Origin of the sequence: Polaromonas sp. JS666 (assembly GCF_000013865.1) — a bacterium.
Classification (GTDB): domain Bacteria; phylum Pseudomonadota; class Gammaproteobacteria; order Burkholderiales; family Burkholderiaceae_C; genus Polaromonas.
In genome coordinates, this window is record NC_007948.1 from 953952 (window position 1) to 1066695 (window position 112744).

108 protein-coding genes, 1 tRNA gene and 1 pseudogene (2 of these 110 only partly in view) are annotated in these 112744 nt (G+C 62.0%); 53 read left to right on the plus strand and 57 right to left on the minus strand.

The features are described 5' to 3' along the window. The 13 genes from BPRO_RS04600 to BPRO_RS04660 form a co-directional block, all read left to right on the plus strand. A protein-coding gene (locus BPRO_RS04600) for a 4Fe-4S binding protein (RefSeq protein WP_198140983.1) crosses the window boundary here: on the plus strand, positions 1 to 1079 show its 3' portion. It extends 1063 nt beyond the left edge of the window; the window shows 1079 of its 2142 coding nt (coding positions 1064-2142); its start codon lies beyond the left edge, outside the window; the stop codon is at positions 1077 to 1079. 11 nt (positions 1080 to 1090) lie between these two features. Then, a complete protein-coding gene (locus tag BPRO_RS04605) occupies positions 1091 to 1708 on the plus strand; it encodes a TorD/DmsD family molecular chaperone (RefSeq protein WP_011481893.1) in 618 nt (205 codons plus the stop codon). 225 nt (positions 1709 to 1933) lie between these two features. Continuing rightward, positions 1934 to 2140: a hypothetical protein gene (locus BPRO_RS04610; protein WP_011481894.1), complete on the plus strand. Its 207-nt coding sequence runs from the start codon at positions 1934 to 1936 to the stop codon at positions 2138 to 2140. 34 nt (positions 2141 to 2174) lie between these two features. Then, a complete protein-coding gene (locus tag BPRO_RS04615) occupies positions 2175 to 5150 on the plus strand; it encodes a formate dehydrogenase subunit alpha (RefSeq protein WP_011481895.1) in 2976 nt (991 codons plus the stop codon). A 268-nt stretch (positions 5151 to 5418) separates the two neighbouring features. Next, the gene (gene fdh3B, locus BPRO_RS04620) at positions 5419 to 6036 is read left to right on the plus strand and encodes a formate dehydrogenase FDH3 subunit beta (protein WP_011481896.1); all 618 of its coding nucleotides are present in this window, start codon (positions 5419 to 5421) and stop codon (positions 6034 to 6036) included. Then, positions 6033 to 6254, plus strand: coding sequence for a hypothetical protein (locus tag BPRO_RS04625; protein WP_011481897.1), 222 nt, complete (start codon positions 6033 to 6035; stop codon positions 6252 to 6254). The genes fdh3B and BPRO_RS04625 overlap by 4 nt, the downstream gene beginning before the upstream one ends. Before the next feature lie 11 nt (positions 6255 to 6265). Further along, complete coding sequence (locus BPRO_RS04630; RefSeq protein WP_011481898.1) at positions 6266 to 7471, plus strand: formate dehydrogenase subunit gamma; 1206 nt, start codon at positions 6266 to 6268, stop codon at positions 7469 to 7471. A 24-nt stretch (positions 7472 to 7495) separates the two neighbouring features. Beyond that, positions 7496 to 7894, plus strand: coding sequence for a hypothetical protein (locus tag BPRO_RS04635; RefSeq protein ID WP_011481899.1), 399 nt, complete (start codon positions 7496 to 7498; stop codon positions 7892 to 7894). A gap of 62 nt (positions 7895 to 7956) precedes the next feature. After that, entirely contained in the window at positions 7957 to 8916 is a 960-nt protein-coding gene (locus tag BPRO_RS04640; RefSeq protein ID WP_011481900.1) for a formate dehydrogenase accessory sulfurtransferase FdhD, read from the plus strand. A 32-nt stretch (positions 8917 to 8948) separates the two neighbouring features. After that, positions 8949 to 10496 (plus strand): C13 family peptidase, encoded by a 1548-nt coding sequence (locus BPRO_RS04645; RefSeq protein ID WP_157045725.1) that lies wholly within the window; start codon positions 8949 to 8951, stop codon positions 10494 to 10496. 34 nt (positions 10497 to 10530) lie between these two features. Further along, entirely contained in the window at positions 10531 to 13092 is a 2562-nt protein-coding gene (locus BPRO_RS04650) for an ABC transporter permease (RefSeq protein WP_011481902.1), read from the plus strand. 169 nt (positions 13093 to 13261) lie between these two features. Beyond that, entirely contained in the window at positions 13262 to 13702 is a 441-nt protein-coding gene (locus BPRO_RS04655) for a group II truncated hemoglobin (protein ID WP_041388361.1), read from the plus strand. Positions 13703 to 13949: 247 nt separating this feature from the next. Then, on the plus strand, positions 13950 to 15044 hold the full coding sequence (locus BPRO_RS04660) for a patatin-like phospholipase family protein (RefSeq protein WP_011481904.1): 1095 nt from the start codon (positions 13950 to 13952) through the stop codon (positions 15042 to 15044). A 9-nt stretch (positions 15045 to 15053) separates the two neighbouring features. Here BPRO_RS04660 and BPRO_RS04665 read toward each other — a convergent pair whose 3' ends face one another. The 3 genes from BPRO_RS04665 to ltrA form a co-directional block, all read right to left on the minus strand. Next, positions 15054 to 15719, minus strand: coding sequence for a Smr/MutS family protein (locus BPRO_RS04665; RefSeq protein ID WP_011481905.1), 666 nt, complete (start codon positions 15717 to 15719; stop codon positions 15054 to 15056). Positions 15720 to 15729: 10 nt separating this feature from the next. Beyond that, positions 15730 to 16404 (minus strand): RadC family protein, encoded by a 675-nt coding sequence (gene radC / locus BPRO_RS04670; protein ID WP_041388363.1) that lies wholly within the window; start codon positions 16402 to 16404, stop codon positions 15730 to 15732. Positions 16405 to 16613: 209 nt separating this feature from the next. Further along, positions 16614 to 18323 carry a group II intron reverse transcriptase/maturase gene (gene ltrA, locus BPRO_RS04675; RefSeq protein WP_011481907.1) on the minus strand — a complete coding sequence of 570 codons (1710 nt, stop codon included), beginning with the start codon at positions 18321 to 18323 and terminating at the stop codon, positions 16614 to 16616. Between the two features lie 1009 nt (positions 18324 to 19332). Here ltrA and BPRO_RS04680 point away from each other — a divergent pair. From BPRO_RS04680 to BPRO_RS04700, 5 genes are all read left to right on the plus strand, one after another. After that, positions 19333 to 19806, plus strand: coding sequence for an FKBP-type peptidyl-prolyl cis-trans isomerase (locus BPRO_RS04680; RefSeq protein ID WP_011481908.1), 474 nt, complete (start codon positions 19333 to 19335; stop codon positions 19804 to 19806). After that, positions 19803 to 20804 carry a 4-hydroxy-3-methylbut-2-enyl diphosphate reductase gene (ispH, locus tag BPRO_RS04685; protein ID WP_011481909.1) on the plus strand — a complete coding sequence of 334 codons (1002 nt, stop codon included), beginning with the start codon at positions 19803 to 19805 and terminating at the stop codon, positions 20802 to 20804. Before BPRO_RS04680 ends, ispH begins: the two co-directional genes overlap by 4 nt. A gap of 8 nt (positions 20805 to 20812) precedes the next feature. After that, a complete protein-coding gene (locus tag BPRO_RS04690) occupies positions 20813 to 21754 on the plus strand; it encodes a threonine/serine dehydratase (RefSeq protein WP_011481910.1) in 942 nt (313 codons plus the stop codon). Between the two features lie 174 nt (positions 21755 to 21928). Next, entirely contained in the window at positions 21929 to 23287 is a 1359-nt protein-coding gene (gene serS, locus BPRO_RS04695; protein ID WP_041388366.1) for a serine--tRNA ligase, read from the plus strand. Between the two features lie 258 nt (positions 23288 to 23545). Next, positions 23546 to 23633, plus strand: a tRNA-Ser gene (locus BPRO_RS04700). Positions 23634 to 23741: 108 nt separating this feature from the next. Here BPRO_RS04700 and BPRO_RS04705 read toward each other — a convergent pair. The 17 genes from BPRO_RS04705 to BPRO_RS04785 all read right to left on the minus strand — a co-directional run bounded on the left by BPRO_RS04705 (position 23742) and on the right by BPRO_RS04785 (position 33489). After that, positions 23742 to 24179 carry a hypothetical protein gene (locus BPRO_RS04705; protein WP_011481912.1) on the minus strand — a complete coding sequence of 146 codons (438 nt, stop codon included), beginning with the start codon at positions 24177 to 24179 and terminating at the stop codon, positions 23742 to 23744. A 227-nt stretch (positions 24180 to 24406) separates the two neighbouring features. Next, complete coding sequence (locus BPRO_RS04710) at positions 24407 to 25027, minus strand: hypothetical protein (RefSeq protein ID WP_011481913.1); 621 nt, start codon at positions 25025 to 25027, stop codon at positions 24407 to 24409. A 15-nt stretch (positions 25028 to 25042) separates the two neighbouring features. Next, positions 25043 to 26026 carry an ImmA/IrrE family metallo-endopeptidase gene (locus BPRO_RS04715; protein ID WP_011481914.1) on the minus strand — a complete coding sequence of 328 codons (984 nt, stop codon included), beginning with the start codon at positions 26024 to 26026 and terminating at the stop codon, positions 25043 to 25045. Between the two features lie 189 nt (positions 26027 to 26215). Beyond that, positions 26216 to 26410, minus strand: a complete 195-nt coding sequence (locus tag BPRO_RS04720) for a hypothetical protein (protein WP_041388370.1) — start codon at positions 26408 to 26410, stop codon at positions 26216 to 26218. Then, positions 26410 to 26619, minus strand: coding sequence for a hypothetical protein (locus BPRO_RS04725; protein WP_157045726.1), 210 nt, complete (start codon positions 26617 to 26619; stop codon positions 26410 to 26412). The genes BPRO_RS04720 and BPRO_RS04725 overlap by 1 nt, the downstream gene beginning before the upstream one ends. Continuing rightward, the gene (locus BPRO_RS27905) at positions 26616 to 26933 is read right to left on the minus strand and encodes a carbohydrate-binding family V/XII protein (RefSeq protein ID WP_011481915.1); all 318 of its coding nucleotides are present in this window, start codon (positions 26931 to 26933) and stop codon (positions 26616 to 26618) included. Before BPRO_RS27905 ends, BPRO_RS04725 begins: the two co-directional genes overlap by 4 nt. Further along, entirely contained in the window at positions 26933 to 28006 is a 1074-nt protein-coding gene (locus BPRO_RS04735; RefSeq protein WP_011481916.1) for a phage major capsid protein, read from the minus strand. Before BPRO_RS04735 ends, BPRO_RS27905 begins: the two co-directional genes overlap by 1 nt. Positions 28007 to 28078: 72 nt before the next feature. Beyond that, complete coding sequence (locus BPRO_RS04740) at positions 28079 to 28315, minus strand: hypothetical protein (RefSeq protein WP_232291493.1); 237 nt, start codon at positions 28313 to 28315, stop codon at positions 28079 to 28081. Positions 28316 to 28375: 60 nt separating this feature from the next. Then, positions 28376 to 28792: a hypothetical protein gene (locus tag BPRO_RS04745; protein WP_011481918.1), complete on the minus strand. Its 417-nt coding sequence runs from the start codon at positions 28790 to 28792 to the stop codon at positions 28376 to 28378. Positions 28793 to 29143: 351 nt separating this feature from the next. After that, on the minus strand, positions 29144 to 30253 hold the full coding sequence (locus BPRO_RS04750; protein ID WP_232291540.1) for an AAA family ATPase: 1110 nt from the start codon (positions 30251 to 30253) through the stop codon (positions 29144 to 29146). Between the two features lie 14 nt (positions 30254 to 30267). After that, entirely contained in the window at positions 30268 to 30462 is a 195-nt protein-coding gene (locus tag BPRO_RS04755; RefSeq protein WP_041388374.1) for a hypothetical protein, read from the minus strand. After that, complete coding sequence (locus BPRO_RS04760) at positions 30459 to 30659, minus strand: hypothetical protein (protein ID WP_011481920.1); 201 nt, start codon at positions 30657 to 30659, stop codon at positions 30459 to 30461. The genes BPRO_RS04755 and BPRO_RS04760 overlap by 4 nt, the downstream gene beginning before the upstream one ends. Beyond that, on the minus strand, positions 30656 to 30865 hold the full coding sequence (locus BPRO_RS04765; RefSeq protein ID WP_041388376.1) for a hypothetical protein: 210 nt from the start codon (positions 30863 to 30865) through the stop codon (positions 30656 to 30658). Before BPRO_RS04765 ends, BPRO_RS04760 begins: the two co-directional genes overlap by 4 nt. 63 nt (positions 30866 to 30928) lie before the next feature. Continuing rightward, positions 30929 to 31444 carry a hypothetical protein gene (locus BPRO_RS04770; RefSeq protein WP_011481921.1) on the minus strand — a complete coding sequence of 172 codons (516 nt, stop codon included), beginning with the start codon at positions 31442 to 31444 and terminating at the stop codon, positions 30929 to 30931. A gap of 138 nt (positions 31445 to 31582) precedes the next feature. Next, the gene (locus BPRO_RS04775; RefSeq protein ID WP_157045728.1) at positions 31583 to 31822 is read right to left on the minus strand and encodes a hypothetical protein; all 240 of its coding nucleotides are present in this window, start codon (positions 31820 to 31822) and stop codon (positions 31583 to 31585) included. A 5-nt stretch (positions 31823 to 31827) separates the two neighbouring features. Beyond that, complete coding sequence (locus BPRO_RS04780) at positions 31828 to 32154, minus strand: hypothetical protein (protein ID WP_011481923.1); 327 nt, start codon at positions 32152 to 32154, stop codon at positions 31828 to 31830. 102 nt (positions 32155 to 32256) lie between these two features. Then, entirely contained in the window at positions 32257 to 33489 is a 1233-nt protein-coding gene (locus tag BPRO_RS04785) for a tyrosine-type recombinase/integrase (protein WP_011481924.1), read from the minus strand. Positions 33490 to 34024: 535 nt separating this feature from the next. Here BPRO_RS04785 and BPRO_RS29435 point away from each other — a divergent pair. Further along, the gene (locus tag BPRO_RS29435) at positions 34025 to 34243 is read left to right on the plus strand and encodes a hypothetical protein (protein WP_157045729.1); all 219 of its coding nucleotides are present in this window, start codon (positions 34025 to 34027) and stop codon (positions 34241 to 34243) included. A 426-nt stretch (positions 34244 to 34669) separates the two neighbouring features. On the opposite strand, the gene pheA is transcribed toward BPRO_RS29435, so the two are convergent. The 5 genes from pheA to BPRO_RS04815 all read right to left on the minus strand — a co-directional run bounded on the left by pheA (position 34670) and on the right by BPRO_RS04815 (position 39038). After that, positions 34670 to 35599 (minus strand): prephenate dehydratase, encoded by a 930-nt coding sequence (pheA, locus tag BPRO_RS28395; RefSeq protein WP_081430478.1) that lies wholly within the window; start codon positions 35597 to 35599, stop codon positions 34670 to 34672. Between the two features lie 16 nt (positions 35600 to 35615). Next, positions 35616 to 36392, minus strand: coding sequence for an aldolase/citrate lyase family protein (locus BPRO_RS04800; RefSeq protein WP_011481928.1), 777 nt, complete (start codon positions 36390 to 36392; stop codon positions 35616 to 35618). Between the two features lie 13 nt (positions 36393 to 36405). Next, entirely contained in the window at positions 36406 to 37188 is a 783-nt protein-coding gene (hpaH, locus tag BPRO_RS04805; protein WP_011481929.1) for a 2-oxo-hept-4-ene-1,7-dioate hydratase, read from the minus strand. Between the two features lie 321 nt (positions 37189 to 37509). Next, positions 37510 to 38034 carry a GlcG/HbpS family heme-binding protein gene (locus BPRO_RS04810; RefSeq protein ID WP_011481930.1) on the minus strand — a complete coding sequence of 175 codons (525 nt, stop codon included), beginning with the start codon at positions 38032 to 38034 and terminating at the stop codon, positions 37510 to 37512. A gap of 29 nt (positions 38035 to 38063) precedes the next feature. Beyond that, positions 38064 to 39038, minus strand: coding sequence for a tripartite tricarboxylate transporter substrate binding protein (locus tag BPRO_RS04815; protein ID WP_011481931.1), 975 nt, complete (start codon positions 39036 to 39038; stop codon positions 38064 to 38066). Positions 39039 to 39160: 122 nt separating this feature from the next. On the opposite strand from BPRO_RS04815, the gene BPRO_RS04820 reads away from it, so the two are divergent. Next, positions 39161 to 40090, plus strand: a complete 930-nt coding sequence (locus BPRO_RS04820; RefSeq protein ID WP_011481932.1) for a LysR family transcriptional regulator — start codon at positions 39161 to 39163, stop codon at positions 40088 to 40090. Positions 40091 to 40520: 430 nt separating this feature from the next. On the opposite strand, the gene BPRO_RS04825 is transcribed toward BPRO_RS04820, so the two are convergent. Next, positions 40521 to 42032 carry an MFS transporter gene (locus tag BPRO_RS04825; RefSeq protein ID WP_011481933.1) on the minus strand — a complete coding sequence of 504 codons (1512 nt, stop codon included), beginning with the start codon at positions 42030 to 42032 and terminating at the stop codon, positions 40521 to 40523. A 150-nt stretch (positions 42033 to 42182) separates the two neighbouring features. On the opposite strand from BPRO_RS04825, the gene BPRO_RS04830 reads away from it, so the two are divergent. Continuing rightward, positions 42183 to 43079 (plus strand): LysR family transcriptional regulator, encoded by an 897-nt coding sequence (locus BPRO_RS04830; protein ID WP_011481934.1) that lies wholly within the window; start codon positions 42183 to 42185, stop codon positions 43077 to 43079. A 179-nt stretch (positions 43080 to 43258) separates the two neighbouring features. Here the strand turns inward: BPRO_RS04830 and BPRO_RS04835 are convergent, their stop codons facing one another. Then, positions 43259 to 44164, minus strand: a complete 906-nt coding sequence (locus BPRO_RS04835; RefSeq protein WP_011481935.1) for a LysR family transcriptional regulator — start codon at positions 44162 to 44164, stop codon at positions 43259 to 43261. A gap of 168 nt (positions 44165 to 44332) precedes the next feature. Between BPRO_RS04835 and BPRO_RS04840 the strand changes: the two genes are divergently transcribed. Genes BPRO_RS04840 through maiA form a run of 12 tightly spaced genes read left to right on the plus strand, consistent with a single transcriptional unit; the run spans position 44333 to position 54684 of the window. Continuing rightward, complete coding sequence (locus tag BPRO_RS04840; protein ID WP_011481936.1) at positions 44333 to 45316, plus strand: 2Fe-2S iron-sulfur cluster-binding protein; 984 nt, start codon at positions 44333 to 44335, stop codon at positions 45314 to 45316. Between the two features lie 19 nt (positions 45317 to 45335). Next, on the plus strand, positions 45336 to 46382 hold the full coding sequence (gene gtdA, locus BPRO_RS04845; protein ID WP_011481937.1) for a gentisate 1,2-dioxygenase: 1047 nt from the start codon (positions 45336 to 45338) through the stop codon (positions 46380 to 46382). A 42-nt stretch (positions 46383 to 46424) separates the two neighbouring features. Next, positions 46425 to 47120, plus strand: a complete 696-nt coding sequence (locus tag BPRO_RS04850) for a fumarylacetoacetate hydrolase family protein (protein WP_011481938.1) — start codon at positions 46425 to 46427, stop codon at positions 47118 to 47120. Between the two features lie 58 nt (positions 47121 to 47178). Continuing rightward, positions 47179 to 48456 (plus strand): aromatic ring-hydroxylating dioxygenase subunit alpha, encoded by a 1278-nt coding sequence (locus tag BPRO_RS04855; protein ID WP_011481939.1) that lies wholly within the window; start codon positions 47179 to 47181, stop codon positions 48454 to 48456. A 58-nt stretch (positions 48457 to 48514) separates the two neighbouring features. Continuing rightward, complete coding sequence (locus tag BPRO_RS04860) at positions 48515 to 49003, plus strand: aromatic-ring-hydroxylating dioxygenase subunit beta (RefSeq protein ID WP_011481940.1); 489 nt, start codon at positions 48515 to 48517, stop codon at positions 49001 to 49003. Between the two features lie 3 nt (positions 49004 to 49006). Beyond that, positions 49007 to 49327, plus strand: coding sequence for a non-heme iron oxygenase ferredoxin subunit (locus BPRO_RS04865; protein WP_011481941.1), 321 nt, complete (start codon positions 49007 to 49009; stop codon positions 49325 to 49327). Between the two features lie 56 nt (positions 49328 to 49383). After that, on the plus strand, positions 49384 to 50568 hold the full coding sequence (locus BPRO_RS04870) for an ABC transporter substrate-binding protein (RefSeq protein ID WP_041388378.1): 1185 nt from the start codon (positions 49384 to 49386) through the stop codon (positions 50566 to 50568). 4 nt (positions 50569 to 50572) lie between these two features. After that, positions 50573 to 51490 (plus strand): branched-chain amino acid ABC transporter permease, encoded by a 918-nt coding sequence (locus BPRO_RS04875; protein ID WP_011481943.1) that lies wholly within the window; start codon positions 50573 to 50575, stop codon positions 51488 to 51490. A gap of 11 nt (positions 51491 to 51501) precedes the next feature. Then, positions 51502 to 52545, plus strand: coding sequence for a branched-chain amino acid ABC transporter permease (locus tag BPRO_RS04880; RefSeq protein WP_041389243.1), 1044 nt, complete (start codon positions 51502 to 51504; stop codon positions 52543 to 52545). After that, entirely contained in the window at positions 52545 to 53300 is a 756-nt protein-coding gene (locus tag BPRO_RS04885) for an ABC transporter ATP-binding protein (RefSeq protein ID WP_011481945.1), read from the plus strand. The genes BPRO_RS04880 and BPRO_RS04885 overlap by 1 nt, the downstream gene beginning before the upstream one ends. Before the next feature lie 19 nt (positions 53301 to 53319). Further along, positions 53320 to 54033 (plus strand): ABC transporter ATP-binding protein, encoded by a 714-nt coding sequence (locus tag BPRO_RS04890; RefSeq protein WP_011481946.1) that lies wholly within the window; start codon positions 53320 to 53322, stop codon positions 54031 to 54033. Beyond that, on the plus strand, positions 54034 to 54684 hold the full coding sequence (maiA, locus tag BPRO_RS04895; protein ID WP_011481947.1) for a maleylacetoacetate isomerase: 651 nt from the start codon (positions 54034 to 54036) through the stop codon (positions 54682 to 54684). A gap of 18 nt (positions 54685 to 54702) precedes the next feature. On the opposite strand, the gene BPRO_RS04900 is transcribed toward maiA, so the two are convergent. Next, entirely contained in the window at positions 54703 to 55320 is a 618-nt protein-coding gene (locus BPRO_RS04900; RefSeq protein WP_232291494.1) for a TetR/AcrR family transcriptional regulator, read from the minus strand. Between the two features lie 271 nt (positions 55321 to 55591). Between BPRO_RS04900 and BPRO_RS04905 the strand changes: the two genes are divergently transcribed. The 3 genes from BPRO_RS04905 to BPRO_RS04915 are packed head-to-tail and all read left to right on the plus strand — an operon-like array spanning position 55592 to position 58790. After that, complete coding sequence (locus BPRO_RS04905; RefSeq protein ID WP_157045730.1) at positions 55592 to 56608, plus strand: aromatic ring-hydroxylating dioxygenase subunit alpha; 1017 nt, start codon at positions 55592 to 55594, stop codon at positions 56606 to 56608. A gap of 36 nt (positions 56609 to 56644) precedes the next feature. Further along, positions 56645 to 57820 (plus strand): ABC transporter substrate-binding protein, encoded by a 1176-nt coding sequence (locus tag BPRO_RS04910; RefSeq protein WP_011481950.1) that lies wholly within the window; start codon positions 56645 to 56647, stop codon positions 57818 to 57820. Between the two features lie 10 nt (positions 57821 to 57830). Further along, positions 57831 to 58790, plus strand: coding sequence for a PDR/VanB family oxidoreductase (locus BPRO_RS04915; protein ID WP_011481951.1), 960 nt, complete (start codon positions 57831 to 57833; stop codon positions 58788 to 58790). Here BPRO_RS04915 and BPRO_RS04920 read toward each other — a convergent pair. Together BPRO_RS04920 and BPRO_RS04925 are read right to left on the minus strand one after the other, a co-directional pair. Then, positions 58785 to 59063 (minus strand): hypothetical protein, encoded by a 279-nt coding sequence (locus BPRO_RS04920; protein ID WP_011481952.1) that lies wholly within the window; start codon positions 59061 to 59063, stop codon positions 58785 to 58787. The two genes, BPRO_RS04915 and BPRO_RS04920, sit on opposite strands and share 6 nt — an antisense overlap. Positions 59064 to 59134: 71 nt before the next feature. Then, a complete protein-coding gene (locus tag BPRO_RS04925; RefSeq protein WP_011481953.1) occupies positions 59135 to 59512 on the minus strand; it encodes a helix-turn-helix domain-containing protein in 378 nt (125 codons plus the stop codon). 137 nt (positions 59513 to 59649) lie between these two features. On the opposite strand from BPRO_RS04925, the gene BPRO_RS04930 reads away from it, so the two are divergent. After that, complete coding sequence (locus tag BPRO_RS04930; protein ID WP_011481954.1) at positions 59650 to 60504, plus strand: XRE family transcriptional regulator; 855 nt, start codon at positions 59650 to 59652, stop codon at positions 60502 to 60504. Positions 60505 to 60619: 115 nt separating this feature from the next. Next, positions 60620 to 62080: a sensor histidine kinase gene (locus tag BPRO_RS04935; protein WP_011481955.1), complete on the plus strand. Its 1461-nt coding sequence runs from the start codon at positions 60620 to 60622 to the stop codon at positions 62078 to 62080. Here BPRO_RS04935 and BPRO_RS04940 read toward each other — a convergent pair. The 14 genes from BPRO_RS04940 to BPRO_RS05005 form a co-directional block, all read right to left on the minus strand. Next, the gene (locus BPRO_RS04940; RefSeq protein ID WP_081430479.1) at positions 62028 to 62612 is read right to left on the minus strand and encodes a LuxR C-terminal-related transcriptional regulator; all 585 of its coding nucleotides are present in this window, start codon (positions 62610 to 62612) and stop codon (positions 62028 to 62030) included. The two genes, BPRO_RS04935 and BPRO_RS04940, sit on opposite strands and share 53 nt — an antisense overlap. A 238-nt stretch (positions 62613 to 62850) precedes the next feature. Then, complete coding sequence (locus BPRO_RS04945; RefSeq protein WP_011481957.1) at positions 62851 to 64200, minus strand: tryptophan--tRNA ligase; 1350 nt, start codon at positions 64198 to 64200, stop codon at positions 62851 to 62853. Next, positions 64200 to 64868, minus strand: a complete 669-nt coding sequence (locus BPRO_RS04950; RefSeq protein WP_011481958.1) for a site-2 protease family protein — start codon at positions 64866 to 64868, stop codon at positions 64200 to 64202. Before BPRO_RS04950 ends, BPRO_RS04945 begins: the two co-directional genes overlap by 1 nt. 42 nt (positions 64869 to 64910) lie before the next feature. After that, positions 64911 to 65558, minus strand: coding sequence for an L-threonylcarbamoyladenylate synthase (locus BPRO_RS04955; protein ID WP_011481959.1), 648 nt, complete (start codon positions 65556 to 65558; stop codon positions 64911 to 64913). 9 nt (positions 65559 to 65567) lie between these two features. Beyond that, positions 65568 to 66473 carry a DMT family transporter gene (locus tag BPRO_RS04960; RefSeq protein WP_011481960.1) on the minus strand — a complete coding sequence of 302 codons (906 nt, stop codon included), beginning with the start codon at positions 66471 to 66473 and terminating at the stop codon, positions 65568 to 65570. After that, complete coding sequence (locus BPRO_RS04965) at positions 66473 to 67333, minus strand: 3',5'-nucleoside bisphosphate phosphatase (RefSeq protein WP_011481961.1); 861 nt, start codon at positions 67331 to 67333, stop codon at positions 66473 to 66475. The genes BPRO_RS04960 and BPRO_RS04965 overlap by 1 nt, the downstream gene beginning before the upstream one ends. Positions 67334 to 67618: 285 nt before the next feature. Next, a complete protein-coding gene (locus tag BPRO_RS04970; protein WP_011481962.1) occupies positions 67619 to 68359 on the minus strand; it encodes an aspartate/glutamate racemase family protein in 741 nt (246 codons plus the stop codon). Between the two features lie 238 nt (positions 68360 to 68597). Beyond that, a complete protein-coding gene (locus BPRO_RS04975) occupies positions 68598 to 69302 on the minus strand; it encodes a GntR family transcriptional regulator (protein ID WP_011481963.1) in 705 nt (234 codons plus the stop codon). Beyond that, positions 69299 to 70183, minus strand: a complete 885-nt coding sequence (locus tag BPRO_RS04980) for an ABC transporter permease (protein ID WP_011481964.1) — start codon at positions 70181 to 70183, stop codon at positions 69299 to 69301. The genes BPRO_RS04975 and BPRO_RS04980 overlap by 4 nt, the downstream gene beginning before the upstream one ends. Continuing rightward, positions 70184 to 71101 (minus strand): ABC transporter permease, encoded by a 918-nt coding sequence (locus BPRO_RS04985; RefSeq protein ID WP_041388384.1) that lies wholly within the window; start codon positions 71099 to 71101, stop codon positions 70184 to 70186. Positions 71102 to 71222: 121 nt separating this feature from the next. Next, a complete protein-coding gene (locus BPRO_RS04990) occupies positions 71223 to 72518 on the minus strand; it encodes an ABC transporter substrate-binding protein (protein WP_011481966.1) in 1296 nt (431 codons plus the stop codon). 251 nt (positions 72519 to 72769) lie between these two features. Continuing rightward, positions 72770 to 73846 carry an ABC transporter ATP-binding protein gene (locus BPRO_RS04995; RefSeq protein WP_011481967.1) on the minus strand — a complete coding sequence of 359 codons (1077 nt, stop codon included), beginning with the start codon at positions 73844 to 73846 and terminating at the stop codon, positions 72770 to 72772. A 386-nt stretch (positions 73847 to 74232) separates the two neighbouring features. After that, the gene (gene recJ / locus BPRO_RS05000; RefSeq protein ID WP_011481968.1) at positions 74233 to 76035 is read right to left on the minus strand and encodes a single-stranded-DNA-specific exonuclease RecJ; all 1803 of its coding nucleotides are present in this window, start codon (positions 76033 to 76035) and stop codon (positions 74233 to 74235) included. A 22-nt stretch (positions 76036 to 76057) separates the two neighbouring features. Then, positions 76058 to 77146 (minus strand): hypothetical protein, encoded by a 1089-nt coding sequence (locus tag BPRO_RS05005; RefSeq protein ID WP_011481969.1) that lies wholly within the window; start codon positions 77144 to 77146, stop codon positions 76058 to 76060. Positions 77147 to 77179: 33 nt separating this feature from the next. On the opposite strand from BPRO_RS05005, the gene BPRO_RS05010 reads away from it, so the two are divergent. Beyond that, on the plus strand, positions 77180 to 78436 hold the full coding sequence (locus tag BPRO_RS05010; RefSeq protein ID WP_011481970.1) for a lipoprotein-releasing ABC transporter permease subunit: 1257 nt from the start codon (positions 77180 to 77182) through the stop codon (positions 78434 to 78436). 130 nt (positions 78437 to 78566) lie between these two features. After that, positions 78567 to 79241 carry a lipoprotein-releasing ABC transporter ATP-binding protein LolD gene (gene lolD / locus BPRO_RS05015; RefSeq protein ID WP_011481971.1) on the plus strand — a complete coding sequence of 225 codons (675 nt, stop codon included), beginning with the start codon at positions 78567 to 78569 and terminating at the stop codon, positions 79239 to 79241. Positions 79242 to 79288: 47 nt separating this feature from the next. On the opposite strand, the gene BPRO_RS29440 is transcribed toward lolD, so the two are convergent. Further along, the gene (locus tag BPRO_RS29440) at positions 79289 to 79438 is read right to left on the minus strand and encodes a hypothetical protein (RefSeq protein ID WP_157045732.1); all 150 of its coding nucleotides are present in this window, start codon (positions 79436 to 79438) and stop codon (positions 79289 to 79291) included. A gap of 8 nt (positions 79439 to 79446) precedes the next feature. Between BPRO_RS29440 and BPRO_RS30855 the strand changes: the two are divergent. The 10 genes and pseudogenes from BPRO_RS30855 to BPRO_RS05065 form a co-directional block, all read left to right on the plus strand. Continuing rightward, positions 79447 to 79644: pseudogene (locus BPRO_RS30855) on the plus strand (IS110 family transposase); the annotation flags it as partial. Between the two features lie 1031 nt (positions 79645 to 80675). Beyond that, on the plus strand, positions 80676 to 81914 hold the full coding sequence (locus BPRO_RS05025; RefSeq protein ID WP_157045733.1) for a hypothetical protein: 1239 nt from the start codon (positions 80676 to 80678) through the stop codon (positions 81912 to 81914). Positions 81915 to 81923: 9 nt separating this feature from the next. Next, the gene (locus tag BPRO_RS05030) at positions 81924 to 90227 is read left to right on the plus strand and encodes a tandem-95 repeat protein (RefSeq protein ID WP_011481973.1); all 8304 of its coding nucleotides are present in this window, start codon (positions 81924 to 81926) and stop codon (positions 90225 to 90227) included. Then, a complete protein-coding gene (locus BPRO_RS05035) occupies positions 90224 to 90721 on the plus strand; it encodes a hypothetical protein (protein WP_011481974.1) in 498 nt (165 codons plus the stop codon). The genes BPRO_RS05030 and BPRO_RS05035 overlap by 4 nt, the downstream gene beginning before the upstream one ends. A gap of 24 nt (positions 90722 to 90745) precedes the next feature. Next, a complete protein-coding gene (locus BPRO_RS05040) occupies positions 90746 to 92965 on the plus strand; it encodes a peptidase domain-containing ABC transporter (protein WP_011481975.1) in 2220 nt (739 codons plus the stop codon). Further along, the gene (locus tag BPRO_RS05045) at positions 92962 to 94296 is read left to right on the plus strand and encodes an HlyD family type I secretion periplasmic adaptor subunit (RefSeq protein ID WP_011481976.1); all 1335 of its coding nucleotides are present in this window, start codon (positions 92962 to 92964) and stop codon (positions 94294 to 94296) included. Before BPRO_RS05040 ends, BPRO_RS05045 begins: the two co-directional genes overlap by 4 nt. A gap of 241 nt (positions 94297 to 94537) precedes the next feature. Then, a complete protein-coding gene (locus BPRO_RS05050; protein WP_232291495.1) occupies positions 94538 to 95842 on the plus strand; it encodes a TolC family outer membrane protein in 1305 nt (434 codons plus the stop codon). Next, a complete protein-coding gene (locus BPRO_RS05055) occupies positions 95839 to 96378 on the plus strand; it encodes a toxin-activating lysine-acyltransferase (protein ID WP_232291496.1) in 540 nt (179 codons plus the stop codon). The genes BPRO_RS05050 and BPRO_RS05055 overlap by 4 nt, the downstream gene beginning before the upstream one ends. A gap of 64 nt (positions 96379 to 96442) precedes the next feature. Next, entirely contained in the window at positions 96443 to 97510 is a 1068-nt protein-coding gene (gene pyrC / locus BPRO_RS05060; RefSeq protein WP_011481979.1) for a dihydroorotase, read from the plus strand. Then, positions 97510 to 98292 (plus strand): NYN domain-containing protein, encoded by a 783-nt coding sequence (locus tag BPRO_RS05065; RefSeq protein WP_011481980.1) that lies wholly within the window; start codon positions 97510 to 97512, stop codon positions 98290 to 98292. Before pyrC ends, BPRO_RS05065 begins: the two co-directional genes overlap by 1 nt. A 47-nt stretch (positions 98293 to 98339) precedes the next feature. Here BPRO_RS05065 and BPRO_RS05070 read toward each other — a convergent pair whose 3' ends face one another. Next, positions 98340 to 99785 (minus strand): FAD-binding oxidoreductase, encoded by a 1446-nt coding sequence (locus BPRO_RS05070; RefSeq protein ID WP_011481981.1) that lies wholly within the window; start codon positions 99783 to 99785, stop codon positions 98340 to 98342. Positions 99786 to 99921: 136 nt separating this feature from the next. Here BPRO_RS05070 and BPRO_RS05075 point away from each other — a divergent pair, with 136 nt between their 5' ends. Next, the gene (locus tag BPRO_RS05075; RefSeq protein WP_011481982.1) at positions 99922 to 101076 is read left to right on the plus strand and encodes an ABC transporter substrate-binding protein; all 1155 of its coding nucleotides are present in this window, start codon (positions 99922 to 99924) and stop codon (positions 101074 to 101076) included. Positions 101077 to 101364: 288 nt separating this feature from the next. Here the strand turns inward: BPRO_RS05075 and BPRO_RS05080 are convergent, their stop codons facing one another. Genes BPRO_RS05080 through BPRO_RS05090 form a run of 3 tightly spaced genes read right to left on the minus strand, consistent with a single transcriptional unit; the run spans position 101365 to position 103430 of the window. After that, entirely contained in the window at positions 101365 to 101841 is a 477-nt protein-coding gene (locus tag BPRO_RS05080) for an HIT family protein (protein ID WP_011481983.1), read from the minus strand. Beyond that, positions 101831 to 102694 carry an isocitrate lyase/PEP mutase family protein gene (locus tag BPRO_RS05085; protein WP_011481984.1) on the minus strand — a complete coding sequence of 288 codons (864 nt, stop codon included), beginning with the start codon at positions 102692 to 102694 and terminating at the stop codon, positions 101831 to 101833. Before BPRO_RS05085 ends, BPRO_RS05080 begins: the two co-directional genes overlap by 11 nt. 22 nt (positions 102695 to 102716) lie before the next feature. Continuing rightward, entirely contained in the window at positions 102717 to 103430 is a 714-nt protein-coding gene (locus BPRO_RS05090) for a GntR family transcriptional regulator (RefSeq protein WP_011481985.1), read from the minus strand. A gap of 169 nt (positions 103431 to 103599) precedes the next feature. Between BPRO_RS05090 and BPRO_RS05095 the strand changes: the two genes are divergently transcribed. After that, on the plus strand, positions 103600 to 104403 hold the full coding sequence (locus BPRO_RS05095) for a DUF3025 domain-containing protein (protein ID WP_011481986.1): 804 nt from the start codon (positions 103600 to 103602) through the stop codon (positions 104401 to 104403). Between the two features lie 147 nt (positions 104404 to 104550). Then, positions 104551 to 105426, plus strand: a complete 876-nt coding sequence (gene htpX, locus BPRO_RS05100) for a protease HtpX (RefSeq protein WP_011481987.1) — start codon at positions 104551 to 104553, stop codon at positions 105424 to 105426. Positions 105427 to 105519: 93 nt separating this feature from the next. Here htpX and BPRO_RS05105 read toward each other — a convergent pair whose 3' ends face one another. From BPRO_RS05105 to BPRO_RS05140, 8 genes are all read right to left on the minus strand, one after another. Further along, entirely contained in the window at positions 105520 to 106281 is a 762-nt protein-coding gene (locus tag BPRO_RS05105) for a ProQ/FINO family protein (RefSeq protein ID WP_081430481.1), read from the minus strand. A 169-nt stretch (positions 106282 to 106450) separates the two neighbouring features. After that, positions 106451 to 107902 (minus strand): formimidoylglutamate deiminase, encoded by a 1452-nt coding sequence (locus BPRO_RS05110; RefSeq protein WP_011481989.1) that lies wholly within the window; start codon positions 107900 to 107902, stop codon positions 106451 to 106453. Next, positions 107899 to 109176, minus strand: coding sequence for an imidazolonepropionase (gene hutI, locus BPRO_RS05115; protein ID WP_011481990.1), 1278 nt, complete (start codon positions 109174 to 109176; stop codon positions 107899 to 107901). The genes BPRO_RS05110 and hutI overlap by 4 nt, the downstream gene beginning before the upstream one ends. Positions 109177 to 109300: 124 nt before the next feature. Beyond that, entirely contained in the window at positions 109301 to 109894 is a 594-nt protein-coding gene (locus tag BPRO_RS05120) for a HutD/Ves family protein (RefSeq protein ID WP_011481991.1), read from the minus strand. A 15-nt stretch (positions 109895 to 109909) separates the two neighbouring features. Further along, entirely contained in the window at positions 109910 to 110749 is an 840-nt protein-coding gene (locus BPRO_RS05125; RefSeq protein WP_011481992.1) for a phytanoyl-CoA dioxygenase family protein, read from the minus strand. Between the two features lie 43 nt (positions 110750 to 110792). Then, on the minus strand, positions 110793 to 111569 hold the full coding sequence (locus BPRO_RS05130; RefSeq protein WP_011481993.1) for an amino acid ABC transporter ATP-binding protein: 777 nt from the start codon (positions 111567 to 111569) through the stop codon (positions 110793 to 110795). Then, positions 111566 to 112234 (minus strand): amino acid ABC transporter permease, encoded by a 669-nt coding sequence (locus BPRO_RS05135; RefSeq protein ID WP_011481994.1) that lies wholly within the window; start codon positions 112232 to 112234, stop codon positions 111566 to 111568. The genes BPRO_RS05130 and BPRO_RS05135 overlap by 4 nt, the downstream gene beginning before the upstream one ends. Before the next feature lie 23 nt (positions 112235 to 112257). Further along, a protein-coding gene (locus tag BPRO_RS05140) for a transporter substrate-binding domain-containing protein (RefSeq protein ID WP_011481995.1) crosses the window boundary here: on the minus strand, positions 112258 to 112744 show its 3' portion. It continues 263 nt past the right edge of the window; only the last 487 of its 750 coding nucleotides appear in the window; its start codon lies off the right edge, out of view — the gene reads right to left on this strand; its stop codon occupies positions 112258 to 112260.

Sequence of the window (112744 nt, forward strand, 5' to 3'; positions counted from 1 at the left end):
GCATAGGCTGCGGCGCCTGCACCACCGTCTGCCCGACCGGTGCGCTCACCTACGCCTACCCCCGCGCCAGCGAGCAGGGCGTTCGCTTCAAGACCCTGCTTGCCACCTACGGCCGGGCCGGCGGTGCGCACCCGGTGCTGCTGCTGCACAGCCAGGGTGCCGGCCAGCAGGCCGTCGAGGCGCTGGGTCGCGCCGCCCAGCTGCACAAAACCGTTCAGGGTGTGCCCGCCAACGTGATCCCGCAGGCCTTGTGGCATACCGCCAGCCTGGGTCTGGACGTCTGGCTGAGCGCGCTGGCGTTTGGCGCCGAACAGGTGGCCGTGCTGGTCACGGACGAGGAGGCGCCGGCTTACCTGGAAGGCCTGGCGGACCAGATGCGGGTGGCGCAGGCCATTCTCGGCGGCCTGGGTTACGCGGGCGTTCACTTTCAGCTGGTGCGCGTTCCGCCGGGCGCGGATGCCCAGGCGCTTGTCGGCCTGGATGCCAGCCTGCAAACCCTGGCGCGGGCCAGGCCCATGGTGCCCGCGGTCACTGCCCGCTTTGCGGTAGTCCAGGAAAAACGCAGCACGCTGGATATGGCTCTGGACCACCTGATTGCCCACGCCCCTGCCGCCCTGCCCGAAGCGATTGAGCTTCCCCGTTCAGGTTCGCCGTTTGGCAGCCTCGTCGTCAACACCGATACCTGCACCCTGTGCCTGAGCTGCGTGAGTGCCTGCCCGGCCAGCGCGCTGCAGGACAACCCCGAACGCCCGCAACTCAAATTCATTGAAAAGAACTGCGTGCAGTGTGGTTTATGCGCGGTGACCTGCCCTGAAGACGCCATCACGCTGCAGCCGCGGCTGTTGCTGACACCCCAGCGCAAGGAGGCGCGCGTGCTTAACGAGACGCAGCCCTACCAGTGCATACGCTGCGGCAAGCCCTTCGGCACGCTCAAGGCCATCGAGTCCATGCTGGGCAAGCTGGCGGGTCACGCCATGTTTCAGGGTGCGGCCGCGGACCGCCTCAAGATGTGCGGCGATTGCCGGGTCATCGACATCTACTCTGCAGACAACGAACTCAAGATCACCGATATCCGCTAGGCGACACCCACATGATGCAAGCGCAACTCGTACCTTCCACGCTGGATGAAGAAACCGCACGCGCGGAAGTCTATGGGCTGCTCGCGGCCCTGTTCTACGCGGCGCCGTCAGCCGAACTGCACGGCAACATTCGCGTCGCTGTCACCGAGGCACCTGCTGCCGGGGCCGTGCTCGAAAGTTCCTGGCAGGAGCTGGTCGCGGCGGCGCGTGAGCAAAGCCTGGCCGACATCGGGCAGGAATACGATGCCCTTTTTGGCGGGGTGGGCAAGCCCGAGCTGTACCTCTTTGGGTCCCATTACCTCAGCGGCTTCCTGAATGAAAAACCGCTGGCCGCTCTGCGCACCGACATCGCCGCACTGGGCTTGGCGCGTGACGAGGCCATGCCGGAAACAGAAGACCATGTGGCGTATCTGTGCGAGGTCATGCGCTACCTGATTGCCGGTGACGATGTCGAAGTCGCCAACCTGACACGCCAGCGCGAATTTTTTGCGCGGCATGTCCAACCCTGGGTGCCCCTGATGTGCGACGCGATCATGCAACACCACAAGGCCCGGTTTTACCGCGCGCTCGCGGCCTTCACGCAGGCCTTCATCAGCGTTGAATCGCAAGGGTTTGACATGCTCGCCTGAGCGGCATTGTCCTTCGCCACGCCTGACCCCGGGTGGCCTGTCGTAAATTGAGGCGCTGGCCCTCTCCGGGGGATCCGCGAGTGTCGCAAAGACGCTAAGAAGGCCTATCGTTTTCCCTATGCTGCGTATTTGCGCGATGTAAAGCATTGTGGTGTACAACGCGCTGACGTACAGTGTGTATGCAAACCGTTGCATACATGCCAGCAAGCTTCCTTGGAGACAAAGATGCAGGACAGCCAGCCAAAGCCCTCGCGCCGGGGCTTCTTCTTCGGTGCAGCCGCCACGGGCGCAGCGGCCGCCGCCATCGTGGCCTTGCCGGGTGTACCGGCACCACAAACCGCGCTCCAGGAAGCCAAGCCGGCGCCTGAAAAAGGCGGTGGTTACAGCCTCTCCGATCACGTCAAGCGTTACTACAAGACCGCGCGCGTCTGATCCACCCCCGCTTTCATTTCTACGGGAGAGCCTCATGCTGCTCACGAAAAAATCTCACGGTATCCACGGCGATCCAGCGCATCGCGCCGGTTCTGCACGCTTTGTGCAAAGCCTTTCACGGGGCCTGTCCGGCGCGCTGCCGACCATGGACCGCCGCGCCTTCCTGCGGCGCTCGGGCCTGGGCGTTGGGGTCGGTCTCGCGGCCACGCAACTGACACTGGTCAAAAAGGCCAAAGCAGCCACGTCTGCTGCCGGTGACGGCAGCGGAAAAATCGAAGTCAAGCGCACCGTGTGCACCCACTGCTCGGTAGGCTGTGCGATTGACGCCGTGGTTGAAAACGGCATCTGGGTTCGCCAGGAGCCGGTGTTTGATTCGCCGATCAACCTGGGGGCCCACTGTGCCAAGGGCGCTGCGGTGCGCGAGCACGGGCATGGCGAGTTCCGCTTGCGTTACCCGATGAAGCTGGTCAATGGCAAGTACGAGCGCATCACCTGGGATACGGCGCTGGGCGAAATCAGCGCAAAAATGCTGGAACTGCGCAAGGCCAGCGGCCCTGATTCGGTTTACTGGATCGGCTCTTCCAAGCACAACAACGAGCAGGCGTATTTGATGCGCAAGTTTGTGAGCTTCTGGGGCAGCAACAACTGCGATCACCAGGCGCGCATCTGTCACTCCACGACCGTGGCCGGTGTTGCCAACACCTGGGGCTACGGCGCCATGACCAACTCGTACAACGACATGCAAAACAGCAAGGTCGCCTTGTACATCGGCTCCAACGCCGCCGAAGCCCACCCGGTCAGCCTGCTGCATATGCTGCATGCCAAGGAAACCGGCTGCAAGATGATCGTGGTGGACCCGCGCTTTACGCGCACGGCCGCCAAGGCCGACGAATACATCCGCATCCGCTCGGGCTCGGACATCCCGTTCCTGTTCGGCATGCTGTACCACATCTTCAAGAACGGCTGGGAAGACAAGAAGTACATCAACGACCGTGTCTACGGCATGGACAAGGTCAAGGAAGATGTGATGGCCAAGTGGACGCCCGACAAGGTGGAGGAAGCTTGCGGCGTGCCCGAGGCCCGCGTGTACATGGCCGCTGAAGCGATGGCCAAGAACCGGCCGTCAACCATCGTCTGGTGCATGGGCCAGACACAGCACACCATTGGCAATGCCATCGTTCGCGCGTCCTGCATCCTGCAGCTTGCCTTGGGCAACGTCGGCACATCTGGCGGCGGCACCAATATTTTCCGCGGTCACGACAACGTGCAGGGCGCCACCGACGTCGGACCCAATCCTGACTCGCTGCCGGGCTACTACGGCCTGGCGGAGGGGTCGTGGAAGCATTTCGCCAAGATCTGGGGCGTCGACTTCGACTGGATCAAGGGGCGTTATGCCTCGCCCGCCATGATGGGCAAGCCCGGCATCACGGTGTCACGCTGGATCGATGGCGTGATGGAGAAAAATGAACTGATTGATCAGGACCCCAATCTGCGCGCCGTCGTGTTCTGGGGCCATGCACCCAACTCCCAGACCCGGGGCCTGGAGATGAAGCGCGCGATGGACAAGCTGGATTTGCTGGTCGTCATCGACCCTTACCCTTCGGCCACCGCGGCCATGGCAGCGATGCCGGGCAAGGCTGAAGACCTCAACCCGAACCGCGCGGTGTACCTGTTGCCGGCGGCCACCCAGTTTGAGACCAGCGGCTCGGTGACGGCCTCCAACCGGTCCCTGCAGTGGCGCGAGAAGGTGATCGAGCCGCTGTGGGAAAGCCGCACCGATCACATGATCATGCACCAGTTCGCGGAAAAGCTGGGCTTTGCCAAAGAGCTTTCCAAAAACTACAAGATGCAGAAAGTCAAGGGCTTGGACGAGCCCATGCCGGAAGACATCCTGCGCGAGATCAACAAGACCTGCTGGACGATAGGCTACACCGGGCAGAGTCCAGAGCGCCTGAAAGCGCACATGCGCAATATGCATTTGTTTGACGTCAAGACCCTCAAGTCCAAGGGCGGCAAGGACAAGGAAACCGGCTACGACACGACAGGCGATTATTTCGGTCTGCCGTGGCCCTGCTATGGCACGCCGGAGCTCAAACACCCCGGTTCGCCCAATCTGTACGACACCTCCAAGCACGTCATGGAGGGTGGCGGTAATTTCCGCGCCAACTTCGGCGTGGAAAAAGACGGCGTCAACCTGCTGGCAGAAGACGGCTCGCACTCGCTGGGCGCCGACATCACCACCGGTTATCCGGAGTTTGACCACCTGCTGCTCAAAAAACTGGGCTGGTGGGATGAGCTGAGTGAGGCTGAAAAAGCCGCTGCCGAAGGCAAGAACTGGAAAACGGATTCATCGGGCGGCATCATCCGCGTGACCATGAAAAACCATGGCTGCCACGTGTTTGGCAATGCGAAGGCCCGTGCGGTGGTCTGGAATTTCCCGGATGCGATTCCGCAGCACCGCGAACCGCTCTACGGCATTCGCCCCGATCTGGTGGCCAAGTACCCGACGCATGACGACAAGAAAGCCTTCTGGCGCATGCCGACGCTGTACAAGACCATCCAGCAGAAAAACATCACCGACAAGGTGCACGAGAAATTCCCGCTGATCCTGACCTCCGGCAGGCTGGTTGAATATGAGGGTGGCGGCGAAGAAACCCGCTCCAACCCCTGGCTGGCCGAGTTGCAGCAGGAGATGTTCATCGAAATCAATCCAAAAATCGCGGCGGATAGAGGCATTCGCAATGGCGAGCGCGTCTGGGTCAGCACGCCGACCGGCGCTCGCCTGAACGTGCAGGCCCTGGTGACGGAGCGGGTGGGACCGGACACCGTCTTCATGCCGTACCACTTCTCCGGGCGCTGGCAGGGGGCTGACATGCTGGCCCACTACCCCAGCGGCGCGCACCCGATCGTGCGTGGCGAGGCGGCCAACACGGCCACGACCTATGGTTACGACAGCGTGACGATGATGCAGGAAACCAAGACGACGATCTGCAACGTCGAACGGGCGTAAACATGGCCCCCACGCTTTTCACTTCGTGTAATACGCGAGGCCTTGCAGGCCGCGGCTCGCGAGACGCTTCGCCTCTGTCGTCCGGCCAAGCCTGCGCAGGCAGGCTTGGAGCCGCGGGCTCCAGCCCCTCGTGGGCCGCTGCGCCTGCGGCCCGGCAAAGCCGGTTCCGAGGCCCCTGTTGGAGCAGAGCCCCACGCCAGCTTCCGATCGCCCTGAGGTATCGAAGGGTGGGTCAGCCCAGTGGAAAAATGATCTTTCAGGAGGCACCATGGCACGCATGAAATTTGTCTGTGACGCCGAGCGCTGCATCGAATGCAACGGCTGCGTCACCGCCTGTAAAAACGAAAACGAAGTCCCGTGGGGCGTCAACCGGCGTCGTGTGGTGACGCTGAACGACGGCGTTCCCGGCGAAAAGTCCATCTCGGTTGCCTGCATGCATTGCAGCGACGCGCCGTGCATGGCCGTCTGCCCGGTCAACTGTTTTTACCGCACCGACGAAGGTGTGGTGCTGCACGACAAGGATGTCTGCATCGGCTGCGGTTACTGCTCCTATGCCTGCCCCTTCGGCGCGCCGCAGTTCCCGTCGTCCGGCACCTTTGGTGTGCGCGGCAAGATGGACAAATGCACCTTTTGCGCGGGTGGCCCCGAAGTCAACGGCAGCCAGGCCGAATTTGAAAAATACGGCCGCAACCGGCTGGCTGAAGGCAAGTTGCCGGCTTGCGCCGAACAGTGCTCGACCAAGGCCCTGCTGGCCGGTGATGGCGATGTGGTCGCCGACATCTTCCGCAACCGGGTGGTGCAGCGCGGCAAAGGTGCCGAGGTCTGGGGCTGGGGAACGGCCTATGGGTCCAGGCAGGCTGGCCAGCCCGCAGGAGGAAAATCATGAGGAGCCTTTTGATGCTCGCCATCGCCATGGCCGGTTTGTCGGCCTGTGGCGAAAAACCGCAAACCCTGGGCGGCGCGAAAAGCGACGTTCCGCCATTTCAGGGTGCTGAAAACCAGTTTGCGGCACCGGGCTGGAAGCAGGGTGACAAGACGAGCTGGGAGCAGGGGCTCAAGGCCCGTGTACAGAACACCCAGAACGAATATTCCAGGGTGAAGTGACCGGGGGCCTTATGAAACACGCGCGGTTAGCTATATTTTTGATGGCGGTTGGCTTTACAGGGCTGACTGGGGCGCAGACGCCTGCGACTCAGCCGGCACCATCAGCCCAGGCATCGGGCGTCGTCACGCCAGCGCCCGCAGCATCTGCTTCGCCTGCAGCGGCTGGCGGGATTCAGAGCCAGAACATTTTTCAGGTCAAGCCTGACGCGAGTGCCGATCCCAAATATGCGGGGCAAACCAACGCCGAGCGCGCCAAGGTCCAGCCCGGCAACAATGCGCCCATGTGGCGCCAGGTCGGCCAGGGCACGACCGGCTACAGCAGTCTTCCCAAAAGTGAAGCGCCCGAAGCCGGCAACCTGATCCAGCCCTTTGTGCAGTACCCCGGCTCGCGCCTGACCAATGCGGGTGAGGCCTGGCGGCAGGTGCGCAACAACTGGCTGATTCCGTATGGTGGTGCGCTGCTGCTGATCGTGGCGCTGGCCATTGCGATTTTTTACTTCAGCAAGGGTTCCATCAAGACCCATGGCGCCGACACGGGCCGCAAGATCGAGCGATTCACGCCGTTTGAACGCGCCGCGCACTGGTCCAACGCCACGGCATTTGTCATTCTGGCCGTGTCCGGTCTGGTGATGGCTTTCGGTAAATTTTTTCTGCTGCCGGTCATGGGGCTCACCCTGTTCGGCTGGCTGACCTACGCACTCAAGAATTTGCACAACTTTGCGGGTCCCCTGTTTGCCGTGTCGCTGCTCATTGTGTTTGTGACCTTTCTGCGCGATAACTGGCCGCAAAAAGGCGATCTGAACTGGCTGCTCAAGGGGGGAGGCCTGATCTCCGGCGCGGAACCGGCGTCCAGCCGGTTCAATGCCGGTGAAAAAGTGATTTTCTGGGGTGGTGTGTTTTTCCTCGGCGTGGTGGTGGTGTCATCGGGCTTTGTGCTCGACAAGCTGCTGCCAGGCCTGGTCTATGAGCGCGCGACCATGCAGATTGCGCACATGGTGCATGCGGTGGCCACCGTGCTCATGATGTGCCTGTTTCTGGGCCACATCTATATAGGCACCCTTGGCATGCAGGGCGCCTTCAAGGCCATGGGCACCGGCTATGTGGATGAGACCTGGGCGAAGGAGCATCACGAGTACTGGTATGACGACGTGAAGGCGGGCAAGATCCCCCGCCAGCGTAGTGAGCCTGCGCCACCTGGCCAGACAGTACAGGTTTAAAGCAGCGAGGACAGCGAGGACGCCATGAAAAAACTGATTCGACTTTTGACCTGGGGCCTGCTGGCAGGTGTGCCTGCGCTCGCGCTGGCCAAGCTGCCGCCCCTGAACGACGAGGCCAAGGCCAAAGCTGCCGAGGCCGCTGCCAAGACCGCGTGGACGGGCAAGATCGAGGCCTACCAGCTGTGCAAGGCGCAGGACAAGGTGGTGGCCAGCTATTACAAATCTGCCAAGTCGGCAGGCAAGGAAACCAAGCCGCCCGCGGCAGCGCCGGCCTGCGCGGACCCGGGCGCATTTGCCTATACGCCGCCGGAGGCGGCCAAGCCCATCGAGGCCGCGGGCGCGCATTCTCCGGCGCCTACCGCCACCAGCCCGCCCAGCACCAAGCAGCCTGATGCGGTGGCCAACCCCGCTAAAAAGCCCTGAAACCTCATGCTCCCCAAAAGCCGGCCCGCGAGGAGTCGGCTTTTTTGTTGTAGTCTTCATTCATGCACCCGCAGCCACCCCGACTTTTGCCTCGCCTGACGCTTGCCCAGGCCCCGCTGACCTGCGAAATCGACGCTGTCAACGAATACGGCGAGCCGCAGAAGGTCTCCATTCCGGCCGAGCGTTCGCTGACGGTGTATGTCGACAAGCGCGAGCTGGTCACGCTCATGACGCTGGGTGCGCACCCCGAGTTGCTGGTGCTTGGCTACTTGCGCAACCAGCGGCTGGTCACGTCGGTGCAGGACATTGAGTCCATCACCGTCGACTGGGACGTCGGTTCTGCGGCGGTCAAGACGCGCCATGGCATTGAGGACATCGAGGAAAAAACCGCCCGGCGCGTGGTCACCACCGGCTGCGGCCAGGGCAGTGTGTTTGGCGGCCTGATGGACGAAGTCGACCAGATCGAATTGCCGGCGGACGCGCACATCACGCAGGGCCAGCTCTATGAGCTCGTCAACACCATCCGCCTGAAAGAAACCACCTACAAGTCTGCCGGCTCCGTACACGCCTGTGCCTTGTTCCAGGTGGCAGGCGACAGCGTCGACATGCTGCTGTTCGTGGAAGATGTCGGGCGGCACAACGCCATCGACACGATTGCCGGCTGGATGTCGATCAATATGCCGGAAACTGCGCTGGCCTCGCCGGTTACGACCGCCCATGAGCGTGATTTTTCCCAGGTCGGGTCGTCGGGAAATGACGGTGCTGCCGCCGGGCTGATTTTCTACACCACGGGCCGCCTTACCAGCGAGATGGTCATCAAGTCGGCCCAGATGGGCGTGCCGATTGTGGTCTCCCGCAGCGGCATCACCCAGATGGGGCATCAGGTGGCGCAGTCCGTTGGCTTGTGCGCTATCGGCCGTGCGACCAACAAGCGCTTTGTCTGCTATGCCAACTCCCAGCGGCTCCATCTGCAGCCCGAACTGGCGGGCCCCAAACTGCGGGCGCCGGTGGCTGAATCCTGAACGACGTCTTGTGACATGGCATGATCCCCGCCATGAGTGAGCAACCCATCCAGTCCACGCTGCCGGGTATTCCGGACACCCCTGCCTTCCCCGGTCAGGCGCCTGATTCGTCCGGCGACCTGCCTGTCAGCCGCTGGCTTGAAGAAGGGCTGCGTGCGGCATTTTTCCGCGCCCCCCGGGTCGCCGGATATGCGCCTGCGCCGTGGCAGGCGGTCATCCTGACCTTGCTGGTGTTGTTGCTGGAGGCGGCGGTGTCACGACTGCAGATCGACGGTCCTGCCCGCTTCAGTGTGCAGGCCTGGCTGTCGGGCTGGTGGACGCTGGTCGCCTTTATCGGCTTGGCCTGGTGGGCTTTTCCGGCAAAGGCCAATTCGGACCTCCCTGCCGTGCCAGATAGCCCCCGCATGGCTGGCGTAGCCACCTGCTTTGTGCTGTGGCTGATCGCGTCCCTGCCCAACACCCTGCTGTACGAGGGCCTGACCGCAGCCATCGTCCATGGCTGGGTCAAGGGCCGGGTGTTCTCGGCGCCCTGGCTGTATTGGGGGCTTTACCTCGTATTCACCGCGTGGTCGCTGGGCGTCAGCTTTTCCCTGATTGTGCGTTTCGCGGGCCGGACCTGGCGCGCGGCGGTGTTTGCGCTGGCCTTGATCGCTACCACGGGCCTGACTGCCTGGCAATTCGAGGCCCGCGCGTGGGAGCCGGACTATGCGCGCAACGCCGCTGCGGCGGACGACAAGCCCCGGCTGCACCTGAGCCAGCAAACCCTGGAGATGCAGCAGGCTCTCTGGCAGCGCACCATGGCCGCCATTGCACCTGAACACCCCGGTGTGGCCGATGTCTACGGGCTGGTGTTTGCCCCCTATGCCTCCGAAGACGTTTTCCTGCGCGAAAGTACCCTGGTGAGCCGCGTCCTGGCTGAGCGCTTTGACGCCGGCGGCCGCGTGATTCACCTGTTGAACCACGGCGGCACCGCAGCGACCCATCCCTGGGCGACCCCGCTCAACCTGCAGCGGGCCATTGACGCGCTGGCGCAGCGCATGGACCGGGACAAGGACGTGCTGGTCGTCTACCTCACGTCCCACGGCGCCCGCGATTTCAAGCTGGCCGCCTCGCACTGGCCGCTGGAGGTCGAAGCCCTGAGCCCCAGCGTGTTGCGGCAGGCGCTGGACAAGGCCGGCATCCGCCACCGCGTGATTGCGGTCTCGGCCTGCTACTCCGGTGGCTGGGTGGACGTGCTGGCCAATGACGACACGCTGGTCATGACCGCCGCGGACGCGACCCACACTTCCTATGGTTGCGGCCGCCTGTCCGAGCTCACCTTTTTTGGCCGGGCGATGTTTGACGAGCAACTGCGCAAGACCCATTCCTTTGAGCAGGCCTTTGCCCGTGCTGTCCCGTTGATCAAACAGCGCGAGATCGACGCGGGCAAAGAGGACGGATTTTCCAACCCGCAGATCAGAGTGGGCGCCAACATCGGCCCGGTGCTGCGTGCGCTGGAGCAGCGGCTCGATGCGTTGCCGCAGGCCAATACGCCGGCCGGCGCCTCATCCCGGGCCGAGGCCGAGAAAGTCCGGCCTTGAACTGGGGACGCACGCTTTGAGGTAAGGTTGCCGCATGCACTTTTTGTTTCTGAAGCTCGGCTGGAGATCGCTGCTGCGCGATTTGCGGGCCGGTGAGTTGCGCCTGCTGATTGTGGCGGTCACGCTGGCGGTGGCTGCGCTGACCGCGGTGGGGTTTTTTGCCGACCGGCTCAAGGGCGGATTGCAGCGTGACGCGGGACGATTGCTGGGCGGGGATGCGGTGGTCCGCAGTGACGGCGTGACTCCGGCCGCGTTCATCGCCAAGGCCCGGGCGCTGGGCCTGCAGTCCGTGTCCACCGTGACCTTTCCCACCATGGGCCGGACGCGCGATGAAGAGGGCGGGCAGGCCAAGCTGGTGGCGTTCAAGGGCGTGCCGGAGGGTTACCCCCTGCGCGGCGCGATGAAAGTGTCAGACAGCCTGGACGGTGCTGGCCAAGACACCCGCGACATCCCCGCGCCCGGCACCGCCTGGGCCGATGCCTCGCTGCTCGACGCCCTCGGCCTGCAACTGGGCCAGACCCTCCTGATGGGCGAGTCCAGCTTCAAGCTGACCCGCATCATCGTGCAGGAGCCCGACCGGGGTGCGGGCTTCATCAGTTTTTCGCCGCGCGTCATGGTCAACCAGGCCGACGTGGCCGCCACGGGCCTGATCCAGCCCGCCAGCCGCACCAATTACCGCTTCGCCGTTGCCGGGGACGACAAGGCCGTCAAGGCCTACGTCAAATGGGCAAGCGACGAGATCAAGAAGCCGGCGGAGCAGTCCGGCATTCGCGGCGTGCGCCTGGAGTCGCTGGAAAGCGGCAGCCCCGAGATGCGCCAGACGCTGGACCGTGCCGAGAAATTCCTGAATCTGGTCGCGCTGCTGGCGGCCTTGCTAAGCGCCGTGGCGGTGGCCATCGTGGCGCGCGGCTTTGCCGCCAAGCACCTGGACGACTGCGCCATGCTGCGGGTGCTGGGCCAGTCGCAGCGCACCATTGCGCTGGCCTACGGCTTTGAGTTTGCGCTGGCCGGCCTGGGCGCCAGTGCCTTGGGCGTGCTGGTGGGTTTTGCGGTGCATTACGGTTTTGTGGTGCTGCTGGCCGGCCTGGTGGAAACGGCATTGCCCGCGCCAACCTTCTGGCCTGTCGCTTTCGGCATGGGCATGGGTCTCACCTTGCTGCTGGCCTTTGGCCTGCCGCCGGTCCTGCAGCTGGCGCAGGTGCCGCCGCTGCGCGTGATTCGCCGCGATGTCGGCAACCTGAAACCGGCGTCCATGGCCGTGCTGGGTGTGGGCGTGACCGGTTTTGCTGCGCTGCTGCTGGCCGCCAGCAGTGACCTCAAGCTGGGGCTGATCGCGGTTGGCGGCTTTCTGGGGGCTGTGCTGGTGTTTGCGCTGGCCAGCTATGCCGCCATCAAATTGCTGCGCGTCAGCGTGAATGAGGCCACCGCGCCGCGCTGGCTGATGCTGGCCACCCGGCAGCTGTCGGCGCGCCCGGTGTATGCGGTGGTGCAGACCAGCGCGCTGGCCGTGGGATTGCTGGCGCTGATGCTGCTGGTGCTGCTGCGCACTGACCTGATCAGCAGCTGGCGCAAGGCCACGCCGCCCGATGCGCCCAACCGCTTTGTGATCAATGTGCAACCCGAGCAGGGCGATGCCTTCCAGCAGGCCCTGCGCGATGGCGGTATCAAAAAGTTTGACTGGTACCCCATGATCCGTGGCCGCCTGGTGGCGGTGAATGGCAAGGCCGTGACACCCGATGACTTTGAGGACGACCGCGCCAGGCGCCTGGTCGACCGCGAGTTCAATTTGTCCAACAGCGCCGTGATGCCAACGCACAACCAGCTGACAGGCGGGCGGTGGACGGCGGGTGAAAAAGACGCCATCAGCGTGGAGGAGGGCCTGGCCAAGACGCTGGGCCTGAAGCTCGGCGACGCCCTGCGCTTTGACATTGGCGGCCAGCTCAGCGAGGCGAAGATCACCAGCCTGCGCAAGGTCGACTGGAGCTCGATGCGGGTCAACTTTTTCGTGATGTACCCGGTGGCGCAGTTGCCGGCCGATGTGCCGGTGTCCTTCATCAGCGCCTTCCGCGCGCCCGAGCCTGCCCTTGCGGTGAACGGCCAGCCCCGTCTCCAGAGCTTTGACAACACCCTCGTCAAGGCGTTTCCCAATATCACCAATGTCGACATGAGCAGCACGCTGGCCCAGGTGCAGCGCGTGCTCGACCAGGTGATACGCGCCGTGGAATTCCTGTTTGGCTTTACGCTGGCGGCCGGCGTGGTGGTGCTGTTTGCGGCCATCACGGCCACGCGTGAAGAGCGCGCCCGCGAGTTCGCCATCATGCGCGCGGTGGGCGCGCGCGCCTCGTTGCTGCGGCAGGTGCAGCGCGCCGAGCTGGCGGGCGTCGGCCTGCTCGCCGGCTTCCTGGCTTCGCTGGTCGCGCTGGCGGTGGGCTGGGGGCTGGCGCGCTTTGTGTTCGATTTCAGCTGGACCGGCTCCTGGACGGTGCCTGTCTTCGGCAGCCTGGCTGGCGCGGCCCTGGCGCTCGCGGCGGGGTGGTGGGGGCTGCGTTCGGTGCTGAACACCCCGGTGGTCGAAACCTTGCGCAAAGCCACCTGACCGGCATGTGTCCTTGCATACCTTCCAGCCGACCCTCACCCCAACCCTCTCCCGGAGGGCGAGGGGGCAAGAAAGTTTTCACTCCCTCTTCCTCTGGGAGAGGGCGGGGGTGAGGGCTCTACATCAAGCACGCAGATATCTCAACTCAGCCACTCATCCAGGCACCCGCATGCAGATCGAAGAAAACCCCCCCGGCAACCCGCCGTTTGAAACCCCGTTCGCCTGGATAGGCGGCGAAGAGCGCGTCAAGGCCCTGGTCGAGCGCTTTTATGACCTGATGGACCTGGAGCCGGGCTACGCTGCCCTGCGCGCGGCGCACGGCAGCACGCTGGACAACGCCCGGCAACGCCTGTTCTGGTTTTTGTGCGGTTGGCTGGGCGGGCCGCAGCACTACACCGAGCGTTTTGGCCATCCGCGCCTGCGCATGCGTCACATGCCGCAGCAAACCGGCGGCGGCGCCATCGGCTCTATCGGCATCCTCGAGCGCGACCAGTGGCTGGCCTGCATGGACCAGGCGATGCGCGAGACCGGCGTCGACGACGCGCTGCGCACCCGGCTCAATGCCTCGTTTTTCCAGACGGCTGACTGGATGCGAAATCGTGGCGAGTGAGTAGTCTGTTAGCCCCCACGCTTTTCACTGCGTGTAATGCGCTGCCCCCCGAGGGGGCCGCTGCGCCTGCGGTCTGGCAAAGCCAGTCCCGCGGCCCCTGCTGGAGGGAAGGGCCCCCACGCTGGCTCGCTGCGTGTAGCTCCCGAGGCCTTGCAGGCTGCGGCTCGCGGGACGCTTCGCTGCGGCCTTTGACGCGCGGCCGCCGGTGCGATGACGTTCGCGCCACGGCAATGCGGCGGGTATGGGTATGAAGCCCCTCTACCTTGCCCTTTCGGGCGGAGGAATGCGCGCCATGGTCTTTCACTGCGGCGTGCTGAAATCCCTGGCGGAGCATGGGGCGCTGGAACACGTGAGCAAGGTCTCCACCGTGTCCGGCGGAAGCCTGCTGGTGGGCCTGCTCCTGCAGCTCAATGGCATGCGCTGGCCCACCAGCGATGAGTACCTCGAGGCGCTGTTGCCGAAGCTGAAGGACGTGCTGACACAGACAGACCTGCAAAAGGCCGCGATGCTGGCCATGCTGCGCCCGGCCAACTGGCGCTTTGCCCTGTCCCGCGCCAACGTGCTGGCTTCGGCCATTGGCAGCACCTGGGGTGTCGATGCCCTGCTCGATGAACTTCCCGCATCGCCGGTCTGGTCGATCAATGCCACCACCGCTAAAACCGGCAAGCGCGCCTGCATTGAAGGCGGCCAGTTGCGCGACTGGACACTGGGGTCCACCCCAATGAAGCGATTTCCGCTGCGCGACGCCATGGCCGTGTCAGCGGCCTTCCCCGGGCTGATAGGCCCTTACGTCCTGCAAGCCGACAGCTTCGACTGGGACCTGCCGATGTATGCATCGGGCGATGAGGCCCGGCCGGCGGAAGACCGCTTCGCCAGAATTCATCTTTACGACGGCGGTGTATACGACAACCTCGGGCTTGAGCCATTCTTTGATGCGGGTTTCGGCCCGAAGCCGAAAGTTGACGGCGTGATCATTTCGTCCGACGCAGGCGCGCCTCTGCCCAAAGGCTTCGATATGGGGCGGCTGAACCTGTTCCGGCTCAAGCGCGTGGCCGACATCATGTCTGACCAGACCCGGGCATTGCGCGCGAGAGGGCTGATGGCCTATGCGTCGAAAGCAAGCGGGCGCGCCGCTTATTTGCGGCTTGGCGCCACCGCCCAGGACATCGCCAGGCGCTCGGGCGCCGCATGCCCCGCCGGCCACTGGCTCGACAAGGAGCGCGTGAAGGCTGCAGCCGCGTACCCGACCTCGCTGAAAAAGGTGCCACTGCAGGCCTACGAGCTCCTTTTCAGGCACGGCTACGAATCCGCCGCCATCGGGCGTGCCGTGTTCGGGTTATGACAGGCTGCCTCAACCCTGCGCCAGCAACACCACCAGCGCCCCGGCGCCGCCTTCGGCCGGCCGGGCCTGCACGAAGGCCAGCACTTCCTGCTTCTGGATCAGCCAGCTCTGCACCTTGCCCTTGAGCACCGGCGTCTTGCCCGGCGAGCCCAGCCCCTTGCCGTGCACCACGCGCACGCAGCGCCAGCCGGTTTTGTGGGCGTCCTTGACGAACTGGGCCAGCGCCTCGCGAGCGTCTTCGCGCCGCAGGCCGTGCAGGTCGAGCTGGCCCTGGATGCTCCAGCCGCCGCGGCGCAGTTTGCGCACCACGTCCGGCCCCATGCCAGGCCGGCGAAAACTCAGGGCCTCGTCGGTATCGAGCAGGCTTTCCACGTCAAACTCGTCCGAAATGGCTTCACGCATCACGGCCAGCTCGTCGCGCTGCTGCTGCACCGGAATGGGCGCGGGCTGCGCCGGCGGCAGGCTGGCCCGGTGGCCCGGATTGCCGGGCAGGTGCCTGGCCGGCAAGGCCTTGACGGGGCCGACGGTGCGCGAGAAGAGTTCTTTTTCGGCTCTGGCTTTGGCCGCGGCGGCCAGGCGCGCGGCCTCTGCATCTGCCGCCAGCCGGGCGCGGGTTTCAATTTCCTGTCTCACGGCCTTCAGGTCTTTGAGACTTTTGATGGCGAGCGCTTTCATGAGCCGGACTTTATAGCAGTCCCAGCTCGGCCATCGACACCGCCTGGGTACTTGTCACCACAAAATGGTCGAGCACGCGCACATCCACCAGCGCCAGCGCGGACTTGAGGGTTTGCGTCAATGCCTCGTCGGCGCGGGAGGGCGTGGCGGCGCCGCTCGGGTGGTTGTGTGCCAGCACCACGCTGGCGGCGTTCAGCGCCAGTGCCCGCACCACGACTTCGCGCGGGTAGACGCTGGTCTGCGTCAGCGTGCCGCGAAACAGCTCTTCCAGCGCAATCAGCCGGTGCTGGCTGTCCAGGAACAGCACGGCAAAGATCTCGTGCGGCCGGCCGCCCAGCTGCAGCTGCAAATAGTCACGCACGGCCTGCGGCGTGGAAAACAGCGCCTTTTCCTTCAGTTCTTCGGCCAGCGCGCGGCGGGCCAGCTCCAGCACCGCAACCAGCTCGGCCCGTTTGGCCGGGCCCAGGCCCTTGATGCTTTTGAGCGCTTCGGGCCCGGTATGCAGCAGCCCGGCCACGCCGCCGAAGGTGTCCACCAGTTCCTGGCCCATCTGCAGCGCATTCTTGCCGGGCAGGCCGGTGCGCAGCAGCAGCGCCAGCAGTTCGGCATCGCTGAGGGCGGCGGGGCCGCGGGCCAGCAGTTTTTCTCGGGGGCGGGCGTCCTCGGGCAGGTCTTTCAGCAGCATGGGGGAAGGGGTCCGATCAGGGAGGGGGAGCGGGGCAAATCCGGCTTTTCTCCCGGACATGGCTTACTTTCTAGGAGGGTAGGGATACCATCTTTTGATGATATCCCCCCCGACGAACCGTGCTTGCGACTTTCACCGCACACGGCTCAGACACGACCCCTGGTTAGCTGACTTCATCGGGCTGCATAGCCCTCCATCAATTCACCAGATTAAAGTCCCCGTGCTGGGACCGGCTTGATAACCTTCAAACCTAGGGCGTGGACACGCCTGTGACAGATCGGGTGTAACAGCACCCGATTGGAAAGAGCATCACTCCCTCCTAGCTGCCGATAGACGATATGGTGGTCGTCCATGTTTTCATCAGCTATGTCTATTTCTTGCTCACAGAGAGCGCACTTACCACCTTGGTCGAACCACAGAGAGGCCCTTTGAGCGCTCCAAATGGTTTCACCCATTCGTTGCACTCGCAGTTTTTCCCCGTAGGTAACCCAGTCGGGGTGGAAAGGGTTGTAATCCCCCTTCACTTTGACGTGGCGAACAATTTTCATGTCCGCCAAGGAATACAGCGGAAGCGGTATTCTTTCGTCACCCCCAGATGGGTCATCTTGCAACCCCGCAAACAGGCGGCGTGAACCACACTGCTTCCAGTAATGGGCATACACCCACTTCCCGGATTTGCGGGGATGCGTGCGTAAACCCCAGCGCGTTAATCTCCAATAAATCAGGTGATCTACTTTGCTGAAAGTCTGCTTTGCAACCGTGCCCTTGTGGTACTGAGCCCAGCCTTTGAGGACTGGATTCAGGCGCTTTATCAGCGTTTCGGTTGGAAGTTTCGAGTCCGATTTGGCGATGATTTTCTTGACCTTGCCATAAAACGCTTTCACGTTTTTCTGACTCGGTTTGATGAGTAGCTTGCCCCCGTATTTGCGGAAGCTCCATCCCAGAAAATCAAAACCCTGGTCAATATGCACAATGCGCGTCTTCTCCGCGGACAGCGTCAGTCCCCGCTCGCGCAGGAATTCAACTATCCATGGTTGGACTGTGTTTTCAAGTAACTCTTTCGAGTCCCCTGTTACCACAAAGTCATCGGCATACCGAACCACGTTCACCTTCCCTTTCTTTGCCAGTGTGGTTCCCAGCTTTTCCCGCAGGAATTGCGTAAGCCCCGGTTCCAGCCCATTGAGGGTGATGTTCGCTAACGTCGGCGAAATGACGCCGCCTTGCGGCGTACCGTCATCCGTGCGCTGGAGCTGACCCGCGTCAACAACTCCAGATTTCAACCACTTGCGCAGCATCACTTTGTCCATGTGGACATTGTTCAGCAACCACTCGTGGTTGATGTTGTCAAAGAACCCTGAGATGTCCGCATCGAGTACCCATGTGGCTGACACCTTTCTGGATAAAGATACAAACAACTGAGACCGTGCATCATGTGTTGATCGGCCTTTCCGAAACCCATACGAGTTCGGATCGGACGCACATTCCACAGCCGGTTCCAGCGCAAGCAGATAAAGTGCTTGCATCGCTCGGTCCTTCATAGTCGGCATGCCCAGAGGGCGTTGCTTTCCGTCGGCCTTCGGGATATAGGCCCGCCTTAGGGGGCGAGCCCGATACCCTTTGGGGTTCAGACAACCTATCGCATTCCATTTCTTTGTTGGCGTGTCCCAAAGTACGCAATCGACGCCACTCGTTCGCTTCCCTTGGTTTTCCGTTACTCGCCTGACTGCCAATGCCTTGGCTTGCCAGGATCGGATCAGACTCCTTCTGAGTCTTGCGACCCTTCGGAAATCCTTCTCCGTTTCTGCCTGCGCTATGCGCATCTGCGCCTTTCCGACGAACTGCATGACGGCCTTCCAATCAATGGAGTGCCATTCACTTGATTCGCCCGGAGACGCAGCATCGTTGCCGATGTGTTCCATACCATTCTCCAGTGTGGTTTGACCCATTGAAGACGGCACTGACCCAGAGGGTCAGATACCCTCTGGGTCATAGTTAAAGTCGCAACGGCTTTACGCTGTCGCACCCTGAGCAAGTCAGCCAGCTTTCACTGCGGGGCAGAACCCCTATGCCATCCATTACAGATGGCCGTTCGCTTTTTGCTCAATCCTCTACCCCCTCCACCATGGCCTTTGATTACTCGCGGGTTGCCAACCCCTTGCGGGGCTGGCGGTGAGTGGGGCTTACCTCGTTTCCCTTTGTGTCCATCTGGTGGCGAACCAGAAGATGGGGTTAGGGACTCTCTTTCCGCCGGGAGTCATACGGGGAACGATGTGCAGCTATTGACCAGCACATCCCGACTCCGTGCCTTTTGGCCGCAGCTCCTCCCTTGCGGGAGAAACAAGTGTTAGCTGCTTACTGCTAACGGCGGTTCAGACGAGAGTTCACATTACATTTCCCTTACCCTTTACCTCGACAACCTTCCCATTTCTTGCTCATGGGATTGGGACTGATTTACATCAGGCTTATGTGCTTACGCACAGGTCGTTTACTCGCAGCTCCGCACCCCCGGATTACTCCAGACGCACGTGCGGTCGAGGTCACGTCGTTCCAGACGTGGTTTCAGTAGGAAACAAGACACAAAGAGCGGTGATCGCTCTCGACCAGTACCCTTGCTACAAATAAATTTGTAGCAAGGCGTAACAAAGCCTTTTCTTGCGAAAATATGTCTCTATTAGGCAACGAATTGCATCCCTTGGGGACGCAATTCACCATTCCCGCACCCCTGAGGGAGCGGGCTGGAGCAGCCAAATAGAGCCATTTGGCTGCTACAAAGTTAACCCCTTTTAAGGGGGCAGGATGGGACCTCCTGAGAGGGAAACCATCCACTGATATAGTCGGTCGATTGACCGAAATGAGGCGACGCGAGTCGCACCAATAGAGGCAGTTTACAAACAGTTGTTGGCCGCCCCCGCCGGCCCAGAGAGTTTTATGCCCCCCGTGGAAACCACCGCTCCCGCACTTGTCCAGCCCGGCTCTTTTTTGACGCTGCATTACCGCATGGCCGGCCCGGACGGCGCCGACATCATCAACACCTTTGGCGGCAAGCCGGCCACGCTGAGCCTGGGCACCGGTGAGTTGTCACCCGCGATCGAGCAGCGCCTGCTGGGCCTGCCCGAGGGCACGCGCACCACGTTCGAGCTGGCCGCCGGTGCGGCCTTTGGCGAGCGCAACCCCACCCTGGTGCAATGGGTGGCGCGCAAGCTGCTCAATGAGCTGGGCGACCCCGACGAGCAGTACAAGGTCGGCGATGTGGTGCAGTTCCCCACGCCTGACGGCATGGGGCAGTACGCCGGCGCCGTTCAGCAGGTCAAGGAGGGCGGCGATGCCGTGCAGTTCGACTTCAACCACCCGCTGGCCGGCCAGCCGGTGGTGTTTGAAGTGCAAGTGATTGGCGTTTTATGAATACCGCAGACAAACGGCTTGACGAAATCCTGCTCGCGGAGCCGCGCGGCTTTTGCGCCGGTGTCGACCGGGCCATTGAAATCGTCGAGCGGGCGCTCACCAAGTTTGGCGCACCGATCTACGTGCGCCACGAAATCGTGCACAACACCTATGTGGTCAACGAGCTCAAGGCCAAGGGCGCGATCTTTATCGAAGAGCTGTCCGACGTGCCGCCGGGCGCCACGCTGGTGTTCAGCGCCCATGGCGTGAGCAAGGCCATCCAGGACGAGGCGCGCGCCCGCGGCTTCCAGATTTTTGATGCCACCTGCCCGCTGGTGACCAAGGTGCACGTCGAAGTGGCCAAGCTGCACAAGGAAGGTTACGAGTTCATCATGATCGGCCACAAGGGCCACCCCGAGGTGGAGGGCACCATGGGCCAGCTCGACAGCGGCATCCACCTGGTGGAAGACGTGGCCGACGTGGCACGCATTACGCCCTCGCAAACCGAGCGGCTGGCCGTGGTGACGCAAACCACGCTGAGCGTGGATGACGCGGCCGAGATCAGCGCGGCCGTGAAGGCGCGCTTTCCGCAGGTGCGCGAGCCCAAGCAGCAGGACATTTGCTACGCCACGCAAAACCGGCAGGACGCCGTCAAGGTGCTCAGCCCGCAGGTGGACATCCTGATCGTGGTTGGCAGCCCGACAAGTTCGAACAGCAACCGTCTGCGCGAGCTGGCCGCCAAGCTGGGCACTGAGGCCTACATGGTGGACGATGCCAGCGAGCTGCGGGAGTCCTGGTTCGAGGGCAAGAGCCGCGTCGGTCTGACGGCCGGCGCCTCGGCCCCGGAGATCCTCGTCAAGCAGGTGATAGACCGCATCCGGGCGCTGGGCGCGGTCTCCGTGCGCAAGATGGACGGCATCGAGGAAACCATCAAGTTTCCGCTGCCCAAGGGCCTGAAGGTCGATGCCCAGGGCCACATGCTGGACGTCGGCGACAGCCAGCTTCATCAATTGACCTGACGCCGGCCATGACCAACCGCCATCAAATCGAGAACTGCCTGGGCGCGTTCAATCAGGATTACCGCCACTTTATTCGTCAAACGCCGCTGTGGAAACTGCCCGGCAAGGCGCTGGGCGTGGCCTGCGCGGAAGTCTGGCTCAAGCTGGAGCACCTGCAGACGGGCGGCAGCTTCAAGGCGCGCGGCATGCTCAACCGGCTGCTGTCCAATCCGATACCGCCCAGCGGGGTGATCGTCGCGTCGGGCGGCAATGCCGGCATTGCCACCGCGGCAGCCGCCAAAGAGCTGGGTGTGCACTGCGAGGTGTTTGTGCCTGAAGTGTCCAGCCCGGCCAAGCGCGCCCGTCTCGCCGCGCTGGGCTCCCGGGTCGTGGTCACGGGCGCGGCTTACGCCGACGCGCTGCAGGCCTGCCTGGCGCGCCAGCAGGAAACCGGCGCGCTGCTCACGCATGCCTATGACCAGCCCGAAGTGCTCACGGGGGCCGGCACGATGGCGCTGGAGATCGAGCAGCAGGGCGGCCTGCCCGATGCCGTGCTGGTCAGCGTCGGCGGCGGTGGCCTGATTGGCGGCGTGGCCAGCTGGTTTGAACAGCGCTCTAGAGTGGTGGCGCTGGAGCCTGAACTGGCGCCAACGCTGTTCAAGGCCCGCGAAGCCGGCGAGCCGGTGGACGTGGCCATCAGCGGCATTGCAGCCGACTCGCTGGGCGCCAAGCGCATTGGCAGCATGGCGTGGGACGCGACCCAGGCCCATGTGCGCGATGCGCTGTTGCTCAGCGACGAATCCATCCGGGCGGCGCAGTTGTGGCTCTGGAACGAACTGAAACTGGCCGTTGAACCCGCCGCCGCGTTGCCGCTGGCCGCGTTGCACAGCGGCCGCTACGTGCCGCGCACCGATGAAAAGGTCTGCCTCATCATTTGCGGCGCCAACCTGGACCCAGCGTCGCTTGTCTGAAGTTAAATTGGCACAAAAGGGGCTTCTAGAAATTCGATTGTCGGGATGCAGGGCAAGGCGCACGGAGCACAGGACACCGGAATGCACTTCGGTGCATGAGGATTCCGAGCACCGCGGAACGCCGCCATGCGCCCGAGAATCGGATTTATAGAAGTCCCGAAATACAATCCCCCCATGCTAGACATCAACCTGCTCCGCAAAGACCTGCCCTCGGCTATCGCCCGCCTGGAGATGCGCAAGAGCCCGCAAGCCTTCCTCAACGTGGAAGCGTTCCAGGCCCTGGAGGCCGAACGCAAAGCCCTGCAAATCCGCACGGAAGAGCTGCAGAGCCAGCGCAACACCCTGTCCAAACAGATCGGCCAGCTCAAGTCCAAAGGCGAGGACGCCAGCGCCATCATGGCGCAGGTGAGCGCCTCCAAGGCCGAGCTGGAGTCCTCCGCGGCCCGGCTCGACCAGATCCAGTCCGAACTGCAGGGCCTGCTGCTGGCGGTGCCCAATTTGCCGCACGAATCGGTGCCGCTGGGTACCGACGAGCAGGGCAATGTCGAAGTGCGCAAATGGAGCCCGATCGAAGGGCCGGGCGGCGAGCCGCCGGCCTTTGCATTCGAGGTCAAGGACCATGTGGACGTAGGCCAGCCACTCGGGCTGGACTTTGAGCTGGGCACCAAGCTGACGGGTTCGCGTTTTACCGTGATGAAAGGCCAGCTCGCGCGCTTGCACCGCGCCCTGGCCCAGTTTATGCTGGACGTGCAGACGCTGGAGCACGGTTATACCGAGTGCTACACGCCCTACATCGTCAACGGCGACTCCTTGCGTGGTACCGGCCAGCTGCCCAAGTTCGAGGGGGATCTGTTTCGCGTGGAAGCTGGTTTGGGTTTGGCGACTGCTCATGACGAGCAGATCGCGGAGTTGACCAAACGCTCTTTGTATTTGATTCCCACGTCGGAAGTGCCGCTCACCAACTTCGTGCGCGACGAGATCGTGCCCGAGGCGCAGCTGCCACTGAAATTCACCGCCCACACACCGTGCTTTCGCTCCGAAGCCGGCAGCTATGGCCGCGACACCCGCGGCATGATCCGCCAGCACCAGTTCGACAAGGTTGAAATGGTGCAGATCGTGCATCCGGAGAAAAGCTACGAAGCGCTGGAAGACATGACCGGCCACGCCGAAATGATTTTGCAAAAGCTCGGCCTGCCTTATCGCGTCATGTTGCTGTGCACCGGCGACATGGGGTTTGGCGCCAGCAAGACCTACGACCTGGAAGTATGGCTGCCGGCCCAGAGCACCTACCGCGAAATCAGTTCGATCTCCAACTGCGAAGCCTTCCAGGCGCGCAGGCTGCAGGCCCGCTTCAAGAACGCCCAAGGCAAAAACGAGTTCGTGCACACCCTGAACGGCTCCGGTCTCGCCGTAGGCCGCACCCTGGTGGCCGTGCTGGAAAATTACCAGCACGCCGACGGCACCGTCGAGGTGCCGTTGGTGTTGCAGCCCTATATGGGCGGCATGACGGTGCTTGCACCGTCGGCTGGGTAATTTCGGTGAAGGCCAAGCTTCGCGCAGTACGCGAAGCGCCAAGCAGCGTGGGGCCCTGTTTTTCCGCAGGGCCGCCCCAAGGAAAAATGCACCCCCTCGGGGGGCAGCGCATTACACGAAGTGAAAAGCGTGGGGGCCGATGTTTTTCCGCAGGGCCGCCCCAAGGAAAAATGCACCCCCTCGGGGGCAGCGCATTACACGAAGTGAAAAGCGTGGGGGCCCTATATACAGAGCCTGCTAGAATTGCGGCTCCACTCAGGAGAGGTGGCAGAGTGGCCGAATGTACCTGACTCGAAATCAGGCGTACTGCAAGGTACCGTGGGTTCGAATCCCACCCTCTCCGCCAGGGAATAAGTAAACACGGGGCCTAGCGCCCCGTTTTGCTTTCCGTTCCCACATAAATGCCCACTATCTGGGAAGTACCACGCGGTCAGCGTCCGCGCTGGGTTATCCGCTACTGGATAGTTGGCAGCGTCTTCTTAACGAGTGCAAAGTAGGCTTGTTGGGCCTTGTCCACGAGCTCGATTAAAAAAGACTTTTCGTCGACATTAGCCGTGCTGAAGGAATTGTTTGGGTCAGTGCGCACATTCCCCAGGCTATCAACGTACCAAAGTGCTAGCCGTTCTTTGCCGGTGTGAGCTGTCGCAGGGAGGGACACCTCCAAGAGAGTAGTAGGTCCATCTGCTAAGACAACAAATCGGAAGTCCAGTTCGTAGCGCATCCCTAGTGCTGACAGCTGGCCTTTGTCATCCTCAGCACGCGTAACCTTGATCGAAGGAAAGTATTCGGTGTTGAAAGCAACTTTCGCCGTCTCAAAGAACTGATCGACCTGCTTCTGGTGGTTCTTGAAGCGATTTTCGTAAGAAGCCAATTTTTGCGCGAGTTGAGACACAGTACGCCCCCTTTGAATTGCAGAGCGCCACAGTATTGCACGGCGCCCTGAAGGAAATAACGGCCAATAACGAGCAGTGGAACAAGAGTTTGACCACTCAGAGGTAGGAACACGAGGCGGCGCGGACGGCGGCGAATGGGCGTAAAAAAGCCCGCTCGGGGCGGGGCTGGCATAAGTTACAACGGATAGAGCGCCGCGATTGGCCGGTTCTGCTAATTCAGCGAGCCTTAGACTGTCTCAAACTGAAGCTGTTGCAGCCCAACCCGCAAGGTTGCCAAGTGCTCGCTAAGCACTGTCCTCGCTAGCTCCTCGGATCCACCTAGCGGGAACGCCCTCGAGATGACGCCGTCAACTTGCTGACCTGCGAGCTTGGCCCATTTGTTGTTGATGCGTGCCTGCACGATGCCGAAGCCCCTCTTTTGCAATAGGCCAAGCACTATAGCCTCGAAGCAATAGATGGAAGTCTCCTCGAGCCGAGTCTTTAGCTGAGCATCCCCGAAAGAAAGTGCCGCCACTTGGTCGAGTGCTCGTTTGTCTCCAGTCACCAAGTGCTTCACGCGCTGGTCATCACAAAGAATGGCTAAGAGCTGTTGCTCTCCAACGTCCAGATTCGAGAACCGTTCAAGAGTGGCAACGTTCGCGGCTGGAATTCTCTTCACCTTCGCCATGAATTGCTCGACGTTCCCTGCAGCCGCGGGGGCCTTGGCGAGCTTACGCTTAAGCATCTGTGGAAGCGCCGGGAGTACCCAGACCTCGTTAGGCGGGCATTGCAGGTACTGAAGGAATTCGAGAAGCAACTCGCAGCAGGCGAGCTTATGGACGACATCGGTGTCCGACAGAATTATCATCGGGCCTACGGAACGCTAATCGGTATAGCCAGTAGCGACCTTCAAGAGATCTAGCTGATCCTCTGAAACCAAATCGCGGTCAATCGCTCGGAAAAATGCCCCATTGATCACGGCGTTGCCCTGCGAAGGCTCGCCCAAGTCGGCCAGAGCGATTGCAGCCATCGCGTAACGATCTTGGTTATGCCCAAAATTCGCGATGATATGTCCGGCATCAACGCGCATTTCCTTGCCCTTGGCAACCGCAGCCTTGTGCAAAACATGCCCGCTCTTGATAACGCCGCCAGCACGGTAGCGAATGTCAGAACCATTCAAAAGGCAGATCGCGTATGCGTCGGCTTCCTTCTCGTCTGCATCGCCGCTGCTGCTATCGATCTTCTCGTCGGCTACAAAACCATCTTGTGCCAGGTGGTTCTTTGCGATATGCCCAAGTTCGTGCGCCAGATGGAAAAGCAAGTGTGCAGGGTGCCCCCTCTTGCTCAGGACGATTGCGAAACGGCCACCGTCTCGCACCACTAATCCCGTCATCTTCTTGCCCGGAAGCTTTTCAATATGAAGGACGGGGATACCTGCGCTGATGCACCACTCCAACAGAGAAATTAGGCTCACACACTGGTGCTTAACAAGAATGACCTTGCGCAAGTCCGACGGATTGACCGGAACCTGCTTCTGTTCGAGCCGATAAGCCTGCAACGCCAACCGAGAGATGCCAGTTGCGTAATTTGCACTGACGGAAACGGTGTCTTCCGAGACGTTCCGGCTGAGCTTGAACTTCCGCAAGCTGGCACGGAATGCGGGCGGGGAACCCTCATCGGCCAAGCTTTGCAGCTCAATATTGAATGCACGGGACAAGTAGAGCTGGGCTTGTTGGAGCCCAGCCGGGTCGGAGGCAACCTCATCCTCCCACCAAGCAGGCAACATTTTTTTGGCGAATGCGGGGGGTATGCCTGCCGAGTCAAGCTTCTTAAAAAGCCCGCGCATAGGTGTATTAGCGGTAGCCATGTTTCGGTAGATCGTCCTTGGCCTGCGGGTGTTCCGCGATGCTCAGGTTAACCATATATTGTAGCCACTTGCGCTTTATAGCAGTATTGGAGGTTGGATGGGGGTTCTTGTCCCATGATTTTTCCAGATGCGGCTCCTCTGCAACGCTTATCCAACGCTACGTTCCGAGATCATTGCCCGCACGCGCCGCTACTGCTCTTGCAGGCGCAGCCACTCACGCGCTTCGTCAATCGTGTGTAGCTCAGCCAGATTCGAGCCGCGAGAAAACAACCGAACGTGCGGCCGTCCCTCGGCTTTCAGTGTTGGCGAGAAAAACGCCAGCACACCGATGCGGTGCGCTTCGGCTGCGAGCTGCGCCTCGGGCGAATCGGCTGGGCGCGGCATCAGTCGCAGTACCTGATCTCGCCGTCGTCGATCTGCACGCCGGTGCGGCCGCCGGCCAAGTCGTACAGCCGAATGCGTTTGCCGTCTTCGGCGATGGCGTCAGAGTGCAGGCCGATCACGTCAATCGGTGCGACAACATCGCATAGGCCCAGGCCGTTTCGAAAATGGCGAACGAACTCGGCCAGGTCGTTATCTGTCAATGCGTTCATTTCGCGTCCCTCCCACGCTTCACCGCCAGCGTCCAAGCAGGGCCATCACCAGGGCGGCAGGCCGTTTTGTAATTGCAATGCCATAGAGAGCCGTCGTGCGTGACGAATCGCCCCTTGTCGTAAACCTTGCCGGTTTCGTGCGGGCCGTCATAGCTGAAGGGCTGCTTCTCGATTTCGATCAGGCGCGCGCTCAGCACTTTGAAGGCTTCGTGCTGCTCTTTCAGCTTCGCCGTGAGCATCTCGGCCACTTTGACCAACAAGCCCAGGGTTACCGGCGATTTCGAGTCTCGCAGTTTCGGATCGTCCAGTTCCATCAGTTCGCTCCATAGGGAACATGGGTGATGACCACGGCTGCACCTGGCCGGCCAAGCTCCCACTCGATGTGTCGCTCTGCCTTGATCCCGGTGGACTCGGTTTGCCAGAGGGGAACGAGGGTTGTAGCGGCGGTCGGCGTGGTGCCATCGCCCGTCGGCGTAGTGTCCATTTCCACGGCGCCCTCGTTGCTTTGGCTCAGGGTCACAGCGCCCTCAGCAATCAGGACTGAGCTGGCGTCGATGAGGGTGATCGTGGTGCCGTCCGTGGTGATCTCGACGCTTTCGCTAGTCAGGAAGGGCAAGCCGGCCAGCTCGCCGCCGCGTGCGCCTACGTTGCAGGCCACTCCCAACGAACCATTCATGAGCCCGATTGCCGCGCCGGCCCGGGGATGGGCGACCCAAACCGCGTTGACCAAGGAGCCCGTGAAGGCTTCGAGTGCGTTTGCGATGTCCGCTTTGAACGCTGCAGCATCGGTGCCCGAGGCGGCGATTGCGGGTGCCCCGTAGGCGATCCCGGCCGGCATCTTCCCTGCTACACCGGCGTTCAGGTAATCGATGAAGGCCAGGTCGGTGGCTGTCGCCACTGCCAGGGCCAGGTCGCCGCGCAATATGTTGTCGCCACCGGCCGCTTCCAGTAGGTCGTTGCTGACCACTACCAGCGCTCCGACGCGCATGCGGGCCTCGAGCTTCGTTCGATCAAATGCCATGGAGCTCAGCGGAGTAGCCCGGCCTTGGGCGACCCAGTAGCCGGTCGCTCCGCTGCTCTGTTTCACCACGGGCGCATTCACTGGAACCCGTCGCAGGTTCTCCATTCGCCCGATGATGGTCAAAGGCTTGACGATTTCAAGGAATTCAGCGACCGCCGACTGGGCTTCGAGCTCGCTGCCCCAGGCACCGCTGGCCGTGCTGCCGCCCGCAACCGCTGCGCGCACGATGGTGGCCACCTCGCTGGTCTTGCCCCACCGTGTTTCAGCGATGCGCAGTGCGCCGACAGGTCCCGACGCGTCCTTTTGCGCCAGTAAGTTGCAAATCAAGGCGCGCACGATTGCACTGCCGCGTGGTGAGTATTCCATGGTGTCCTTTCGTTAATCTATGCGTCTATTGGGCCGCCGTGCGCCGCGGGAGTCCATGACGATGGATGACGTTCAGTTGCCCCAGGCGCCTCTTTTTTGCTCGATCCACAACGCGAGGTCGAATAGCCGATAACTGACCTTGCCGCGCCCAATGGGAGCGCCGTAGGCTTCAGGCGCGCGCCCTTCGTGCCGCATGTTTTTCAGCCCGCCGGCAGTTATGCCCAGCAGTTGCGCCGCGTCCTGTTCGCTCACCCTCTCATCGATGCTCACGAAAGAGCCTGCCTCCCGGCACTTCGCCTGCAGCAGCAAATGCGTGGCTTCAGCACGAGCTTTCAAATCATTCGCGGTGTCGAATGCGTTGTGCAAAATTCAGCCCCGCGTGTGCCGGCCGTGGCGCGAGAAGCGGTTGCCGCCTGGCGTGTCTGGCCCGCTGGGCGGCACCTTGCCCTGAGAAACCGGCGTCAGTCCGAAGTCGTTTATCAAATTGCGGTACTGGGCTTGCAGGGCTGCCGTCGGCGGTATGCCGGACGCCCACGATTGCGCCAGACGGCCGAACAGACAGCACGCGTGCGCAAGCGGGCTCAGGCTTGCTTCGGTCAGCAGCTTGTTCGCCACCAGAATGAGCGCCAGCCGGTTCCATTCCTTGACCGCGTGGGCATTGACCAGCCAATCGGGTGCGGCCGGCACGGTGGCCACAGGTGGCAGCGTTGCCACTGGCGCGGCCTTGCTCAGCCGCCTAGATCCAGTGATTAGCTTGAGAGAATCGGGTTTTCCAGGGTTAGGCATGGTCAAAATTCCAAAAATCTGATGCAGGCTTGTAAAAAAAAAGCTGTCGGTACGGTTTACATGCTGGTCGGCCACAAACCTCTGATGCCCGCCCCGGGGGGCTACTCCAGCGGCCACCCGTCCAGGCCATTTGAATTACCTGCCATTTGATTTCCAATTCAAAAGGGGAATTTTTTGTCCAAATGAGGATGGGGCTGGTCCTGACTTCGCGAGGTCCTGGAACATCACACGGCCCCCGGGGTCTGGTAGTGGTCACGCCCGTTCCCATTTCCCACTCCCCTAAAGGGAGAGTGGGAAGAATGGGAATCCCATCGGCACCAGATTGGGAAGAAATGGGAAGAATGGGAAACCTCAGCGAAGCCATATCCAGTCCTCTTTGCAATCCAGGACATGCGTAGCGATCAACCCGGTTATGGCTAGGCGGGTGCGTTCTGGCCGGCGCTTTGCCTCAACCGCTAGGCTGTCCTTGGTGGCCGCGATTGCGTCGTCCAGGCGAATGCAAGGGCGGGTAGGCGGTGCACCGGCCATGCCGAAGTGCCGTGAGTCCCTGAAAAGCGGGTTCAAGGCGTCGTAGATGATTCGCTGATTGCCGCCCTTCGGCAGCCGCGGGCGGTGCACTACAGGGGTGTCATCCGAACGCACAGCGCAGGAAGTCACAGGCTCACCATCATCGTCATCGTCCAAGTGAACGACTTCGAGGAAAAAGCCGTGAGGTTGGCCGTCGGCGCCGTCCTTGGACTTTGCTAAGGTCCATTCCCTGCGATCATCAGTCCGTGTGACCTCAATGGCCGCGTCCAGCGCAGCGTGCAGACTTGAATGGCCGCGCATACCCTTGGCGGCATCTTTACCGGTGTGGTGCACCAACAGCAGCAAGCCCCCGAACATGCGCTGCAGTTCGTTGCAGTGGTCCAGAATGATCCCCATGTCGCGGCTACTGTTCTCATCGGTGCCTGGCGCGGCGCGGTTGAGGGTGTCAACCACTACGACATCGGTCCCGCCAGCGTGATCAATCGCCGCAGCAAGGGCCAGACAGTCGGCGCGATCATTGAGCCTGAAGGGCTGGAACACGAACTGCACCTGCTCTGGAAATGGCCTGTTGTGAACAATCTCCCACGCTTCGACTCGATTGCGAAATCCTGCTTCCCCTTCGAGGACAATAATCACGACACGCAACGGCACGCGAACCTTGTGCCCGAACCAATCGCCCATCTCGGTCAGCGCCGCTACCAAGTCGAGCTCAAGAAAACTTTTCCCGGACCCGCTGGGACCGTAGATGGCGGCGCAACCAGTCGCCGGTAGCACACCGTGAATGGCCCAAGTCAATCGCGGCAATCTGTGAAGTTCGGCCACGCTGAGAAGCTGGAACCGCGGGGCGCGATCAGGTGCCGGCTCAGGCGCTGGTGAGGCTTGCTTTTTCGGATGGAACGGCACGCTGGGCGGCACCTCCAGCCCTTCAAACACTTCCCCCAAGCCGCTCACCGCTTAGGCCTCCAGCCGCGCGCGATCAGACGTTCCCGGATTTCCTGCCGGAGATAAGCCTCTACCCACTCGCGGTGTTCTGGCCACTTGTTGCCGAGCGATAAAGCGCTGATCTCGCACTGACGCTTAAACCAGGCTTCGGCTTTGGCTCGGATGACGGCCGGCGTGTCCTGCTGCTGAGCGACTGTCATGCGGTCTTGCCGGTTACGGCATCCAGCCAGGCTGACACAGCATCCAGTGATGGCAATTCGCGGGTCATGGCCCAGCGGCTGACGATGAAAACTTCCCGGCCTCTGTCATCCTCCAGGCGATGAAGGCTCACGCCAGCGATTGCGGCCCGGGCTTGCTGGGTGGCGAAGGCTTTGTCCGGGTATTGGGTGCCGCTCATGCCGCCACCTTGGCGCGCTGCTCAAACGCTTCGATAACGGTCATCCGCCAATACGGTGTTTCCGGGCCAAATGGATATTCGGGCTCCGGGATCAGCTTCTTTTTCAACCGGTCATAGAACGTGCTGTTGGGCATGTCCCAGCGCTGACGAAGCTTGGGACCGCGGATCCAGGTTTGGGCGGTTGATGCGGTTGCAGTGGTGTCCATTGGTTCCATCCGTATTCGGTTTAGATGGATGGACTTTAAAAACGCCTTATCGGGTAAACCTAGTTATTTTTCTCTCTTCTTGAGTTCGCTGATTCCGTCCTGAATCTGCCGCCACTTGACGGGGGTGTGCCCTTCACTCTCCCACTCTGACGCAATGTCTTCGTATCGCTCGCGGGCGGTGAGACTCGGGTGCCTCACCCTTTTCTGTTCGTATCTTTGGCGCCATTCCTTCCACACGTCTTCCTTACGAGGGCGACCGCCAGCCTTGCCGCGCATGGATCGATACAGAATCTCAACTGGTCGAAAGATTTCCTCTGGCGTAGCGCCGTATTCGACATCAAAGACGAGGTCTTGAAAGAGAGAAACCACCGCTGAGATGGGAGGTGATTTAAGGATGATCGGATCCATTCTCGCTTTATTTATCAACCGGCGAAGCTGCTCCAAGGCCTTGCCGTCGTCGCTGTTCTGTATCTCATGCAGCTTGTCCAGCAACTCCTCTGCACTCAAGCCCAGGTCATAGATGGCGCGGGATGTTGGCGCTTCGGGTTTTACCTTGATGGGTTTCTTCGGCGTGCTCATCTACTCCACCAGTCGCAGGTGCCCGTATCGCCCCCAATTTTCCGGGCTATGGCTTCAGGCGTAAAAACTTGAATTTTGTCTGTTGCGGATTGCATAACACCCCCTCGGTCCGCCCTGAAAAGATGCCAGCCCAGCCCGTCAGGGAAACGGGTTTTCGGGGAGCAGCCTGAATTGGTAAATTCGCGCGGTTCCTATGCCGCCGCACTCTGTGCGCCTGGCGCCCCGCTCCCCAAACATGTGCTCAAATTTGCTGGCCATCAGTGCGGCTTCCTCTGGGTTGTCGACCAGATCACCCAGGATATCTTTCGCCATTTTCCGGTCAGTCTTATCCATGGGCCGCAGCAGTTCCGCCAGCTGAAGGATCACGGCTGTTTTCACCTTTTTCACCTACCAGAGAATGATCGTTTTGTGGAGTCAATGGGGTCCCAGTTGTCACCGGGGCTCACTCCGTCTACTGCCATGCACAGAATGTCTGTAATGGCTCTTAAATAGCCCTCGCGATGCGCTGGGTCAGGATTTTTAAGATTCTCCTTTAGGCTTTTGGCCACAAGCTGCGTTATCGCAAAATAATCACGATCTTCCTCTGCTTCAAGATCTATTGTTTCATCACTCACCGCCCTGATGTCCCGCATCAGCGCTTGCAGGGCTAATGAACCGGCTCGCACCGGATAAGCTGGGTCGGTTGTTTGGATTAAAGTATTGATAGCCATGATTGAAGCTCCGTTTCAGTTTTGGTTAGGGGTTGGATGGTGTTAGCGCACCTACTGGCCCCGTCTTATTTGCCCTGGATAAACCGCGCCAGGGCTTCGCGCTTATCCTTTTCGCTTGAGCGGTACCACCGTCCCTTTGTTCACCGGCGTTTCGCAGAAATCTGCCCAGGCCTGCATCATCTGCATGCGCTTGGCCAGTAGGTCGCCTCGACGATAGGCCGCCTCCACCTTTGACTCGATGGTGTGCGCCAGTGCCTTTTCGGCAAGCTCCCGCGGGAAATTTGTCCGCTCGGACGCCCAATCCCGGAATGTGCTCCGAAACCCGTGGGGGACGGCGTTGACCTCCATGCGGCGCATGACCGCAGAAAGGGTCATGTCGCTCAGCACCTGCCCTTTGATTCCGCAGAAAACCACGTCCGAGCCCTCGAAACGGGGGATTGATTTCAGCAGTTTGATAGCCTGCTTTGACAGTGGCACGCGATGCTCTTCGCCGGCCTTCATGCGTTCGGGCGGCACAATCCATTGCGCGGCCTTGAGGTCAAATTCGGACCACAGGGCCCCTCGCACCTCACCGGACCGCGCGGCCGTCAGTATGGCGAACTCCAGAGCCCGGGCGCCCATGCCCGGGACACGACGCACGGCGGCAATGAAGCCGGCAAGGTCATCCAGCCCTACGGCGCTGTGATGCTCCACTTTTTTTACCTTGGATGGCTTGGGCAGCACTTGATCCAAGTGACCCTTCCAGCGCGCGGGGTTGTCCCCGGCGCGGTATCCACGCACAGCCGCCCAATCGAGCACCGTTTCGATGCGTCCCCGCACCCGGGCGGCCGTTTCGGTCTTCGTTTTCCAGATAGGCCGCAACACCTCCAGGACATGGGCCAGGGAAATGTCCCTAACGAACAGGCCGCCAATGAATGGAAAGGCGTAAGTTTCAAGGGTGTTGTGCCACTGCTGCCGGTGTTTTGGATTGCGCCACTCGTCGCCGCGATCCTCGATGAAGGCGGCGCTGCAGTCCTTGAAGGTCTTGGCTTTGGCCTGGTCGGCCATAAGCAGCGCCTTCGCTTGCCGGCGCTGCTCGATAGGGTTGACACCCTGCAGGATCTGGTCGCGCGCGCGGCGGGCGGCATCCCGGGCCCCGGCCAGGGTGACATCGGGGTATCCACCCAAGCCGATGTCTTTGCGGATGGCGCCGACCAACACCCGCAGGATCCAGGAACGGTTACCGGACGGCTTAACCCAGAGGTGCAAGCCCGCCACACCACCCACGGCATAGCGGCCAGGCTGAGTCAAGCGACTCACCTGCAAGGCCCCCAGTTCAACCGCTTTTTTTGGCATCTAACCGTATCCAATCCACATTAGTTACCACAATATAAACTCTATTGTGTTGGATTGCAATGGATGGTGCCGTAACCCTACAAGCTGATTTTCAGAGGGAGATTACGATTTATATGAAGTCCTTCGGACACAGTTGGACGGTGTTTTTGCAGACACCCTCTCCGCCAGAAATGCATCCAAGAACATCTCAGGACGTATCTAAAATGCCCTGAAAGCCCCGCCCGCCGGGGCTTTTTTGTTTCAGGTCGTCTCGCATCGTCTTTTGACACCTAAGTTTTTTTGGGGCGTAAAGCAGGGAAATTCCCCGCCTAAGCCAGAAAGTCCCCAAAATGGCCTTGACAGATACAGCATGCAAGAACGCCAAATACCCTGAGGGCGAGGCCCGAGAGCGCTACTCGGACTCTGGCGGTTTGTACCTTGTGGTGCCCACCGGTGGCAAGTATGGTGTTCTATTGAAGAACAGCAAGGCACGGGGCGGAACCAAGCAGCTGATCTGCGCGTCCTGTTTCCTTAAAGGTGAAAGGGTGGTGGTTGCATGAATAAATTTGATAGCCTCTTGGCTGATTCGGCGATTGGGAGTTCTTTCTATGTCAGCCCCCATATATTAGGAATGGATGGTGAAGGCTTTCATAAGCTGGTTGAGGCTTGGGTCGCAGCTGGCGGAGGAGATGGTTTTACTGTTTCCGACGCTGGCAAAGAAAGTGCGAGCGGTGGCCATCAATATGTCATCGTCAAGATCACCCGAACCGTATAAGCTTGGAAAGATGTGGCACGGACACATCACGAATGTCGCTAAATACGTCGACGATCAACGCGCAAAAGCTATAAAGGCCTTGAAGTATTCAGCCGTTGGTACCGGGGCCAAGTGAAGCCAGCTTTGCTTGTATTGGGTCTTCCGTTGCAGCCACCTGCAGCACCCACTTTGCCCACTCAGCTAATGCTGAAGCAGGACTGTGCCCAGCGAGCCGGAGGATTTCGGCAACATATTCTCGAATCTCCCGAGCATGCTGCCACTTAGCGGCTTCAGCCAGAAGCCGCTCACCTTCTTTTGCCCTATCGTGACGCCGCTCAAACTGTGACCCCGACTTGGAGAGCCTGAAAGCACATGTGTTGGCCTTTGTCTGCGCCTTCAACTTTGCCAAACATCTCGAGGCGCTGAGATGGAAAACGCCTTATCAGATCAATGTTGATCCGTGTCGAAGTAAGAGCCTAGTAACTTCACTTTTGCTCCCTGTTGCTGAAGTTCAGCGAGCGCATTCGCCACTTTCTCCTCCAAACGACTACCAACGATATCTATATAGAAGTTGTAGTCCCAAGCCCCCGACTTGACAGGCCGCGACTCAAACCTGGACATCGAGACACCATGTCGAGCGAAAGGCTCAACCACACGGAAAAGAGCGCCCACCTCATTCGGCACCGACACAATGATTGATGTCTTACACCCGACCCCGAGAGCTTCTGATGCGTTGTCTTTGCGACTTAAAACAAAAAATCGGGTGCGATTATTCGGATCGTCCTGAACGGCATGAAAGGCAGCCAATAGTCCGTATTCCTCAGCCGATCTCAGACCGCCAATCGCAGCAGAGGTTGGGTCCTGGGCTGCAAGCCTTGCGCCTTCCGCATTACTTGACACCGCTTCTCGTATCAAGTGTGGCGCATTCGTGGACAACCATCCATGACACTGCGCAAGCGCCTGTGCGTGTGCGCGAACACGAGTAACACCATGGAGCTGTCCAGATTGCGTTAAAAGATCATGTCGCAGTAACAGCGACAATTCACCGCATATTTGAAGCTCTGTTTTATATAAAAGATCAAGGGTCCTTGGAACGGCTCCCTCCGTGCTGTTCTCAACAGCTACGACACTGTGGCTAGCCAATCCCGATTCGCACGCTTCGAATATGGCATCCAGCGAAGGTAACAACAGGCGTTTGCTACTCGATCCGAAATACAGGATCGCAGCATCTTCACTATAGGTGCCTACAGGTCCCAGGCAAGCGATCAAATTTGCTGCAGCAATTCGCATTTGCCCATGGTCGATGTCCGTTCCCAATGAAGCGGCTCTGAGCCGGCCAACGGGTGCGGGCTTGTTGATATCGGATACGTTAATCATGGGGATGGCAGGGGATTCAGCACGGGCTTTCCCGGGTGAATGAATCTCTTAAAAGAGTGGTTTGCGCAGCCAGAATTCCAACGTCAACACCTACCGCGGTGAAAGTGGTTCCAAGTTCAATGCATTTCTTGGCCAGGGCTTTGTCGCCCGTCAGAATGCCGGCGGGTTTACCGTGCTTCCTGATGGTGGCAATGGCGTTTTCGATGACTGAAACTACATCCGGGTGCCCAGGCTGTCCCAAAAGTCCCATGCTGGCCGCGAGATCGCCCGGTCCGATGAATACCCCGTCAACACCCTTGACACTGGCGATTGATTCCAGTTGGCTGATGGCTTCGAGTGTTTCGACCTGAACCAGCAAGCACAGTTGCTCGCGGCACTCGGCCGCGTAGTTCTTGATGCGCCCAAATCGGGTAGCCCGGGTCAAAGCCGACACCCCCCGGATGCCGCTGGATGGGTATTCAATACTGCGCACGCCCGCTTCAGCTTCTTCAGCGTTCTGGATATAGGGCAGCAGCAAGGTCTGCGCACCAATGTCCAGGTACCGCTTTATCAGTACCGGATCATTCCATGCAGGCCGGACAACGGCAGACACCGGATAAGGTGCGACCGCTTGCAACTGTGCCAGCACGCCGACAACATCGCTTGGCGAATGCTCTGTGTCGATCAGCAGCCAGTCGAACCCGGAGCCTGCAAGCAACTCAATGGCGTAGGGACTGGACAATGTGCACCAAAGCCCGAGCTGCTGTGTACCCTGAAGCAGGGCTTGTTTGAAGTGATTTATTGGCAGTTGCATGGCGCGCGACCGCTCACGAAAATGAGAGGCCGATGGAGCCCAGGGGGCCGAAGTCTGCATGGATGGTGTCACCAGCCTCAACCGCGGTTGGCCGGGTAAATGATCCGGCCAAAAGGATGTGCCCCGCCTCCAGCGTGATGCCGTGTACTGCGAGTTTGTTGGCAAGCCACACAATCCCCATTGCGGGGTGACCCATGACTGCCGCCGAAACGCCGGACTCCTCAATGACACCATTCTTGGACAGCGTGGCGCCTATCCAGCGAAGGTCCACATCCATGGGCCGGACGACCCGGCCACCCGTCACCATGGCAGCTGCCGCGGCGTTATCTGCGATGGTGTCGCAAATTTCGCGTGGAACTTCGGTGCGGTAATCAATGATTTCCAGTGCCGGCGTGACATATGCCGTTGCATCGAGCACGTCATAAACGGTGAGGTTCTTGCCGCCGAGCGGTTTGCCCAAAACGAAGGCCAACTCGACCTCCAGCCTCGGCATATGGAATCGTGAAGCGGGAATCTTTGCGCCGTCCGGATAAAGCATGTCATCGAGCAACACACCGTAGTCGGGCTCCGTCATCTTGGAGGCCCTCTGCATGGCCTTGGACGTAAGTCCAATTTTGTGACCGACAACGCGCGCGCCCGCTTTCACACGGGCCGCTGTCCAAAGTTGCTGAATGGCATATGAATCTTCAATCTCCATCTCCGGCCAGGTCTTGCTGACCTGCTGGATGGGCTGACGGTCTTTTTCGGCTTGCAGCAACGCATTTGCGGCGTCCTGACGTTGTTTGGCATTGATCATTGTCTGGCTTTATATGTGTGCGACGAGGCGTCACGACGCCCCGGAGCAAAAAAAGAGAATTTCAAACTTCCGTTGCAAAGGAGAATTGAAACCACACGCGCTCGCCCGCGTGGTGGCTGCATCGCTGGCTGCTCGAGCAGGACGTCGACAACATCGTGGTCGACTCTGCCGGCATTGAAGTGAACCGGCACGCCAGGCGCGTCAACACCCACCGGCTCGACGGGGACAAGCAGCTCCCGATGCTGCGGTCGGTGCTGCACGAGCCCTCGGCCGGGGATGAAGACGCGCGGCGCGCACAGCCTCAGCTGCCGGGATCGGTGTTCAGAGGGATCGATCCTTAATGCCGGCCTTGGCGTAAAGCTCGTTCACGTGTTTTTTGACGCTTTCCGGCGTCGTGTCGTCGACTGGCATGTGCGCCCAGCCCAACTTCTCGCGGGCGTACTGGCCGATCTCCTCGTCCTGGGCGCTAGTCGCACCGCTGATGCCATAGGCGCCAACCATGTCGTTGCCCTTGAACACCGGCGTACAGCCGCCCGAGGCGACTACCTGACCGTTGGTGAAGGCCGATGCGTTTGCCAACATCTGCGGATTGCGCTCCTTGAACCATTGTTGAATGACCAAGCCGTCGCTAAAACGCGGGCTCATCGAGCGGAAAGCCGCAGCGGTGAATGCCTTGGCACGGGCAATATCCGGGGTGATGAAGCCTGCATCGTCCATGCGCTCCAACGCGATCAGGTGCCCTTCGGGCCCAACGATGGCGACGGAAATGGGCACACCCATATTGACAGCTTTCTCGGTTACCGCCGCAATGAATTCGCGGCACTCGGTGGCGTGTAGTTTGGACATTTCTGTATTCCTTTTGAAAAAAGCTTGTCTTACTCGGGCTTGATGTCTGCCTGTTTAATGAACTTCGACCACCGCGCCATCTCGTTCTGCAGGAAGCGGGACAGCTCTTCATCGCTGGTTTTGAGCGTGTCGATTGCCTGCGCCTTGTAGATCGCCTGGACCTCGCTTGAATCGAGCGCCGCGTGGGCCGTGGCGCGCAGCTTGCTGATGACACTGGATGGTGTCTGGGCCGGGGCCACCAGCCCCATCCACACAGAAGTGTTAAAACCCTTCAGTCCCAGTTCGTCGAGCGTGTAGAGTTCCGGCGCGCTTGACGTCCTGCTAAGGGTGGTGACGGCCAGCGCTACCAACTTGTTCGCCCGGACGTGCGGCAGCACGGTCGAAGCCGGTGAGAACATGAGCTGCACCTGGCCGCCAAGCAGGTCTGTCACCGCAGGCGTGCTCCCCCTGTATGGGACGTGGACCATCTTGACGTTGGCCATGAGCGCGAACTGTTCACCCGATAGATGGGGGGAGGTGCCGACGCCGGATGAGGCATAGGTCAGGGAGCCGGGCTTGGCCTTTGCGAGCGCAATGAGCTCGGCAACGGTCGTGACCTTCAGCGAGGGATGAACCACCAGGACATTGGGAACGTTCCCGATCAGCGTGATCGGCTTGAACTCCTTCAATGGGTCGACCGCATTGGCGCCCGGAAACGCGCCGTTGATGATGTTGGCGACCGTGATCGCGAAGAGGGTGTAGCCATCGGGCTTGGCCGTGGCCACTGCCTTGGCGGCGATGTTGCTGCCCCCGCCAGACTTGTTGTCCACGATGAAGGGCTGGCCCAGGCGCCTGGACATCTGCTCTACCAAGGTGCGCACCGCCGCGTCTGTTGCTGTACCTGGAGGAAACCCCACCAGCACCTTCACGGGCGCGCTCGGATAGGCATACTGTGCTGTGGCCCATGATGGCAAGGTGCCGGCAGCAAGCGCCGGCACGGAGGTGAGAAGTTCACGGCGTTTCATGTCTCTGGTCTTTCTGTTATCAGTGCAGATCGGGTCTTTACCGCCCTGCACTGGTAGTGATTAGAAGATCAAACGGGCTATATTTCAAACGAGACTTTCTAATCAAATGATAGGCTCCGCTCATGAATGTCACTCTTCGCCAGATCCAAGCCTTCGTCCTGGTCGCCCGGCTTGGCAGCTTCACCCGGGCCGCGCAGGCGATGCACCTCACGCAATCGGCCCTCAGCTTGCTTGTGCGCGAATTTGAAGGAGCTATCGAGAGCCGGCTGTTCGACCGGACTACCCGAGCCGTCACCCTGACGGTGGTGGGAAGCGACCTCTTCCCTCGGGCGGAGCGTATCCTCGCTGACCTAGAGTCGGCTATTTCAGGTGTGGACAAGCTCATGGCGAGGGAGCGCGGGCGCGTGGTGGTGGCTGCTCCACTGCTTCTGTCCAGCACCTATCTTCCGCCGCTGCTTGCGGCCTTCTTTGCGAAGTACCCGGGCATTGAGGTCGTTCTCCAGGACACGCTGCCCAGTCAGGTTCTGCCGCTGGTGCGTGGCGGTGCGGCCGACGTGGGTATCGGCACGTTCGCGTCCGATGAAGTCGACGTCAGGCGTACCTTGCTCTTCTCGGAAGCCATGGTGGCCGCATTCCCCGTTGGGCATGCGTTCAGCCGCCTGCAGAAGTTGACCTGGGCGGATGTCGCGCAGGAGCCGGTGCTCGCATTGAGCCGTGGCAGCGTGTTCCGCGATCTCACCGAAGCTGGCTTCGCGGCTGCCGGGTTGATACTGAAGCCCGCGAGGGAGGCTAACTATGCGGGCTCTCTCATCGGAATGGTCGACGCAGGGCTCGGCGTCGCCATCCTCCCCGGCTACGCAGTGAAGCTGACAGACCCGGCGCGGATCGGATGGCACCGTGTGGAGAACCCGCTGATCGACCGGGAGGTTTCACTCGTGCAACGAGCAGGCGTTTCGCTCTCCCCCGCGGCACAAGGTTTCGTCGATTTCATTGTGGCGCCGCAGGCATCACAGCATCCGAGACCCAGAAGGCGGCGCCCGGCAGCGTCTTGATCCGGTCTTGGTCGTCGCGTGTGAAGACCAGCGATCGTCGGCCAAATGATCAAAGAAAAAAGCACTCTCCGGAGTGCTTTTTTCTTTCTTCCCCTGCCAAATCCAAATGCGCCGGTCAGCTCTTCATTTTCTAGCACGATACCAATGCGGGGGCGCGATGTCTGCGCAAAAACAAGTGTTGCTTCCCTTCTACCAGCGGTCGATGGTCTTTTACAAGCGGGTTTCATATCACGACTACGATGGTATTGCGAATGATATTGATGAAGCAACTCGTGTCTCAAGAGATTTGGGACCGCGAAAACAAGACACTGATCATGAGAAATCACGGTCTTCTTACGGCAGGGGAAACTGCATCGGAATCGTTAACGCTAATGCGTTACTCACCCTTCATCTGGAAGGTCGAGCCTGCGCGAATTAAAGTGCCGCGAGGTCATCCCGAATTTTTCTTGCTCGCCTGCAACGCTGCTCCTGGAGCAGGTGCCCGATTGCGCCATGTGCGGCGGTAAGTTCCCACCGCGATGGCGAGCGCGACGACGATCAGAATCGCCGCGACTGCGAACGTGAATCGCATGCCGGTGGCAACGGCCTCGGGACGCGCCGTTGTGATGTCGGTCGTTGCCGATGCGAGCGCGAACACCGCGCCCATCACGGATGCGCCGGTGATGAGCCCGAGATTGCGCGACAGGCTGAGCATGCCGGAAATGACGCCCCGCTGGTCCGGACGGATATCGGTCATGACGGCGGTGTTGTTGGCCGTCATGAACAGCGCATAGCCGACGGTGATGACGACGATGGGCGCGATGTAGCCGGGGATGCCGGGCGTCGCCGGCACCATGGATAGCACGAAGGAGCCGGCCGCTATGGCGATGAGCCCAACGATGGTCATGCGTTGTGCGCCAAAACGGTCCGCCATGCGGCCGGCCGGCACACCGGCCAGCGCGGCGGCAAGCGGGCCGACCGACAAGACGAGTCCGACAAGTGCCGCGTTGAGCCCGAGCGCACGGGAGAGATAGAACGGCCCGACCACCAGCGTTGCCATCATCACCGTCGAGACGAGTGCGCTCATGGCGAGGCTTGCACTTAAGCCTGGGTCGCGGAACATCGCCAACCGGATCAAAGGGGATGCGGCTCTTGCCTGGGCGCGCACGAAGAGGCCGACGCCCAGGGCAGCAGCCAACAGCAGCGCCATGTTCAGCGGACCGAAACTGCCGCGCCCGTCATGATGACGAATGGTCATGGCGAGTGCATAAGCCGCGAGCGTCAGAGCCAGCAGCAGCGTGCCCGCATGGTCGAAACCGGCGCTATCAGTCTTCGGCCCCCGGCGATCAACGGGCAGGTAGCGATGTGCGAGAAGAAAAGTCAGGATACCCAGCGGTACATTGACGAAGAAGATGGCCGGCCAACCGAGTCCGGCGATCAGAACGCCACCAAGCGATGGACCGAGAGCGGTGCCCATCGCGGACATCGTTCCGAGCAGGCCCATGGCGCTACCGGTCTTTGCCTTGGCAACCGTCTCACCGACAAATGCCATGGTGAGGGCCATCATGACGGCTGCTCCGAGGCCCTGTGCCGCCCGGGCGGCAATCAGCAGCCAGAGCGTGGGCGCGATGCCGCACAGGCTTGATGCCACCGTGAACAGGAGGATGCCGGCCAGCAGCAGCCGCTTCCGGCCGGTGATGTCACCGAGCCGTCCGACGCTGACGATCAGGGTGGTGATGGCGAGGAGATACGCGAGGACGACCCACTGGACTTCCTGGAAGGAGGCGTTGAACGCCTGTGCCAAGGTCGGCAAGCCCACATTGGCGATGCTGGTGCCGAGCGAGGACAGCAACATGGACAGCGAAAGGGCGGCGAGTGCCCACCGGACCGAAGGTGTCCGTTCCGCGCTTCCGGCACTTCCAACGACCGCCCCATCTCGTTTTGCAATGATTGACTTCAACATGAACTCCGCTTTCTGCTCCGTTTGCTGGCGACTCCGAAATGGAGCTGCCTGAAGCGTAGTTCTTTGCCTGGCATAGCGGAAGGCGCACCATTTGCACTTTATTCGTGCGTTTAACGCCATGTCACGGCCAAACTGCGCTATGGTCGATGCATGGCGACACCCGATTTCAACTTGCTGGTCACCCTTGATGTGCTGCTCGCGGAAGGCAGCGTTGTGCGCGCGGCCCGGCGCTTGCGGCTCAGCCCGTCGGCGATGAGCCGGGCGCTGGCGAGGTTGCGCGAGACGACGGGCGATCCGCTGCTGGTCAGGGCCGGGCGCGGCCTCGTCCCCACACCCCGGGCGATAGCACTGCGCGAGCAGGTCGGCCAGCTCGTGCAGGACGCGGAAGCGGTTCTGCGCCCCGTGGAGAAGCTCAAGCTCAAAAAGCTGGTCCGAACCTTCACGCTGCGGACCCGCGAAGGCTTTGTGGAGAACTTCGGGCCGGCGCTCATTGCCCGCGTCGGCCAGGAGGCGCCCGGCGTGCGGCTGTGCTTCGTGCAGAAGCTGGACAAAGACAGCACGCCGCTGCGCGACGGGACCGTCGACCTGGAAACCGGCGTGGTGGGCAGGGCGACGGCTCCTGAGCTGCGCGTGCAGGCCTTGTTCCGGGACCGCTTCATTGGCGTCGTGCGAGCGGGGCACCCGCTGAGCCAGGGCGAGATCACGCCGGCCCGTTATGCGGCCAGCAGGCACATCGGCGTCTCGCGGCGGGGTCTGGGCGCGGAGCCGGTGGATGAAGCCTTGGTGCCGCTCGGGCTGCAAAGGGAAATCGCCACCATCGTCGGCGGTTTTTCGGCCGCGCTGGCGCTGGCCCGGGCCTCAGACCTGATCGCCACTGTTCCCGAACGGCATACCGGAAACCTGCGCGCCGGTATGCACAGTTTTCCCCTTCCGGTCGCCACGCCGGAGATCACGGTGTCATTGCTCTGGCACCCACGGCTGGATGCCGATCCGGCGCATCGCTGGCTGCGCGGGTGTGTTCGGGACGCCTGCGCGGACATCCGCTGAATGGAAAAGTATGCCGGAGTCAGAGTGTCATAGCGTAGACGTGGTGCTCATCATCGTCGGGCGTGGCCCGCCACAGACAGGTTCACAGACAGGTTTAAAGGAAAGGCCTCCAGGGAAGTACGGAGAACCCGCCATGCACCTACTCGGCCATGAAGCCGACTCCCTCTGCCTACCCCTGACTACCCATCTGCATGCATGTTGAAGATGAGGCCCCGCAACCACTGATTGGCGGGGTCTTTGTGGTACTTGGCATGCCAGAACAGATTGATGGCAATCTGCGGAAGCTTGATGGGGTGTGCGACGTATTTCAGGTTGAAAGGTGTGGCCATCCGTTCTGCGAGGCGTTCCGGCACGGTGGCCACCAGTTCCGTTGACTGGAGAATGTGACCCACCGCCACAAAATGCGGTACGGTCAACTTCACCTTCCGCTGTGGTGAATTTTTGTCCAGTATTTCATCGACTATCCCGTGGCCTGTACCTGCCGAAACAATCGCCACATGGTCCGCTGCAAAAAAATCTGACGGCAGGATTTTTTTCTTGTCCAGCGGGTGCCCCTGCCTGAACATGCAGACATATTGCTGAGTGAACAATCGCTGCTGGAAGAAGCCGGCCTTGAGCTGGGGCAGCAATCCGATGGCCAGATCGATATGGCCTGCCTCCATGGAGTCCTTCAGGTTAGTGCTGGTATTACGTACTGTGCTGATCGACACGGCCGGCGCCACCTTCTGGATCTTTTCCATCAAAAGGGGCAGGAAGTAGATCTCGCCGATGTCGGTCATCCCGATTGAGAAGGTCCGCTTGCTGGTGGCGGGGTCGAATGAATTCCTGGCGTTGACCGCGCCGTGGATCATGCCCAGCGCGTAGCCTATCGATTCGGCCAACTGGTCGGCGAAAGGCGTGGGCTGCATGCCACTGGACGTGCGCAGGAAAAGTTCGTCGCCAAAAAGCTTGCGCAGGCGCGCCAGCGCGTTGCTGACAGCGGGTTGCCCGAGGCCGAGGTTCTCGGCGACTTTCGAGACTTTTTTTTCCGTCAACAACTGGTTGAAGATGACCAGCAAGTTCAGGTCGATGTCCTGGAGTTCCATCTGCGTCTCCGATCTACGTCTGTGCGTAACTATTGATTTAAATGATGTAAAACATTGATGTCATTGTATTGACTGATTATGCACTGCGGCCGAAGATCACCGCCATAGCAGCCACGGTTTCCGCCGTCGTCGCAAAAAGCAATTTCTCCACGAGACAAGACCCAACTGATGGAAATTTTTGTACGTCCCCTCCAGCGCACGCTGAGCGTTACTGCCGGCGTCAATTTGCTGGACGCCCTGCGCGCGAACGACGTGCCGGTGTCGTACAGCTGCATGGCCGGGCGTTGCGGCACCTGCCGCTGCAAGGTTGTCGAGGGGCATGTGCTCGATTCGGGCCGGGAAGCGCAGCGCCCGCTGGTGACTGAAGACCGTTATGTGCTGGCGTGCCAGACCTTTCTGACTGAATCCTGCACTGTCGAAATCCCCGAACCTGACGAGGTCGTTGTCCATACGGCAAAAATCGTCAAAGCCACTGTTGTGGCGGTAGAAGACCAGACCCACGACATCAAGCGAATCCGGCTGAAGGCCGCCAAGCCACTCGGGTTTTCACCTGGCCAGTATGCGCAGCTTCAGTTCACGCCTGACCACATCCGGCCCTATTCGATGGCCGGCCTGTGTGCGGAGGATGAGCTGGAGTTCCATGTGCGCCTGGTCCCCGATGGCCGGGTCACCGGCTACATCGCCAACACGCTGAAGGTCGGCGACGCGGTGCGCGTCAGCGGCCCGCTGGGCTCGGCCTACCTGCGCCGCAAGCATGAGGGCCCGATGCTGTGCGTGGCCGGCGGCACAGGCCTCGCGCCTATCCTGTCGATCATCCGCGGCGTCATTGCCGAAGGCATGCGCAACAGCATCCATCTTTATTTTGGTGTTCGCTCGGAACGCGACATCTACGGCCGCGAATGGCTGGCAGAGCTTCAGCGCCAACATCCGCAACTGCATGTGCACGTCGTGGTCACGTCCGGCCAGGTGCCCGGGTGCCGCACCGGCCTGGTCACAGAAGCCATCGCCCAGGACTGGTCCAGCCTCGAAGGCGTTCGCGCCTACCTCTGCGGCGCGCCGCCCATGGTGGAGGCCACGACCTTGCTGGTGCGCCAGATGGGCGTGCTCGCCGAACAAATTTATGCCGACGCGTTTTACGCCAGCGGCACTTGAAAAATCAACAGGAATAGCCATGAACGCCAGAAATCTCGACCTCGAATCCCAGCTGAGCCGCAAAGCCTATTACGACCGCATTGGCGCCGACAACATGACGCCGCTCTGGGAAGTGCTGGGCGCGCTGGTGCCGCACTCGCCCAGGTCGCCGGCGGTCTCGCATCTGTGGAAGTACGCCGACGTGCGCGACCGCGTGATGGAAGCCGGCACGCTGATCAGCGCGGCCGAGGCTGAGCGCCGCGTGCTGATCCTGGAAAACCCTGCGTTGCGCGGCCAGTCCTGCATCACGCAGTCGCTGTATGCGGGCCTGCAACTCATCATGCCGGGCGAAGTGGCGCCGGCCCATCGCCACACGCAGTCCGCGTTGCGGCTGGTGCTGGACGGCGAGGGCGCCTACACCGCGGTCGATGGCGAACGCACGACGATGCGCCGCGGCGATTTCATCATCACACCGGCCTGGACCTGGCATGACCATGGCAATCTGGGCGACCAGCCGGTGGTATGGCTCGACGGCCTGGACATTCCCATCGTGCGCTTCCTCGATGCCGGATTTGCAGAGAAAAGCGACAGCGACTACCAGGCCGTCGTCCGGCCGGAAGGCGATGCGCTGGCGCGTTACGGCTCCAACATGGTCCCGGTCGATTTCTACCAGCAGCCGGCCGAGCCGACCAAGGTGTTTGTTTATCCCTGGGAACGCACGCTGGCCTCATTGAAAGCCATAGCCGCCGGTACGCCCGATGCGCACTTCGGCTACAAGCAGCGCTACATCAACCCGGCCACCGGCCGTTCGCCGATGCCGACAATCGCGGCGTTCTCCCAGCTGATTCCCGCAGGTTTCGAGACGCGGCCTTATCGCTGCACCGACGGCACGGTGTACGTGTGCCTCAGCGGCAGCGCCGAAGCGACTGTCGAAGGCAAGACCGTTCGCCTCGATGAGAACGACGTGCTGGTTGTGCCGTCCTGGCACAACCACCAGTTCCGCGCCGGTCCCGAGGCCGTGCTCTTCAGCTATTCAGACCGCCCCGTGCAGCAGGCCCTCGGCCTGTGGCGCGAACACCGCGCCTGAAAACCCTTCAACTTTTGCTACTTTGCTACAGAACACCATCACATGAACTACGCCATCGAACCCGCCGTCATCCCCACGCTTGCCGTAGCAGGCATCAGCGAACGCTTTCCCGTCAACCGGATCTTTTGTGTGGGCCGAAACTACGCCGCGCATGCGCGCGAGATGGGCAAAGACCCTGACCGCGACCCGCCGTTCTTTTTCATGAAACCGGCCAACGCCGCTGTCGATGCGTCGTCGCCTGTCAGCATTCCCTATCCGCCGAAGACGAAGAACTTCCACCACGAAATTGAACTCGTCGTCGCCCTCGGCAAGGGCGGCCGCGACATCGCTGTGGCCGATGCGCTGGACCACGTCTACGGCTACGGCGTCGGCCTGGACATGACACGCCGCGACCTGCAACTCGACGCGCGCGACAAGGGCCGCCCCTGGGAATTCGGCAAGTCCTTCGCGCTGTCGGCACCCGTCGGCGCGCTGTCACGCGTGGCCGACAGCGGCCATGTGGCTGAAGGCGCCATCAGCGTCACAGTCAATGGCAGCGCCCGTCAGTCGTCGGACATTGCCAAGCTGATCTGGTCGGTCTCGGAATGCATCGCCTACCTGTCCGAATACGAAACGCTGGAGCCCGGCGACATCATCATGACCGGCACCCCCGAGGGCGTGAACGCCGTGGTTGCGGGCGACGTGATGCAGGGCGACATCGCGGGCCTGGCCGGCATCACGGTCACGGTGAAGGCCTGACACGCGGGCGCGGAAAACGGAAAACGGACAACGGACAACGGAAACCAAGGAGACAGCGATGACTGCATCGACCACCGCATCCACCGGAACCTTTCCCATCAAGATCCATTGGGAATCCGAAGGCACCAGCCGGATTCCCTTCATGGCGTACACCGACCCGGACCAGCACAAGAAAGAGCTCGAACGCTTCTTCTACAACAAACACTGGAACTACGTCGGCCTCGATGCCGAGATCCCCAACGCCGGCGACTTCAAGCGCACGGTGGTCGGAGAGCGCTCGGTGATCATGGTGCGCGACGCCGACGGCGGCGTCAGTGTGGTCGAGAACGTCTGTGCCCACCGCGGCATGCAGTTTTGCCGCGAACGCCATGGCAACAAAAAAGAGTTTGTCTGCCCGTACCACCAGTGGAGCTATACGCTCAAGGGCGATTTGCAGGGTGTGCCGTTTCGCCGCGGCGTCAAGCAGGACGGCAAGGTCAACGGCGGCATGCCGGCGGACTTCAAGACCAGCGACCATGGCCTCAACAAGCTCAAGGTCGCGACGCGCGGCGGCGTGGTGTTTGCCAGCTTTGACCACGAGATTGAATCGCTCGAAGACTTCCTGGGACCGGTCATCCTCGGTTATTTCGATCGCCTATTCGACGGCCGCGAGCTGAAAATCCTGGGCTACAACCGCCAGCGCATTCCGGGCAACTGGAAGCTGATGCAGGAGAACATCAAGGACCCGTACCACCCCGGCCTGCTGCACACCTGGTTTGTCACCTTCGGCCTCTGGCGCGCTGACAACAAGTCAGAACTGAAAATGGATGCACGCCACCGCCATGCGGCCATGATTTCCACGCGCGGACAGGCGGGCAAGGCCGATCAGGTCACCCAGGTGTCCAGCTTCAAGGAGAGCATGGAGCTCAACGACCCGCGCTTCCTCGACATCGTGCCCGAGCCATGGTGGGGCGGCCCGACCGCGGTGATGATGACGCTGTTCCCCAGCGTCATCCTGCAGCAGCAGGTCAACAGCGTATCGACGCGCCACATCCAGCCCGACGGCCACGGCTCCTTCGATTTCGTGTGGACTCATTTCGGCTTCGCGGACGACACGCAAGAGATGACGCAGCGCCGGCTGCGCCAGGCCAACCTGTTCGGTCCGGCCGGCTTCGTGTCGGCCGACGACGGCGAGGTGATCGAGTTCTCGCAGCAAGGCTTCGAGCAGAAGCCTTACCACCGCACCCTGGCCGAACTGGGCGGGCGCACTGTCGAGGACACCGACCACATGGTCACCGAAACACTGATACGCGGCATGTACCAATACTGGCGCGAAGTGATGGAGGCTGAGGCATGAGCGCCGCCCGGCCGCCCGAAGGCGTTCGCACCGCAGTGCACAGCACGGAGGTTATCTAATGAGCACCGCTGTCGACATCAATTTTGAAGACTACCTGCAGGTCGCGCAGCTGTATGCCGATTACGCTCGGGCGGTCGATTCGGGCGACTGGGATTTGTGGCCCGAGTTCTTCACCGAAAACTGCACCTACAAGCTGATCCCGCGTGAAAACCATGAACGCGGCTTTCCGCTGGCCACCCTGTTTTTTGAAAGCAAGGGCATGCTGAAAGACCGCGTCTATGGCATCCGCGAGACGCTGTTCCATGACCCTTACTACCAGCGCCACGTCGTCGGCGCGCCGCTGATCCACAAGGCCGACAAGAACCGTTTCGAGGCCGAGGCCAACTACGCCGTTTTCCGCACCAAGCTGTCGCAGGAGTCGACCGTCTTCAACGTCGGCCGCTACATCGACGTGATCGAGCGCACGCCCGAAGGCCTGAAGTTCGCGTCACGCCTCTGCGTGTACGACAGCGAAATGATCCCGAATTCCATCATCTACCCGATTTAAATCATGAGCGATTCCAACTGGCTTGACGCCACCGAAGAAGACGGCGTGCCCGAAGACGATGTGATCGGCCTGCTGGTCGGCGGCCGGGACATTGCCTTCTACAAGGTCGATGGCAGTATTTTTGCCACCGACAACATCTGTACCCACGGCCATGCGCGGCTGTGCGACGGCTTCCTTGACGGCTATGAAATTGAATGCCCGCTGCATCAGGGCAAGTTCGACGTGCGCAACGGCCGTGGCACCTGCGCGCCGGTTACGGAGGATGTTCGCAGCTACCCCGTGCGCATCGAAGGCGGGCGCGTATTTGTGCAGATGTCTGACTGACCCGCAGCTGCCCCATCCTTCCCTCACCCTATCAACACAACATGAGACAAGAGAACATGACCACGACACCCACGACCTCCTTTCGCCGCACCGCGCTCGCCGCCCTGGCGGGTGTGGCACTTGCAGGCGTCAGCCAGCTCGCCGCAGCCGCCACCATCGGCATCATGGCGCCCCTGTCCGGCCCGCAGGCCATCGTCGGCCAGGACCAGGTCGACGGGTTCATGCTGGCGGTCGGGCAACTGGGCGGCAAGCTCGGCGGTCAACCCGCCACCATACTGAAGGAAGACGACCAGCTCAAGCCGGAAATCGGCAGCCAGATCGTGCGCAAGTTCATCGGCAAGGACAAGGTCGATGCCATTGTGGGCCTGAGTTTTTCCAACGTGCTGATGGCGAGTCTGCCGCGCATCGCCGAGTCGGGCACGGTGGCCATCGCCACCAATGCCGGCCCATCGCCGTTGGCCGGCGCGGGTTGCAAGGCCAATGTATTTTCTGCCGCCTGGCAGAACGACGGCGCCGCCGAAGCCATGGGCAAGTTTGCCCAGGATAAGGGCCTGAAAAAAGTCTACCTGATGGCGCCCAACTACCAGGCCGGCAAGGACATGATGACTGGCTTCAAGCGCTACTTCAAAGGCCAGATTGTGGATGAGGTTTACACACAGGTGAACCAGCCCGACTACTCGGCCGAACTGGCGCAACTGCAGTCAGCCAAGCCCGACGCGGTGTTTGTGTTCTACCCTGGCGGCATGGGCGTCAACTTCATCAAGCAGATGAGCCAGGCTGGCCTGATGGCCAAGGTGCCGCTGTATTCCGTCTTCACTGTCGATGGCACGACCTTGCCGGGCCTGCATGATGCGGCGGTGGGCAGCGTCAGCGGTGCGATGTGGGACGCGGCGCTCGACACGCCGGAGAACAGGAAATTCGTCGCCGACTTCGAGCGCAAGTACAAACGTACTCCCAGCGAATACGCGGCGACGGCCTACGACGCGGCCAATATTCTGAACATCGCGCTCGGCAAGGCCAAGGCCGGCGACGCCAAGGCGCTTGCCGTCGCGGTCAAGGCGGCCGGCAGTGAGTTCAAGTCGGTGCGAGGCCCGTTTGCGTTCAACAATAACAACCTGCCGGTGCAGAACTACTATGCGTTCGAAACCATCAAGAGCGGCAGCAGCGTCGTCGGAAAGCTCGTCGCAACGCCGCTGACCCGGCAGACCGATGCCTACCACGCACAATGCGCGCTGAAGTGACACCATGAACAGCACGCTTGTTTTCGCGCAGCTGCTCAACGGCCTGCAATACGGCGTCCTGCTGTTTCTGCTGGCTGCAGGCCTGACGCTGGTCTTCGGCATCATGAGCTTCGTCAACCTGGCGCACGGCTCGCTCTACATGATGGGCGCGTACTTCGCCGCCACGGCCTTCCAGTACACCGGCTCCTTCGGGCTGGCCGTGCTGGCGGCCATGCTGGGCTCGCTGCTGCTGGGCCTGGCGCTGGAGTTCGTCGCCGTGGCGCGCCTGTACCGCCGCGACCACCTCGACCATGTGCTGGCCACCTTCGGCCTGGTGCTGTTCTTCAATGAACTGGTGCGCATCATCTGGGGAGCGCAGCCGGTATTTCTGCAGGTTCCGGAATTCCTCGGCGGCGCCATCGACATCGGCGGCTTCAGCTACCCGGCCTACCGGTTCGCCATCATCGTCGTCGGTCTGGTCGTGGCGATCGGTTCCTGGCTGCTGATCAACAAGACCCGCGTGGGCATGCTGATCCGCGCCGGCGCCGTCAACCCCGCGATGGTGGCGGCCCTGGGCGTCAACATTCGCCTGCTCAACGCCATGCTGTTTGCGGTCGGCGCCATGCTCGCGGGTCTGGCGGGCGCGATGGCCGGACCCATCCTGTCGGTGCAGTCCGGCATGGGCGAGTCGGTGCTGATCACCACGCTGGTCGTCATCGTGATCGGCGGCATCGGCTCGGTCACCGGCGCGTTTTACGCGGCGCTCATCGTCGGCATCGTCGACACCATGGGCCGCGTATTTCTGCCCTTCCTGCTGCGCCAGGTCACCGAGCGGTCGTTCGCCGACGCGGCCGGCCCGGCGCTGGCCTCCATGCTGGTGTACCTGCTGATGGCGGTGGTGCTGGCGTGGCGCCCGCAAGGTCTTTTTCCGGCGAACAGGTGAAGGTGATGGCGATGACTCCCCTTATTTCACGGCCCAGCGCCTGGGTTCCCCTGCTGGCGCTGCTGCTGCTGGCGACCGTTCCCTTTGTGGCGCAGGCCACCGACCAGCAGTTTTATGTCGCGTTTTTTGCGCGCATCATCATCTACGCGATTGCGGCCTGCGCGCTGAACATCGCGCTGGGTTACGGCGGGCTGGTGAGCTTCGGCCATTCACTGTTCCTCGGACTGGGCGGCTATGCCGTCGGCCTGGCATCTTTTTATGGGGTCGGCAACGGCTGGGTGCACCTGGCGTTGACCCTCGGCGTGTGCGGCCTGGTGGCGCTGGTCACCGGCGCCATCAGCCTGCGCACCACCGGCATCGCCTTCATCATGATCACGCTGGCCTTCGCGCAGATGGGTTACTTTCTCTTCGTCAGCCTGAAGCACTACGGCGGCGATGACGGCATGCCCATCGCGCAGACCAGCCGCTTCGGCCCGCTCGACCTGTCGTCCGCGACCAATGTGTACGTCGTCGCCTTCGTCGTGCTGGTGCTGTCGATCTGGTGGCTCGCCAGGCTGCGCGTCGCGCCCTTCGGCATGGTGATCCGCGGCGCCAAACAGAACGCACGCCGGGTCAACGCCGCCGGCATCCCGGTGCTGCGTTACCAGTTGCTGGCCTATGTGATGTCGGGCATGTTGTGTGGCGTGGCCGGTCTGCTGCTGGCCAACCTCAATGCCTTCGCCTCGCCCAGCACCCTGGCCTGGGCTGTTTCCGGCGAGCTGATCGTCATCGTCGTCATCGGCGGTCTGGGCACGGTGTTCGGTCCCTTGATGGGGGCGCTGGTCTTCCTGGGTCTCGAAGAGATCCTGAAAGGCTTCACCGATCACTGGATGGTCATCTTCGGCCCGCTCATTGTCATCGTCGCCCTCCTGGGCAAGCGCGGCATCATCGGCCTGCTGCAGCGTTTTGACTCGCGGGGAAAGCTGCCCGCCAAAATAACCACCACCACCACCACCACCGCAGCGGCTGTGGCGGCGACGGGTGTGGCGACTGGTGTGGCGAAGGGAGCCCTGTGATGGCCAGCGTACTTCGCACCGACTCCCTCACCAAGCGCTACGGCGCGCTGCTGGTCACCGACGCGGTGTCGCTCGACATCGGCGAGGGCGAGCTCCACGCCATCATCGGCCCCAACGGCGCCGGCAAGACGACGCTGATCAACCAGCTGTCGGGCGAGCTGGCGCCGAACAGCGGCAGCGTCTGGTTCAATGGCGCCGATGTGTCCGCGCTGACTATCCACGAACGCGCGGTGCGCGGCCTGCTGCGGTCGTATCAGGTCACCTCGATTTTTGAGGACTTCACCGTGCTGGAGAATGCCACGTTCGCGGCGCTTGGCTCGCGCCAGCACGCCTTCAAGTTCTGGACGCCGATGCTGGCCGGCAAGGAGGCGCGCAGTTTCGCCGAGGAAGCGCTGGAGGCGACCGGCCTCATACACCGACTTGCTGTGATGGCCGGCGACCTCGGGTATGGCGAGCGACGCCAGCTGGAACTCGCGATGAGCCTGGCCGCGGGGCCGAAGTTCCTGCTGCTCGACGAGCCCATGGCCGGCATGAGCGTGCAGGAGTCCGCCGCCGTCGTCGCCCTGCTGCAGCGCCTGAAACGCCAGTACACCATCCTGCTGGTCGAGCACGACATGGACGCGGTGTTTGCGCTGGCCGACCGCATCAGCGTGCTGGTCTACGGCAAGATTCTGTTCACCGGAACGCCCGATGAAATCCGCAACCACCCGGAAGTGCGGGCGGTGTACCTCGGCGAAGAAGAGGCCGAAGCATGACGCGCACGAGGACCCCATCATGAAGCCGTTTTTATCCGTCAAAGGCCTGCAGGCTTCCTATGGCCATGCGCAGGCGCTGTTCGATATCTCCTTTGAAGTCGGCACCGGCGAAGTCGTCACGCTGCTCGGCCGCAACGGCATGGGCCGCTCCACCACCGTCAAGTGCCTGTTCGGCATGCTGCCGGTGGCGGCAGGCAGTGTGCACGTGGCCGGCAGTCGCGTCGACCAGTTGCCCTCGCACCGCATCGCGCGCCAGGGCCTGGCGCTGGTGCCCGAGGGCCGGCAGGTTTTCCCCAACCTGACGGTGGAAGAAAACCTGGTCGCCACCGCCCGCGACGACCAAAAAGGCCGCGGCAAGACCTGGGACCTGGACCGTGTCTACGCCTTCTTTCCGCGGCTGAAAGAGCGTCGCGGCAACCTCGGATCGCAACTGTCTGGGGGCGAGCAGCAGATGCTGGCCATCGGCCGCGCGCTGATGACGAATCCGCGCCTGCTGGTGCTCGACGAGGCCACCGAGGGCCTGGCGCCGGTCATCCGCCACGAGATCTGGCGCGCGCTGGCCGAGCTCAAGCAGGACGGGCTGTCGCAGATCGTCATCGACAAGAATGTGAAGGCGCTGATGGGGCTGGCTGACCGGCACTTCGTCATTGAAAAGGGATGCGTCGTCTGGCAGGGGACCTCTGACGACCTGCGCGGCCAGCCTGAAATCGTGCACCAATATCTCGGAGTCTGAATGGGCCGCATCCTTCACACCTACTTTCGCAGCTCGGCAGCGTACCGCGTGCGCATCGCGATGAACCTCAAGCGCCTTCAGGCCGAGCATGTGTTCATTCACCTCAACCGCAATGGCGGCGAACAGTTTGGCGAAGCGTTTCGCGCCATCAACCCGCAGGCCTTGGTGCCGGTGTTGAGCGAGGAGGGCGTGCAGATCAGTCAGTCACTGGCGATCATGGAATACCTCGACGAGGTGTATCCGCAGGTGCCGCTGTTGCCGCCATCGCCGGCTGACCGGGCTTTTGTGCGCCAGTTGTCGCTGGGCATTGCCTGCGACATTCACCCGATCAACAACTTGCGGGTGCTGAAGTATCTGACCGGCTCCATGGAGATTTCGGAAGAAAAGAAAAGCGAATGGATCGCACACTGGATCACCTTGGGCCTGGAGGCGATCGAAGCGCAAATTCAGCAGCGCGGCCGCACCGGCGCCTTCTGTTTTGGCGACACGCCGACAATGGCCGACTGCTGCCTGGTGCCGCAGGTTTTCAGCGCCCAGCGTTTCAATGTTGATTTGTCGGGCTGCCCGACATTGACGGCGATATTCAACACCTGCCAGGCACTGCCTGCTTTCGCTGCGGCGGCTCCTTCACGCCAGCCCGACGCCGAGTGAGGTGCGGCGGCGAGTCCGCTACTTCAGCTGCGCCAGCTGCTGGTTCGCCATCGTGATCCATTCCTTGAGGTAGATCTGGTAATGCGCGTCGTCATGTCGCCAGAGACGGTTTAGGCCCATGCCCCGGACGAGGTTCAGGCTCAGGTTCAGCAGCACGCGGGCCCGCTTGGTGGGTACGCCGGCTTTTTTGAACACACCCATCCAGATGTCGTCGCAGGTGACGCGGTAACGCTCCATCACCGGCAGGATCCTGGTCATCAGGTCCGGGTCGGTGCGTGCGACGACGATGCTTTCGAGCGCAGCCAGGAAGGGCCAGTCAAAGTAGACGCTCAGGCAGTCGGTGATGAAACCTTCAATCGGCTTTTCAGCCGCACCGGCGGTCTGCGCCATGCGCTGTCCGCGCACGATGGCTTCCTCATACACCATGGCCGTCGCCTCGACGACGAGCTCGGCCTTGTTGGCATAGTGGTGCATCAGCGCCCCGTTGGATACCCCCGAGGCCTTGGCCACCTCCTTCATCGTCAGGCCGCTGTAGCCATCGCGCAAAAGCACTTCGATGGTGGCGGCCAGCAGCTTTTCCTTGGTAGTGCGGCTGCGGTCCTCCTGGGTGCGACGGACCGCTTTCACTGTCTTCACAGTCGCCGTTTTCTTCGCAGGTTCGAATGCCGGCGATGCGCGTTTGATCTGGGGACTGGCCATCCGGTAAACCTTTTGAGTGTTGATGGGTGCGAAGCCGTGATTATGGACCCCGTATGCGGGTCAACCCCTAGAAAATTCTTCTCGTTAACTTACAAACCGTGCGCTCGGTATGTGAAAATTCAGTCTGAAATTATTCTTTAACAAGGAAGCCTTCATCAAAAATGCCTGGTACGTGGCCTGCTGGGGCAACGAAGTCAAGTCCGGTGAGATGTTTCATCGCAAACTGCTCAATGAAATGGTGGTCTTTTACCGCAAGGAAGACGGTACGGCCGTCGCGTTGCAAGACCGTTGTCCGCATCGCTTCATTCCGCTTCACCTGGGGAAAATCGTCGGGGATTCCATCGAATGTGCCTACCACGGCCTTACCTTCGACTGTTCGGGCAAGTGCGTGAAGAACCCGCACGGCGATGGCAAGGTGCCAGCGGCAGCCAGGGTGCGCTCTTACCCGGTGGCCGAAAAGCACGGCATGCTGTGGATCTGGATGGGCAGCCAGGCCGCGGATCCCGTGACCATTCCCGACTACAGCGTGCTCGAGTCCGAAGCTGGCTTTGCCACCAGCCGTGGCTACCTCCACATCGAGGCCAACTACGAGCTGATGGGCGAAAACCTGCTTGACCTGAGCCACATCACCTATCTGCATGACGGCTATCTCGGCAGCCCCGAACAGGTTGGCGCAGACCAGGTGCTCAAGGAGGAGGGCGGCAAGATCCATTGCGACCGCTGGATGCCCAACATTTCGGTCCCCCCCATCTTCGACATGGTGTATCGCCGCGACGGCAAGCCGGTGGACATGTGGACCCACATGACCTGGATTCCGCCAAGCTGCTTTCTGTTGGACTCCGGCGTGCATGAAGTGGGCGGCAAGCGCGAGGACCACGGCTGGTATTACGGCGTGCACATCCTCACGCCCGAGTCGGAGAAAACGGTGCACTACCACTTCGCTGCCGCGATGCCTCCGGGCACCAGGATGACGCCCGATGAGACCGCGAAGTTTTCCGCCTTGCGCCGTCACGCATTTGAGGCCCAGGACAAACCCATCATCAACGCACAACAGGCGGCCATTGGCGACAACGACTTCTGGGAGATGAAGCCGGTGCTGTTGAGCGTGGATGCGGGCCCGGTGCGCATGCGCCGGGCCATCGAACGCATGACCAAAGAGGACGCCGCCATCGAGACACCAGCGGTGCCCATCAAGGTGGTTCGAGCCGCACCCGCGAGCGTTTGAAACCACCATTTCACGAATTCATACACGGAGACAACCATGAAAAAACATGCGATTCAATGCCTGGCCGGCGCAGGCCTCATGCTCTCGCTGGCCACGGGCTGGACGCAGACGACACCGATAAAGATCGGCTTCATGGGGGAGCTGTCAGGCCCCACGGCCGGCGTAGGCCAGGACCAGCTCGACGGTTTCAATTTGCTGCTCGAGCGCAACGGCGGCAAGCTGGGCGGCGTGCCGGTGCAACTGGTCAAGGAAGACAGCCAGCTCAAGCCGGACGTGGCCAACCAGGCCGCGCGTCGCCTCATTGAAAAAGAAAACGTGCCCATCATCACCGGCGTGTCTTTCTCCAACATCATGATGGCCGTGCACAAGTACGTGACCGATAAGGAGGTCTTCCTGGTTGGATCGAATGCGGGTCCGTCGCAGATCGCTGGCAGCCAGTGCTCACCTTACCAGTTCATCACCTCCTGGCAGGGTGACCAGGCGGCTGAGGCCGTGGGCCAGTACGCAAAAGACAAGGGCTATAAAAAAGTCTTTGTGCTGGCGCCCAATTACCAGGCAGGCAAGGACATCGTTGCGGGCTTCAAGCGCTATTACAAGGGGCCGCTGGCAGACGAGGTCTACACCTCGCTGACGCAGATGGACTTTTCGGCCGAGCTGTCGCAGGTCTCCGCAGTCAGGCCTGATGCGGTATTTGCATTCTTCCCCGGTGGTCTGGGCGTGGCGTTTGCCAAGCAGTACGCCCAAGCCGGCATGTCGAAGAACCTGCCTTTGCTGTCGACCTTCATTGCCGACGCGCTGTCGCTGCCGGCCATTGGCGATTCGGCCATCGGGATCGTGAGCGGCGGCTTTTGGGCGCCTGACTTCCAGAATGCTCAGAGCAAACAGTTCGTCGAGGAATTCGAGCGCAAGTACAAACGCATACCTTCGAACTACGCAGCGCAGAGCTATGACGCAGCCCAGCTACTGGACTCGGCCATCGGCAAGGTCAAGGGTAATGTCACCGACAAGAAGGCATTCATGGCCGCGCTGAAAGCGGCCGATTTCAAGTCACTGCGGGGCGACTTCAGGTTTGGCAACAACAACTTTCCCATACAGGGCATGCACATCATGGAAGTGGCCAGGGATGGCAGCGGCCGCCTGAACCTGAAGTCGGTTTCCACGCCGTTCAAGAGCTACCAGGATGCCTACGCGTCCCAATGTCCCCTGAAGTGATGTGCAGGTCATGAGTGCCAATGAGATTGCTGTAAAAGTCGCGAGGAAGGTTCGCGAGGCGCAGGACATCAATTCCTATGAATTGGTGTCCGTCAATGGGCAGGCGCTTCCCGCGTTTGAAGCGGGTGCGCATGTGGATGTGCATCTCCCCAATGGCCTCGTGCGGCAATACTCCCTGTGCGGAATGCCGCACCAGAAGGACCGTTATCGCATCGCGGTGCTCAGGGACCCGAAATCCCGTGGAGGGTCCGAGGCGGTCCATGACCTGGTGCACGAAGGCGATACCCTGCGCATCAGTGCGCCGCGTAATCTCTTCAGGCTGGCGGCGGGGGAGCAAACCAGCGTTCTGCTGGCAGGCGGTATCGGCGTGACGCCTTTGCTGGCGATGGCATATCACCTGCACGCGCTGGGCAGCGCCTTTGCGCTGCACTATTTCGCGCGATCCAGAGACCGCGTGGCATTCCTTGCCGAACTCCAGAACAGCGGCTTTGCCAGAAATGTGGTGTTGCACCTGGATGACGAGGCTGTCGCGGGCGCCAGGCCCTTACGTTCACTTCTCGAAACCCTGCAGCGCGATGCGCATATTTACACCTGTGGCCCTACTGGTTTCCTGAACCACGTTCTGGAAACGGCCTCCGCGCTGGATTGGCCCGGCGGCCAGGTGCACTATGAGACCTTTTCGCCGCCGCAGCCGACAGCCGGCGATTCCTTCGAGGTTCGCATTTCGAGCACCGGACAGTCTGTAGTGGTCGCTGCCGATGAGTCGGTGGTCAGCGCGGTCGCACGGCTTGGCATAGAGATTCCGGTTTCATGTGAGCAAGGTATTTGCGGAACCTGCCTGACACGCGTGGCAGAAGGCGTTCCGGATCACCATGATCAATACCTGACAAACGAAGAACACGAGAGAAACGATCAATTCACCCCATGCTGCTCAAGAGCCCGATCGAAGGTGCTGGTCCTGGATTTATAGCTTTTCATTTACAAATTCCGAGGCGTTCGTCGTGTGCTTCGTGTACGTTTCGCAGTCCGAAGTGACGCGATAGCTCAGGCGGGTCGCCTGGTCGCGGCTTTCCACGAAACTGCCAGCCTCCAGCGCATCCATGGCGTGTTGGACTGTGCGCGGTGTATGGGTCGGCTTCCAGTGAGGCGTGAGCATGTCCAGCGTCCACCAACCGCCGTCCTCGCGCAGCCGCAGCCACAAGGCGCGCACGTCTGGAGTGATGGGGTCACCCGTGGTTGACATCTGGTTCTTCCCTGAAGTGCCCGGTGCGGTTGGCGGTAATTAGTGATGTGCGATGTTGTTTTGCCGAGCCTCTATGACTGGGAATGGGGAGTGCCATCGTTGAGTGAGCCGAAGTTGCCGACAGTCAGCTCGTGCGTGATGCGGGGTGCTTGCTTGCGCTGGCGCGGCATGGTCACCGTGATCTTGCGGGTTTGCTGAAAGGCAAGAGCACGGTCAGCAGGATTCAGGTAGCGCGAGGGCCACAGATCTTCCGGCTTTGCATCAAGTGCTTTCGCCACCAATTGCTCGGCCGCCAACCAGGGGCTGGTCAGCACGCGCTGTATATGGCTGTAGCCGTTCTCAAGGGCTATTTTTCGAAGGCTGGTGCCGCGCTTGTGCAGAGCAGCAATGACATCGGCGGGGTGCATATCTTCTTGTATCGGCGTTGATTTATTTGTGCGCATATCCATTATTTTCAGCACAAACAAAATGAAGTCAACAAATTTTTGCTGAAGAATTTGTTTCGATGCTGGTGTTTTTATGATTTTGCGGTGTTTTTTATGGGTTGTGTTTGCTTTTTTGTGTCTATAGACACAGAATAGTGTTCATGAGCACAAAAGAAACAGCACGACCCCGGCCCGATGATGCCGAGCCGTATTCCTTCGAGCCAGCGCCGCCGGTCAGCGTTGAAGAGCCGATCGCCTGGTATCTCCATCAGGCTGCTGCGGCCGCGGACAAGGCTGGCCTGAAAACGGTGCGGACCGAAGCCAGAACAGCCTTCATGCGCCAGTTTGGCCAGCGCTGCAAGGTGGCGCGGGGCGCAAGGGAGATCAATGACGTGGCGGCCACTGTCGGCGTTCACCGCAACACCATCTGGAACATTGAGCGTGGTGACAGTCTGCCGGACGCGTTCGAGCTTGAGGTGCTTGCCAAGGAATACAACACGACCCCCGCGCATTTGCTGGGCGATGAGCGGCAAGGCAAGGCCCGGCTCACCGCCATGGTGCCTAACAGCGTGCATGCGGTGCAGGTGGACGCATTTATTTATGTGCCATTGTTCGACCTCAAATCTTCGGCCGGCAAGGACGCATTCAATGACATCGAATCGGTGATTGCAATGCGTCCCTTTGACGCCCGCTTCATCAGATATGACCTGGGCATTGCCCACAACGACATTGCCATGTCCATGGTGGTGGGTGTCTCCATGGAGCCGTGGCTGCACTCAAAAGATGCTGTCCTGACAGACTTGCAGGACCACGATGCCCTTACCGAGGGCATTCATGTTGTCAGGCTCGACGGCGCCTTGCTTGTGAAAAAACTGCAGAGATTGCCCGGGAAGATACTGCGTGTGAGCAGCTACAACCAGGCCTATGAGCCGTTTGACATTCAGGGCCATGAGGACCCCGACCGGGATTTTTCGGTGCTTGGCCGGGTACGTTGGGCCGGGGTGACTTTTAACTGATGGCTGTGGGACGGAGGCAGCGCATTTGAACATTGTCAGCTGCGCGCAACGCTGTTTGTTGGCCACTGGAGCAGTAAAGGTCTGCCAATAGACATGCGACGGTAAACTGACAGCCATGAGTCCCACCTCTGTGAACGACGCCGACGGGAGCGTTCAAACCAGGAGCGCTCCGGAGATCCCGCGCGAGGCTTGGGTCGAAATGGAGTTGATCCATACGTTCATGCGGTATGCGCGGCCCTCACTGCATGCGGCATTGGCCCTGATTGTCGTTATCGTGATGATCCTTTACGGGCATGTGGAGCCTGTCGGCCTCTGGCTATGGGCGGCGGCGGTCACGGCTGCGACCTTGGCGCGCTTCTGGGTCATCGGCATCTACCACCGCACAATGCAGGGGGTCAGTGGTGCGCCGCTGCACGCTTTCATGGCGCGCTTCGCCTGGATCTGGCCTTTAAGTGCCGTGATCTGGGGAAGTTCCATGTTTGTGTTCTTCCTGAAGGCGCCTATCTATGACCAGTTCATCTGCATGACTGTTCTGGTTGGCATGGCCGGTTTTGCCGTCGGAACTTTCTCCTCCCACCTTCGCTGCTTTTCCGCTTATGTCAATGGACTGGTGGCGTCGGTTCTGGCTGCACTGGTTTACCAGCTGGTGGTGGAGCGTGGCATCCCGTCCACGTTCAATACCTACGGCATGGTGGCGCTGGTGCTGATTTACTGGGCCGTGATCCGCATTTCGGGCAAACGGTTTCATGAAGTGCAGCGGGCCAATCTCGCATTGCAGTTTGACAATTCGAAATTGATCACTTCGCTGACAGAAAAGAGCCGGGCCGCACTGGAGGCGGTAGAAATCAAGAACCGGTTTATCGCCAGCGCCGCCCATGATTTGCGGCAGCCGGTACACGCGCTGGGCCTGTATGCGGACTGGCTGGCTGCTGAACCGCAATTCGTCTCGCAGATCGCGCCAAAAATCGTCCGCTCTACCCGGGCAGTCGAGGATTTGTTCAACTCTCTTTTCGATCTTGCCGGACTGGATTCGGACCCCTCGAGGGTCAACCTGCAGGATGTTGATCTGGCGGGCCTTCTCCAGGACCTGGAGGTGCAATACACCCCCCTGGCTGCGGAGCGTGGCCTGCGGCTGCGAACCCGGGTCGTGCCCGGCCGCGTGAGGTCTGACCCGGTGCTGCTCAAGCGGCTGCTCGGCAACCTGCTGTCGAACGCCTTGCGAAACACGCACCAGGGCGGCGTTCTGCTGGCAGTGCGGCGAAGACAGGGGGTGCGCTGCATCGAAATCTGGGACACCGGCGTGGGCATTGCCCAGACTCACCAGCAGGCGATCTTTCAGGAGTTTTACCGAATTCCCCAGCAGGGTACGGAAGAAGGCTTCGGCCTGGGGCTGGCCATCGTCTCCCGCCTGAGCTACGTGCTCAACCACCCGGTGGGCATGTCATCCCGGGCGGGCCGGGGCAGTGTGTTCTGGGTGGCGCTGACGAGTCCTGGCGATGACGCCGGAGGTGCGAGCCCGGCGGCTACAGCAGGCCCTGGGTCCGGGCGAGATGACTGGCCTGCGAGCGGCTCTTGACGTTCAGGCGCCGGAACAGGCGCCACAGATGCACCTTGACCGTGTGCTCGCTGATTTGAAGCTCTTCTGCGATGTCGCGGTTACTCATGCCCTTGTCGAGCATGACCAGCAGCTGCTTCTGGCGCTTGGAGAGCTTTTCTGTCGGCGTGGCGGATTCGGGCTCCAGCTCCTCGTTCAGGAAGACGCGCAGCACATTGGAGATCTCGGTGGCGCCTGCGGATTTTTGAATATAGGCGTCGGCACCGGCTTCGATCGAAAGGTCTTCATAGTCCTGGGCCGGTGCAGCCGAGAGGACCACCAGCGGAACATCCGGAAACTGCCGTTTGAGTTCGCGCACCCCGGACACGCCATTGGTGTCGGGCAGCTTCAGATCCAGGCAGATCAACTCCGGCACGCCATGCTGTTCTACGGCGGGCATGACAGCAGCCAGCCGGTCCAGCTCGGTCACAGTGGCCTTGCTGCTCAAACGGCGTATCAGCATGACAACCGCTTCCCGCATCAGGGGATGGTCGTCTATTACAAAAATGCTCATTAATTCAGGGTTGAAGTATCGACTCGATGGTTACTGAGCATAACTGGTGAACGTCAAATTCAGGGTATGGAAAATCCTGAAATTGCGGTATTTCTTCTCACCTGTGCTTCAAAAAACAACATTTCAGCGAGTCGCCAATTTCTTTTTGGGCGGTCACGGCAATGTCCGATTTCTGCCGTCCGGCAGGCGGTGAGGCGCAACGCCTCGCTGGCCGTCCTGGTCCCCGCGTCTTCGGTATTCAGTGCGCGATAGCCGCGAAAAAATGCAAAGCTGCAGCCACGTCACTGGCAGAAATTTCGGGTGCGGCGGCGACCTTGTCCTGGAGCGCGGGCAGTGCGGCAGGGCCTTCTTTTTGCAGGGCTGCAATGGCTTGCGCTGCGTCACGCGGCGAATCAAAACCCTGGCTTTGCAGCAGCAGGCGGGCATCGGCGTCCAGCAGCTTGAAATAAAACCGGCCGTCCTTTTCGCGGTACTGCTTGAAGGCTGGCGCAGCAGTCCTGGCCGCTTTGTGTTTGGGGGCGGCCACCGCGCCTGAGCCCAGGCTGCGCAGCCCCACTGCCTGGCGCAGCTCGGCCATGAATGGTTTTGCCACGGCGCGGGCTTTCTCGGCGCCAGCCAGCAGCACGGCTTCGAGGCGGCCGGCATCGTTGATCAGCGCCAGATACTGTTCGCGCATGGGCGCCACTTCGCGGTCAATGCGCTCAAAAAGCATCTGCTTGGCATCGCCCCAGGCAATGCCGTCGGCATAGGCCTGGCGCATCGCGGCTGTCTCGTCCGCGCTGGCAAACGCCTGGTAAATCTGGAACAGCGCGGAGCCTTCGACGTCCTTGGGCTCGCCCGGCGCGCGCGAGTCGGTCACGATGCCGCTGATCGCCTTGCGCAGCTGCTCGCGCGGCGTGAACAGGGGAATGGTGTTGTCGTAGCTCTTGCTCATCTTGCGCCCGTCCAGGCCCGGCAACAGGGCCACGGATTCTTCAATCACCGCTTCCGGCAACACCAGGTGCTCGCCGTACAGATGGTTGAAGCGCTGCGCCATGTCGCGCGCCATCTCGATGTGCTGGATCTGGTCGCGCCCCACCGGCACCTTGTGCGTCTTGAACATCAGGATGTCGGCGCCCATGAGCACCGGGTACATGAACAGGCCCGCCGTGACATCGGCATCCGGGTCAATGCCGGCCGCCGTGTTCTTGTCGACCGAGGCCTTGTAGGCATGGGCCCGGTTCAGCACGCCCTTGCCGGTGACGCAGGTCAGCAGCCAGGTGAGCTCGGGAATTTCCGGAATGTCGGACTGGCGGTAAAACGTCACGCGCTCCGGATCCAGCCCGGCGGCCAGCCAGCTGGCGGCAATCTCCAGTGTGGAGCGCTGGATGCGCGCGGGCTCATCGCACTTGATCAGTGCATGGTAGTCGGCCAGGAAGTAAAAACTTTGCACGTGAGGCAAGCGGCTGGCGGCCACCGACGGCCGGATCGAGCCCACGAAGTTGCCCAGGTGGGGCGTACCCGTGGTGGTGATGCCGGTCAGGAACCTCTGTGGTGAGGCGTCAGGGGTAGAACGCGCGCCGGCGTCAGTTGTTGGGTTTGTCATCATCATCGCACCAGCATGGCCAGGGGCATCAACACGGTTTCCAGAAAGGTGTAGGTCAGCGCCATCAGCGGGCGCATCCAGAGATTGCTGATCACGCCGGCAAGCACCAGCGCCATCACCACAAAAAAGCCCCAGGGCTCGATGCGCGACACCAGCACCGCCTGCTTGTAGGGCAACAGGCCCACCAGAATGCGGCCACCATCGAGCGGTGGCAGCGGAAACAGATTGAAGACAAACATCACCACATTGACCAGCACGCCCGCCTGGCACATCCGGATGAAAAACGGTTCGGTGATGTCGGCGCCGCGCAGCAAGTACAGCAGGATGCCCCAGAGCAAGGCTTGAAGGAGATTGGCGCCGGGACCGGCCAGCGCCACCCAGACCATGTCGCGCTTGGGGTTGCGCAGGTTGCCAAACTCCACCGGGACCGGCTTGGCGTAGCCGAACAAAAATGCGCCCGATGTGGCCAGGTAAAGCACCAGCGGCATCACGATGGTGCCCAGCGGGTCAATATGCTTGATGGGGTTGAGTGTCACGCGGCCCTGCACCCAGGCGGTGTTGTCACCGAAATGGCGGGCTACATAGCCGTGCGCCGCTTCGTGCACCGTGATGGCGTACAGCACAGGCAGCGCATAAATGGCGACGGTTTGAATCAGGTTGGCGATGTCCATGCCCGGATTGTCTCAGACGCGCTTAAAGGCTCTAACAGGGGCTCACAGGCCCAGCGCAGCCAGGTCGCCGCGGCCCTGGCGGACCACCACCGGCTCGCCGCCCTCGCCCATGGGGGTGAGGTCGATCACGGTGGTGGGCGCCTGGTGGCAGGCGCCTGCATCAATCACGGCGGCCAGTTCATGCTCCAGCTGGTCGCGGATGTCGCGTGCATCGTTGAGTGGTTCGTGGGGCGGATTGTCGGGGCCGGGCAGTATCAGCGTGGTGGCCAGCAAGGGCGCGCCATGCAGCTCCAGCAGGGCCTGCAGGGTCTTGTGCCCCGGCACGCGCAGGCCTATGGTCTTGCGCGACGGGTGGCTGAGACGCCGCGGCACTTCCTTGCTGGCTTCCAGGATGAAGGTGTAGGGCCCGGGCGTGGCCGCCTTGAGCAGGCGAAACTGCTTGTTGTCGACGCGTGCATAGTTGGCCAGCTCGCTCAGGTCGCGGCACAGCAGCGTGAGATGGTGCTTGTCATCCACCCCGCGAATACGGCGCAGGCTGTCGGCCGCGGCCTTGTCGTCCAGGTGGCAGACCAGCGCGTAGCTGGAGTCGGTGGGTACGGCGGCGACGCCCCCGCGCGCCAGCAGGTTCACCGCCTGCTTGAGCAGCCGCAGCTGGGGGTTGTCGGGATGAACTTCGAAAAACTGGGCCATGGCGGTGTTTCAGGATTCAGGGGGGGCAACAGGGACCCGGGTCTCGCGCACCGAAAGCCACGCGCCGGCCGCGCCGCACGTCGCAATCAGGGCTATGCCGAGTATCGACCAGCGATCGGGTACATGTGAAAACGCCAGCCAGCCGCCTATCATCGCAAAACCGATCTGCGTGTAAAGAAAGGGTGTCAGTGTCGACGCGGGTGCGCGGCCATAGGCCAGGATCATCATGAAATGTCCGACTGTGCCCATCACTCCCATGAGCACCAGGCCGCCCCACAGCGTCCAGGAGTCCAGCCAGGTCCAGGCAAATGGCAGGGCCAGCGAAGCGATCAGTGTGCCCACCCAGCCGGTATAAAAATGCATGGTGACGGGGTCCTCGGTGCGGGCCAGCCGGCTGGTCAGGATCTGGAACCAGGCATGGGTGGCCACCAGCGCCAAGGGCAGCAGCATGGTCCAGTCAAAGGTGTCGTCGCCAGGCCGGATGATGATCAGGGTGCCCAAAAAACCGCCGATCACCAGCGTCCAGCGTAACGCGGAGACCCGTTCGCCCAGCGTCAGCGACGCGAGCAGGGTGATCACGAGCGGCGAGATCATCACGATGGCCGTGAATTCGCCCACCGGCATGTACTTGAGGCTGAAGAACGCCAGCATGCTGGAGGTCAGCAGCAGCACACCGCGCAGGCATTGAAAGCGCGGGTGGGCCGTGCGCAGCAGCGAGCGGCCGCGCACCGGAAGCACCGCCACCGTGGTTGCAACCGCCTGGAACGCGTAGCGAAACCACAGGGCCATCAGCACCGGCACACTGGCGCTGATGAATTTTGTGGTGGTGTCCAGCAGGGCAAAGCAGGCCATGGCCGCCACCTGGAGTGCGATGCCGGTCAGAGCGTGGGGAGCGGTTCTTGCGAGGCCGGCCATTACTGGATCCGGTCCGCCAGCAGGTCCCACACGGGGGTGAGCTCGCCTGGTAAAAACGGCAGGGTGCCGAGGTCGGTGTGGCTCTCGTCGGGGCTGTGAAAGTCGCTGCCGCGCGAAGCGGCCAGGCCGAATTCCTTGGCCGTCCCGGCATATTTCACGTATTCCTGTGGGGTGTGGCTGCCCGTGACGACTTCAACCGCCTGGCCGCCATGCGCCTTGAACTCGGTGAAGAGCGCGTACTCTTCATTGGGCGTGAACTTGTAGCGGCCCGGGTGGGCGATCACCGCCACGCCCTGAGCCTTCGTGATCCAGCCCACCGCATCGCGCAGATTGGCCCAGCGGTGCGGTACATAACCAGGTTTGCCTTCGGTGAGGTACTTGCGAAAGACATCGGCTGTTTCGCGGCATATGCCGGACTCCACCAGAAAGCGGGCAAAGTGCGTGCGCGAAATCAGCTCGGGGTTGCCGACGAACTTCAGTGCCCCTTCGTAGGCCCCTTTGATGCCTACCTTGGCCAGGCCCTCAGACATTTCCATGGCGCGCTGTTCCCGGCCGCCCCGCGTGTTGCGCAAACCCTGCTGCAAGTCTGCATCGTCGGCATCAAAACCCAGGCCCACAATGTGCACGGTTTCGCCGGCGAAGGTGACCGAGATCTCGGTGCCGGTGAGGTAATACAGCCCCTGCGCCCTGGCGGCGGCGGCGGCCCGCTGCTGGCCGCCGATCTCGTCATGGTCAGTCAGTGCCCACAACTCCACGCCATTGGTTTTGGCGCGCTCTGCCAGGGCCTCCGGGGTCAAGGTGCCGTCTGATACGACGGAGTGGCAATGCAGGTCGGCATTGAGGATGTTTTTGAGGGTCACAGCCCCATTTTAGGCTTTGCGAGGTGTTGATGCAGCCCGGCCTCGATTAGGGCCTGCTCACCCACTGGGCAAGTCACCAGTGGCGATCTGGCGTGGCAGAGTCCGGCGCCATCATTGCATCATTGATGAGCTGATCGAGCGTCACGGCGCGGGTCACCCGGCGCCCGCAGCCCGGGCTGGTGGATTTTCTGCAGCGCATTCATGCCGGGCCCGCGCACCAGCGTGCACTGGAGTGCGGCCAGAAGTATGGAATCCCGAAGGAATGCCGGTTATTGAAGGCATGGTTCAAGGCTGCAGCCCGAGCGCAGTGAGCTCCGGTGAGAGTTTGTCCCAGGGTACGTCGAAGCCTGGCTTGCTGCGCCGCGATGGCGGTGCGTGGCTGCGCAAGGCCCAGTGGGCGCCGGCGAGCACGCTGTCGATGAGCGGCACGCTCACGCCGGGCTGCAGGGCCGCTGCCATGCCCGCCAGGCCCGCCCCGCCCAGGATGACGGCCTGTGCGCCCAGCTGGCGCACCGCGTCGCGGCAGGCCTGGGTGAGCAGGGTGCGCGCGGCGGCAGGGTCAGCCGCAAGTTGCGCACCGGTCGGCGCGACGGTGTGGATGCCGGCCAGTGAAGGCGCATGGCCGAGCGCCTGGGCCAGCCGCTGCAGCATCGGGCCCCAGCGCTCGCCCCCGGTGACGATGGCAAAGCGGCCGTGGCGCGCCGCCTCGGTGAACGCCGCCTCGGCCAGGCCGGTGACCGGCACCGGGCTGCTTTCGCGCAGCGCCAGCAGGCCGGGGTCGCCAAAGCAGCCGATCAGCACCGCGTCAGGCGCCTCATCCACTCCGGCCAGGGCGGCGGCCCAGGTGTCCAGCGTGGCATGGGCAGCGACCGCATAACTGGCTTCGTCCGAAATATAGGGTGCGCCGAAACGCGCGGTGACGGTGCGCACCTGCACATGCAGACCGGCGGCCGCCTGCACATGGGTTTGCAGCAAGGCGCTGACCGAGGCCGACGTGTTCGGGTTGATGACCAGCAGTTTTCGCATTGTTAAGAATTCACCCCTGTCCAGGCTCACTGCGTGTAGCCTGTTCTCCCCTCAAGGGGACGGCGCCTGGGGCCGGCGAAGCCGGACCCTCGGCCCCCACTGGTGAAATACCTCCACCGGACGCACCCACAGAATTCTTCATGCAAGCATGAGCCGCGGAACCGGCTTTGCCGGGCCGCAGGCGGGCGGCCCCCTCGGGGGCAGCGTAGTACGCAAAGCGACAAGCGTGGGGGCCATATCAACCAAACAGCGTGGACAGGTCGGGTGCGTCGTCCGCAGGTGGCGTAAATTGCAGCTGGGACTCCAGCCGCGTCAGGTGCTCGCGCATGTGGCGCGCGGCTTCCCGGGCGTCGCGCAGGCGGATGGCGTCAAGCAGCGTGCGGTGTTCGCGGCAGCCGCAGGCGGCGGCTTCATCGCGGCTGCGTTCATGGGCCGTGCTGTAGGTCATCAGAATGAGCGAGGTGCGCGACGTGAGCTCGCGCAGGATGCGGCCCAGCGTCTGGTGGCCGGCGCGCTCGGCGATCTGCAGGTGGAAGTCACCCGACAGCCGGATTGCGCGGTGCATGTCGCCGGCCAGGCGCGCGGCTTCCTCGTCGTCGATGCAGCGCTTGAGCTGCTGCATGTCGGCCTCGCTGGCGTTGGCGATGAACAGCTCCACCAGCGTGGGCTCGATCAGCCGGCGCACTTCGAAGACCTCGCGCGCTTCCTGCTCGGTGGGCTGGGCGACGGTGGCGCCGCGATTGGGTATGAGGGTGACCACCTGCTCATTGGCCAGCCGCACCAGCACCGGGCGGATGCGCGTGCGCGACACGCCGAATGCGCTGGCCAGTTTGTCTTCCACCAGCTTGGTGCCCGGCGGCAGGCGGTGGTCGAGAATGGCCGAGATCACGCGTTCATACATCTCGCTGTCGGTCAATGGCGTTGTGGGCGTTGCCTGGCTCATCGGGTGCCTTTCTTTTGCCGCCGGTCCAGCCACCAGGCCAGGCCCAGGGCCAACGCCATGACGAGCAGCGACACCACGGTGGTGACGGTGCCCAGCGCGTAGATGGACGGCGTGGTGACGGTGGTGGTCAGGCCCTGCAGTTCCAGCGGCAGGGTGTTCACATCACCAATGGCCTGCGAGGTGCGGGCGATTTCATCCCAGCTCAGGGTAAAGCCAAACATGCCTATGCCCACCACCGACGGCGCAATCAGCGGCAGCACCACATGGCGAAAGCCCTGCCACGGCGTGGCGCCCAGGTCGCGCGCGGCTTCTTCATAGGCGGGGTTGAAGCGGTTGAAAACGGCAAACATGATCAGGAGGCCAAAGGGCAGCGTCCAGGTCAGGTGCGCGCCAAGCGCCGACGTGAACAGCCCGAGTGCGGTGCCGTAGCCTTCCAGCGTGCCGGTCATGCCGAAAACTTCAAGCACCTTCTTGATGCCGGTGTCGAGCAGCCGGAACTCCAGGCCAATGCCCAGCGACACAATGATGGACGGCATGATCAGGCTCGCCACCACCACAAAAAACAGCGTGTTGGCGCCCGCGAGCTTCTTGCGGAAAGCCAGGCCGGCCAGCACCGACAGCACGACGGTAAAAGCCATCACCGCCAGGCCCAGGCCCAACGAGCGCCTGAGTGCCGTGCCGATGTCCACCACGCCCAGCCCCTCGGCCAGCTTGTAAAACCAGTGCAGCGACACGCCGCGCAGCGGAAAGGTGAGCCCGCCTTCGGGGCCCTGAAAGCTCAGCACCACGATGACGAACATGGGCCCGTAGAGGAACAGCACGAACAGGGCGAAAAAAGCGGCCAGGAACCAGAAGCCGGCGGTGCGTTTGTCGCTGTTCATTCAGAGTTCCTTGCGGATGTCGACCATGCGGGTCAGTGCCCAGATGATCATGAGCACCAACGCCAGCAGGATGACCGCATTGGCCGCGGCCAGCGGGAACTGCAGGTAGGACGTCTGCACCTGGATGATCTTGCCGATGGAGGCGATCTGCTGGCCGCCCATGACACCGATGGTGACGAAGTCGCCCATCACGATGGTGATGACAAAAATCGAGCCGATGATGATGCCCGTGCGCGACAGCGGCACGATGACGTTCCACAGTGTTTGCCAGGCCGAGGCACCGCTGTCGCTGGCTGCTTCGATCAGGTTGCGGTCTATGCGCATCATCGAATTGAAAATCGGAACGATCATGAACATGGTGTAGAGGTGCACAAACGCCAGCACTACCGAAAAGTCAGAAAACAGCAGCCACTCAATGGGCTGGTTCACCACGCCCAGGCCGGCCAGGCTCTGGTTGACCAGGCCGTTGCGGCCCAGCAGCGGCACCCACGAGATCATGCGGATCACGTTGGAGGTCCAGAAAGGAATGGTGCACAGCACGAACAGCAGCGTCTGCACGCCTTGCGAGCGCACGTGAAAAGCCAGGAAATACGACACGGCAAAGCCGGTCACCAGCGTGATCAGCCAGACCAGAAAGCTGAACTTGAAGGTCGACAGGTAGGTCTTGAAGGTGACGCACAGGTCGGAGGTGTTGCCGCAGCCTTCGAAGATGGAAAAATAATTCTTCAGGGTGAAGCCGGGCAGCAGCTCGTATTCGTTGAAATCCCAGAAGCTGACCATCAGGATCAGCGCCAGCGGAATGAGGAAAAAGAGCACAAAGACCGTCGTCAGCGGCATGGCCTGCCACCAGGCGGCAAGGCTGCGGCCCGGCGCGGGCGCGGGCGCGGGTGAAGGCAAGGAGGCGGTAGGTGTGCTCATGTTTTGGGGTCTTGTTCCCTCTCCCCCAGGGAGAGGGTTAGGGTGAGGGCAAGTGGCGGGCGCTGCCTGCCCTCACCCCCGCCCTCTCCCAGAGGGAGAGGGAGTAAGCGTGAAATGCCGGTCAGGCTGCTACGAATTCATTCCATTTCTGGACCATGTAGTTGTTCTCGTCCATCACGGCGTTCCAGCAGGCGATGCCGCCCATGCGGGTTTCGTAGCTGCCGCCGTCGCGCACCGAACCGGTCTTGGCCAACACGTCGCCATTGGGGCTCTTGATGTCTTGCGAGGCGGGCTTGCCTTCCATCCAGTAGGCCCATTCGTAGGCTTCCATCCTGGCCTTGGCGGTTTCCAGCACGGCGCTGTAGTAGCCCTGGCGGTTCAGGTAGGCGCCGGCCCAGCCGTCGAGGAACCAGTTGATGAACTCATAGGCGCCGTCGAGCTTCTTGCCCGACAACGTGGCGGGCAGGCCGAAGCCGGCGGCCCAGGCGCGATAGCCTTCCTTGAGCGGCTGGAAGTTGCAGGCGATGCCCTTGGTGCGCACGGCCGTGACGGCGGGCGACCACATCGACTGGATCACCACTTCGCCCGAAGCCATCAGGTTGACCGATTCGTTGAAGTCCTTCCACAGCGCGCGGAACTGGCCGGCCTTCTTGGCCTCGATCAAGGTGGCGATCGTCAGGTCGATCTCCTTCCTGGTCATGTTGCCCTTGTCCGGGTATTTGTAGATTCCCTTGGCCTCGACCACCATGGCGGCGTCCATGATGCCGATGGAAGGAATGTTCAGGATGGCCGCCTTGCCCTTGAACTCGGGGTTCAGCAGCTCGGCCCAGGAACTGATGGGGCGCTTGATCAGGTCGGGTCGTATGCCCAGCGTGTCCGCGTTGTAAACCGTGGGAATGAGCGACATGAACTGCGTCGGGCTCTTGGCAAAGACCTTGCTTTTTTCGCCTTCCAGGTAAATCACTTTCTTGGGCGCGGTGCCCTGGTCGCCCACGGCCTTGCCCGCCACGGTGCCGGTGGTGAACAGCGTGGTGATCTTGTCGGCGTTCTTGATGCGCTTGGTGTCTATGCCCTTCAGGTTGCCGGTGGGCACGATCTTCTTGAGCGAGAAGTACTCGGTGTCGATCAGGTCAAAGCTGTTGGGCGCGGTCACGGCGCGCTTGGTCACGTCATCGGTGGTGACGGCCACGTACTGGATGGTGATGCCGGTGTCGGCCTTGAACTTCTCGGCAATGGCCTTGTCCTGGTTGACCGCGGTGCCGAGGTAGCGCAACACGATTTTTTCCTGGGCATGGACGGCAGGGAAGATGCCCGTGGCCAGAATGCCGGCCGTGCCCTTGAGTAGGGAACGGCGCGGCAGGCCGCTGATGGCGGTGTCAGTGGCGGTACCTTTTTGATCAGGAAGAGCGTCGGACATGGTGAAAACTCCTGGTGGCTTGGTGAAATCTTCTTGCGAAGGGACGGTTGAAAACAGGGAACACAAAAACGGAGGTCAGGAAACTCGGGTGCGCCAGGCAGGGCAGCAACTTGAGGGCTAGGCCCAATACGGTTCAGTTAAGGCCTTGCCCCTGGTTTGTCATCCAGGACTTGATCCGGGATCCATGGATTGCGGGTCAGGCCCGCCATGACAAGTCAAGGTTTTGGTCATTCCGATTCAGGGTGAATAACTTAACTGAACAGTAGTGGAGTAGTGGGGCTAGGCATGACCTGCAGCCTGTGGGCCGCCTCGGGCGCCCACGACAGCTGAACGGTGTCGCCCGGCGCATAGGGCCGGGCCGCAAACGCCGCTTCCGGCACCATCACCGACAGCTCGGCCGTGGTGTGGGCGGCGGGTGACACACCCGGGTTTTGCAGGCCCAGCAGCACATAAGGGCCCTGGTATTCGACATCGGTGACCACGGCGCGCCGGTTGTGGGGCGCGTCGGGCGCCGCCTGGCCGGCCGGGGTGACCTGCATGTGGTCGGTGCGCACACCTATCTTGCCGGCCGGCGTGTCGAGCACGTTGTGCCCGCCCATGAAGCGGGCAACGAATTCACTCGCGGGGCGGTTGTAGATTTCGTGGGGCGAACCCACCTGCTCGATCAGCCCGTGGTTCATCACCACCATGGTGTCGGCCAGCGCCATGGCCTCTTCCTGCGAATGGGTGACGTGAATGAAGGTCAGGCCCAGCTCTTTCTGCCAGCGCCGCAGCTCGGCACGCATCTGGATGCGCAAAAAAGGGTCGAGCGCCGACAGCGGCTCGTCGAGCAGCAGCACACGCGGCTGCGTGATCAGCGCGCGCGCCAGCGCCACGCGCTGCTGCTGGCCGCCCGAAAGCTCGGCCGGCTTGCGCTCCGCCAGGTGGCCCATGGCCACCCGGTCCAGCAGGTCTTTGGCCTGCTGGCGGCGCCCGGCCTTGTCCACGCCTTTCATCTTCAGGCTGAAGGCCACGTTGTCGAGCGCAGACAGGTGCGGAAACAGCGCAAAGCTCTGGAACATCATGGCCGTGCCCCGGCTGGCGGCGGGCAGGTCGGTGATATTGCGGTTTTCCAGCAGGATGTCGCCGCTGGTGACGGACTCGTGGCCCGCCATCATGCGCAGCGTGGTGCTTTTGCCGCAGCCCGAAGGCCCCAGCAGGCAGCAGTAGCTGCCACTGGCAACGCGCAGGTTGATGCCGTCAACCGCAGGCTTGTCCTGCGGCGCATACCGTTTGGTCAGCGCGATGACCTCAATGGCGGCGGGCGGGGGGCTGGCAAGGGCGTTCATGCCAGCCCTTGATGCAAGGGTTGTGCCAGTTTTGTATGCGATTTAAGTCGAGATTGTGTACAAAATGCCTGATCTTGGTGCTCAGCCGCCCATGGCGCGTGCTATTCCGGTGCGTTCCTTGCCCGCTAAAGGCCTGAAATTTCCTGAAGTTGCTATCAATTTAATGGCTTCTTGTCCCCGTTTCGTCTGGGCAGGAGCCTTAAAACGCTTAAATCTCGTCGCTACTCAGGCCCGTATGCCATCCCCGTCTTACCCTTCCCGCCTTTGGGGGAAGGAGTAAGAGGGGGCAAGAGGAGCAAGAAGATCAACAAAGAAGATCAAGAAAGAAGAGGAAGGAGGCTCAGGGGGAACGGATCAAGGCAATGGCGCTATGGCCTGAGCAGCCGCTAAATTTCAGCCGCTTCCACCAGAAACCGCACCCGTTTCACACCCTGCCACTCATCGGCATCCAGCCTGAAAGCAAGCTTCACACGTGCGGGCAGCGCCGTGGTGTGGCCAAACCAGATGCCGTCCACCGGCTGGCCCTGGTGTTTCAGTTTCAGGGCCAGGTGTTTTTCACCGACCAGCCGCTGCGACACCACCTCGACTTCCTCGCTGAATGTCGGGGCGGCAAAGCCCTGTCCCCAGACTTCCCTGTGCAGCGTGTCGACCACGTCGGTGCGGCGGTATTCGGCCGGCAGGGGGCCGTCGGTGTCCAGGCGGCGCGTCAGCGTGGCGGCATCCAGCCACTCGTGGGCGACTTGTTGCAGCGCTTGTTCGAACTGCTCAAAGCGCTCTTCGGCAATGGTGCAGCCGGCCGCCATGGCATGGCCACCAAAGCGCAGCAGCACACCCGGGTGGCGCTTGGCCACCAGGTCCAGCGCGTCGCGCAGATGAAAGCCGGCGATCGAGCGGCCCGAGCCCTTGAGTTCGTGTTCCTTGCCCGGCGCCTGGCTGGCGGCAAACACAAAGGTTGGCCGGTGCAGTTTGTCCTTGATGCGCGAGGCCACGATGCCGACCACGCCTTCATGAAACTCGGGGTCAAAAATCGCGATGGCCGGCGGCGGTTCTTCATCTTCATCAATCATCGCGTCGGCCGCCAGCTGGGCCTGCTCGCGCATGCCCGCTTCAATGTCGCGCCGTTCGCGATTGATGCCGTCCAGCATGCGGGCCAGTTCGTCGGCCCGTGCCGCGTCGTCGGTCAGCAGGCATTCAATGCCCAGCGTCATGTCGCTCAAGCGGCCGGCCGCATTGATGCGCGGGCCCAGTGCAAAGCCGAAATCGAAGGTGGTGGCCAGCGCTGCATGGCGGCCGGCTGCGGTGAACAGGCCGGCCAGGCCGGCCGGCAGCGCGCCCGCGCGAATGCGCTTGAGTCCCTGCGCCACCAGGCGGCGGTTGTTGGCGTCCAGCTTCACCACATCGGCCACCGTGCCGAGCGCGACCAGCGGCAGCAGCGTGTCCAGCTTCGGTTGAGGAATAGCCCCCACGCTTGCCACTTCGTGTGCTGTGCTGCCCCCCGAGGGGGCTGTCCCGCCTGGGGGCGGCCCGGCGGCGGGACGGCCGAACACGCCACGCTCGCGCAGCTCGGCGCGCAGCGCCAGCAGCACATAAAACATCACGCCCACGCCGGCCATCGATTTGCTTTCAAAGCTGCAATCGGGATGGTTCGGGTTGACGATCACGTCGGCGGCAGGCAGCACCACCTGGCCGTCCTTCAGCGCCGGCAGGTGGTGGTCCGTCACCAGCACCTGCATGCCCAGGGCCTTGGCGCGTGCCACGCCCTCCAGGCTGGCAATGCCGTTGTCCACGGTGACCAGCACATCCGCGCCGGTGGCCTTCACGCGCTCGGCAATCGGCGGCGTGAGGCCGTAGCCGTCAATCACCCGGTCGGGCACCAGGTAGCCCACGTTCTGTGCGCCCAGCAGGCGCAGGCCGCGCAGGGCCACGGCGCAGGCGGTGGCGCCGTCGCAGTCATAGTCGGCCACCACGCAGATTTTTTGCCCGGCGGCCATGGCATCGGCCAGCAGCCGCGCGGCTTCCCGGGTGCCGCGCAGCGAGGCCGGCGGCAGCAATTTGCCCAGGCCGTCGTCGAGTTCGTCCATCGAGCGGACGCCCCGCGCCGCATAAAGCTGCGCCAACAAGGGGTGAACGCCGCCCTGCTGCAGCGCCCAGACGCTGCGCGGTGGCACATCGCGTACCTGTATTTTCATGGTGTGATTCTGATGGTCATTTTTATAGCTGCTTGAGCACTTCCACCGGTAGGGCGGGGGTGAAAAGGCTTGAGATTCTGGCCAGCAGGCCGGGCCGGCTGCTTTCATAGGTGTGGGCGCTGCGTTCGCCGCACAGGGTCAGGCGCACGGATTCGCCCATGCGCTGGCGCGTCAGCAGGCCGGCGATTTCACCCGCGTCCAGAGCGGCCCAGGCCTGGGCGTAGGCGGCCCAGTCATCATGAAAAGCCGCCTGGGCCAGGCCCCGCGGCACGCTGACCTGATCATTCACCCCGGGCGCCGGCAAGGACGGCAATGCGCCAGTGCCGCTGAGCCAGAAGGAATTGACCGGCAACTGGCGCCGTGCGGCCCTCTCGTCATTCAGGGGGTGCGTGTAAAGCAGCATCTGCATTTCGTTTTGCAAACGCCGCAGGGTTTTGGCCCCCACGCTTTTCACTTCGTGTAATACGCTGCCCCCCGAGGGGGCTAATTTTCCTTGGGGCGGCCCGGCGGAAAATTCCTCGGCCACAACACCCTTTGCACCGGGCAGCCAGGCATCCACATTGCGGCCCAGCACCCGGTCCAGCGAGGCCGTGGGCAGCGTGCGAAACAGCTCGCCCTCCGCCAGCCAGCGCTCGGGCTCCAGGTAATGCAGCGTGATGCCGTCGGTTTCAAAGTAAGGTTGCATGGCCGCCAGCAAGGCGCGCGATTCGTCCTCGCGCAGCGCCAGTGCGGCCGGGTCGGTCAGCGTGGCATGTTCGCGGCCCATGGCCCAGTGGCAGGGCGTGATCCAGGCCCAGGCTTTGTTGCCCAGGTCATGCAGGTGCTCCGCCGCGTCCCTGGCCGCCCAGGCAATCAGGCCGTCCGGCGTGCCGGCGGCAAGCAGGCCCTGCGCCCGGCCGAGCACGCGTTCGTGCGGCGGCGACAGCGAATAGGCCTCGCCCATATCCGCGTGCACCTGTTTCATGCCGCGCAGCAGCTCGCCGAGATGGCGCGTGCTGTCGCGTGGCAGCGCCTGCATGGCGGGCAGCCACGCCTCTGTGCTGCAGGCCGCAAACGGAATCAGCAGGTGAGGGGGTGCGCAAGCTGGCGGGGATGAGGAAGGGGCGGGCATGGGGCTATTGTCCGGGATGCAACAATACCGGTCATGCAAATCCCCTATGAGCTGATTTTGGGCTGGCGCTACACCCGCGCTGGCCGGGCCACACGGCGCAACGGCTTTATCTCCTTTATTTCGGGCGTGTCCATGCTGGGCATTGCGCTGGGCGTGGCCGCGCTGATCATTGTGCTGAGCGTGATGAACGGCTTCCAGAAGGAAGTCCGCGACCGCATGCTGGGCGTGATCTCCCACATCGAGGTGTTCGCGCCCAATGGCGCCGCGCTGCCCGACCCGCAGAAAACCCTGGCCGAGATCAAGGCCAACCCGCAAGTGGTGGGCGCCGCCACCTTCATCGCCGCGCAGGCCCTGCTGGCGCGCGGCGAAGACATGAAGGGCACGCTGGTGCGCGGCATCGATCCGGCGCTGGAAGGGCAGGTCACCGACCTCGCGGTGCAACTGAAAGACACGGCCTTTCCCAAACTGGTGAGCGGCGGCTTTGGCGTGGTGCTGGGCGGCGAACTGGCACGCTCCATGGGTGTGCGTGAGGGCGACACCGTCACGCTGATCGCGCCCAGCGGCCAGGTCACGCCCGCCGGCGTGGTGCCGCGCCTCAAGCAAATGACGGTGGTGGGCACCTTCGACTCCGGCCACTTTGAATACGACTCGGCGCTCGTCATGCTGCACCAGGACGACGCCGCCCGGATTTTCCGGCTGGAGGGCCCGACCGGCATCCGCATCAAGCTGAAAGACCTGCACCAGGCGCGCGAAGTCGCGCTGGAGCTGTCCAGAAGCCTGACCGGCGACCTGCTGATTCGCGACTGGACGCGGCAGAACAAAACCTGGTTTGCGGCGGTGCAGCTTGAAAAACGCATGATGTTCATCATCCTGACGCTGATCGTGGCGGTGGCGGCCTTCAACCTCGTCAGCACGCTGGTGATGACGGTGACCGACAAGCGCGCCGACATCGCCATCCTGCGCACCCTGGGCGCCAGCCCCCAGAGCATCATGAAGATATTCATGGTGCAAGGCGCCCTGGTCGGCGTGATCGGCACCTTCTCGGGCCTGCTGCTCGGCCTGGGCATTGCCTTGAATATTGACGTCATCGTGCCGGCGCTGGAGCGGCTGCTCAATGCGAGCTTCCTGCCCAAAGACATCTACCTGATCAGCCGCATGCCCAGCGAGCCGCAGTACGCCGACATCATGCCGATTGTCGTCATCTCACTGGTACTGGCATTTCTGGCCACCATCTACCCCAGCTGGCGCGCCAGCCAGGTGAACCCGGCCGAGGCCCTGCGTTATGAATAAAGACAACATGGATTCACTCCGCGAGGCCTCGCTCCCCAAGGCTTCACCCCCCGGCGCTTCACTTCCCGGGGCTTCACTCCCTCTCCCCCTGGGAGAGGGCAGGGGTGAGGGCTCCCCGCTCCAAAACAAAGTGGTGCTCAAGGCCAGCGGCCTCACCAAACGCTTCCACGAAGGCCCCATCGACCTGACCGTGCTGCACGGCGTAGACCTGCAGGTGCACGCCGGCGAAACGCTGGCCATCGTCGGCGCATCCGGTTCGGGCAAAAGCACCCTGCTGCATTTGATGGGCGGGCTCGATGCGCCCACCAGCGGGCAGGTCGAGCTGATGGGCCAAACCCTGTCGGCGCTGTCAGCAGCCGAACAGGGCAACTTGCGCAACCTGCACCTGGGCTTTGTCTACCAGTTCCACCACCTGCTGCCCGAGTTCAGCGCCCTTGACAACGTCGCCATGCCCTTATGGATCAGGCGTCAAACCCCCGCGCAATCTGCGCAAACAGCTACCAACATGCTGGCAATCGTGGGCCTGAAAGACCGCATCCATCACCGCCCGTCCGAACTCTCAGGCGGCGAGCGCCAGCGCGTGGCCATTGCACGCGCACTGGTCACGCAGCCCGCCTGCGTCCTGGCAGACGAGCCGACCGGCAACCTCGACAGGTCTACGGCCGACGGTGTGTTTGAACTGATGCTGCAACTGGCGCGCGATTTCGGCACCGCGTTTGTGCTGGTCACGCATGATGAAACGCTGGCAACGCGGTGCGGGCGGCGCTTTGGGCTGGTGTCGGGGCGGTTGTCGGAGTGGGGTTGATGAGTCTTACTGAACCAGTAGATAGTCGCGCCTGAGAAACTCGATTTTCAAATGGCCCGAAGTATCCTGCGGCCGTCCCAGGAGATTGCGTTGTTCAAGAGCTGCTGCAGCATGATGCCCAATTGAGCGCAAAGAGGCCGCAGCTTCTTGAGGATCTTGCGCATGTTGTGCCCGGCACCGCACAGCAGCGCATTCATCGCGTCGCCTTCGATGGGGTTGGCTGCGATTGCAGCCTGCCAGTGCCTTGAGCCAGTGGTTCAACCGACGCTTTGCGGCAGGGGGGAAACGCATGCGCCGTGTAGGCATCGTGGCGCTGGCGCGGCGTCTGTCCATCGCCCTTTGGCGCTACCTTGAGCACGGCGAGATTCCGAACGGGGCGGTGCTCAAGCCAACCACAGCTTGAGGCCAATCAGCCTGAACCTAAACAAACGGCTTGACATGGGACGCATCATGATCAAAGGGCGACGCGCCCGCGATAAACGCGGGTCACAGAACCGTGACCGTCGCAACAGATGGGGCGCGCCGATAACTGGGGTTTGCCAGCGCGCTTTGTGTGCATGCTGCATTGAGTGCTGGGTAAATACACCCTGCACGGATAGAAGTTCGTCCGAGCACTGGCTTGAACGCTCATCACACCCCGACCTTAGATCAGAATGCATCGGCCACTTCGAGCCACGCAAAAACGGTCATCAAGCACGTCCGCCAATGGGTTCCATGGTCAGGGGACCATGAACTTCAACTGATGGATGCTGTCATCAAAAACGGCTTGACAAAAGAGTCCCCATAGAACATGCGTTTATCTGCAGTGTGTGGAGATGCTTGCACGACGCGATGGACTCATAAACGTCAGATACGCGCTACTCGTTGAGCTGAATTCAAGGGAGCAAGCCGCGAAGAAGCCTCCTACAAATAGACTAGCCAACTCCTTTCGGTTTCTGTATGAGACCGATGTATGTCGCGCTATGACAACGCACCTGTTAGTCCTGACAGGGGTGCTGCAGAGAGGAATGCGTTGACGGTGGCATGATTTAACAAACAGCAGACTCGTCAGGTCGGGTTCAACGCTAACGAAGAACGAAAAATAAAAGTAGGGAGTGGGATGGGGAAGAGCTATAAAAATAGTGGCATCGGGAAGCCACGGTGTCTGCCGCCAGTTTTGGCGAGCCGTGATTGGAATACCGGTCACTTCACGCCGTCATCCGTCATGTCATTGAGGTGCTGGCAATGTGGCATGCCGAAAGTAGGCCGCCGAGAACGGCTTACCCCCAACCCGATACCAGGATCGTCCGGTAAGCACGCGGCGAACGCAAGTAAGGTGTGTTTGCTTGCATCATCAGAAGTGCCGATGCGACGAAGCCACTCGTTGGGGCGACGAAATCAATGGTTATCAAGATCGCCCATTGGTGCGATGCGCCGGACTGAGAGGCGCGAGGCATGAAGTATTTATTGCGAAAGCGCGCTGTTGCGATTGCACGTGTCCTCATTGCCGCTGCGCTCGGCCTATATACAACTACAACTACAACTGCTTATGCGCAAGAGCGCAGTGCTGCGGCCGGCAGCCAAAGTGCAGTTTCTGGTCAAATTGTCTTGCCCTCAATGCCAGACGGCTTGTACATGACGACTTATCCAGGCGGGGCGATGCCCTTTCTGCTTGTAGATAAGGGCCAATGGGTCGACCCCTATATGTGGGTGCAGCGCAACGGTATCGAAGCGCTGAACATGCAGTTTGTACAGGGCCGAAAATTTGAAGTATTCCACATGCACACATGGCGAGCCAGCATTGACGGCGTGGTGCTTCACAGTATGGGTCCGCAGCAATTGCTGGCGCACGACCAATTGAAGAACTATGCGAAGTTCGATATCAAATCCCTGCCGCCAGCCATCAGCGATCAGCGATGTAACTTTGGGGGGGATGGGGCAGATAGGTGGCGATGCGAATCGACCACGATCTCAACCAAGTTTGGACCTCCTATGCAGTCGTGCAGTACAAGTTCCACTTCAATGGGGTGCGGTACCGGAGTGTCCGCTCCTGCAGCGGCGTATCAGGAATTGGCGAAAAAAAGGCTTGCCCTGGGCTTTTTGAAAGTGGACGGCGATGCGATCAACAGGCAAATTGATGCGGAATTCAAGAGGGTTGCACCGTCCTTCACGGCACGAAACCGAATCAGGGCGGACCTGTACCCAATGGACGTTTTCTACGGCCCTTCAAAGCAACGCCTAATCGCCGGATTTATAGAGCTTAGATTTAGGACCAACGCCAAATGGAAACCACGTTTTAGCGGAGAGCCAGAACCCGCAAGCAAAATCGAACTCGGGTTTATCTGGGACATTGACCGCGCCCGTTTTCTTTACTTGCAGGACAAGCCGAAAGTGCTGAATGCCAGTCTCATGCGCGCCTGCGAGCGCCCCAATCTTGATGCCTGCCCCCGTGCAAGGCCGTTGGGCATGTGGGCCATCGGAGACAAGCTCTATGTCGTGTGGCAGTACTCCCAAATCATTGGCATGCGTGCATACAAGAACCCGCCATCAGCTGGTGCCTACGAGTATGAACCCAAGGATGAGTTGGCTTTCCCAGAAGTCAAGCAGCTTGCAGTGATGGAGATCCAGTTGACTGACCGTGGGAGCAAGGAGCTGTTTGCTACCACGCCGTTCCTGTCGTTTTCTCCCTATTGAGGAATCCAGATGGCTAACCCATCCAGTTTTCAGCAACTGCTGAACAACATGCTGCCACCCAAAATAGTGAACGGCATCACGTATGTTCCCCGACTGACCACAACCGGCGGTGAAGCGGGAACGCAAGTTTTCGGGGCCGCCCGTGACGGCCGGTTCCACGGCGGTATCGATGTCATCTACGGTGAGCTGCAACCGAACAAAACGGCTACAAACAGCAGCGTTCCAACCGTCAGGGATGTCACCACCCGGCATGCGGTCAATCAAAACGTCCTCATTGGCGCTCCGGTCGACGGCACGCTGAGAATAGTGACCGAAAATCCAAAATTGCCGGCCAATAAAATCGCAGTTATTAAGGGCACGGATGGCGTGGAATACGTCATCAGGCACATGAGTAACCTGCCTATTGGCTTGGATGGCCTGACCCTTAAGGCCGGCACGGTCATCGGCACCATGAGCAACGTTGGTACGGGGCCGGTACACGACCACATGTCTGCGTACACCTACACCGAGATCGACGGCAAGAGGCAGCGCGTAGCCGTTGATCCGTACACCTTGTACAAAAATAACTTCGACTATTCGAAGACCGACATGATCCTGCTCGTGGATCAAAAGGGTGTGGGCTACAGCACCGTTGGAAGTTATCGCCCAAGCGAATTGGTAAGCGAATTTCAACGAAACCCTGTTCCGGGCAACACCTACAAATACGAAGGCGCCTCCCTCACCCCTGTCCGGATCGGCGGCATCAATGCATTGCGTGAATATCTCGTAGGCTTGGAAGGCGGTGGGGATTATCGTGCGGTCAACAGTGCCGGCGCCTTGGGTGCATATCAGATGCTGCCCGATGCGCTGCAGCAGACGAAATATCAGGATAAAAATGGCAATTGGACCGGTAAAGATGGGGTTTGGAGTAAAGATGATTTTCTGACCAACAAAATTGCTCAGGACAACGCTTTCGCGTTGAATGTTGAAGCTGTTAAAGGTCAGTTAAAGAGCAATGGGGCATGGGCTCATTTGGGGGGAACTCTTTCCGATGGCACCGTGTTAACCGAAGGTAGCTTGATTGGAGCGGGCTGGCTTGGTGCGGGTAATGTCGGTAAATACCTGAATCCGGCGGACGGATTCAATCGAACAGATGGAAATGGAACAAGCGTGGGCTATCGCCTGCGTTCATTTTCTCGATTTGACCCGTCGTTACCAGAAGACGATCGCTCAGTGTCTGCGCAGGTCACCCCCACCGGTGGCCACTGGGAAGATCGCACAGCCTACGACCTGATGACCGGTCTGCCTGTTGGTCCGGAAAACAAAGTCTGGATCGGTGATCCAACCAGCGCTTCAACCGCCCCTGCATCGGCCACCCCGGTATTTTCGTCAACTGCTGCCAGTACACCATCTCCAGCAGCCACGAACCGTGATATCACACACCACGGGGATGACTCAACCACCATTAGCTTCATCGCGAAGGCGGATAGCACCAACGGAAGTATCAAGAAAGGCGACACCGTTACGCAGGTCTTCGATCCTGAAGACAAGCTCAGTTACTACAGCGTGACCCACACTGAGCGAGGGGAGACCACGGTAATGGAGAGCATCCCCAACCCCATCGAGGGCGAAGCCGCTACCACGTTCAGTCAATGGGTCGGCAACACCTTGCAATTTCAGGGACAGTGGGATCTTGCCGGAAATCGCGTGGGGGATCGCTACACGGTGGGAGGGGTGACATACACCCGCAGCGGTGGTTCGGATGGGCAAACTCAGTGGCTCGATCCGAATGGCCTGAATACTGGTGAGCGGATTCAGCAAAGTTTTGATCAAGAAACACAGCGTCTAATCAATTTGCACCCAGCTGCCGATGGCGAGGAAATCACCAGCTTTCGCACTTTGAGCCCTGATGAGCTCAGAGCCCTGGAAACCGGTCTCAATCAGGCCATCACGAGTGGGCCCGGCACTGTGTACGCTGACGCCGGTACCTACACCGGCAACGCTGTAGTTACCGATGGTGGCTCTGGCGCGGACGAGCCTCTGAACGTCGCCGATATTCCGGCCCGCGATTTGGCGAGTCATTTCACTGGCAACCACAACGCAGGCACCTATGGTGCGGGCCAACTCGCCGGCTTTGACGTCTTGCCCTTCAATGGCACCAGCAGCTTTTTGGTGAACGCCGATGGCGACATTGCCGGTGAGATCAACCAGCTGGCCAATGGCTACCACCAGATCAAGGACTTGGGCGGCAGCAGCGTGTATGTCAGCGCCACGAGCCAAGTCCTCACATCCGACAGCTACGAGCAAGTCCAATTGGAAGCCCAAGCCGGCCAGGCCGCCAGCGCCGTCGGTCTGATGAACAGCATCATCGGCCTGCAGCACTGGGACGACATGAGCGACCTGCAGCGCACTGCTGCCGTGGCCAGCATCTACAACGCTGTAGAGAAGATCGCAGGCAATGCTCTGCCTGGCGACCTGGGAACGGCGGCCTCGGTGCTGGGCCTGCTCAACGCTTTAGATCAGGGCAACGCAGGTGGCGCCTTGTACAGCGGCCTAAGCTTGGTAGAAAACCTGACCTACGACGCTGCCACCAAGATGGGCCTGGTCAGTGACACCTTCGGTGGCAACTTCTTGCCCGGCTTGGGCTTGGTGCTTGCCCTGGACTCGGGCGACCCCGTTGCCGTCCTGGCAGCCGCCGCCAACTTCATTCCCGTTTACGGCCAGATCATCTCGGTGGCCATCACCATCTGCGGCAGCCTGTTCGGCGACGAGCCCGACATCCCCATGCGCGAAGGCTTGGCTCATGCCGAATGGGATGGCGCGGGCAACACAGTTGTCATCACCGACCAGGATGCGGAAGGCGGTGGCGCTACCGCCACTGGCTGGATGCAAAACCTGGTCGATGGTCTGCAAGCCCAGCTCGCAGGCGTGAGGGACGAAGCCGGTAACAGCTACGCCCTGATCCCCAACCTGCTGCCTGCCATAGGCTACCAGTACGATCCTGACGGTTTTAATTTGGCCAACGGTGCCAAGGGATTTGTGTATCTGAAGTGGCTGGATGAGAGCGGTCAAGCCCAGATCCGTTACTACGACGGCGCCGGTAGCCGGGGTGACGGCACCGGTGAAACCCTGGCTGGCGACTTCATGCGGCATGCCCAAGGCGCGATTGCCCCGGCATGGCAAGTACAAACCGTGCTGGCGCATTGGCAACAAGGCCAGGGCATTCAACAGCCGGGCGCACAAGCAGGTCTGCCGCAGGAGTTGGCTGACGGCATGCACCAAACAATGCAAGCCCTCACGCTTGCATTGCCGGTGGAGCCTGCCCTTCAAAACGCCCTCATAGACATTGACGGTGACGGCTACCTGGAGCGCAGCCAGTGGTTGGCCGCCAATCAGAGCGCATTGGCTATTGATGCCAATGGCGATGGAATCATAGGCACAGGCGAATTGCTGAACCTGGGCAGCAGCACGGCCTTGAACAGTCTGAACTGGCTTGATGCAAATAACGACAAGCTGCTTGATGCACGCGACCCTGCATTCGCAGCCCTGCGTTTGTGGATGGACCTTAATGCCGATGCGAGCAGCAGCAACGGTAGTGGCAACAACGCCGCGGAAGTTCGTACCCTGGCCCAGGCAGGCATTACTGCCATCGACTTCGGCAGCAACCCGCCCGCCATCGTCAAGGCCGACGGAAGCCGCACGCCACTGACGGCCCAAACCTTGACCGGTGACATTCTGGGTGTGGCGTACAAAGCCGTCGCGGGCGGCGTGCTCCAGTGGGATGAGCAAACCCATGCACCAGCCATCGCCACGTTGCATGCGGTCAATACCCGACAGTTTGACGGGCAGGCGGCGCATATCAGTGGCGGAGGGGTGACAACTGCGGCAACAGGCGCAGCAGCATCTGCAGTGGATGCCGGCGATAGCCGTCTCACCACCACGAGCGCACGCACCATCGCCACACAAAGCACTCAAACCAGCACTGCGATTGGTGCGGGTGATGCAAGGATGCATGGCGGTACAGCAGGGCGGGCTATTAACGGCCAACTTGCCGGGCAAACACAAGGCGCAGCGCAAGTGCGCAGTAACGCAGCAGTCGACGGCCTGGCATTCATACCCCTGGGCGCAGCCAGCCTGGGCGGTGAGATCAGGCAGGCAACGGAGGCGATGGTACGCAGCGCCAATATAGGCTTGCTCGACACAGCGTCCGTCGCAATGCCCCTGACTGCGGTAGCCCTGGGCGCCGTCGCAGCGCAGTGGCCTACACTCGCAAATACCTCTGCGAGCTCTATCACCGCGACCGTGCAGCCTGAGCCTGCCGTCGCAGGCGACATCAACTGGAAAACCTGGGATGGAACGCGATTCAGCGTTGCCGCGTCAGAGCTGTTTGCGCCTTATTCCACTGGTTTCACGCCTGCTCTTTCCGTCGCAACAAGCGCTGCCGTGCCAGCTGCAGATGATTCAGATGCCACTGATCCAGCTGTCGGTAATTTTGATGCGTCAAATCAGTCGCTAGCCCAGGAGGAACAGCCGCAAACAGCTATCAATTCGGTAGTGATAGAAACGCCTTCTTCAGCTCTGCCTTATGACTACGCCCCTCAGGGTATTTTAGCGACTGACATGCTGAGTACAGACTCCGCCGCCCTCGTGGACTTTCCACGCGTGCAGGGCGAGCAGGGTTCCAGTAGCGAAGATACCGGCCTGCGCTTTCCGGAGTCTCTGCTGCTGGCCAACGACAGCACCCTCAACGCGCCAGCCCGGCCGGGCGAACCCAACCTGCGCATCACCTCGGTGTTTGCGCCCGTGCATGGCAGCGTGTCGCTGCAGGCCAATGCACAGGGCGCGCTGGAAGTCGTGTTTTTGCCAGAGGCCAACTACCACGGCCCGGCCAGCTTCAGTTACACCGTGACTGATCAATACGGCCTGTCAGGCAGCGCCAGTGTCAGTTTGCAGTTGGCTGCCGTCAACGATGCTCCCGTTACACAAGGCGAGACCGCCAGCGGCGATGAAGACCACACTCTGCTGTTCACCGCTGCCAGCCTTCTGGCCAATGACAGTGATCTCGATACCGCGGTAGATGGCGATGTGCTGCGCATAACCCGCGTTGGTCTGGCGGAACATGGCCAGGTCTTTTTGCAGCCGGACGGTACGGTGCGCTTTGTACCGGATGTCAATTACAACGGCCCGGCCCAGTTCAGCTACTGGGTGGGCGACAGAAGCCCCGCCAGCATGGCTGCGGGCGAAGGTGGTGAAACCCAGGCCACCGTGCGCTTGACGGTCTTGCCCGTCAATGACCTGCCCGTGGTCACTGGTGAGGTCCTGGCCAGTGATGAAGACATCATCCTCAATATCAACCCCGCACTGCTGCTGGCCAACGATACCGATGTGGACACGGCCACTACCAATGCAGAGCCTGCACAGGTGCTGGCGATTACCGCCGTAGGCAATGCCCAGCACGGCAGCATCGTGCTATTGCCAGACGGCACCTTGCGCTTTACGCCGGAGCGCGACTACTTCGGCGCGGCAGGTTTCAGCTACACGGTAGATGACGGCCGTGGTGGGCAGGTAGCGGGCCAGGTGGTGGTCAACCTGGCGCCGGTGAACGATGCCCCGGAGGTGCTTGGCGAGACGGTCGGCTTCAACGAAGACGAGGTGCAGACCTTGAGCCAGGCATCGCTGCTGGCCAATGACAGCGATGTCGACAACCCCTCTACGGATCTGCGCATCGTCGCCGTCGACAACGCCACGCACGGTGCGGTCTCGCTCAATCCTGATGGCTCCATCCGATTTGTCCCCGATGCAGACTACTTCGGCCCCGCGCAGTTCACCTATACCGTGAGTGACGGCGTTGGCGGCTTCACGGTGGGCCTGGCCAGCCTGGCCATTGCCCCGGTCAATGATGCACCGCGCTTGCTGGGTGAGGCCGTCGCGTTGGATGAAGACATCCAGGCCCGCTTCATCGCCAGTGCGTTGCTGGCCAACGACGCCGATGTGGACAACCCTCACGGCGATCTCACCATCAGCGAAGCGGGCAATGCCAGCCACGGCAACGTGCAGGTGGTAGCTGGCGAAATCGTCTTCACGCCTGATCTCAACTTCAACGGCTCGGCGAGCTTTACGTATACCGTGAGCGACGGCGTGGGGGGCGAAAGCCAGGCTACCGTCAACCTGAACTTCAACCCGGTCAATGACGCACCGGTGGCCAACAGTGAGCTAGTCTTGGGAAAACGCGATGTGAGCTACACCCTCACGCAAGCTGCCTTGCTGGCGAACGACACCGACGTCGAGTCGCCCCAAGCGCTGCATATCAGCGCCATCAGCAACGTGCAGCACGGCGTTGCCACCCTGGATGGCGACGGCAACGTGCGCTTTACACCCGCTGCGGGCTATGCAGGAAGAGGGAGTTTTGACTATGTGGTGCAGGATCCGCAAGGCGCCGCAAGTACCGCCACGGCGCAGATCGATTTTTCGCACGTCAACATCAACCCGACCGCCACTGATGACGGCTTCATTGGCTATGAGGATATCGCCTTCAGCATTGCCCAGGACCAGTTGCTTGTCAACGACTCGGACGCCGACAACCCGGCGGCTGATTTGCGCGTCACCGCCGTGGCCGGGGCCCAGCATGGCACCGTCAGCCTGCAGGCGGATGGGGCGGTGCGTTTTGTGCCGGATGCCGATTTTTACGGGACCGCGAGTTTTACCTACCAGGTCAGCGATGGCGATGGTGGCCAGACCTGGGCCATGGCCCAGCTGAACGTGCAGTCGGTCAATGATGCCCCCATCATCGAAGACATCTGGTATGACAGGCCGTTGTACGGCTACCAGCAAATCTTTTATCCCGGTAGCGGCCTGGACGGTGACCTGGGCTCCACCGTAGATGTGGCCATTCATGAGGAGGCGCAGGCACGGGTTCTGGCCGCCACGGGCGGGTTATACGACCGGACCTTGAGAATGGCCAATTTTGACCAGGAGGGTTATGTGGCCTATGTCTACGACTATGCCGTCGTGACACCCACCTACTACCGCAATGGCGCGATGCGGCCGCTGAGTACGGATCCCCTGGATGCAACTTTCTATTCCCCAAACAATCCCTTCAAGCTGCAAGACCCCGGGGACACCACAATCTGGCCGGTGGACGACCCATACCGGCAGGCGGGTGGTGTCGTGGCTTACGACCCAGATGGTGATTCTTCCGGGATCACGTTCAGCATGGCGGTCGGCCCGCAGCATGGGCATGCCTGGGCGAACCAGTACACCGACCTTTCCGCGCCCCGCGAAATTGACCATACCCAGGCACCCGCCTATGCCGTGGTGCAAACCGGCGCCTGGCAGTATTACAGCCAGCGCGGCGACATCTACGGCGGGGCCGACCCCTTCAGCATCACCGTGACCGACAGCGGTGGTGCCAGTGCCAACGTCGCCATCAATACCGTGCATGTGGGCTCCAGCGCAAGCAGCAGCGGGGGCGGCAAGCCGGTGACGCTGGACCTGACCGGCAATGGCTTGCACTATGTAGGCCTGGACGACTCCAAAGCCTACTTCGACGTCAACCACGATGGCTGGCGTGAGCACCTGGCTTGGGTATCGGCGGACGACGCACTGCTGGCGCGCGACATAGGCGGAGACCGGGTGATAAACCGTTTTGATGAAATATCGTTTGTGAGCTACCTTGCCGGCGCCCGCACCGATCTGGAGGGACTGGCGGCCTTTGACAGCAACGGCAACGGCCTGCTTGACCGGCTGGATGCGCGCTGGCAGGAGTTCGGTGCCTGGGAGGACGCCAACGGCGATGGTGTAAGCGCACCGGGCGAATTCCATACCTTGGATGAAATCGGTATCACTCAGATTGGCCTTGCCAGTGACCACCAGGTCCGGCAGGTGGACGGGGTCACCGAACTGGGGCAGTCACGCTTTACCTGGGCCGATGGCCGCACGGGTGCTGTGGGTGATGTGGCTTTTCCGATAGACGAAACCGCACGCTTGCCGAGTGCCTCTGCCGTTGTCGCTGCCGAGGCCCCGATGGCCACCAACTACGTCGGGGCGTTAAATGGCGATGCCGTGCCGGCAGAAATGCTGGCAGCACAAGCCAGCGCTTTGCCTGCCGCCGAGCCCGTCACTGCGTCCGCAGCCGTGCCGCTTACCCCCGAGCACATGGCCTTGTTGATGGTGCAGATGATCAACACCATCACCGCCACCTATGACCCCGCCCCGCTGGCCAGCATCGACATACAGGACGGGCAGGACCCGGACCAGACCCTCGCGGCCATGCAAGCCCAATGGACGCAGGCTGCCCAGTCGCAGGCCGTGCAGCTGAACGGGGCGTCTGCTTGAAAGTCGCACCGCCTGTTGTGGCTGACCTCACGGCTTTGGTGAAACTGGGTCAGCTGTGCCACCTGGAGAGCCGCTTCGCGCGTTTGCCCTACGACGGTGAGCGCGTCGCCCAGCGATTTGCCCGCATGATCGAACAGCCGCTGTCCACCACCTTCTTTGTGGCTGCACGGCAGACCTCGGGTGAGTTGCACGGTCTGATGATAGGCACCATCGACGAGTATTTCTTTTCCCGTGAACGCATCGCCTCTTCGATTTTCTTGCTGGTGCATCCCGAGCATCGCGGAGGACTGGCCGCCATCAAGATGGTGATGGCCTTTCGGGCCTGGGCCCACGCCCGTGCCGCCGCCGAGGTGTACATCGGCGTGGCCAGTGGCGTGTCCATTCACCGCACCGGGCGCTTTCTGTCCAAGTTGGGCTTGACGCTCACTGGCGGTAATTACTCGGCCTGGCTGCCCGTTCCACCGTGCGATGCGGACTCTGCCGCCATTTGCTAGATTTTTTACTTGTTTGAGCCTTTCGTGCAATCCGTCACCTCACCTCAAAAAACCAATTCGTCAGAGCCCGGCCAACTCACTGCTGCCGACGCAATATCCACAGCCTCCTTATCGGATTTATATGGACTGATCGCATCCTTCTTGCATCTGGTGGGCGCTAGCGCTGATGTGGCACGCCTGGCCGAGCACCACGCCTGGCCGGCCGAAGGTCCCGACAGCGCGACTCTGGTTCAGTCCTTGCAGGGATTGGCACTGGAGGTCAAACATCACCAGACCTCGTTCAATAAACTCATTCGCGGGTCCTTGCCCGCGCTCGCACGCGGACCGGATGGGCATTGGCTACTCATAGGCCATGCCAGCAAAGACTGTGTGGTGGTACAAGCCAGCGGCGCCGCACAGCCGCGACAGCTTTCCTGGGCTCAGTTTGCCCAGCAGATGGCCCCGCAAACCCGGCTGGAATGGATCACGGCGCGCCCACAAGCCGTGGCGATGGACAACGGAACTCCTGATCCAAATTTCGGGGTCGGCTGGTTCTGGACCTCACTCAGCCAGTACAAACGTGTGCTCGGTGAGGTCTTGCTTGCCTCCTTCTTTGTGCAGATATTCGCGCTGCTCACACCGCTGATTTTTCAGGTGGTGATAGACAAGGTGCTGACGCACCGTTCGATGACAACGCTGGATGTGATGGTGGTTGCCCTGCTGGGAGTAGGGCTCTTCGAGGTGATGCTGGGTGCCATGCGGCATTACCTCTTTACCCACACCACCAACCGTGTGGATGTGGAGCTGGGGGCCAAGCTGTTTCGCCACCTGTTGCATCTGCCCCTGTCTTACTTCGAGTCACGGCGCAGTGGCGATACGGTGGCCCGGGTGCGCGAACTGGAGAACGCACGCAACTTCATGACGGGCAGCGCCCTGACCAGTTGGCTGGACCTGTTCTTTGCCGTTGTTTTCCTTGGCGTGATGTTTTATTACAGCGTGACGCTCACCCTGATCGTGGTTGGCTCCCTGCCGGTGTTCTTCGCTGCGTCCTGGCTCATAACGCCGCTGATGCGAAAGAAGCTTGAAGACAAGTTCGCGCTGGGCGCCGAGAACCAGACCTTTCTTGTGGAAACCGTCACCTCCATGGAAACGCTCAAGAGTCATGCGGTGGAAGGTGCGTGGCAACGGGATTGGGAGCGGCGCCTGTGCGACTATGTGACGGCCGCCTTCGAATCGGGTCATCTGGGAAACGCCACCAACCAGTTTATCGGCCTGGCGAGCAAGGTGTTGACGGTATTGTTGCTGTACTTTGGCGCCAGGCTGGTCATCGACGGCGACCTGACAGTGGGCGGCCTGATCGCCTTCAACATGCTGTCGGGTCGTGTCAATGCACCGATCCTGAAGCTCGCCTCGCTGTGGCAGGACTTTACGCAGATGAAGGTCAGCATCAAGCGCCTGGCCGACATCATGAATGCGACCCCCGAACCCGTATTCCGGCCCGGACGCAGCACACCGCCTGCACTGGAAGGCCGCGTGACATTCGAGCATGTCTCGTTTCGCTATGCCCAGAGCGCTCCCGAGGTGCTCTGCGACGTGAGCGTGGACATCTGTCCCGGCGAGATCGTGGGAATTACCGGCATTTCCGGCGCGGGCAAGACCACCTTCATGCGGTTGATGCAGCGATTGTATCTTCCGGAGAAGGGCCGTGTTTTGCTTGATGGCATGGACTTGAGTGTGGTGGACACCGCCTGGTTGCGCCGGCAGATTGGCGTGGTCGGGCAGGACACGGCCCTGTTCAACCGCTCGGTGCGTGAAAACATCGCCCTGGGCAATCCGGCGATCGCCATGGACTCCGTGATGGAAAGCGCGCGACTGGCTGGTGCGCACGAATTCATCCTGCAACTGCCTGAGGGTTATGACACGGTGATTGGCGAGCGGGGCAGCAAACTCTCGGGCGGGCAGCGCTCGCGCATTGCGATTGCGCGGGCGCTGGTGAACAACCCGCAAATCCTGTTATTCGACGAAGCCACCGCCGCTCTGGACTACGAAAGCGAGCGGGTGATTCACGACAACATGGCCCGGATCTGCGAAGGACGCACCGTGTTCATTGTGGCGCACCGGCTGTCCACCTTGCGGATGGCTCACCGCATCCTGGTGCTGGATCGTGGCCGTTTGACGGAGACCGGCAACCATCGCGAACTCATGAACATTAATGGCCGCTACGCCTCGTTGTACCAGGCGCATCAGGTGCTGGAGGCTGCATGAAGAACAAGAGCGGCACCCACTCAGCTGAACATGCCATGTTCAGCACGGCAGCCATTGCAATGCGGCAACAACCACCTGCCAGAGTGGCACGCATGGTCACCCTGGCCATCTGCGTCATGGCCGCCGCCGCACTGGCCTACGCCAGCCTGGCATCGATGGATATTGTGGTCACGGCACAGGGGCGCGTCAGTGCCTCGGGCAAGAGCAAGGTCATCCAGCCGCTGGAAGCAGGAGTCGTCAAGGCCATTGCGGTCAGGGACGGCCAGTCCGTCAAAGCTGGCGACTTGCTCCTGGAGCTCGACGCCACCGCCACCCTGGCCGATCGTGACCGGCTCCAGCGTGAATTTTGGGAAACCCAGGCGGACGTGTTACGGCTTAACGCCTTGCTATCGGGCAAGGTGGCTTGGGCGGAAGCGCGCGATTTGCCGGTCGCGATGGTTGCCAATCAGCAGGCGGTGCTGGCCAGCCGGCGCAGTGAGCAGGATGCCCGTGTAGCGGCGCTGGACGCCGATATTGCGCGACGTACAGCCGATCATGAGGCCATCTCGGCCAATATCGCCCAGTTGCACAACAGCCTGCCGCTGGTGCGCAAGAAGCACGAAATGCGCGAGGAACTGGCCACCACGGGCCATATCGCGCAGACGGGGCTGATCGAAACCCGGCTTGAACTGCTGGGCATGGAAAAAGACCTCTCCGTCATGGGCAAGCGGCTCAATGAATCTGCGGCAAGCCTTCATGCTTCTGTCCAGCAGCGAAAACAGGCGCAGGCCGAGTTTCGTGCCCGGGCCAGTGCCGAACTGGTGGACGCCATCCGCAAGCATGATGCAGCGCGCCAGGAGCTGACCAAGGCCACCCAGCGTCGCGACTTGCAAACCCTGCGCAGCCCGATTGACGGCGTGGTACAGCAACTGGCAGTCACCACGGTCGGCGGTGTGGTTACTCAAGCGCAGGCACTGATGACCATCGTGCCACATCACGCGGCCCTGGAAGTTGATGCCCAGATCAATAATCGCGATATCGGTCATGTCAAGGTCGGCCAGCGCGTGATCAACAAGGTGGAGACCTTCGATTTCACCCGTTTCGGATACATCGAAGGCATGGTGCAGTGGGTGGGCACCGATGCCGTGATTGATCCCAAGCTCGGACCTGTCTACCCGGTGCGTATCAAGTTGAATTCGGTTGAGACACCGAACGTTGTGAACGGTTTGCACGGAGCCGTCACGGCCGGCATGAGTGTGAGCTCGGATATCCGCACGGGTGAGCGCCGCATGATCGAATACTTCATCGCACCCATGCTGCGCTACCAGCAGGAGGCCTTGCGTGAAAGATAAAGTACTTTCGCGCATGTTGTTGCGCCCAGCGCATTGGGCCAATCCTGCTTCTTCCCTCTTTGGGGAAAGGAGGGGAGTGCTCTTTGCGGCAGCGCTTTTTTCAGTCAAGGTCAGCAAATCTTGCGCCGTAGGCCCTCATCCCAGCCTTCCCCCAGCGGGGGAAGGAGCAAGAAAACGGGCCGAACGCGGCATTTGGTGGCCCCATCTGCGGCCAGGGCTGATACCTTTGGTCGGCGTACCTTTGCTCCTGGGGTCATTTGGTGCTCTGGCTGACAACTTACTGGAGGTTTACCGCAAGGCGCAGGAGCGAGACCCGACCTACCGCGGAGCAGTCCATGCGCTGCAGGCGGCGCGTGAGCGGGTGCCCCAGGCGCGTGCCGGGTTAATGCCCGCCGTGAATCTGGTTGGTGCGACCAGCCAGCAATCAGGGCAGGCTGCTTTCAGTGGGGCCCCTTATGTAGACCGCAACGTGCGCAGCCGGAACTGGAATCTGCAACTGACACAGCCGCTGTGGCGCGCGGCCAGCTGGGTGGCCCTGAGCCAAGCCGAACAACAGGAGTTGCTGGCCGAGGCACAGTTTCGGCAAACCGAACAAGAGTTGATACTGCGCACGGCGCAGGCCTATCTGGACGTGCTGGTGGCGCAGGAGGCCGAACGCGTGGCGCGTCTGCAGATCGGCGCTGTCGAACAGCAATTGGGCTTGGCGCGCCGTAACTTCGAGGTGGGCGTGGCGACGGTGACTGATGTCCACGAGGCCAAGTCCCGGCTCGACCTGTCACGCGCTCAAGCGGTCGCTGCAGCCAGCGAGACGGAGAACAAGCGCGCTGAGCTTGCACGCATCCTGGGAGACTCGGGAGCGCGCCTGGCACGCTTGCACGACAACGGCCGCTTGCCGGGTTTACAGCCCGAGACTGTCCAACTCTGGGTGGAAAGTGCCCGCGAGCAGTCCCTGCAGGTGCGCATCGCCTTGGCGGCCCTGGACGTGGCGGACCGGGAAATCGCCAAACACCGGGCGACTCATTTGCCCACTCTTGACTTGACGGCCGGCTATGGCACTAACTTCACCTCCGGCAGTATTACCTCGCCGGCGGATATTGCAACCCGCACACGCTCTGGTCAAGTCGGGCTGAATCTGAACATCCCGCTTTACGCCGGCGGTGGGGTCCAGGCACGCGTGCGCGAAGCCACTGCCTTGAAAGACAAAGCGGGGGAGGAGCTGGAGGCAGCTCGCCGGCACGCGATCACGCAGGCGCGCCAGGCATTCTCTGGCGTCGTCAATGGTGCGGCGCAGGTCGAGGCGCTGGAATCTGCCATTTCCTCCAGCAAGAGTTCACTCGATGCCAACAAGGTCGGCTACCGCATCGGCACGCGTATCAATATTGATGTGCTGAACGCCGAGCAGCAGCTTCATGCCGCTCAGCGCGACTGGCACAAGGCGCGTGTCGAGACCCTGATGCAGGGCCTGCGTTTGAAGGCCTCGAATGCAACGCTGGGCGAGACGGATTTGCAAGCCATCAATGATCTATTGGAAACAGAAAAACCATGACGAAGACATCGCCACCATCCACGCAGCTTCCTGCCGGCTCCGGGGAAGCTAACCCCATGGCTCCGGAGGAGCTGGCAGCGCTGGCTGAGCTTGCCAAAAAGCAGGCGCACAAGGTGCTTGCGAAGGTTCCGCTATTGGGTCCCGTGGCATGGCTGATGATGCAACAGGCCACCAGCCGGCACACGCTGCTCAGCGAACTGGAATGGCGTGTCATGCCGGCGCTGGTCCTCGACCAGGCAAAGCTTTACCTGAAGGACGAGGCACCCGTGGCATTTGTCTCGTGGGCGCGACTCAGCGATGCGGTGGTGCAACGCTACAAAACGGCTCCCCATCAACTCACTGCCGCAGACTGGGTCTCGGGTGATCAGATATGGTTGATCGATGTGTTCACGCCATTTGGTGGTGCGCAGGATGTACTCAAGGATTTGCGCGAGAAGGTGTTTGCCGGGCAGGTCGTGCACCAGTTGGTGCCGACCGCTCCTGCACTAGCCAAAGTATTGACTTGGCCCGCGGTATTCCCCACGGCAAGTACATGATCAGGATTGGCGCGTATAGCCGGTTTTTCTTCTAGTGGTAGCGACCGGTGCGACAATTCAAGCCATGACTTCAGCCATCAGCACCCCGGTTTCCACCCTGACCATCACCCGCCCCGACGACTGGCACCTGCATGTGCGGGACGGCGACGCATTGAGCACGGTGGTGCCGCATACCGCCGCCCAGTTTGGCCGGGCCATCATCATGCCCAACCTGCGCCCGCCGGTGACCACCGCGGCCCAGGCTGTTGCCTACCGCGAGCGCATCCAGGCCGCCGTGCCCGCGGGCGTGGCTTTCGAGCCGCTGATGACGCTGTATTTGACCGACAACCTGCCGCCCGACGAGATCAAGCGGGCCAAAGAGGCCGGCGTGGTCGCCACCAAGCTCTACCCGGCCGGCGCCACCACCAACAGCGATGCGGGCGTGACCGACCTGCGCAAGACCTACAAGACACTCGAAGCGATGCAGCGCGAAGGCCTGCTGCTGCTGGTGCATGGCGAGGTGACCTCGCCCGACATTGACCTGTTTGACCGCGAGGCGGTGTTCATCGACACGCAGCTGATTCCACTGCGCCGCGATTTCCCTGAGCTGAAGATCGTGTTTGAGCACATCACCACGAAAGAAGCCGCGCAGTATGTGCATGACGCCGACCGCTTCACGGGCGCCACCATCACCGCGCACCATCTGCTGTACAACCGCAACGCGATTTTCACCGGCGGCATCCGGCCGCACTACTACTGCCTGCCCGTGCTCAAGCGCGAAACGCATCGCGTCGCGCTGGTCGAGGCGGCCACCAGTGGCAACCACCGGTTTTTCCTCGGCACGGACAGCGCACCGCACCCGGCCCACCTCAAGGAGCATGCCACCGGCTGCGCCGGCTGCTACACCGCCCATGCGGCGATGGAGCTGTATGCCGAAGCCTTTGATGCGGCGGGCGCACTCGACAAGCTCGAGGCCTTTGCCAGTTTCAACGGCGCGGACTTCTATGGCTTGCCGCGCAACCAGGGCACCATCACCCTGAAAAAGGAAAGCTGGCGGCCCCCCGAGAGTTATGCGTTTGGCGAGGCTGAACTCAAGCCGCTGCGCTCGGGTGAAAGCCTGCCATGGAAGCTTTACTCCACCCGGAGCGAATGATGGACCACAAACCGCGCGTTGCCCTGCTGATTGACGCCGACAATTCACCGGCGTCCAAAATAGACCTGATCCTCAACGAGTTGTCGACCTTTGGCGAGACCAATATTCGCCGTGCTTACGGCAACTGGAAAAAGAGCGAACTCAAGGGCTGGGAAGAAGCGCTGCATGAGCATGCCATTCGCCCCATGCAGCAGTTTGACTACAGCAAAGGCAAAAACGCCAGCGACATGGCCATGGTGATTGACGCGCTGGAGCTGCTCTACACCGACCGGCCCGATGCCTTTGGCATTGTGTCGTCCGATGCCGACTTCACGCCGCTGGTGATGCACCTGCGTGCCAAGGGCGCGGCCGTTTACGGGTTTGGCGCGCAGAAGACGCCCGAACCTTTTGTGAACGCATGTTCGAAGTTCCTGTTCCTGGATAAATTGCGTCCCCTGGCCATGGGCGATGCCGCAGGCGGCGCTGCCGGGGACACCCGCGATGACGGCGAGGCGGTGACTGCGGCCCCCTTGCGTGCCACGCCGGCGCAGCTCAAGCAGGACGCCAAGCTCGTCATGCTGCTGCGCAATGCCGTGCAGGCGGCGGCCGATGACGAGGGCTGGGCGCGCGTGGGAGCGGTAGGCACCCAGATCGCCAACCAGGCCTCGTTTGACCATCGCAACTATGGTTATGCGACGCTGACCAAACTGCTGGTCGCCACGCAGCTGTTTGAAATCGCCGACGAAGGCAAGTCCACCGTGGCAGTGCGCGACAAGCGGCTGAACAAAACGGCCCGGGCCTGAGGTTGAGCCGGGTGAGGCTGCAGGGCGTGGATCACCCCGCAGCTGTTTCAAATCACTTTGCCCGGATTCAAAATGTTCTTCGGGTCCAGCGCCGCTTTCAGCGTGCGCATCAACGCGATTTCCCCCGGCGAGCGTGCATGGGCCAGCCAGCGGCGCTTGAGGGTGCCGATGCCGTGCTCGGCCGAGACGGTGCCGCCGTATTCGCGCACCAGCCCGTAGACAACCTCTTCCACCGCATCCTTGGGTTGCACGGCCACGCCGGGCTGGTAGGCGACGATGTGCACATTGCCGTCGCCGATGTGGCCATAAAACACCGCTTCGCAGCCCGGCACCTGCTCGCTGAGCACGGCCTTGCATCGTCTGGCGTAAGTGTCCATGGCCGCCACCGGCAGGCCGATATCGAACGCCAGGTGGCCGGGCCAGAGCTGGTGGAATTCGGCGCAGGCGTCGCGAACGCCCCAAAAAGCCTTTTCATCGGCGAGCGACTGCGACACCACCGCATTGGGCACGGTGCCTGATTCCAGCAGCCGCTCCAGCCACGCTTCAAAGCGCGGGCCGTCGATGGCAGGGTCGGTGCCCAAGGCCTCCACCAGCACATAGGCGCCGTAGCGGCGGCCGTCGCCCGCGAACGGATTGCGCACACCCTTGACGCGTTCGGTGGCCATGTCCCAGTAGTCGGGCCACATGACTTCAAAGGCGGAGAGCATCGGGCCGAGCTCGCTGCGTGCCGCCGCCAGCAGCTTGAGCACGGTGCCGTAGTCTTGCGCCGCGCACAGCGCCACCATGGTGGAGGCCGGTTTGGGGAACAGGCGCAGGACGATGCGCGTGATGATGCCCAGCGTGCCTTCGCTGCCGATGAACAGGTGCTTCAGGTCGAAGCCCGCGTTGTTCTTGATCATCTTGTTCAGGCTGGTCATGACGGTGCCGTCGGCCAGCACCGCCTCCAGCCCGAGCACCATGTCCCGGGCCATGCCGTAGCGGATCACCCGGTTGCCGCCGGCGTTGGTTGACAGGTTGCCGCCAATGGCGCAGGAGCCGCGCGCACCCAGGTCCAGCGGGCAAAAGAAGCCGGCGGCCGCGGCGGCCTGTTGCACCACCTCCAGCGGTGTGCCGGCCAGCACCGTCATGGTGGCGGAATCCGGGTCGATTTCTTCAATGCCGACCAGGCGTTCGAGTGACAGTGCGACCTCATGGACGCCAGCACGCGCCCCGCCGCACAGCCCGGTGAGGCCGCCCTGCGGCACCACGGCAACGCCGTGCGCGTGGCAGATGCGCAAGGCGGTGGCGATGCCCGCCGTGTCGGCGGGGCGAACCATGGCCAGCGGTCGCGTGGCGCTCATCCCGCTGTAGTCATTGCGGTTTCGGGCAGGCACGGCGTCTGCGGTGAACACGCAGGCCTCGCCCAGCTGGTCGCGGATCTCCTGCAAGGCTTGCTCTATGGCGTTGGGGATGGCGACAGTGGCGGCAGTGGCGGCAGTGACGTTAGTGGACATAAGAATCGACGAAAATTAAATGATGTATGTAAGGTACCGAGTACTGTACACTATTGTCGCGAGGCCGGTATAAGCTTTCATTTCAGCCTTCATTTCCGGCACTCCGATAACTTTCAGACCCTCAATGGAGACAAGCATGACCTTCAAGCGCAGAGCCATGATCGCCACGGCAGCGGCCTCGGCCCTTTTTCTCAGCCCTCAACTGTGGGCGCAGGCCCAGCCCATCAAAATCTTCAACGTGGTCGAGCTCTCCGGCACCGGGGCAACGGCAGGCACCATGTTCAAGTCCGGCATTGAACTGGCGGTCAAGGACGTCAATGCCTCCGGCGGCATCCTGGGGCGCAAGCTTGAGGTGACCAACATGGACACCCAGACCAATCCCGGCATTGCCAAGGCGCTGGTGGTACGCGCCATTGATGACGGCGCGTTTGCCATCTTCGGCCCTGTCTTCAGCGGCTCCATCCTGATCAGCCAGACCGAGACGCGGCGTGCCGAGGTGCCCAATTTCACGGCCGCTGCCGGGGCCCTGGTGACCCAGCAGGGCAGCCCCTATATCTTTCGCACCGGGCTGACCCAGGTCAACAGCATGCCCAAGGCCGCACGCTACATCGCCCGAAACCTGAAGATCAAGAAAATCGCCGTGCTGTTCGTCAACAACGACTTCGGCAAACCCGGGCGCGACGCCATCGTCGGTGCCCTGAAAACCTTTGGTGTGGAGGTGGTGGCGGACATTTCCACCGAAGCCGGCCAGCTCGATTTCTCCGCGCCCATCATCAAGGTGAAGCAGGCCGGCGCCGAGGCGGTGTTTGTCTATCTGAACGAAGAAGAGTCGGCACGGGCGGTGCGCGAACTGCGCAAGCAAGGTTGGGACAAGCCCATCGTGGGCGACGTGACGCTGCTGAGCCAGAAGGTGATCGATTTGGCGGGCGACGCGGCCAACGGCGTGGTCGGGCACTCCGAAATGTCGGCCGACGCGCCGATTGCCGGCGTGAAAGTGGTGCGCGACAAGTTCTTCAAGGAATACAACTTCCTGCCCGACCACAACGGCATCAAGGGCTACCAGGGTGTTTACATGCTCAAGGCGGCGATCCAGAAAGTCGGCAAGTTCGACCGCGTGGCGGTGGCCAAACAGTTGCACGGCATGACCATCAAGGTGGCGGACGAACCCGGCGTGCTGATGGATGTCACCTTCGATGACAAGGGCGACATCGACCGCGAGAGCTTCCTCATCGAGATCAAGGGCGGCAAACCCGTGGTCAAGGAAGTCCTGCCGCCTCTGGGCAAGAACTGAAAATTTGTAACTACTCAGTCCTTCCTGTCTTTGGGGCTGAGGCCCGCGGCTCCGAGTCCGCCTGCGCGGACTTGGACGGGGCGAAGAGTCGCAGTGTCTCACTGCAACACGTGAGGTTGGGATGGCGGCTGCGACCGATGCAAAAGACTGCAGCTTTTTTATACGCCGCTGGCCCTCTCCCCAACCCTCTCCCCAACCCTCTCCCAAAGGGCGAGGGAGCAAGAAAAGCGTATCGCACGCATTGAGCTGAGTAGTTCCTAAAATTTAAGGAAAAAGTGGCTGTAGCGTTTATTCAGCCTGCAGCAGGTGCTTCAGTTTTATTAGCATGGCCTGCCGCTCTGGCGGTGCAAGCGCCACCGGAACGTCCGCGTTGAGGATAAAGGGCTGGCCCCAGGCCGGGCCGCTCCGTGTCTTCGGCACGACGTGCACATGGAGGTGGTTGGCCCTGTCGCCGTACAGCGCGTAGTTCACCTTGTCGCAGGCGCTGACTTGCGCCACCGCGGCCGCCACCCGGGCGACCTCGCGCATGAAAACGCGCAGGTCTTCGTCCTCCAGCTCGAACAGCTCCCGCACGTGCTTTTTCAGCAGCACGACGCAGCGGCCCTGGTGCGTCTGGTCCCTGAACAGGAAAACCCGCGAGCGGTCCAGGTCGGCGACATGGAACATCACGTCCTCAAGTTCCGCCACCGTCGCCGTGCAGTAGCGGCAGGTGGGGTCGACATGTGGCGTCACCCCGTTGGGCCGCGTGCCTGTCTCAGGCGCCAAACCGGTCATCCAGGTCTTTGTGGAAATCCAGGTCCACCAGCGCGCTGAATTCGGCATAGCTCACCATGGCGCGTTCGCTCGCCTTGGGTGTGCCGGCACGCTGCAGTTCGGCGAGCGCATCCGAGACGGCTTTCACTGCGGTGAAAAGCGCTGTCACCGCATAAAACACCACTGAAAAACCCATGTCCTGCAGGTCCTTGGCTGTCAGTGCCGTGGTCTCATTGCCGTCCACGATGGAGACGACCTTGGGTCCCTGGACCGCCCTGGCAACGGCCTCGACTTCGGCGATTTTTTTGATGCCGTCGACGAAGACCAAGTCCACGCCGGCCTCCTGATACAGATGGGCGCGCCGGATGGCTTCATCAATGCCGGCCGCGGGCAGGGCATCGGTACGGCCGATGATGAGCAGCTCATCCCGACCGCGCGCCTCGATGGCGCATTTCAGTCGCAACACGTTTTCTTGCGCATCCATCAGCCGGATGCCGGCCATCTGGCCGCAGCGCTTGGGCGCGACCTGGTCTTCCAGGTGGATGGCGGCCACGCCGGCCTGGATGTACTCGCGTACCGTGCGGTGGATGTTGGACGGCCCACCATAGCCGGTGTCGGCATCGGCAATGATGGGGATGTCAACCACCCGGGCCATGTCGCGTGCATGGGTGGTCATCTCGGTCTGGCTCAGCAGGCCGATGTCGGGCGTGCCCAGGCGGCTGGCGGTTGCGCCGAAACCCGTCATGTAGATGGCCGGAAAGCCTGCCTTCTGGATCAGGCGTGCGGTGATGGCATCGGGTGCGCCCGGCGCCATCACGATGTTGCCGGTCTTGAGCAGTTGCTGGAGTTGTTGGGCGGGTGTCATGGTGGTTTTTAAAAGAGTCGGGTCAGGTGCCTGCGACGTTCAGTTTGATAGGCGCGGGGGCGGCTTTCAGCGCCGCAGCACTGGCCAGGCGAAAGGCTTCGACCGTCCTGCCCACATGGCTCTGGATCAGTTGCTCCAGCCGGTCAAAGTCGCCGTCGTCGATGTACTGGATCATTTCGCGGTGCTCTTGCAGCGACACCTTGCGCGCATCGGAAAACTGCTTGGCCATGTTGGTGCGCAGGGCGGCGATCTTGCCAGAAACGAGCGCGTAGGCATTGACCACATAAGGGTTGCCGCAATGCGTGAACAGCGCTTCGTGAAAAGCCGAGTCGCAGTGGCCATAGCCGATCTCGTCGTCGGCTTCGCTGGCGGCCACCATCTGCGCAAAAACCGCTTCCAGCGCGGCAATGGCGGCCTGCCGGTTCACGGCGCGGGAGCGCTTGGCGGCGTGTAGCTCCAGGGTGGCGCGGAAGTCGCAGATGGCGCGCACGTCATCTTCGTCGGGCTGGAAGACAAAGCTGCCGCGTTTGGAGCGGATGTCCACCAGCCCGGTGGTTTGCAGCAGCGTCAGCGCGTCACGCACGGGCGTGCGGCTGACGCCAAACGATTCGGCCAGGGTTTCTTCCGAAATCATCTGGCCCAAGGCAAACTCTCCGTCAATAATCGCCTGCCGCACGCGCTGCGCAACAATCTCCGTCAGCGACTTCGGCATCTCTATTTCGAATTTTTTAGCCATGAACCCTCGAATCCTGAAAAAGGCGCGTCACATTGCCGCAGCACCCCCGCATTGTAATTTTTATTGAGCGTAAGGTTCTGTATGCAAGATGAAGAGAGGGCTATTGTCGGTGCAGGGAGCCAGGCGCCAGGGCGATGCTGCGGGCGTTGCGGCGTGATGCGGAGCCCCCATGCCTGACGCCGTGAGCCCGCTGGTCGCCATCGACTGGTCCCAACCCTGGTTTGCGCCCCTGCGCCGTGCGGGCGAGGCGGCCGGTGCGCTGGCGCTGCGGGGCGCCGGTGTCGCACAAGCCCTCAATGCTGTGGCCCAGACGCATGGCGTGGCGGCTGCGAATACGAATGCCACCCGGGCGGGCGATGAGGGGCATTGCCCGGTGCGCTTTGTGCCGCAGGGCGAATTGCCGCCCGGCGAGGCCTACGAGCGCTATATCTTCAACACACGCCATTGCCCGACGCGCGACGGGCTGCACGACTTCTTCAATGGCCTGTGCTGGCTGCAGTTTCCCGAGACCAAGACCCGGCTCAACCAGCTGCAGGCTGCCGAGATAGCGTCGGCGGGCATCCGGCCGGTGCGCGGCCCGGTGCGCGATGCGCTGACGCTGTTTGATGAAAACGCCGCCTTCCTGCTGGCGCCGCAAGCCCTGTGGGACGCCCTGATCGCCCGGGACTGGCAGCAACTCTTCATCGGCTTGCGCCCGCTGTGGGCTGACACGCAACTGGTGCTTTTTGGCCATGCCTTGCTCGAAAAGCTGGTTTATCCACGAAAACCGATCACGGCCCATGTATACCGGGCGCAGCCAGCTATTGATTCAATAGCAGAGCTGGATGCCTGGGTGGCTGCTGATTTGAGCGCCGACAAACTGGCCGGCAAGCCCTTTGCACCCTTGCCGGTACTGGGCGTGCCGGGCTGGTGGCCGGAAAACGAGAACTTTTCCTTTTATGATGACTCCCTTGTATTCCGTCCACGCAGGTAGAAAACAACACATAAAAAATCCTGCGCCGGCAGCCGGCCCGAACGGCTTGATTTGGGAGGAAGCCCCCCAATTTGTCCGGAACGCAACTCTCACGGCAGCATGGCTGCTGCCCTTGCCCCTGGTTATCGACCCCCCCACGGAGAATTCATGAAACGCATCTTTTTGTTTATCCTGACCAACATTGCCGTCGTGGCCGTGCTGGGCATTGTGGCCAGCCTGCTCGGCGTCAACCGCTTCCTCACGGCCAATGGCCTGAACCTCTCGGCGCTGCTCGGCTTTGCGCTGATCATGGGTTTCGGCGGCGCGATCATTTCACTGCTGATCAGCAAGCCCGTGGCCAAGTGGAGCGCCGGCGTGCGCATCATCAACGATGCCCAGAACGCCGACGAGGCCTGGATTGTCGAGACCGTCCGCAAACTGGCTGACAAGGCGCAGATCGGCATGCCCGAAGTGGGCATTTTCGAAGGCGCGCCCAACGCCTTTGCCACTGGCGCGTTCAAGAATTCATCGCTGGTGGCGGTGTCCACCGGTTTGCTGCAGGGCATGACCCGCGAAGAAATCGAAGCCGTGATCGGCCATGAGATCGCCCACGTCGCCAATGGCGACATGGTCACCATGACGCTGATCCAGGGCGTGATGAACACCTTTGTGGTGTTCCTGTCGCGCGTCATCGGCTATGCGGTTGACAGCTTTTTGCGCCGCGGCAGCGACAACAACTCCGGCCCCGGCATCGGCTACTACGTCAGCACCATCGTGCTGGACATCGTGCTGGGTTTTGCCGCCGCCATCGTCGTGGCCTGGTTTTCGCGTCATCGCGAGTTCCGCGCGGATGCGGGTTCCGCCCAGCTGCTGGGCCGCAAGCAGCCCATGATGAATGCGCTGGCCCGCCTCGGCGGCATGCAGCCCGGCGAGTTGCCCAAGGCCGTGGAAGCCATGGGCATCACCGGCGGCATCGGCAAATGGTTCGCCACGCATCCGCCGATTGAAGAGCGCATTGCGGCGCTGCAGAATGCCCCAGCCTGAGCGCTGAGGGGTTCGGCTGAGCGGTTCAATTTCCCGCAACAAGAAAGCCGGTGCATGCACCGGCTTTCTTTATGGCATTGACCCCTGATGGCGCTATGCCGCCAGGCCACCCCGGTCCCGGCGCGCGCCGTCCAGGGCCTGGGTGACTTCCGCCAGGCCCATGCCGTACATGTCGGCGAACTGCTCCACCGTGCGCCCGCTGGCTTCGAAGGCCTTCATCAGGGCCTCGCGCTTCGCGGCCTGACGTCCCAGTTCGGTGAAGGCGTCGTCGATCAACGCGTTGGACGCTTCATCCTGCGTGCGGACGCAGAGCGAATAGTCTTCCCGGCTCAGGCCCGAGGCTTCAATGGCCTGCATCAGCCGCTGGCGCAGCGCGGGCCGCAAGTCCTCGCGCGAGCGCGCCTGACGCCGCCGGAACACTTCGAGAATGGCATGGTGCACATGCTCGGGCGCCACCGGCTCGACGGGCTCGCCCTGCAGGTCGTGGCGCGGAAGGCCTGCCGCCACGCTTTCGAGGTAGCGTGTTGACCGCGCATGCAGGCCCAGCGCGACCTTCAGCTCGTCGCGGTTGAACGCATCGGGGTGCTGGGCGAGCAGCTCCTGGAACACGCCGAGCTTGAGTGGCAGGAACTGCGCACCGAACATCTTCGGATACAGCTCGAACAGTTTCTCCAGTGCCGGATGCACCTGGCGGGTCCGCGGTGGCGTGCTGGGCTGCTTGCCGGCCTGCCTGCCGCGCGCCCGGCCAGACCTTGGGGCGCGTGTGGAGGTGGCGGGTGTATCCGGGCTGGCCGGGATAACCGGGGTAGCCACTGTAGAGGGGGCAGGAGGGGTGTTGGTGTCGGTGTCGGTCATCAATGGGCTTTGTGAAGTCTTGGGCCTGGGCGCGGGGTCGCGGGGCAAAGCTTCACCCCCTTCCATGCGCACCCTGGCAATCCTGGCAATAGGGGAGATTGTCGCGGATAACCCGGGCCACCTGACCGGGTTGCCGGACTGCGTTACCGCCAACCTCCGGCCCGTCGGGTCAGGCCTGGGTTTGCGCCAGCAGGCGTGAGCGGGCGGCGATGAAGGCCGCGGCGGCCGTCTCGCGCAGCGGATGGCGGCTGCCCTGGCGGGTTTGCTGAACGCCGCCGACCCAGACCGCGTCGAGCGCGGACGTGCGGTGGCTGGCGAACACATGGGCCGACAGCATGTCGGGCGCGCTCAGCTCGCACAAGGCCGGGTGCCGGGCGTCCAGCACCGCAAAATCGGCGCGCTGGCCGGTAACCAGTCCGGCAGTGCCGCGCGGCAAGGCACGACCCGAGGCACGGGCGCCGCCCTGCACGGCCTGCAGCGTCATCGCGGTGGCGACCTGCGGTTGCTGCGCGGTGGCTAGCACATTGCGCTGGCGACCCTGCAGGCGCTGACCATATTCAAGCAGCATCAGCTCTTCCGCCGCGTTGACGCAGGCGTTGCTGTCCGAGCCGACGCCCCAGGCGCCCCCGGCGGCGCGCCAGCGCGGCAGGTCAAAAATGCCGTCTCCCAGATTGGCCTCGGTGGTCGGGCACAGGCCGGCCACGGCGCCAGTGCGGGCGGCGCGCTGATATTCGGTGTCGGTCATGTGCGTGGCGTGCACCAGGCACCAGCGCGCATCGACGGCGGCGTGGTCCAAGAGCCACTCCACCGGGCGCTGGCCGCTCCAGGCCAGGCAGGCATCCACCTCGGCCGTTTGCTCGGCAATATGGATGTGTATGGGCGCGGTGGGGTCGATGGCGTCCAGTCCGGCCAGCACCTCGCGCAGGCTGTCGGGCGGCACCGCGCGCAGGGAGTGCGGCGCCAGCCCCAGGCGCGCGCCCTGCACCTCGCAACAAGGCTGCAGGCGCTCCAGCAGGCGCAGCATCGAGTCGGTAGACCGGATGAAGCGGCGTTGCCCCGCATTTGGCGGCGTGCCGCCAAAACCGCTGGTCTGGTAAAGCACGGGCAGCAGCGTGATGCCGATGCCGGCGCGCTGTGCGGCACGCAACAGGCATTGGGCCAGCGTGGCGTCGTCGGCATAGGGCCGGCCGTCCAGGTCGTGGTGCACGTAGTGGAATTCACACACCGAGGTGTAGCCGGCCTCCAGCATCTCGATGTAAAGCCAGGTGGCGATGTCTTCCAGCAGCTCGGGCGTGACCTGCGCGGCGAAGCGGTACATCAGCGTGCGCCAGCTCCAGAAGCTGTCCTGCGCCTCGGCGCGAAACTCCGTCAGTCCGCCAAAGGCCCGCTGGAAGGCGTGGCAATGCAGGTTGGGCATGCCCGGGATGAGGGGGCCGGCGGCCCGGGGCGTGGTGCGCGGGGCGCTGCTGTCCGGCGTGACGGCCAGCAGCTGGCCGGCGGCGTTCCATTCCAGCAGCACGTTGCGCGCCCAGCCGTCGGGCAGCAGGGCATCGGTGGCAAACAGGCTGCCCATGGCTGGGGCATGGGATGTCGGGGCAGCGAAGGGGGCGATGTCGCTCATGGGGTGATCCTGGCGTTGGGGGCGATCTGGAGCCCGTCGAGCGCAACGCGCCCCTGCCGCACGATGGTGCGCGGCGCCTGCTGGCCCAGCCAGTAGGCCAGCTCGGCGCTGTCATTCAGCTGCCACAGCACGAAATTGGCGGGCCGGCCCACGCCGAGTGCGCCGTGCGTGTCCTGCAGTCCGAGCGCACGGGCTGCGTGGCGCGTGATGCCGGCCAGCGCTTCCGGCACGGTCAGGCGAAACAGTGTGCAGGCCATGTTGGCCATGAGCAGCAGGCTGAGCGCGGGCGACGTGCCGGGGTTGTGGTCGGTCGAGACGGCCATGGGCACGCCGGCTTCGCGCAGCGCGGCGATCGGTGGCAGGTGGGTGTCGCGCAGCGTGTAGTAGGCGCCGGGCAGCAGCACGGCCACCGTGCCGGCCGCGCGCATGGCGTCGATGCCGGCCTGCGACAGGTGTTCGATGTGGTCGCACGACAGCGCGCCATAACGCGCGGCGAGCGCGGCGCCGCCCATGTCGGAGAGCTGCTCGGCATGCAGCTTGACCGGCAGGCCTAAACGCTGCGCGGCCTGGAACACCTGCTCGGTCTCGCTCAGCGAAAACGCGATGCGTTCGCAAAATACGTCCACCGCATCGACCAGGCCTTCGGCGGCGAGTGCGGGCAGCATCTCGCGGCAGACCAGGTCGATGTAGTCCTGGCTGCGGCCCGCGTACTCGGGCGGCAGTGCGTGCGCGCCGAGGAAGGTGGTGCGCACGGTGACGCCGTAGGCCTCACCGAGCCGGCGCGCCACGCGCAGCTGCTTGCGCTCGTGTTCGAGGGCGAGACCATAGCCGGACTTGATTTCGATGGCGCACACGCCATCGGCCAGCAGTTGTTCCAGGCGAGGCGCGGCCTGCGCAAAAAGCTCGTCTTCACCGGCCGCACGGGTGGCGCGCACGCTGGAGACGATGCCGCCGCCGGCCTTCGCCACCTCTTCATAGCTGGCACCGGCCAGCCGCATGGCGAACTCGTTGGCGCGCTGGCCACCGTACACCAGATGGGTATGGCAATCGACCAGGCCGGGCGTCACCAGCGCGCCGCCGCCGTCAAAACGCGGCAGCGCGCTGAACCCGGCGGGCAGCGCGGCGCTGGCGCCTATCCAGCGGATCCGGCCTTCGGTGACGACGATGGCGGCCTCGGTGTTCGTCGCCACGGGGCTGTCGTCGGCCAGCGCGCCAGGCATCAGGCGCAAATGCTCCCAGATGCCGTCGGCAGCGGGGTGGGGGGCTGTGGTCATGGGGTTCACTGGCGGGGTTATGAGGGGGTTATGTGCAGAGGCTTGTTTTGCTATTGAGTAAATAGCTGATCGTTAGGTTTTGACATGGACCAGAGGCCATTCTGATGCATTTGACCGGGCGCCTTCAAGCTGCCTGGACGGCCAGCAGGCGCACCACGACCAGTGCCGCATCCAGGCTTTGCGGCGTTGCGCGCCAGCCCTGTGTCGTGCCGTCCCACCAGACACCCGTGCCGGCTTCGCATGTCAAGGAGGGCTCTGCCCCAGCCTGCAAGTGCCACGGCCCGCGCAGCGCCAGCAGCAGGCCGCGCCCGGCCGGGGCAAGGTCGCCGGCCGCGTGCAGCACCTGCACCTCGGCCCGCAGCTTGCCGCGCCGGGTCATGACGTTGAAATCGGTCGAGGGGCCGCCCAGCAGGTCGCAGTCCAGGGCCACATCGCCGGCAAAGGCAAAGGGCCGCAGCGGCGTGTCCAGCCGGTGGTCCACGCCCGCCGTGCCGGCTCGCAGGCGCACACCCGCGCCCTCCAGCAGCATGATCACGCGGTCCACGCCGGGAAAGGCCGAGAACGGCCCGGGCGCGGCGATGGTGGCGATGCTGACCCGCCAGTCGAAGCCGTCCATGCCTGCGCCCGGCGGTCGGCAGACGATTTCGCGCGTGGTGCCGCCGCCGTTCTTCCACGGCGTGGGCTTCAGGTCGTCGATGGCGAAGCGCTGCAGCGTCATGGATGCCTCCTCTCGTCAGCCGATCAACTGCGGGAACAGCGGGTGGCTCATGGGCACGCCCGCCGCGAGCTGGTCGACCAGCCCGGGAAAGTCCGGCGAGGTTTTCCAGCTTCGCGGTGCGTGGCGGGCGTCGTCCCCGAGGAAGCGCACCGAAAAGACGCGCCGCCTGTGGGCCCCTTCCACGCCGCCCGCGGCATGCAGGGTCAGCATGTGGAAGCACACGAAATCACCCGGTTCGATGTCCCAGCCGAGGATGGGAAAACGCTCGCGGGCGGCCTCCACGTCGGGCAAGTCGGTCAGGCTGCCTTCCGGGAACCATTTGGCCTGGTTGTCCATGAAGGTGCGCGGCATCAGCCACGGGCCCTGGTGCGAGCCGGCCACGAACTCCAGCGTGGCGGCGCGCGATACCGGGTCAACCGGAATCCACATGCTGATGTTCTGCCGTCCTTCGACGTTGTAGTAAGGCTGGTCCTGGTGCCAGGGCGTACGCTGTCGCGTGCCGGGCTCCTTGACCAGCAGGTGGTCGTGATACAGGCGCACCGTGGCCGAGCGCATTAACCGCTGTGCGAGCAGCGCCAGGGGTGTCTCAAAGATGAAACGCTGGTAGTGCCCAATATCCTGCCAGTTGCAGAAGTCCTCGAAGAAGCGCCCCGGGTCGTCCGGGCGGCTGGCCACCTTGGCGCGCGGGCTGGGCGCGGCCAGGTTGGCCTCGATGCCTTCGCGCAACAGGTCGATCTCGTCGGGCGTGAGCAACTGGCGGATGCAGACCGCGCCGTCGCGCTGGAAGTCAGCCACGTGCTGCTCGGTGACGCGCTGCTGGAGGCGACGTTGCAGTTCGGTGGCAGGTGCGTTCATGACAGTCTCTCGAGAGGTGGGTGATCCAGGGAGTTCAGGGGATTCAGGTGCGCGTCAGCACGGCCTGCAGGAAGGAACGCGTGCGCTCCTGGCTGGGGTTGGTGAAGATGGTGTCGGGTGAGCCCGCTTCGATGATGCCGCCGCGGTCCATCACCACCACCACGTCGCCCACGTCGCGCGCGAAGTCCATTTCATGGGTCACGACCATCATGGTCATGCCTTCGCTGGCCAGCATCTTCATCACTTGCAGCACTTCGCCCACCAGCTCGGGGTCCAGCGCGGAAGTGGGTTCGTCAAACAGCATCACGCGGGGCTTCATGGCCAGCGCCCGCGCAATCGCCACGCGCTGCTTCTGCCCACCCGACAGGCTGGCCGGCATGGCGTCGGCCTTGTGCGCCAGGCCCACTTTCTCGAGCAGAACGCGGGCCTCGGCATCTGCCTCGGAGCGCGACAGGCCGCGTAGCTTGCGCGGGCCCAGCGAGATGTTGTGCAGCACCGACAGGTGCGGAAACAGGTTGAACGACTGGAACACCATGCCGACCTCTTCGCGCAGGGCGTCGAGGTCCGGGTCCGGCAGCATGCGGCCGTCCTGCACCAGCGTGCGGCCACAGATCTCGACGCTGCCGCCTTCGGGCTTCTCCAGTCCGTTGCAGCAGCGCAGAAAGGTGCTCTTGCCGGAACCGCTGGGCCCGATCACTACCACCACCTGCGAGGGCTGGACGTCGAAATCAATGCCACCCAGCACCACATGGGCGCCATACGACTTGCGCAGGCCGCGAATGCGCACCATGGGTGCTGCACCGTTGTTTGCCGTGTTCATTGCACCATCCCTCCTGCGCGCAGGCGCAACTCCATGCGGCGCAACACCAGAGTGGTTGCACCGGTCAGTACGAAATACACCACGGCGATGGCCAGGTACACCTCCAGTGAACGATAGGACACGCTGATGATTTTTTGCCCTTCGTGCATGACGTCATGGATGGTCAGCAGCGACACCAGGGCCGAGTTCTTGATGAGGGCAATGAATTCATTGCCCAGCGGCGGAATCATGCGCACCACGGCCTGGGGCAGCACCACGGCGCGCATCGCCAGCCCCGACGACATGCCGATGGAGCGGGCAGCCTCCATCTGGCCGCGGTCAATGGACTGGATGGCGCCACGCACGACCTCCGAAACATAGGCTCCGGAGTAGATGCCCAGGCCAATCACGCCGCATACAAAAGCCGGCAGCAGGATGCCGAACTGCGGCAGGCCAAAGAACAGAATGAACAACTGCACCAGCAGCGGCGTGCCGCGGATGATCGCCACATAGGCCGTGCACAGGCCATAGACAATGCGCCGCCTGGGGTTGAGCCGGCCGATACCGACCAGCAGCCCCATGACGCAACCCAGCAGCAGCGAGGCCGCCGTGATTTCCACGGTCACCAGCGCACCACGCAACAGCTGGGGCCAGCCGGACCAGATGGGAGAAAAATCGAGTTCCATCGCTCAGTCGCAAGGTTGCCGGATTACTTGCCAGCGCTGTTGCTGAACCATTTTTTCACGATGGCCGCATAGGTGCCGTCGGCCTTGAGTTTGGCGATCGCACCGTTCACCGCCCTGGTGAGCTCGGGCGTGTCCTTGCGCAGCGCCATGCCGTATTCCTCGGTGGTCAGCTGCTCTTCCAGCACGCGCAGGCCCGGGCGCGTGCGCACATACTGAAAGGCGGCGGGCTTGCCCGTCACGGCGGCATCGGCACGGCCAATGTCCACCAGGTTGAACATTTCCTGGTTCTTTTCTACCTCGATCCGTTGCACCTTGGGATAGTGCTCCTGCAGATAGCCCACCGACTTGGTGCCCACCTGCACAGTGACCTTTTTGCCCTCGAGGTCGGCCAGCTTTTTGATGGCGGTATTGCCCTCTTTGGTCATGGCCACCAGGCCGCCGGCATAGTAGGAGTTGGTGAAATCGACGACCTTCTTGCGTTCATCGGTGATGTAAATGGCCGAAACGGCC

What these genes read in the sequence shown, in the direction of transcription:
- serS (WP_041388366.1), top strand. Translation starts at nt 21,929, where the DNA reads ATGCTAGACATCAACCTGCTCCGCAAAGACCTGCCCTCGGCTATCGCC.
- fdh3B (WP_011481896.1), top strand. Translation starts at nt 5,419, where the DNA reads ATGGCACGCATGAAATTTGTCTGTGACGCCGAGCGCTGCATCGAATGC.
- BPRO_RS04970 (WP_011481962.1), bottom strand. Translation starts at nt 68,359, where the DNA reads ATGCGAAAACTGCTGGTCATCAACCCGAACACGTCGGCCTCGGTCAGC.
- BPRO_RS04820 (WP_011481932.1), top strand. Translation starts at nt 39,161, where the DNA reads ATGAATGTCACTCTTCGCCAGATCCAAGCCTTCGTCCTGGTCGCCCGG.
- maiA (WP_011481947.1), top strand. Translation starts at nt 54,034, where the DNA reads ATGGGCCGCATCCTTCACACCTACTTTCGCAGCTCGGCAGCGTACCGC.
- BPRO_RS04985 (WP_041388384.1), bottom strand. Translation starts at nt 71,101, where the DNA reads ATGAGCACACCTACCGCCTCCTTGCCTTCACCCGCGCCCGCGCCCGCG.
- BPRO_RS04930 (WP_011481954.1), top strand. Translation starts at nt 59,650, where the DNA reads ATGAGCACAAAAGAAACAGCACGACCCCGGCCCGATGATGCCGAGCCG.
- BPRO_RS05095 (WP_011481986.1), top strand. Translation starts at nt 103,600, where the DNA reads ATGCCTGACGCCGTGAGCCCGCTGGTCGCCATCGACTGGTCCCAACCC.
- BPRO_RS05090 (WP_011481985.1), bottom strand. Translation starts at nt 103,430, where the DNA reads ATGGCTAAAAAATTCGAAATAGAGATGCCGAAGTCGCTGACGGAGATT.
- BPRO_RS04725 (WP_157045726.1), bottom strand. Translation starts at nt 26,619, where the DNA reads ATGAACGCATTGACAGATAACGACCTGGCCGAGTTCGTTCGCCATTTT.
- BPRO_RS05030 (WP_011481973.1), top strand. Translation starts at nt 81,924, where the DNA reads ATGGCTAACCCATCCAGTTTTCAGCAACTGCTGAACAACATGCTGCCA.
- BPRO_RS04835 (WP_011481935.1), bottom strand. Translation starts at nt 44,164, where the DNA reads ATGGAACTCCAGGACATCGACCTGAACTTGCTGGTCATCTTCAACCAG.
- BPRO_RS04815 (WP_011481931.1), bottom strand. Translation starts at nt 39,038, where the DNA reads ATGAAACGCCGTGAACTTCTCACCTCCGTGCCGGCGCTTGCTGCCGGC.
- BPRO_RS04990 (WP_011481966.1), bottom strand. Translation starts at nt 72,518, where the DNA reads ATGTCCGACGCTCTTCCTGATCAAAAAGGTACCGCCACTGACACCGCC.
- BPRO_RS29435 (WP_157045729.1), top strand. Translation starts at nt 34,025, where the DNA reads ATGAATAAATTTGATAGCCTCTTGGCTGATTCGGCGATTGGGAGTTCT.
- BPRO_RS04955 (WP_011481959.1), bottom strand. Translation starts at nt 65,558, where the DNA reads ATGGCCCAGTTTTTCGAAGTTCATCCCGACAACCCCCAGCTGCGGCTG.
- BPRO_RS04765 (WP_041388376.1), bottom strand. Translation starts at nt 30,865, where the DNA reads ATGGACACCACTGCAACCGCATCAACCGCCCAAACCTGGATCCGCGGT.
- BPRO_RS04625 (WP_011481897.1), top strand. Translation starts at nt 6,033, where the DNA reads ATGAGGAGCCTTTTGATGCTCGCCATCGCCATGGCCGGTTTGTCGGCC.
- BPRO_RS04850 (WP_011481938.1), top strand. Translation starts at nt 46,425, where the DNA reads ATGAACTACGCCATCGAACCCGCCGTCATCCCCACGCTTGCCGTAGCA.
- BPRO_RS04935 (WP_011481955.1), top strand. Translation starts at nt 60,620, where the DNA reads ATGAGTCCCACCTCTGTGAACGACGCCGACGGGAGCGTTCAAACCAGG.
- BPRO_RS04745 (WP_011481918.1), bottom strand. Translation starts at nt 28,792, where the DNA reads ATGCCTAACCCTGGAAAACCCGATTCTCTCAAGCTAATCACTGGATCT.
- BPRO_RS05130 (WP_011481993.1), bottom strand. Translation starts at nt 111,569, where the DNA reads ATGAACACGGCAAACAACGGTGCAGCACCCATGGTGCGCATTCGCGGC.
- BPRO_RS04645 (WP_157045725.1), top strand. Translation starts at nt 8,949, where the DNA reads ATGAGTGAGCAACCCATCCAGTCCACGCTGCCGGGTATTCCGGACACC.
- BPRO_RS04615 (WP_011481895.1), top strand. Translation starts at nt 2,175, where the DNA reads ATGCTGCTCACGAAAAAATCTCACGGTATCCACGGCGATCCAGCGCAT.
- BPRO_RS05065 (WP_011481980.1), top strand. Translation starts at nt 97,510, where the DNA reads ATGGACCACAAACCGCGCGTTGCCCTGCTGATTGACGCCGACAATTCA.
- BPRO_RS04915 (WP_011481951.1), top strand. Translation starts at nt 57,831, where the DNA reads ATGAGTGCCAATGAGATTGCTGTAAAAGTCGCGAGGAAGGTTCGCGAG.
- BPRO_RS04755 (WP_041388374.1), bottom strand. Translation starts at nt 30,462, where the DNA reads ATGACAGTCGCTCAGCAGCAGGACACGCCGGCCGTCATCCGAGCCAAA.
- pyrC (WP_011481979.1), top strand. Translation starts at nt 96,443, where the DNA reads ATGACTTCAGCCATCAGCACCCCGGTTTCCACCCTGACCATCACCCGC.
- BPRO_RS04710 (WP_011481913.1), bottom strand. Translation starts at nt 25,027, where the DNA reads ATGATAATTCTGTCGGACACCGATGTCGTCCATAAGCTCGCCTGCTGC.
- BPRO_RS04760 (WP_011481920.1), bottom strand. Translation starts at nt 30,659, where the DNA reads ATGAGCGGCACCCAATACCCGGACAAAGCCTTCGCCACCCAGCAAGCC.
- BPRO_RS04655 (WP_041388361.1), top strand. Translation starts at nt 13,262, where the DNA reads ATGCAGATCGAAGAAAACCCCCCCGGCAACCCGCCGTTTGAAACCCCG.
- BPRO_RS05110 (WP_011481989.1), bottom strand. Translation starts at nt 107,902, where the DNA reads ATGAGCGACATCGCCCCCTTCGCTGCCCCGACATCCCATGCCCCAGCC.
- BPRO_RS04780 (WP_011481923.1), bottom strand. Translation starts at nt 32,154, where the DNA reads ATGGCTATCAATACTTTAATCCAAACAACCGACCCAGCTTATCCGGTG.
- BPRO_RS04810 (WP_011481930.1), bottom strand. Translation starts at nt 38,034, where the DNA reads ATGTCCAAACTACACGCCACCGAGTGCCGCGAATTCATTGCGGCGGTA.
- BPRO_RS04920 (WP_011481952.1), bottom strand. Translation starts at nt 59,063, where the DNA reads ATGTCAACCACGGGTGACCCCATCACTCCAGACGTGCGCGCCTTGTGG.
- BPRO_RS04945 (WP_011481957.1), bottom strand. Translation starts at nt 64,200, where the DNA reads ATGATGACAAACCCAACAACTGACGCCGGCGCGCGTTCTACCCCTGAC.
- BPRO_RS05135 (WP_011481994.1), bottom strand. Translation starts at nt 112,234, where the DNA reads ATGGAACTCGATTTTTCTCCCATCTGGTCCGGCTGGCCCCAGCTGTTG.
- BPRO_RS04800 (WP_011481928.1), bottom strand. Translation starts at nt 36,392, where the DNA reads ATGCAACTGCCAATAAATCACTTCAAACAAGCCCTGCTTCAGGGTACA.
- BPRO_RS04860 (WP_011481940.1), top strand. Translation starts at nt 48,515, where the DNA reads ATGAGCACCGCTGTCGACATCAATTTTGAAGACTACCTGCAGGTCGCG.
- hutI (WP_011481990.1), bottom strand. Translation starts at nt 109,176, where the DNA reads ATGACCACAGCCCCCCACCCCGCTGCCGACGGCATCTGGGAGCATTTG.
- BPRO_RS05055 (WP_232291496.1), top strand. Translation starts at nt 95,839, where the DNA reads ATGACGAAGACATCGCCACCATCCACGCAGCTTCCTGCCGGCTCCGGG.
- BPRO_RS04630 (WP_011481898.1), top strand. Translation starts at nt 6,266, where the DNA reads ATGAAACACGCGCGGTTAGCTATATTTTTGATGGCGGTTGGCTTTACA.
- BPRO_RS04890 (WP_011481946.1), top strand. Translation starts at nt 53,320, where the DNA reads ATGAAGCCGTTTTTATCCGTCAAAGGCCTGCAGGCTTCCTATGGCCAT.
- BPRO_RS04980 (WP_011481964.1), bottom strand. Translation starts at nt 70,183, where the DNA reads ATGAACAGCGACAAACGCACCGCCGGCTTCTGGTTCCTGGCCGCTTTT.
- BPRO_RS05070 (WP_011481981.1), bottom strand. Translation starts at nt 99,785, where the DNA reads ATGTCCACTAACGTCACTGCCGCCACTGCCGCCACTGTCGCCATCCCC.
- BPRO_RS04960 (WP_011481960.1), bottom strand. Translation starts at nt 66,473, where the DNA reads ATGGCCGGCCTCGCAAGAACCGCTCCCCACGCTCTGACCGGCATCGCA.
- BPRO_RS04665 (WP_011481905.1), bottom strand. Translation starts at nt 15,719, where the DNA reads ATGAAAGCGCTCGCCATCAAAAGTCTCAAAGACCTGAAGGCCGTGAGA.
- hpaH (WP_011481929.1), bottom strand. Translation starts at nt 37,188, where the DNA reads ATGATCAATGCCAAACAACGTCAGGACGCCGCAAATGCGTTGCTGCAA.
- BPRO_RS04660 (WP_011481904.1), top strand. Translation starts at nt 13,950, where the DNA reads ATGAAGCCCCTCTACCTTGCCCTTTCGGGCGGAGGAATGCGCGCCATG.
- ltrA (WP_011481907.1), bottom strand. Translation starts at nt 18,323, where the DNA reads ATGGAACACATCGGCAACGATGCTGCGTCTCCGGGCGAATCAAGTGAA.
- BPRO_RS04875 (WP_011481943.1), top strand. Translation starts at nt 50,573, where the DNA reads ATGAACAGCACGCTTGTTTTCGCGCAGCTGCTCAACGGCCTGCAATAC.
- BPRO_RS04830 (WP_011481934.1), top strand. Translation starts at nt 42,183, where the DNA reads ATGGCGACACCCGATTTCAACTTGCTGGTCACCCTTGATGTGCTGCTC.
- BPRO_RS04885 (WP_011481945.1), top strand. Translation starts at nt 52,545, where the DNA reads ATGGCCAGCGTACTTCGCACCGACTCCCTCACCAAGCGCTACGGCGCG.
- BPRO_RS04870 (WP_041388378.1), top strand. Translation starts at nt 49,384, where the DNA reads ATGACCACGACACCCACGACCTCCTTTCGCCGCACCGCGCTCGCCGCC.
- BPRO_RS29440 (WP_157045732.1), bottom strand. Translation starts at nt 79,438, where the DNA reads ATGAATGCGCTGCTGTGCGGTGCCGGGCACAACATGCGCAAGATCCTC.
- BPRO_RS04720 (WP_041388370.1), bottom strand. Translation starts at nt 26,410, where the DNA reads ATGCCGCGCCCAGCCGATTCGCCCGAGGCGCAGCTCGCAGCCGAAGCG.
- BPRO_RS04785 (WP_011481924.1), bottom strand. Translation starts at nt 33,489, where the DNA reads ATGCCAAAAAAAGCGGTTGAACTGGGGGCCTTGCAGGTGAGTCGCTTG.
- BPRO_RS04610 (WP_011481894.1), top strand. Translation starts at nt 1,934, where the DNA reads ATGCAGGACAGCCAGCCAAAGCCCTCGCGCCGGGGCTTCTTCTTCGGT.
- BPRO_RS04640 (WP_011481900.1), top strand. Translation starts at nt 7,957, where the DNA reads ATGCACCCGCAGCCACCCCGACTTTTGCCTCGCCTGACGCTTGCCCAG.
- BPRO_RS05025 (WP_157045733.1), top strand. Translation starts at nt 80,676, where the DNA reads ATGAAGTATTTATTGCGAAAGCGCGCTGTTGCGATTGCACGTGTCCTC.
- BPRO_RS04910 (WP_011481950.1), top strand. Translation starts at nt 56,645, where the DNA reads ATGAAAAAACATGCGATTCAATGCCTGGCCGGCGCAGGCCTCATGCTC.
- BPRO_RS04680 (WP_011481908.1), top strand. Translation starts at nt 19,333, where the DNA reads ATGCCCCCCGTGGAAACCACCGCTCCCGCACTTGTCCAGCCCGGCTCT.
- BPRO_RS04865 (WP_011481941.1), top strand. Translation starts at nt 49,007, where the DNA reads ATGAGCGATTCCAACTGGCTTGACGCCACCGAAGAAGACGGCGTGCCC.
- BPRO_RS04690 (WP_011481910.1), top strand. Translation starts at nt 20,813, where the DNA reads ATGACCAACCGCCATCAAATCGAGAACTGCCTGGGCGCGTTCAATCAG.
- BPRO_RS04770 (WP_011481921.1), bottom strand. Translation starts at nt 31,444, where the DNA reads ATGAGCACGCCGAAGAAACCCATCAAGGTAAAACCCGAAGCGCCAACA.
- BPRO_RS04940 (WP_081430479.1), bottom strand. Translation starts at nt 62,612, where the DNA reads ATGAGCATTTTTGTAATAGACGACCATCCCCTGATGCGGGAAGCGGTT.
- pheA (WP_081430478.1), bottom strand. Translation starts at nt 35,599, where the DNA reads ATGATTAACGTATCCGATATCAACAAGCCCGCACCCGTTGGCCGGCTC.
- gtdA (WP_011481937.1), top strand. Translation starts at nt 45,336, where the DNA reads ATGAACGCCAGAAATCTCGACCTCGAATCCCAGCTGAGCCGCAAAGCC.
- htpX (WP_011481987.1), top strand. Translation starts at nt 104,551, where the DNA reads ATGAAACGCATCTTTTTGTTTATCCTGACCAACATTGCCGTCGTGGCC.
- BPRO_RS05125 (WP_011481992.1), bottom strand. Translation starts at nt 110,749, where the DNA reads ATGAACGCACCTGCCACCGAACTGCAACGTCGCCTCCAGCAGCGCGTC.
- BPRO_RS04925 (WP_011481953.1), bottom strand. Translation starts at nt 59,512, where the DNA reads ATGGATATGCGCACAAATAAATCAACGCCGATACAAGAAGATATGCAC.
- BPRO_RS04605 (WP_011481893.1), top strand. Translation starts at nt 1,091, where the DNA reads ATGATGCAAGCGCAACTCGTACCTTCCACGCTGGATGAAGAAACCGCA.
- radC (WP_041388363.1), bottom strand. Translation starts at nt 16,404, where the DNA reads ATGCTGCTGAAAGACCTGCCCGAGGACGCCCGCCCCCGAGAAAAACTG.
- BPRO_RS04855 (WP_011481939.1), top strand. Translation starts at nt 47,179, where the DNA reads ATGACTGCATCGACCACCGCATCCACCGGAACCTTTCCCATCAAGATC.
- BPRO_RS04715 (WP_011481914.1), bottom strand. Translation starts at nt 26,026, where the DNA reads ATGGCTACCGCTAATACACCTATGCGCGGGCTTTTTAAGAAGCTTGAC.
- BPRO_RS05005 (WP_011481969.1), bottom strand. Translation starts at nt 77,146, where the DNA reads ATGCCCGCCCCTTCCTCATCCCCGCCAGCTTGCGCACCCCCTCACCTG.
- BPRO_RS27905 (WP_011481915.1), bottom strand. Translation starts at nt 26,933, where the DNA reads ATGGAACTGGACGATCCGAAACTGCGAGACTCGAAATCGCCGGTAACC.
- recJ (WP_011481968.1), bottom strand. Translation starts at nt 76,035, where the DNA reads ATGAAAATACAGGTACGCGATGTGCCACCGCGCAGCGTCTGGGCGCTG.
- BPRO_RS04950 (WP_011481958.1), bottom strand. Translation starts at nt 64,868, where the DNA reads ATGGACATCGCCAACCTGATTCAAACCGTCGCCATTTATGCGCTGCCT.
- BPRO_RS05045 (WP_011481976.1), top strand. Translation starts at nt 92,962, where the DNA reads ATGAAGAACAAGAGCGGCACCCACTCAGCTGAACATGCCATGTTCAGC.
- BPRO_RS04905 (WP_157045730.1), top strand. Translation starts at nt 55,592, where the DNA reads ATGTTTCATCGCAAACTGCTCAATGAAATGGTGGTCTTTTACCGCAAG.
- ispH (WP_011481909.1), top strand. Translation starts at nt 19,803, where the DNA reads ATGAATACCGCAGACAAACGGCTTGACGAAATCCTGCTCGCGGAGCCG.
- BPRO_RS04650 (WP_011481902.1), top strand. Translation starts at nt 10,531, where the DNA reads ATGCACTTTTTGTTTCTGAAGCTCGGCTGGAGATCGCTGCTGCGCGAT.
- BPRO_RS05010 (WP_011481970.1), top strand. Translation starts at nt 77,180, where the DNA reads ATGCAAATCCCCTATGAGCTGATTTTGGGCTGGCGCTACACCCGCGCT.
- BPRO_RS04995 (WP_011481967.1), bottom strand. Translation starts at nt 73,846, where the DNA reads ATGAACGCCCTTGCCAGCCCCCCGCCCGCCGCCATTGAGGTCATCGCG.
- BPRO_RS05075 (WP_011481982.1), top strand. Translation starts at nt 99,922, where the DNA reads ATGACCTTCAAGCGCAGAGCCATGATCGCCACGGCAGCGGCCTCGGCC.
- BPRO_RS04880 (WP_041389243.1), top strand. Translation starts at nt 51,502, where the DNA reads ATGACTCCCCTTATTTCACGGCCCAGCGCCTGGGTTCCCCTGCTGGCG.
- BPRO_RS05105 (WP_081430481.1), bottom strand. Translation starts at nt 106,281, where the DNA reads ATGACCGACACCGACACCAACACCCCTCCTGCCCCCTCTACAGTGGCT.
- BPRO_RS04635 (WP_011481899.1), top strand. Translation starts at nt 7,496, where the DNA reads ATGAAAAAACTGATTCGACTTTTGACCTGGGGCCTGCTGGCAGGTGTG.
- BPRO_RS04840 (WP_011481936.1), top strand. Translation starts at nt 44,333, where the DNA reads ATGGAAATTTTTGTACGTCCCCTCCAGCGCACGCTGAGCGTTACTGCC.
- BPRO_RS04735 (WP_011481916.1), bottom strand. Translation starts at nt 28,006, where the DNA reads ATGGAATACTCACCACGCGGCAGTGCAATCGTGCGCGCCTTGATTTGC.
- BPRO_RS04975 (WP_011481963.1), bottom strand. Translation starts at nt 69,302, where the DNA reads ATGAGCCAGGCAACGCCCACAACGCCATTGACCGACAGCGAGATGTAT.
- BPRO_RS04825 (WP_011481933.1), bottom strand. Translation starts at nt 42,032, where the DNA reads ATGTTGAAGTCAATCATTGCAAAACGAGATGGGGCGGTCGTTGGAAGT.
- BPRO_RS05120 (WP_011481991.1), bottom strand. Translation starts at nt 109,894, where the DNA reads ATGACGCTGCAGCGCTTCGCCATCGACGACCTGAAGCCCACGCCGTGG.
- BPRO_RS05085 (WP_011481984.1), bottom strand. Translation starts at nt 102,694, where the DNA reads ATGACACCCGCCCAACAACTCCAGCAACTGCTCAAGACCGGCAACATC.